Source organism: Algoriphagus aquaeductus (assembly GCF_003253485.1).
GTDB lineage: Bacteria > Bacteroidota > Bacteroidia > Cytophagales > Cyclobacteriaceae > Algoriphagus > Algoriphagus aquaeductus.
Genome location: NZ_QKTX01000011.1, coordinates 1 through 115,343 on the forward strand (window position 1 = coordinate 1; position 115,343 = coordinate 115,343).

The 115,343-nt window shown below is 44.2% G+C and carries 111 protein-coding genes, 1 tRNA gene and 1 pseudogene (1 of these 113 running past the window's edge); 54 read left to right on the forward strand and 59 right to left on the reverse strand.

Annotated features, from left to right (window positions below):
• The first annotated feature begins 218 nt into the window (after positions 1-218).
• A complete protein-coding gene (locus CLV31_RS14485) occupies positions 219-2,264 on the forward strand; it encodes a hypothetical protein (protein WP_111393627.1) in 2,046 nt (681 codons plus the stop codon).
• Between the two features lie 60 nt (positions 2,265-2,324).
• Here the strand turns inward: CLV31_RS14485 and CLV31_RS14490 are convergent, their stop codons facing one another.
• From CLV31_RS14490 to CLV31_RS14500, 3 genes are all read right to left on the reverse strand, one after another.
• Entirely contained in the window at positions 2,325-3,101 is a 777-nt protein-coding gene (locus tag CLV31_RS14490; protein WP_111393628.1) for an NIPSNAP family protein, read from the reverse strand.
• A gap of 291 nt (positions 3,102-3,392) precedes the next feature.
• Positions 3,393-5,723, reverse strand: coding sequence for a M1 family metallopeptidase (locus CLV31_RS14495; RefSeq protein WP_111393629.1), 2,331 nt, complete (start codon positions 5,721-5,723; stop codon positions 3,393-3,395).
• An 80-nt stretch (positions 5,724-5,803) separates the two neighbouring features.
• Positions 5,804-6,382, reverse strand: a complete 579-nt coding sequence (locus CLV31_RS14500; RefSeq protein WP_111393630.1) for a HupE/UreJ family protein — start codon at positions 6,380-6,382, stop codon at positions 5,804-5,806.
• A gap of 82 nt (positions 6,383-6,464) precedes the next feature.
• On the opposite strand from CLV31_RS14500, the gene CLV31_RS14505 reads away from it, so the two are divergent.
• The 4 genes from CLV31_RS14505 to omp85 all read left to right on the forward strand — a co-directional run bounded on the left by CLV31_RS14505 (position 6,465) and on the right by omp85 (position 10,686).
• The gene (locus CLV31_RS14505) at positions 6,465-6,953 is read left to right on the forward strand and encodes a DUF6702 family protein (RefSeq protein ID WP_111393631.1); all 489 of its coding nucleotides are present in this window, start codon (positions 6,465-6,467) and stop codon (positions 6,951-6,953) included.
• 96 nt (positions 6,954-7,049) lie between these two features.
• Positions 7,050-7,736, forward strand: coding sequence for a response regulator transcription factor (locus CLV31_RS14510; protein ID WP_111393632.1), 687 nt, complete (start codon positions 7,050-7,052; stop codon positions 7,734-7,736).
• Positions 7,733-9,088 carry a sensor histidine kinase gene (locus tag CLV31_RS14515; RefSeq protein WP_111393633.1) on the forward strand — a complete coding sequence of 452 codons (1,356 nt, stop codon included), beginning with the start codon at positions 7,733-7,735 and terminating at the stop codon, positions 9,086-9,088. The genes CLV31_RS14510 and CLV31_RS14515 overlap by 4 nt, the downstream gene beginning before the upstream one ends.
• Before the next feature lie 101 nt (positions 9,089-9,189).
• Entirely contained in the window at positions 9,190-10,686 is a 1,497-nt protein-coding gene (gene omp85 / locus CLV31_RS14520; protein WP_111393634.1) for an Omp85 family outer membrane protein, read from the forward strand.
• Between the two features lie 80 nt (positions 10,687-10,766).
• Here the strand turns inward: omp85 and CLV31_RS14525 are convergent, their stop codons facing one another.
• From CLV31_RS14525 to CLV31_RS14575, 10 genes are all read right to left on the reverse strand, one after another.
• Positions 10,767-12,233 (reverse strand): glycine--tRNA ligase, encoded by a 1,467-nt coding sequence (locus CLV31_RS14525; protein WP_111393793.1) that lies wholly within the window; start codon positions 12,231-12,233, stop codon positions 10,767-10,769.
• A gap of 135 nt (positions 12,234-12,368) precedes the next feature.
• The gene (locus tag CLV31_RS14530) at positions 12,369-12,806 is read right to left on the reverse strand and encodes an outer membrane insertion C- signal (RefSeq protein ID WP_111393635.1); all 438 of its coding nucleotides are present in this window, start codon (positions 12,804-12,806) and stop codon (positions 12,369-12,371) included.
• A gap of 50 nt (positions 12,807-12,856) precedes the next feature.
• On the reverse strand, positions 12,857-13,903 hold the full coding sequence (locus tag CLV31_RS14535; RefSeq protein ID WP_111393636.1) for an oxidoreductase: 1,047 nt from the start codon (positions 13,901-13,903) through the stop codon (positions 12,857-12,859).
• A 9-nt stretch (positions 13,904-13,912) separates the two neighbouring features.
• Positions 13,913-14,539, reverse strand: coding sequence for a response regulator transcription factor (locus CLV31_RS14540; RefSeq protein WP_111393637.1), 627 nt, complete (start codon positions 14,537-14,539; stop codon positions 13,913-13,915).
• Positions 14,540-14,611: 72 nt separating this feature from the next.
• Complete coding sequence (locus tag CLV31_RS14545; protein ID WP_111393638.1) at positions 14,612-15,367, reverse strand: sensor histidine kinase; 756 nt, start codon at positions 15,365-15,367, stop codon at positions 14,612-14,614.
• 718 nt (positions 15,368-16,085) lie between these two features.
• A complete protein-coding gene (locus CLV31_RS14555; RefSeq protein WP_111393640.1) occupies positions 16,086-16,451 on the reverse strand; it encodes a molecular chaperone DnaK in 366 nt (121 codons plus the stop codon).
• 129 nt (positions 16,452-16,580) lie between these two features.
• Complete coding sequence (gene secDF, locus CLV31_RS14560) at positions 16,581-19,547, reverse strand: protein translocase subunit SecDF (protein ID WP_111393641.1); 2,967 nt, start codon at positions 19,545-19,547, stop codon at positions 16,581-16,583.
• 93 nt (positions 19,548-19,640) lie between these two features.
• Complete coding sequence (locus tag CLV31_RS14565; protein WP_146250905.1) at positions 19,641-19,985, reverse strand: hypothetical protein; 345 nt, start codon at positions 19,983-19,985, stop codon at positions 19,641-19,643.
• Positions 19,986-20,041: 56 nt separating this feature from the next.
• The gene (udk, locus tag CLV31_RS14570) at positions 20,042-20,662 is read right to left on the reverse strand and encodes a uridine kinase (RefSeq protein ID WP_111393643.1); all 621 of its coding nucleotides are present in this window, start codon (positions 20,660-20,662) and stop codon (positions 20,042-20,044) included.
• Between the two features lie 33 nt (positions 20,663-20,695).
• Complete coding sequence (locus CLV31_RS14575) at positions 20,696-21,277, reverse strand: non-canonical purine NTP diphosphatase (protein WP_111393644.1); 582 nt, start codon at positions 21,275-21,277, stop codon at positions 20,696-20,698.
• 100 nt (positions 21,278-21,377) lie between these two features.
• On the opposite strand from CLV31_RS14575, the gene CLV31_RS14580 reads away from it, so the two are divergent.
• On the forward strand, positions 21,378-21,941 hold the full coding sequence (locus CLV31_RS14580; protein ID WP_111393645.1) for an LOG family protein: 564 nt from the start codon (positions 21,378-21,380) through the stop codon (positions 21,939-21,941).
• 346 nt (positions 21,942-22,287) lie between these two features.
• Here the strand turns inward: CLV31_RS14580 and CLV31_RS14585 are convergent, their stop codons facing one another.
• From CLV31_RS14585 to CLV31_RS14610, 6 genes are all read right to left on the reverse strand, one after another.
• Entirely contained in the window at positions 22,288-22,896 is a 609-nt protein-coding gene (locus CLV31_RS14585) for a nitroreductase family protein (protein ID WP_111393646.1), read from the reverse strand.
• A gap of 45 nt (positions 22,897-22,941) precedes the next feature.
• Positions 22,942-23,283 (reverse strand): DUF5615 family PIN-like protein, encoded by a 342-nt coding sequence (locus CLV31_RS14590; protein ID WP_111393647.1) that lies wholly within the window; start codon positions 23,281-23,283, stop codon positions 22,942-22,944.
• An 8-nt stretch (positions 23,284-23,291) separates the two neighbouring features.
• Positions 23,292-23,510, reverse strand: coding sequence for a DUF433 domain-containing protein (locus CLV31_RS14595; RefSeq protein ID WP_111393648.1), 219 nt, complete (start codon positions 23,508-23,510; stop codon positions 23,292-23,294).
• A gap of 10 nt (positions 23,511-23,520) precedes the next feature.
• Entirely contained in the window at positions 23,521-23,703 is a 183-nt protein-coding gene (locus CLV31_RS22065; protein WP_245943411.1) for a hypothetical protein, read from the reverse strand.
• 5 nt (positions 23,704-23,708) lie between these two features.
• A complete protein-coding gene (locus CLV31_RS14605; RefSeq protein WP_111393649.1) occupies positions 23,709-25,220 on the reverse strand; it encodes a S10 family peptidase in 1,512 nt (503 codons plus the stop codon).
• A gap of 216 nt (positions 25,221-25,436) precedes the next feature.
• On the reverse strand, positions 25,437-27,668 hold the full coding sequence (locus CLV31_RS14610; protein WP_111393650.1) for a TonB-dependent receptor family protein: 2,232 nt from the start codon (positions 27,666-27,668) through the stop codon (positions 25,437-25,439).
• Between the two features lie 133 nt (positions 27,669-27,801).
• Here CLV31_RS14610 and CLV31_RS14615 point away from each other — a divergent pair, with 133 nt between their 5' ends.
• The 4 genes from CLV31_RS14615 (at position 27,802) to CLV31_RS14630 (ending at position 32,881) form a co-directional block, all read left to right on the forward strand.
• The gene (locus CLV31_RS14615) at positions 27,802-29,853 is read left to right on the forward strand and encodes an alpha-L-fucosidase (RefSeq protein ID WP_111393651.1); all 2,052 of its coding nucleotides are present in this window, start codon (positions 27,802-27,804) and stop codon (positions 29,851-29,853) included.
• Positions 29,854-29,945: 92 nt separating this feature from the next.
• Entirely contained in the window at positions 29,946-30,518 is a 573-nt protein-coding gene (locus CLV31_RS14620; RefSeq protein ID WP_111393652.1) for a gluconate 2-dehydrogenase subunit 3 family protein, read from the forward strand.
• On the forward strand, positions 30,511-32,220 hold the full coding sequence (locus CLV31_RS14625) for a GMC oxidoreductase (RefSeq protein WP_111393653.1): 1,710 nt from the start codon (positions 30,511-30,513) through the stop codon (positions 32,218-32,220). The genes CLV31_RS14620 and CLV31_RS14625 overlap by 8 nt, the downstream gene beginning before the upstream one ends.
• Positions 32,221-32,338: 118 nt before the next feature.
• Entirely contained in the window at positions 32,339-32,881 is a 543-nt protein-coding gene (locus CLV31_RS14630; RefSeq protein WP_111393654.1) for a hypothetical protein, read from the forward strand.
• A gap of 246 nt (positions 32,882-33,127) precedes the next feature.
• Here CLV31_RS14630 and CLV31_RS14635 read toward each other — a convergent pair whose 3' ends face one another.
• From CLV31_RS14635 to CLV31_RS14645, 3 genes are all read right to left on the reverse strand, one after another.
• Positions 33,128-33,571 carry a DoxX family protein gene (locus tag CLV31_RS14635; RefSeq protein ID WP_111393655.1) on the reverse strand — a complete coding sequence of 148 codons (444 nt, stop codon included), beginning with the start codon at positions 33,569-33,571 and terminating at the stop codon, positions 33,128-33,130.
• A gap of 134 nt (positions 33,572-33,705) precedes the next feature.
• Positions 33,706-34,650, reverse strand: coding sequence for a pyridoxal-phosphate dependent enzyme (locus CLV31_RS14640; RefSeq protein ID WP_111393656.1), 945 nt, complete (start codon positions 34,648-34,650; stop codon positions 33,706-33,708).
• Between the two features lie 236 nt (positions 34,651-34,886).
• Entirely contained in the window at positions 34,887-35,372 is a 486-nt protein-coding gene (locus tag CLV31_RS14645) for a peptide deformylase (RefSeq protein ID WP_111393657.1), read from the reverse strand.
• Between the two features lie 172 nt (positions 35,373-35,544).
• On the opposite strand from CLV31_RS14645, the gene CLV31_RS14650 reads away from it, so the two are divergent.
• From CLV31_RS14650 to CLV31_RS14660, 3 genes are all read left to right on the forward strand, one after another.
• Positions 35,545-37,458, forward strand: a complete 1,914-nt coding sequence (locus CLV31_RS14650; RefSeq protein ID WP_111393658.1) for an ABC-F family ATP-binding cassette domain-containing protein — start codon at positions 35,545-35,547, stop codon at positions 37,456-37,458.
• Between the two features lie 102 nt (positions 37,459-37,560).
• Positions 37,561-37,788 carry a DUF2683 family protein gene (locus CLV31_RS14655; RefSeq protein WP_111393659.1) on the forward strand — a complete coding sequence of 76 codons (228 nt, stop codon included), beginning with the start codon at positions 37,561-37,563 and terminating at the stop codon, positions 37,786-37,788.
• Positions 37,778-38,053, forward strand: coding sequence for a hypothetical protein (locus CLV31_RS14660; protein WP_111393660.1), 276 nt, complete (start codon positions 37,778-37,780; stop codon positions 38,051-38,053). The genes CLV31_RS14655 and CLV31_RS14660 overlap by 11 nt, the downstream gene beginning before the upstream one ends.
• Before the next feature lie 94 nt (positions 38,054-38,147).
• On the opposite strand, the gene CLV31_RS14665 is transcribed toward CLV31_RS14660, so the two are convergent.
• The 5 genes from CLV31_RS14665 to CLV31_RS14685 form a co-directional block, all read right to left on the reverse strand.
• A complete protein-coding gene (locus tag CLV31_RS14665; protein WP_111393661.1) occupies positions 38,148-38,864 on the reverse strand; it encodes a DNA alkylation repair protein in 717 nt (238 codons plus the stop codon).
• Positions 38,861-39,724, reverse strand: coding sequence for a nucleoside phosphorylase (locus tag CLV31_RS14670; protein WP_111393662.1), 864 nt, complete (start codon positions 39,722-39,724; stop codon positions 38,861-38,863). Before CLV31_RS14670 ends, CLV31_RS14665 begins: the two co-directional genes overlap by 4 nt.
• Entirely contained in the window at positions 39,696-40,706 is a 1,011-nt protein-coding gene (gene trhO, locus CLV31_RS14675; RefSeq protein WP_111393663.1) for an oxygen-dependent tRNA uridine(34) hydroxylase TrhO, read from the reverse strand. Before trhO ends, CLV31_RS14670 begins: the two co-directional genes overlap by 29 nt.
• A gap of 137 nt (positions 40,707-40,843) precedes the next feature.
• Positions 40,844-41,479, reverse strand: coding sequence for an acetyltransferase (locus CLV31_RS14680; protein WP_111393664.1), 636 nt, complete (start codon positions 41,477-41,479; stop codon positions 40,844-40,846).
• A gap of 320 nt (positions 41,480-41,799) precedes the next feature.
• Positions 41,800-43,095 carry a DUF2851 family protein gene (locus CLV31_RS14685; protein ID WP_111393665.1) on the reverse strand — a complete coding sequence of 432 codons (1,296 nt, stop codon included), beginning with the start codon at positions 43,093-43,095 and terminating at the stop codon, positions 41,800-41,802.
• Between the two features lie 179 nt (positions 43,096-43,274).
• Between CLV31_RS14685 and CLV31_RS14690 the strand changes: the two genes are divergently transcribed.
• Complete coding sequence (locus tag CLV31_RS14690) at positions 43,275-43,526, forward strand: type II toxin-antitoxin system Phd/YefM family antitoxin (protein WP_111393666.1); 252 nt, start codon at positions 43,275-43,277, stop codon at positions 43,524-43,526.
• Positions 43,523-43,795 (forward strand): Txe/YoeB family addiction module toxin, encoded by a 273-nt coding sequence (locus tag CLV31_RS14695; protein ID WP_111393667.1) that lies wholly within the window; start codon positions 43,523-43,525, stop codon positions 43,793-43,795. Before CLV31_RS14690 ends, CLV31_RS14695 begins: the two co-directional genes overlap by 4 nt.
• Here CLV31_RS14695 and pyrF read toward each other — a convergent pair whose 3' ends face one another.
• The 10 genes from pyrF to CLV31_RS14745 all read right to left on the reverse strand — a co-directional run bounded on the left by pyrF (position 43,796) and on the right by CLV31_RS14745 (position 52,613).
• Complete coding sequence (pyrF, locus tag CLV31_RS14700) at positions 43,796-44,611, reverse strand: orotidine-5'-phosphate decarboxylase (protein WP_111393668.1); 816 nt, start codon at positions 44,609-44,611, stop codon at positions 43,796-43,798.
• 122 nt (positions 44,612-44,733) lie between these two features.
• Positions 44,734-45,609 carry a lysylphosphatidylglycerol synthase transmembrane domain-containing protein gene (locus tag CLV31_RS14705; protein WP_245943412.1) on the reverse strand — a complete coding sequence of 292 codons (876 nt, stop codon included), beginning with the start codon at positions 45,607-45,609 and terminating at the stop codon, positions 44,734-44,736.
• Positions 45,610-45,704: 95 nt separating this feature from the next.
• The gene (locus CLV31_RS14710) at positions 45,705-46,679 is read right to left on the reverse strand and encodes a glycosyltransferase family 2 protein (protein ID WP_111393669.1); all 975 of its coding nucleotides are present in this window, start codon (positions 46,677-46,679) and stop codon (positions 45,705-45,707) included.
• Between the two features lie 82 nt (positions 46,680-46,761).
• Positions 46,762-48,273, reverse strand: a complete 1,512-nt coding sequence (locus CLV31_RS14715; RefSeq protein ID WP_111393670.1) for an ArnT family glycosyltransferase — start codon at positions 48,271-48,273, stop codon at positions 46,762-46,764.
• Between the two features lie 64 nt (positions 48,274-48,337).
• Positions 48,338-48,643, reverse strand: coding sequence for a ribosome hibernation-promoting factor, HPF/YfiA family (gene hpf / locus CLV31_RS14720; protein ID WP_111393671.1), 306 nt, complete (start codon positions 48,641-48,643; stop codon positions 48,338-48,340).
• A gap of 36 nt (positions 48,644-48,679) precedes the next feature.
• Complete coding sequence (locus tag CLV31_RS14725) at positions 48,680-49,564, reverse strand: tyrosine-type recombinase/integrase (protein ID WP_111393672.1); 885 nt, start codon at positions 49,562-49,564, stop codon at positions 48,680-48,682.
• 198 nt (positions 49,565-49,762) lie between these two features.
• Complete coding sequence (rpsU, locus tag CLV31_RS14730) at positions 49,763-49,957, reverse strand: 30S ribosomal protein S21 (protein ID WP_111393673.1); 195 nt, start codon at positions 49,955-49,957, stop codon at positions 49,763-49,765.
• 207 nt (positions 49,958-50,164) lie between these two features.
• Positions 50,165-50,410 carry an ATP synthase F1 subunit epsilon gene (gene atpC / locus CLV31_RS14735; protein ID WP_111393674.1) on the reverse strand — a complete coding sequence of 82 codons (246 nt, stop codon included), beginning with the start codon at positions 50,408-50,410 and terminating at the stop codon, positions 50,165-50,167.
• A gap of 55 nt (positions 50,411-50,465) precedes the next feature.
• On the reverse strand, positions 50,466-51,968 hold the full coding sequence (gene atpD / locus CLV31_RS14740) for a F0F1 ATP synthase subunit beta (protein WP_111393675.1): 1,503 nt from the start codon (positions 51,966-51,968) through the stop codon (positions 50,466-50,468).
• A 156-nt stretch (positions 51,969-52,124) separates the two neighbouring features.
• Entirely contained in the window at positions 52,125-52,613 is a 489-nt protein-coding gene (locus CLV31_RS14745) for a C40 family peptidase (RefSeq protein ID WP_111393676.1), read from the reverse strand.
• 158 nt (positions 52,614-52,771) lie between these two features.
• Between CLV31_RS14745 and CLV31_RS14750 the strand changes: the two genes are divergently transcribed.
• From CLV31_RS14750 to CLV31_RS22295, 4 genes and pseudogenes are all read left to right on the forward strand, one after another.
• Positions 52,772-54,118, forward strand: a complete 1,347-nt coding sequence (locus CLV31_RS14750) for an MBL fold metallo-hydrolase (RefSeq protein WP_111393795.1) — start codon at positions 52,772-52,774, stop codon at positions 54,116-54,118.
• Positions 54,119-54,247: 129 nt separating this feature from the next.
• On the forward strand, positions 54,248-54,484 hold the full coding sequence (locus CLV31_RS14755) for a hypothetical protein (protein ID WP_111393677.1): 237 nt from the start codon (positions 54,248-54,250) through the stop codon (positions 54,482-54,484).
• An 8-nt stretch (positions 54,485-54,492) separates the two neighbouring features.
• Positions 54,493-54,690: a hypothetical protein gene (locus CLV31_RS14760; protein WP_111393678.1), complete on the forward strand. Its 198-nt coding sequence runs from the start codon at positions 54,493-54,495 to the stop codon at positions 54,688-54,690.
• 357 nt (positions 54,691-55,047) lie between these two features.
• A pseudogene (locus CLV31_RS22295) lies at positions 55,048-55,236 on the forward strand (hypothetical protein); the annotation flags it as partial.
• Positions 55,237-55,367: 131 nt separating this feature from the next.
• On the opposite strand, the gene CLV31_RS14770 reads toward CLV31_RS22295, so the two are convergent.
• Entirely contained in the window at positions 55,368-56,069 is a 702-nt protein-coding gene (locus CLV31_RS14770) for a hypothetical protein (protein WP_111393680.1), read from the reverse strand.
• 119 nt (positions 56,070-56,188) lie between these two features.
• Positions 56,189-58,333: a S9 family peptidase gene (locus CLV31_RS14775; RefSeq protein WP_245943417.1), complete on the reverse strand. Its 2,145-nt coding sequence runs from the start codon at positions 58,331-58,333 to the stop codon at positions 56,189-56,191.
• A 204-nt stretch (positions 58,334-58,537) separates the two neighbouring features.
• On the opposite strand from CLV31_RS14775, the gene CLV31_RS14780 reads away from it, so the two are divergent.
• Positions 58,538-59,524 carry a D-alanine--D-alanine ligase gene (locus tag CLV31_RS14780; protein ID WP_111393682.1) on the forward strand — a complete coding sequence of 329 codons (987 nt, stop codon included), beginning with the start codon at positions 58,538-58,540 and terminating at the stop codon, positions 59,522-59,524.
• 151 nt (positions 59,525-59,675) lie between these two features.
• Positions 59,676-60,179, forward strand: a complete 504-nt coding sequence (locus tag CLV31_RS14785; RefSeq protein ID WP_111393683.1) for a hypothetical protein — start codon at positions 59,676-59,678, stop codon at positions 60,177-60,179.
• Positions 60,180-60,216: 37 nt separating this feature from the next.
• On the opposite strand, the gene CLV31_RS14790 is transcribed toward CLV31_RS14785, so the two are convergent.
• Positions 60,217-60,945: an LOG family protein gene (locus tag CLV31_RS14790; protein WP_111393684.1), complete on the reverse strand. Its 729-nt coding sequence runs from the start codon at positions 60,943-60,945 to the stop codon at positions 60,217-60,219.
• 163 nt (positions 60,946-61,108) lie between these two features.
• Here CLV31_RS14790 and CLV31_RS14795 point away from each other — a divergent pair, with 163 nt between their 5' ends.
• From CLV31_RS14795 to CLV31_RS14810, 4 genes are all read left to right on the forward strand, one after another.
• Positions 61,109-61,711, forward strand: coding sequence for a YkgJ family cysteine cluster protein (locus tag CLV31_RS14795; protein ID WP_111393685.1), 603 nt, complete (start codon positions 61,109-61,111; stop codon positions 61,709-61,711).
• A gap of 74 nt (positions 61,712-61,785) precedes the next feature.
• A complete protein-coding gene (locus CLV31_RS14800) occupies positions 61,786-62,154 on the forward strand; it encodes a phage holin family protein (RefSeq protein ID WP_111393686.1) in 369 nt (122 codons plus the stop codon).
• Positions 62,138-62,518, forward strand: a complete 381-nt coding sequence (locus CLV31_RS14805) for a hypothetical protein (protein ID WP_111393687.1) — start codon at positions 62,138-62,140, stop codon at positions 62,516-62,518. Before CLV31_RS14800 ends, CLV31_RS14805 begins: the two co-directional genes overlap by 17 nt.
• Positions 62,502-63,257, forward strand: coding sequence for a geranylgeranylglyceryl/heptaprenylglyceryl phosphate synthase (locus tag CLV31_RS14810; protein WP_245943413.1), 756 nt, complete (start codon positions 62,502-62,504; stop codon positions 63,255-63,257). Before CLV31_RS14805 ends, CLV31_RS14810 begins: the two co-directional genes overlap by 17 nt.
• Here CLV31_RS14810 and CLV31_RS14815 read toward each other — a convergent pair.
• The 6 genes from CLV31_RS14815 to panC all read right to left on the reverse strand — a co-directional run bounded on the left by CLV31_RS14815 (position 63,240) and on the right by panC (position 68,502).
• Positions 63,240-64,169: an AraC family transcriptional regulator gene (locus CLV31_RS14815; protein ID WP_111393688.1), complete on the reverse strand. Its 930-nt coding sequence runs from the start codon at positions 64,167-64,169 to the stop codon at positions 63,240-63,242. The two genes, CLV31_RS14810 and CLV31_RS14815, sit on opposite strands and share 18 nt — an antisense overlap.
• A 141-nt stretch (positions 64,170-64,310) precedes the next feature.
• Positions 64,311-65,450 (reverse strand): acyl-CoA dehydrogenase, encoded by a 1,140-nt coding sequence (locus tag CLV31_RS14820; RefSeq protein ID WP_111393797.1) that lies wholly within the window; start codon positions 65,448-65,450, stop codon positions 64,311-64,313.
• Positions 65,451-65,553: 103 nt separating this feature from the next.
• Positions 65,554-66,240, reverse strand: coding sequence for a zinc metallopeptidase (locus CLV31_RS14825; protein WP_111393689.1), 687 nt, complete (start codon positions 66,238-66,240; stop codon positions 65,554-65,556).
• 34 nt (positions 66,241-66,274) lie between these two features.
• The gene (locus tag CLV31_RS14830; protein WP_111393690.1) at positions 66,275-67,282 is read right to left on the reverse strand and encodes a lysylphosphatidylglycerol synthase transmembrane domain-containing protein; all 1,008 of its coding nucleotides are present in this window, start codon (positions 67,280-67,282) and stop codon (positions 66,275-66,277) included.
• Complete coding sequence (panD, locus tag CLV31_RS14835; RefSeq protein WP_111393691.1) at positions 67,282-67,629, reverse strand: aspartate 1-decarboxylase; 348 nt, start codon at positions 67,627-67,629, stop codon at positions 67,282-67,284. Before panD ends, CLV31_RS14830 begins: the two co-directional genes overlap by 1 nt.
• Before the next feature lie 24 nt (positions 67,630-67,653).
• Entirely contained in the window at positions 67,654-68,502 is an 849-nt protein-coding gene (gene panC, locus CLV31_RS14840) for a pantoate--beta-alanine ligase (protein ID WP_111393692.1), read from the reverse strand.
• A gap of 125 nt (positions 68,503-68,627) precedes the next feature.
• Between panC and CLV31_RS14845 the strand changes: the two genes are divergently transcribed.
• From CLV31_RS14845 to glmS, 3 genes are all read left to right on the forward strand, one after another.
• A complete protein-coding gene (locus tag CLV31_RS14845; protein ID WP_111393693.1) occupies positions 68,628-69,440 on the forward strand; it encodes a glycogen/starch synthase in 813 nt (270 codons plus the stop codon).
• Complete coding sequence (locus tag CLV31_RS14850) at positions 69,367-70,770, forward strand: DUF4270 family protein (RefSeq protein WP_111393694.1); 1,404 nt, start codon at positions 69,367-69,369, stop codon at positions 70,768-70,770. The genes CLV31_RS14845 and CLV31_RS14850 overlap by 74 nt, the downstream gene beginning before the upstream one ends.
• A 121-nt stretch (positions 70,771-70,891) precedes the next feature.
• Entirely contained in the window at positions 70,892-72,733 is a 1,842-nt protein-coding gene (glmS, locus tag CLV31_RS14855) for a glutamine--fructose-6-phosphate transaminase (isomerizing) (RefSeq protein ID WP_111393695.1), read from the forward strand.
• 35 nt (positions 72,734-72,768) lie between these two features.
• Here glmS and CLV31_RS14860 read toward each other — a convergent pair whose 3' ends face one another.
• Positions 72,769-72,993, reverse strand: a complete 225-nt coding sequence (locus CLV31_RS14860; protein WP_111393696.1) for a Kazal-type serine protease inhibitor domain-containing protein — start codon at positions 72,991-72,993, stop codon at positions 72,769-72,771.
• A 112-nt stretch (positions 72,994-73,105) separates the two neighbouring features.
• On the opposite strand from CLV31_RS14860, the gene prfA reads away from it, so the two are divergent.
• Together prfA and CLV31_RS14870 are read left to right on the forward strand one after the other, a co-directional pair.
• Positions 73,106-74,179, forward strand: a complete 1,074-nt coding sequence (gene prfA, locus CLV31_RS14865) for a peptide chain release factor 1 (protein ID WP_111393697.1) — start codon at positions 73,106-73,108, stop codon at positions 74,177-74,179.
• A gap of 79 nt (positions 74,180-74,258) precedes the next feature.
• Entirely contained in the window at positions 74,259-74,783 is a 525-nt protein-coding gene (locus CLV31_RS14870; protein ID WP_111393698.1) for a GNAT family N-acetyltransferase, read from the forward strand.
• 19 nt (positions 74,784-74,802) lie between these two features.
• Here the strand turns inward: CLV31_RS14870 and CLV31_RS14875 are convergent, their stop codons facing one another.
• Together CLV31_RS14875 and CLV31_RS14880 are read right to left on the reverse strand one after the other, a co-directional pair.
• Positions 74,803-76,044: a cystathionine gamma-synthase family protein gene (locus tag CLV31_RS14875; protein ID WP_111393699.1), complete on the reverse strand. Its 1,242-nt coding sequence runs from the start codon at positions 76,042-76,044 to the stop codon at positions 74,803-74,805.
• Between the two features lie 206 nt (positions 76,045-76,250).
• On the reverse strand, positions 76,251-79,061 hold the full coding sequence (locus CLV31_RS14880) for a YCF48-related protein (RefSeq protein WP_111393700.1): 2,811 nt from the start codon (positions 79,059-79,061) through the stop codon (positions 76,251-76,253).
• Positions 79,062-79,423: 362 nt separating this feature from the next.
• Between CLV31_RS14880 and CLV31_RS14890 the strand changes: the two genes are divergently transcribed.
• From CLV31_RS14890 to CLV31_RS14930, 9 genes are all read left to right on the forward strand, one after another.
• A complete protein-coding gene (locus CLV31_RS14890; RefSeq protein ID WP_111393702.1) occupies positions 79,424-80,077 on the forward strand; it encodes a Tll0287-like domain-containing protein in 654 nt (217 codons plus the stop codon).
• A gap of 259 nt (positions 80,078-80,336) precedes the next feature.
• Complete coding sequence (locus CLV31_RS14895; protein ID WP_111393703.1) at positions 80,337-83,489, forward strand: SusC/RagA family TonB-linked outer membrane protein; 3,153 nt, start codon at positions 80,337-80,339, stop codon at positions 83,487-83,489.
• A gap of 12 nt (positions 83,490-83,501) precedes the next feature.
• Positions 83,502-85,361 carry a RagB/SusD family nutrient uptake outer membrane protein gene (locus CLV31_RS14900; protein ID WP_111393704.1) on the forward strand — a complete coding sequence of 620 codons (1,860 nt, stop codon included), beginning with the start codon at positions 83,502-83,504 and terminating at the stop codon, positions 85,359-85,361.
• Positions 85,362-85,415: 54 nt separating this feature from the next.
• Entirely contained in the window at positions 85,416-88,757 is a 3,342-nt protein-coding gene (locus CLV31_RS14905) for a VCBS repeat-containing protein (protein WP_245943414.1), read from the forward strand.
• Positions 88,758-88,811: 54 nt separating this feature from the next.
• Positions 88,812-89,768, forward strand: coding sequence for a formylglycine-generating enzyme family protein (locus tag CLV31_RS14910; RefSeq protein WP_111393705.1), 957 nt, complete (start codon positions 88,812-88,814; stop codon positions 89,766-89,768).
• A gap of 20 nt (positions 89,769-89,788) precedes the next feature.
• On the forward strand, positions 89,789-91,102 hold the full coding sequence (locus tag CLV31_RS14915) for a Gfo/Idh/MocA family oxidoreductase (protein WP_111393706.1): 1,314 nt from the start codon (positions 89,789-89,791) through the stop codon (positions 91,100-91,102).
• A gap of 3 nt (positions 91,103-91,105) precedes the next feature.
• Positions 91,106-92,020, forward strand: coding sequence for a hydroxypyruvate isomerase family protein (locus CLV31_RS14920; RefSeq protein ID WP_111393707.1), 915 nt, complete (start codon positions 91,106-91,108; stop codon positions 92,018-92,020).
• Entirely contained in the window at positions 92,017-93,021 is a 1,005-nt protein-coding gene (locus CLV31_RS14925; RefSeq protein WP_111393708.1) for a YCF48-related protein, read from the forward strand. The genes CLV31_RS14920 and CLV31_RS14925 overlap by 4 nt, the downstream gene beginning before the upstream one ends.
• A 160-nt stretch (positions 93,022-93,181) precedes the next feature.
• Positions 93,182-93,916: a 1-(5-phosphoribosyl)-5-[(5-phosphoribosylamino)methylideneamino]imidazole-4-carboxamide isomerase gene (locus CLV31_RS14930; protein WP_111393709.1), complete on the forward strand. Its 735-nt coding sequence runs from the start codon at positions 93,182-93,184 to the stop codon at positions 93,914-93,916.
• Positions 93,917-93,966: 50 nt separating this feature from the next.
• Here the strand turns inward: CLV31_RS14930 and CLV31_RS14935 are convergent, their stop codons facing one another.
• Positions 93,967-94,317: a hypothetical protein gene (locus tag CLV31_RS14935; protein WP_111393710.1), complete on the reverse strand. Its 351-nt coding sequence runs from the start codon at positions 94,315-94,317 to the stop codon at positions 93,967-93,969.
• Positions 94,318-94,391: 74 nt separating this feature from the next.
• Between CLV31_RS14935 and CLV31_RS14940 the strand changes: the two genes are divergently transcribed.
• Complete coding sequence (locus CLV31_RS14940; protein WP_111393799.1) at positions 94,392-94,730, forward strand: tRNA-binding protein; 339 nt, start codon at positions 94,392-94,394, stop codon at positions 94,728-94,730.
• Here the strand turns inward: CLV31_RS14940 and CLV31_RS14945 are convergent.
• Positions 94,724-95,050, reverse strand: a complete 327-nt coding sequence (locus CLV31_RS14945; RefSeq protein WP_111393800.1) for a Rieske (2Fe-2S) protein — start codon at positions 95,048-95,050, stop codon at positions 94,724-94,726. The two genes, CLV31_RS14940 and CLV31_RS14945, sit on opposite strands and share 7 nt — an antisense overlap.
• A gap of 221 nt (positions 95,051-95,271) precedes the next feature.
• Here CLV31_RS14945 and CLV31_RS14950 point away from each other — a divergent pair, with 221 nt between their 5' ends.
• Positions 95,272-96,015: a hypothetical protein gene (locus tag CLV31_RS14950; RefSeq protein WP_111393801.1), complete on the forward strand. Its 744-nt coding sequence runs from the start codon at positions 95,272-95,274 to the stop codon at positions 96,013-96,015.
• Between the two features lie 56 nt (positions 96,016-96,071).
• Here the strand turns inward: CLV31_RS14950 and CLV31_RS14955 are convergent, their stop codons facing one another.
• From CLV31_RS14955 to CLV31_RS14965, 3 genes are read right to left on the reverse strand one after another with little or no spacing between them, the layout of a single operon-like run.
• The gene (locus tag CLV31_RS14955; protein WP_111393711.1) at positions 96,072-97,217 is read right to left on the reverse strand and encodes a cysteine desulfurase family protein; all 1,146 of its coding nucleotides are present in this window, start codon (positions 97,215-97,217) and stop codon (positions 96,072-96,074) included.
• 26 nt (positions 97,218-97,243) lie between these two features.
• Positions 97,244-98,638: a phosphoglucosamine mutase gene (glmM, locus tag CLV31_RS14960; RefSeq protein ID WP_111393712.1), complete on the reverse strand. Its 1,395-nt coding sequence runs from the start codon at positions 98,636-98,638 to the stop codon at positions 97,244-97,246.
• Between the two features lie 52 nt (positions 98,639-98,690).
• A complete protein-coding gene (locus CLV31_RS14965) occupies positions 98,691-98,921 on the reverse strand; it encodes a hypothetical protein (protein ID WP_111393713.1) in 231 nt (76 codons plus the stop codon).
• Positions 98,922-98,993: 72 nt separating this feature from the next.
• On the opposite strand from CLV31_RS14965, the gene mazG reads away from it, so the two are divergent.
• From mazG to fumC, 4 genes are all read left to right on the forward strand, one after another.
• Positions 98,994-99,794: a nucleoside triphosphate pyrophosphohydrolase gene (mazG, locus tag CLV31_RS14970; protein ID WP_111393714.1), complete on the forward strand. Its 801-nt coding sequence runs from the start codon at positions 98,994-98,996 to the stop codon at positions 99,792-99,794.
• A 123-nt stretch (positions 99,795-99,917) separates the two neighbouring features.
• Complete coding sequence (locus tag CLV31_RS14975; RefSeq protein ID WP_111393715.1) at positions 99,918-100,298, forward strand: RidA family protein; 381 nt, start codon at positions 99,918-99,920, stop codon at positions 100,296-100,298.
• A 6-nt stretch (positions 100,299-100,304) separates the two neighbouring features.
• Entirely contained in the window at positions 100,305-100,796 is a 492-nt protein-coding gene (locus CLV31_RS14980; protein WP_111393716.1) for a hypothetical protein, read from the forward strand.
• Between the two features lie 77 nt (positions 100,797-100,873).
• Positions 100,874-102,274, forward strand: a complete 1,401-nt coding sequence (gene fumC, locus CLV31_RS14985; protein WP_111393717.1) for a class II fumarate hydratase — start codon at positions 100,874-100,876, stop codon at positions 102,272-102,274.
• Positions 102,275-102,351: 77 nt separating this feature from the next.
• On the opposite strand, the gene CLV31_RS14990 is transcribed toward fumC, so the two are convergent.
• Entirely contained in the window at positions 102,352-104,262 is a 1,911-nt protein-coding gene (locus tag CLV31_RS14990) for a glycoside hydrolase family 127 protein (protein WP_111393718.1), read from the reverse strand.
• Between the two features lie 116 nt (positions 104,263-104,378).
• On the opposite strand from CLV31_RS14990, the gene CLV31_RS14995 reads away from it, so the two are divergent.
• The gene (locus CLV31_RS14995) at positions 104,379-105,209 is read left to right on the forward strand and encodes an SGNH/GDSL hydrolase family protein (RefSeq protein ID WP_111393719.1); all 831 of its coding nucleotides are present in this window, start codon (positions 104,379-104,381) and stop codon (positions 105,207-105,209) included.
• A 217-nt stretch (positions 105,210-105,426) separates the two neighbouring features.
• On the opposite strand, the gene CLV31_RS15000 is transcribed toward CLV31_RS14995, so the two are convergent.
• Positions 105,427-105,501 (reverse strand) — tRNA-Arg (locus CLV31_RS15000).
• A gap of 204 nt (positions 105,502-105,705) precedes the next feature.
• Here CLV31_RS15000 and CLV31_RS15005 point away from each other — a divergent pair.
• The 5 genes from CLV31_RS15005 to CLV31_RS15025 all read left to right on the forward strand — a co-directional run bounded on the left by CLV31_RS15005 (position 105,706) and on the right by CLV31_RS15025 (position 108,321).
• The gene (locus CLV31_RS15005) at positions 105,706-106,254 is read left to right on the forward strand and encodes a 30S ribosomal protein S16 (protein ID WP_111393720.1); all 549 of its coding nucleotides are present in this window, start codon (positions 105,706-105,708) and stop codon (positions 106,252-106,254) included.
• Positions 106,255-106,268: 14 nt separating this feature from the next.
• Positions 106,269-106,799 (forward strand): ribosome maturation factor RimM, encoded by a 531-nt coding sequence (gene rimM, locus CLV31_RS15010; protein WP_111393721.1) that lies wholly within the window; start codon positions 106,269-106,271, stop codon positions 106,797-106,799.
• Positions 106,800-106,802: 3 nt separating this feature from the next.
• On the forward strand, positions 106,803-107,492 hold the full coding sequence (trmD, locus tag CLV31_RS15015) for a tRNA (guanosine(37)-N1)-methyltransferase TrmD (RefSeq protein ID WP_111393722.1): 690 nt from the start codon (positions 106,803-106,805) through the stop codon (positions 107,490-107,492).
• A gap of 78 nt (positions 107,493-107,570) precedes the next feature.
• Entirely contained in the window at positions 107,571-107,936 is a 366-nt protein-coding gene (gene rplS / locus CLV31_RS15020) for a 50S ribosomal protein L19 (RefSeq protein WP_111393723.1), read from the forward strand.
• Between the two features lie 82 nt (positions 107,937-108,018).
• Positions 108,019-108,321 (forward strand): hypothetical protein, encoded by a 303-nt coding sequence (locus CLV31_RS15025; protein WP_111393724.1) that lies wholly within the window; start codon positions 108,019-108,021, stop codon positions 108,319-108,321.
• A gap of 87 nt (positions 108,322-108,408) precedes the next feature.
• Here the strand turns inward: CLV31_RS15025 and CLV31_RS15030 are convergent, their stop codons facing one another.
• The 3 genes from CLV31_RS15030 to CLV31_RS15040 form a co-directional block, all read right to left on the reverse strand.
• The gene (locus CLV31_RS15030) at positions 108,409-108,954 is read right to left on the reverse strand and encodes a hypothetical protein (protein ID WP_111393725.1); all 546 of its coding nucleotides are present in this window, start codon (positions 108,952-108,954) and stop codon (positions 108,409-108,411) included.
• Positions 108,955-109,028: 74 nt separating this feature from the next.
• The gene (locus CLV31_RS15035) at positions 109,029-109,445 is read right to left on the reverse strand and encodes a hypothetical protein (protein ID WP_111393726.1); all 417 of its coding nucleotides are present in this window, start codon (positions 109,443-109,445) and stop codon (positions 109,029-109,031) included.
• On the reverse strand, positions 109,433-110,803 hold the full coding sequence (locus tag CLV31_RS15040; RefSeq protein ID WP_146250906.1) for a hypothetical protein: 1,371 nt from the start codon (positions 110,801-110,803) through the stop codon (positions 109,433-109,435). The genes CLV31_RS15035 and CLV31_RS15040 overlap by 13 nt, the downstream gene beginning before the upstream one ends.
• Positions 110,804-111,280: 477 nt before the next feature.
• On the opposite strand from CLV31_RS15040, the gene gltX reads away from it, so the two are divergent.
• The 3 genes from gltX to CLV31_RS15055 form a co-directional block, all read left to right on the forward strand.
• The gene (gltX, locus tag CLV31_RS15045) at positions 111,281-112,819 is read left to right on the forward strand and encodes a glutamate--tRNA ligase (protein WP_111393728.1); all 1,539 of its coding nucleotides are present in this window, start codon (positions 111,281-111,283) and stop codon (positions 112,817-112,819) included.
• Position 112,820: 1 nt separating this feature from the next.
• Positions 112,821-113,006 carry a hypothetical protein gene (locus CLV31_RS15050; RefSeq protein ID WP_111393729.1) on the forward strand — a complete coding sequence of 62 codons (186 nt, stop codon included), beginning with the start codon at positions 112,821-112,823 and terminating at the stop codon, positions 113,004-113,006.
• Between the two features lie 191 nt (positions 113,007-113,197).
• On the forward strand, positions 113,198-115,343 hold the 5' portion of the coding sequence (locus CLV31_RS15055; RefSeq protein WP_111393730.1) for a TonB-dependent receptor. Its footprint extends 605 nt past the window's final position; only the first 2,146 of its 2,751 coding nucleotides appear in the window; its start codon is at positions 113,198-113,200; its stop codon lies beyond the right edge, outside the window.

Genomic DNA, 115,343 nt, shown 5'->3' on the forward strand with positions numbered 1-115,343 from the left:
TCATCTTCCATAGGTCAATAAATTTAGACTATGGAATATACTAAAATGGGGTGTAAAATATTTAATTTCAAATCAAATATTTTACACCCCACCTGACAGGTCTGAAATGAATCTTTGAGAAATCGGTTAAGACCGGAACTTTTCCGCATCAGATTTTTTAGTTTGAAACTAATCTTATATTTTGATTTTCTAAATTCATATTCCCCTTTAGTTTTCTTATGCGAATTTTCCTCGTTTTTTTCTTGATTCTGAATTTTGCTTTTCATGCTTTTGCTCAGGATGAATTGATCAAGGATACGGATATCCCCGCTTTAAATCGGGAAATTGCCCGATTAGAGTCTGAGTACCAAAAGCAGAAAGAACGTCAATATTGGTCTTTGCCTCAGACGGTCGGGCATTATTTTGAGCTCAAAACTTCAGATCCTTCTCCCTTGATCCAGTTATTGGAGAATAATCCGGCCTTCGAAAGATTGATGGAAGAGTTTGCAAATCTTCAAATCGACCGTAACCTGTTAATTCTTGAAAACCGCTACATCAACTATAAAAACAAAGAAATCACCGAACTGAAGACCTTTGAAATCCGGAATAGTAGAAACCATTTGCTTTCCAATCAATACGATTCATTGATGACTTTTGGGGATTATCATTTCACAGTAAGGAATCACTATGGCACCAAGACCCCCGAGAAGATTTTTGGATTTTATCTACCTCAGCCTCTCAAAAAACAGCCCATACCCGAGCGATATGCCGACTGGCTGCGTTATGGGGAAACGCTCGTAGATGTCTCAGTTCCTGTGTTTTTTGAGAAAAAATCAGAACCTCAACAATTCCTGGTCAGAGAAAATAGTATTATTGACTCCTTGGTTTCCTACTTTGAAATCACAACCGCAAAGCCTCAATATCCTGACGATAAGGCAAATTTGGAACAATTTTACCAGGCATCCAGTCTTTGGCAGGATCGAATTTCTCATTTTTCGGACAGCCTTTTCCATCATGATTCAGCATTTAGGAGTTTGCTTGAAGAAAGTCTGATTTATGCCGAGAAGGAAAAAGTCAGCAATGGCTATTTAGAAAAATTCACGGCAGAATATATTTCCAAAGCGCGGGCTTTGAATCTGATGAGGCAAAATCAACAGGTTGGAAGTTGCAGTTTTGACACCGGTCCTGAAAATCAACTTCGTCGGATAGCCGGTTTAGCTGCCGAGACGCACCAGTGGAACATTTTTATCCAGGCTTTTTTGAATATCATGAATGACCGGGCCTCTCGGGTGGCAAATAGTAATATTGCCTCTGCTTCCAGAAAAACCTATGCTGAAGAATTGACCAAATTGGACTTGGATCTTTTTAGACTGCTACTAGGCATCAATTTCAGAATCTTGGTTGAGGAAGGAGATCAACACTATTCTGGATCGGGGGATAAAATTGCCCAGGCATTTGCATCGCTTCCAGAAGAGTACCAAGTCAGATTTGAAAACGAGCTTAGTAACATTCTTTCAGATACTTCACTTGATGATTTTAATTCCTTACACTTCTACAATACCTTTTTGAATTATCAGTATTTCATGCGGGAAACGTCGAGAGCAAAGGCAATAGGGCAGGTTATTCTTGAATTGGAAAAGAAGTTGCCTGCCTCCATCAGGGCGAGGATAGATAATCCACACCTGGAGCTTTTTGAAGTCTTGCACAAGGAGCAAAAGGAGCTAGATCGGTTTGAGGTCCTTCGCTCTTCTGTGGCCGACATCATTTCCTCTGATTTCAGTGGAGACTGTTGGAATGCCACTTTGACGGAGAAAGGGAGTGATGGAAAAATCATCTACAACCTCACCATGTCTATGGAGGAAGGGATTACTCCACTTTCCAATTTTTTGGATCAAATGCCCGTGCTAAAAATGCGGGTAAGCGAACATGAGTTTCTCCGGAAGTTAATGGATCAAGATCCTGAGAACCGACTATATGTCAATTTTGTAACTGATCGATCTTTGGTGGATCGGAATGGTAGAATCACCTCCGAGATTCCGAATGAGATCAAAGAGAGTAAAGATTTCACCGACGTGATTTCGCTGCATATTCTCCATCCGAACAGGCGATTTGTACAGTATCTCTTATTCCAAGATCAGACGGTGCTGATGATGAAAATCCCTAAAGATTTTTCTATCCCAGGGTATGGTTTTGAGGACTTGGTAACCCAGCAGTTTGAAGGATTTTTGATCAGTGAATACTTCAGCTATAAGCTTTTTGATGAAAAAGGGAACATGCTAAACTGAATGTGTATTTTCTGATTTTTTTGGAAAAGAAAAGACCGGCTCATCACCGGTCTTACCAAATCAGAATCCAGAATATTCCGCCGGATACAGCAATCGCTGATCGTTTTTATTCATGATGTTTTGGTATTCCGGCATCACTTTCATTCGCTCCCAATCTGGGTCGGAGCGGAATTTATCCCAATGTGCATCGCGTGATTCCATATTGGAAAAAGTGGTCATATACATCAGATTAGGCATGGAGGCACCGGCAATCACTTCTCCGTAAAAGACCGGATTGAAGTCGAGCTTGGTGAAAATGTCCATTTCTCCTTCGTTAAACATCCTGACCTTTTGCTTGTAAAGCTTCTCAGTCGGAGACTCATAGCTCCTCAGTTCATACACCCGATCTTTTTTGGGTCCGGTTAGGTTGGACGCAGTAAACCTCGGATGTCCGGTGAAAGCCTGGAGAAAAGCTGTTTCGATCCTTTGGTAGGGAGGATTGTCAAAAGGGGCGTTGATGTAGGCAGATCCTGCGGTTTGGTAAATCTGGTCTTTAGCCAGCTTTCCTTCCATTTCGGAATATACCCCCATGGAAGAGTAAGGGATAAAGACATAAACTTTTTTACCGGCATCGGCTTGGGAAGCGATGGGCTTAAAGACCCCCACCTTGGCTATTCCGTTTCGGTGAAGGGCAGGCAGTAGCGCTTTTTCCAGGTAGGAGTCGATTTGACTTTCCTGGTTGGCATTCTCAATGTGGTAAATTCTCAGTTCGTAAAAGTCTCTATTTCCTTTTTGGGCAAAAAGACTTATAGAAAGGAAGGTCAGTAGTACGAGTGAAAACAGGTTTTTCAAATACATAATGCTAGGTTTTTAGGGTTTGAGGGGTTGATCTGATTTCCAATTTAGATTAAAAAGCCTTGGCTTCTATCCCATTCAAATAGGGCTTGGATCGATCAGGTAATTTTCACCCGATAATAGATGCCGGAGGGGAGGAGACCTGCCAGATTTTCAAAACCTGACAGGTCTAAATCCAAAAAAGCCCCGAAGGAATTTTCCCTCAGGGCTTTTTATCTTAATGGAATCAGCCAGAACTGATAGATATTTGAACTGGTTATCTCTATTGTCTTCGGTATCCCGTCTTCCAACTTCTTACTTTTTCTGCGCCTTCTTCATCGGATTGTCTCCCATAGAAGCGCCCCGTACTCCGCCTCCTCCTTTGAAGAGTTCGAAGCGACTTGGCTGGTATTGTCTTGGCCAGTAGTTGCTGCTTTCGTCGATATCGGCTGTTTCACGCTTAGGATCGAGTACAAAGCGTACGACTTCTTTCTGCTTCGCAAAAACCTTGGTCACCTGAGATTCATTTTTTCTCCAGATCTCAGCAGGGATCCGCTCAATCTCGGTAGTACCATCGGAATAGTGAAACTCGATGATCAATGGCATCACGAGTCCACCTACGTTTTTGAAAGTCATCTCGTAGAAGTTCATGTTGCTGTTAAGTAGGGCTTTTTCCTTATCCGAAAGACTGGCGAGGAAGTTCCTGTAGGCTGTTTCATCTTCAGGAGTCACAGTAAACGGATTGAAGCTGTTATAGAAGTCGCGGGTAGCGGGATCAGCTTCCACCACGGTGCGCTCTACATCCGTTTTGTTGAATTCCTTGGAGATGTAGGTTTCTTCTCTTTCAAAAGCACTTTTTGCATCAGCCTTTTTTTGTGCAGGAGTTCTATTGTCCAGCTTGTACCAGCTCACATTTTCGATGGAAATATCCACAGGTTCTGTGCCATAGAACCAACCTCTCCAGAACCAGTCCAGATCCACGGCAGAGGCATCTTCCATGGTGCGGAAGAAGTCATCCGGAGTTGGGTGCTTAAACATCCACCTTCTCGAATATTCCTTGAACGCAAAGTCAAACAGCTCGCGGCCCATCACGGTCTCCCGGAGAATATTTAGCGCTGTGGCAGGTTTAGCGTAGGCATTAGCTCCAAACTGAATGATGTTTTCGGAGTTGGTCATGATCGGCTCGAGCAGATGCTTTTCGCTGGCCATATACGGTACAATCTTATGGGCAGGTCCACGGCGGGAAGGATAGTTTCTGTCCCACTCCTGCTCGGCCATAAACTGCATAAACGTATTCAAGCCTTCGTCCATCCAAGTCCACTGACGCTCATCGGAGTTGACGATCATCGGGAAGAAGTTGTGGCCAACTTCGTGGATGATCACGGAGATCATACCGTATTTGATTGCGTCTGAGTAGGTGCCATCTGCATCAGGACGGCCATAATTGAAGCAGATCATCGGGTACTCCATGCCGTTGCTAGCTTCCACAGAGATGGCAACAGGATATGGATAATCAAAGGAATGAGCAGAGTAAGATTTCAGCGTATGCGCTACTACCCGGGTGGAATATTGCTCCCAAAGCGGATTGCCTTCTTTGCCATAATAGGACATGGCCATCACGTCTTTTCCTGCAAGCTTTACCGCCATCGCATCCCAAATGAACTTACGGGAAGAAGTCCAGGCAAAGTCACGTACGTTTTCAGCTTTGAATATCCAGGTCTTTTTGGCGGTAGCTTTCTTTTTTTCCAGTGCTTCGGCTTCTGCTTGCGTACGGATGATCACCGGCTTGTCAAACGTCTTTTTGGCCGTATTCCATCGCTGCAACTCGGTAGCCGAAAGCACTTCCTCCGGATTTTGAAGAACTCCGGTCGCACCTACCATGTGGTCAGCAGGAACTGTGATTCGCACTTCGTAGTTGCCAAAGGTCAAGGCAAATTCCCCTGATCCGAGGAACTGCTTGTTTTGCCAACCTTCAAAATCAGAGTACACAGCCATTCTTGGGAACCACTCCGCCATCGTGTAAAGGTAGTTGCCGTCTTTGGGGAAAAACTCATAACCCGGGCGGCCACCGATGAAACCCACTCGGTCGTGGATATTAAAGCTCCAATCGATAGAAAAAGAGAAGGTTTCACCTGCCTTCAAGGGCTGAGGTAAGTCCACACGCATCATCGTTTTGTTGATGGCGACGTTGAGTGGATTTCCAGAAGCGTCTTTGATCGAAAGGATTTTCAGATCGTAGTCTTCCGAATGCCAGAGAATTCCTTCCAGCTGACGCAAACTCATGCGGGGAGTTATGCTGGATTCGGTGACTTTTGGGGTGTCAGAGTCCTTACTTCTATTGTTCTGATCAAGTTGGATCCAGAGATAGGTCAGCTGATCGGGAGAATTGTTGATATATGTGACCGTTTCGGATCCTTTAATGGATTGATTGTCGTCATTAAGCTCGACGTCAATGACGTAGTTAGCTTGTTGCTGCCAGTATAGGTGGCCTGGGGCACCGGAGGCAGTACGGTACACATTGGGTGTGCGGAGCATTGTGCCCAGCTGCTCAAATCGCACGGCATGATTTTGTTCGGTATGCTGGGAAAGTGCCGGTGTTATGGCGGCAAGGCCTAAAGCTGTGATAGCAAGTAGCTTTTTAATCATATTTATTCAGGTCTATTTCTTTTCGTAAATAACAGGTTGAGCATCAAACAGAAAAGAATTCTGGTTTGGATGGTAAAATTTTACCAGAATTTGGTTTCCAGCATCAACATACAGGCAATCCCAAGGACAAAAGCCGACACAATCAAGGTCCATTCTTTTCTGTTCATTCCCATCAAATGAACCAGGGAGGTCACCAAAAGGAAGGCAGCCACAATCACGATTTGTCCTACTTCCAGGCCAATATTAAATGCCAGCAAAGGTTGCCAGATGGAAGCTTCTTTTCCCATAAGAGATCGCAGGTAATTGGAAAATCCCAGGCCGTGAATCAAGCCAAAGAAAAGAGCCAGAAAATAGTTTAATTGGATTCCTTTCCCACTGCTTGGTTTTGGCTTGAATAAGGTCAGCACTGCCGTAATCGCAATGGTGACCGGAATCAAAAACTCAATGAGATCAGACCTTACCTGAATGACATTGAATGTAGCCAAAGCTAAAGTCAGGGAATGTCCAATGGTAAATGCAGTCACGAGAATCAGGATTTTGGCCCAATCTCTGACCACATAAACTGCGCAAAGTGCAAGTACAAACAAGATGTGATCAAATCCTTGGAGATCCAGGATGTGTTGAAGTCCAAGTTTGAAATAAAGTTCAAATGAAGTCATATTCGGGTGATGCTTCTAAAAGAGTTAATTTGCGGGCAATAATACAGGATAATTCTCACATAAGTCTAAATCTCTCCTCTAAATGCAACTTGTTTACATTTTCGTGATTGCCGCTTGGATGACCGTACTTCATCCCTTTTTTATCTCCCTGACCGAAATGCGCTACAATCCCGAAAGCAAGAAAATGGAGATAGCTCAGAAGATCTTTTGGGATGACTTGGAGGTCGCCTTGGCTAGTGAGTTTAAAGAAAAAGTGGATTTTCTCAAGCCCAAGGACAAAGCCAAACTGGAAAGCCAAGTCAAAACCTACCTGCTCAAGCACAATCAGGTGTGGGTCAATGGAAAATCGGTGACGCTGACCTACCTGGGCTATGAGGTGGAAGAGGACGCGGCTTGGTTTTACCTGGAGTCATCTGTAGTAGAATTGCCGAAAAGTGTGGAGGTTCAAAACACCTTACTACTGAAAGACTTCGAAGGGCAACAGAACATCGTCCATGTCTACGTCCAATCGAAGTCGCCTCGTAGCCTGCTGTTGGGAGAGGGAAAAGAAAAGGGGAAGATTGAGTTTTAGAGAAAAGAGATTAGAGACAAGAAGCAAGAGGCAGTTCGATCTGCCTTGAGTAATTTCTGATAATGAGATGACTTTGAGGAACCTAAATACAGACTAATGAAAAAGATATTGGTAGTCGAAGATGATGAAAGGCTTTCCTCGGTTCTTTACAAAGGACTTACCGGAGAAGGATTCTCTGTCACTTTGGCTCCCGATGCCGAAAAAGGATTCGAACTTTTTCAGTCTATCAAGTTTGACCTGCTCTTGACTGATTTGATTTTACCCGGTGAGGATGGGATTGAACTGTGCAAAAAGATTCGAAAGCAAAGCACAGATGTTCCTATTTTGATGCTAACGGCTTTGGGGACTACCGATAATAAACTTGTAGGATTCGATGTCGGGGCAGACGATTACTTGGTCAAGCCATTCGATTTCAGGGAATTATTCGCACGAATCAAAAGCCTTTTTAGGAGAAAAATGGCTGGTGCTGATTCCTCCTTACAGGAAGAGTTCAAGTATGGGGATTTGCACGTGTATTTATCCCAAAAGAAAGTTTTTCGTTCCGATAAGGAAATTCTCTTGACGCCAAAAGAGTTTAACCTGTTGGTGTTTTTACTCAGGAACCCCGAACAAATCCTAAGCCGAGAGGAAATTGCGAAGGAAGTCTGGGGCTTGGAATTCGATACCGGCACCAACTTTATTGATGTGTATATCAATTACCTACGGAAAAAGATTGACAAGCCGTTTGAAACCCAGCTTATTCAAACACGGCCTGGAATGGGCTTTATTCTCCAAAAACCATGAAGATTCAGCAACGGATCACCTTACTTTTTACGGCGCTCTCCGCTGCTATTCTCTTGGTTTTTATGCTGTTGATCTATTTTTTCTCAAACCAAAATCGCACTGAGGATTTTTTCAACACGATTGAGGCAGAGGCCGTCACCAAGGTAAGCTTGCTTCAAGAGTCAGGCCTATACCCAGAAATCCTACAGACGATTTACAAAAACAACCGGGATGAAATTTTGGAAGTAGAAGTCGCCATCTATGATCAAAATTTTGCATTGCTTTACCACGATGATGTGGAGGTGGACTTGGTCAAAGAGACCGATTCTTTACTTCATGAAATCCGTAACCAGGAAAAAGTAAGATGGAAGCAAGAAGAACTTCAGGTGAGTGGTTTTGTCCATTCGGTGGGCGGACAAACTTACCTGGTGACTGCTGCGGCACTCGATCGGCAAGGACTTAGGAAACTGGATACTTTAAAAAACACCATGGTCTTTCTGGGGTTGGGGGGGATTGTTTTTTTGTATCTAATCGGAAGGTATTTTTCCAAAAAGAGTCTTGAGCCGGTAGGAGATCTGGCTGCGGAAGCACAAAAAATCACGGCAAAGAACCTTCACCTACGATTGAGAGAAGGGCCGGATGAAATCGGTCAGCTAGCGGCAACGTTCAACTCCATGCTGGAGCGTTTGGAGACATCTTTTCAGGCTCAGCAACAGTTTGTGTCCTATCTCGGGCATGAAATTCAAACTCCTCTTGCTTCGATTCGGGGAGATTTAGAACTGACTTTGGAAAAAAATCAATCTAATCCTGAGATCAAACACGTATTAGAATCCTTGTTGGCAGATTCTCGTGCCTTGTCTAAACTTTGTGGAGACTTGATCGATTTGGCCAAGGCAAACTATGACAAATCCAGAATTCAGTTTGCAAAAATCAGTCTGGAAGCCTTGATTTTGGATCTCGTCGGGGAACTTCTCCGTCAGCAACCTGAGGCTAAAATCCATCTTAGTTTTGAAGAAAAAGAGCATGATTTTCCTCAGATCATCGCCAATCCCTATCTCCTTTCTGTAGCCATCAAAAATCTCCTGGAAAATTCGCTGAAATATTCGACCAATGACTCTTGTCAGGTGATCTTGCGAAGTGAGGATAAGGGCCTAGTACTTCAGGTCAAGGATCAGGGAATAGGAATCCCAACAGAAGATCAGCAGCGGATTTTCGAACCATTTTACAGAGGCAAAAACAAGCGTTTTGCCAAAGGCACCGGTGTGGGATTGACTCTGGCTAAACGAATTGCCGATCTGCATGAAACTTCCATCCATATCGATTCTGAAGTTGGGGTCGGAACTGTGGTAACGATTCGATTTCCCATTTCCTGAAGGAAATTCTAATTTTTTTCTAATGGGTTTGAGAAAGTCCCTCTCAGCGAGTCAGGGTAATTTTGCAGCCTCCATAGAGGCAACCTCAAACCTGGCAAGTCATGAAAAACATAATTTCCATTCTATTTCTGCTCACTTTTTCGATTCTTGGGTCAAAAGCTCAAAATCGGGATTTGACGGCACATCCCCATGCCGACCGGTTGATTTTGGCGGATACATTTCAGTTGCCATTTGCTATCGCGCAAGAAAAAAAGCTTTCGCAGGAAGATATCCTCAATAAAAAAGAAGGCTTGTTCCTTACTGGATTGCCCCGGTTTGAGTTTGATCCCATTCGGGGATTTGGAGTGGGAGGGAATATTTTTCTCTTTCAAAACAAGACGAAAGAAGATCCTTTTTTCTACTATACACCTTATCGATACAACCTGAGCACCGAGTTTTTCATATTTGAAAATGGCAGGGTAAGAGCTGCGGTTAACTTGGATGTGCCCTATATTTTCAATAGCAGGTGGAGATTGCGTGCAGATGCAGTGCTGTGGGAAGATCCTCATGCTCAGTATTGGGGGATCGGTAGAAATTTTCTTCGATCATTGGAGTTTCAGGATAAATCCGGAGGAATTGCCGGAAAAGATCAGACTTTCTCCAAAGTGGCAGATTATGAAAAAAATCTAAGCTTGGCACTTCCAAGTAATGGTGAAAGATGGACTACCGATACTCATTACAACCAATTCATGCAGCGAGAAGCCCTGTTTAACGTTTTGGCCGAGCGGGTGGAATTGGGAGGAAAGCTTCGATTGATGTTTGGTTATGAGGCCTTGTTTACGGCTTTCGAAGATTTCACAGGAAAAGTGGCTGAGAAGGCTTTTATGGCAGATGGCCGACCGGTGGAGGCCATTCAAAATCCCACGCTTTTGAGCAGGCAGATACAGGATGGTACTTGGTCAAGATTTAACTTGAGGGGCTTCGATTCGGATTATCAGTTTACCAGCATGTTGGCAGGTGCACTGATCTACGACACACGGGATTTGGAGCCAGATCCTTCCCAAGGATTATTTCTTCAATATTCCCATGAGTATTCAGCACCTTGGCTGGGATCAAATTTTGATTTCAACAAGTTTATGGTTCAGGGACAAGTATTCCACACCTTTCACCGATGGAACCAAGGAAAAGGAAAGCTGACCTTTGCCGGGGCGGTCTCCTTTGGCCATATATTCGGGCGCAAGATCAATTTTATTGAAATGTGGGATCTTTCCAGTCAGGCCGAAGCCGGAGGAATATTGGTGTTGGGAGGAGCTAGATCGCTTAGGGGGTTCCGAGAAGCAAGATTTTTGGCTCCCACCGTAGGTTTAGTCAATTTGGAATTGAGAGCAAAGTTTACAGACTTTCATCTTTGGAAGCAGCATTTTTCCCTTGGAGTGACACCTTTTTATGATTTCGGTACGGTCTGGGACGGGATTAGGGAGATTGAATTCAACCAATTCAAAGGCGCACCAGGAGTCGGGGCAAGAATTGGGTGGAATCAGTCCACCGTTCTTAGGTTGGATTATGCCCGAAGTACCGAAGGAGCCCAAGTGTTTTTTGGGTTTGGTCATGTTTTCTAAAAAATGAGACCAAAAAAGCCGTCAGAATGAATTTTCTGACGGCTTTTTTATATCCGAATTCCGAAATCAAAAATCTAAAATCAAATCTTCTCAAATATTCTTCTAAAGCTCGTCGCTTCTGCAATTCGTCCATGAAGCTCAGAGATGGCTACACGCTCCTGTTCGGTGGTATCCCGATGACGGATGGTCACGGTATTGTCTTCCAAGGTCTGATGATCTACCGCAATACAGAACGGAGTTCCGATCAGGTCCTGACGGGTATAGCGCTTGCCGATTGATCCAGAATCTTCATAGATGATATTGAAGTCGTATTTCAAGGCATCCACGATTTCCTGTGCTTTTTCCGGAAGGCCATCTTTTTTCACAATTGGAAGAATGGCTGCCTTAACCGGGGCTACTGCTGGATGGAACTTCAGGTAAGTTCTGCTTTTCTCTTCTGTTTTTTCTTCAGTATAAGCATTGCAAAGCGTCAACAAGAACAGTCGATCCGCACCGATCGAAGTCTCGATCACATACGGGATGTAGTTTTGGTTGATCTCCGGATCAAAGTATTGCTGCTTTTTCTTGGAATATTCCTGGTGCGATTTTAAGTCGAAATCTGTTCTGGAGTGGATTCCTTCTACCTCTTTAAATCCAAACGGAAACTCAAATTCGATGTCCATGGCCGCATTGGCATAGTGAGCCAATTTCTCGTGGTCATGTTTGCGGAGCTTTGCCGAAGGCGTACCCAAGGCCAAGTGCCATCTCATTCGGGTATCGGCCCACTTTTGATACCAGTCGAGCTCAGTGCCAGGGCGTACGAAAAATTGCATTTCCATTTGCTCGAATTCTCGCATACGGAAAATGAACTGACGGGCTACGATCTCATTTCGGAAGGCCTTTCCGATCTGTGCGATGCCGAAAGGAACTTTCATTCGGGCGGTCTTCTGCACATTCAGGAAGTTGACAAAAATCCCCTGAGCCGTTTCCGGACGGAGGTAGATTGTCGAAGCATCTTCCGCTACCGAACCTACTTGGGTAGAAAACATCAGGTTGAACTGACGGACATCAGTCCAGTTTGCCGTGCCGGAGATCGGGCATTTGATGCCTTCGTTGGTGATCAGGTCACGTACTCCTGCCAGATCTTCCGCTTCGAGCAATCTCGCCAAAGTAGCGGTCAGCGATCTTGCTTTTTCCACTTGTCCTTCATTTTCCAATTTGGCGGCGTGCTCTTCTACCAAGACATCCGCACGGTAGCGCTTCTTGCTGTCCTTATTGTCAATCATCGGATCGTTGAAGGAGTCTACGTGACCGGAAGCTTTCCAGGTGGTCGGATGCATAAAAATCGCCGCATCGATCCCGACAATATTGCCGGATACGCGGGTCATGGTTTCCCACCAGAGGCGCTTGAGGTTGTTTTTTAGTTCGACTCCATAAGCTCCATAGTCATATACTGCCTGCAGGCCGTCGTAGATTTCAGAACTTGGGTACACAAACCCATACTCTTTGGCATGGGAAATAATATCTTTCAATTGGGCGTTTTCGCCGGGAGTTTCTGTCTTTGCCATAGGGCGCAAAAATAAGGAAACAAATTGATTCCAAGAGTGAAGAGAAAAAAAGGAAAGAAGGATTTTATTGTTTAATTGATAAAAAAAGGCCACAAAATCGGAGGATTTGTGACCTTGTTGATATAATGGTTAGAGTTACCTAAACGTGTACTTAAACCCGATTCCTCCTCTCAGATAACTCCCATAATCGTTGTAAAACACCGGAGCTGCCTCGATCAAGAATCCGAAATTTTTGTTGTCAAAGGGCTTGATCAACACACCGAAGGGAATAACCAAGTAGTTGTCATCGTAATACCGGTCCCTTCGTGGATGATAATGATCGAAGAGACCAAGCCCCACACCCACATAAGCATTGACATCGGATTTTTGGACGAAGTTATAAGCCCCCACCAATTCTAATCCCACAGCTCTACCCAGGCCTAGTCTTGCTTCACCAAAAAACTCTTTATCAGGATTGGTTCCTACGGTAATAAAAGTCCGGGTATTTTGAAAGTTAATCCCTGCGCTTACTTGGGCGTTTGCCATGGAGACAAGGCCCATCATCAAGATCGAAAAGAAGATAAGTTTTTTCATGTTTATCAAAGTTGGTTACCGGACCAATTCCAAAGTCCAGGCCAAATTGATTACCATCCACCTTCTGTCTGCTGGATTTTTTTACCCTCTCTCGCAGATCGGAATGCTGCCTCGATCAATTTTAATACTTGGATCGTTTGCGGCAAAGTCACTTGAAGGGAAGCGCTTTTTTGAATGGCATCTGCTACGTTTTGATAAAAAATCCGATAGTCTCCCGGAAGTGTGGGAAGGGGGATTGTTTCATGCTCCAGATACAACTTGCCCCAACGCTCTTCTGACTCAATTCCCCAACCTTCTCCTTCGGGTTTTCTTCCTTCTTTGAAGGCCTGCTCCTGCACATCCAAAAAGAACTTTTGATAGCTGCCTTTTTCTCCCAAAAGGACAAATTTGGGAGTGGGCACATTGACCAAAACTCCGGCAGTGACGCGGGCTTTGAAGCCGGAATAAAAGAGGGAAATATCAAAATAATCGTCAGAAACGGCATTATTACGCTGTTTTTGAATATCTGCAAAGATGCTTTCCGGTGCTCCAAACAGCAACACGATCTGATCGATCAGGTGTACCCCAAGATCGTAGGTGATGCCGTTTCCCGGCACTTCTTTTTCACGCCAGTTCTCGGATACCTGAGGCCGGAACCGGTCAAAATGAGATTCTAAATACACTAGTCTTCCGAGGGTGTTTTCGGCCACCAGTTTTTGCAGGGTTCGGAAGTCTCCGTCGTATCTCCGATTGTGAAATACACTGCATACCAGTCCCTTTTCTTGGGCGATTTTTTGAAGCGCTTCGGCTTCCCAAGAATGAACCGTTACCGGCTTGTCCACGACCACATGTTTTCCTGACAACAGACATTTTTTGGCCATAGGAAAATGAAATTCATTGGGCGTGGTAATGCAGACTAAGTCCACACTTTCGGAATCAAGAAGGTCTTCGAGGCTTCGAAACGTCTTCACCTTGGGGAATTTTTCCTCACATCGGTTGCCATTCCGCTCTACCACCGCTACAAAATCCAAATCTGGGCAGACGTCAATCAGGGGTGCATGCATTTTTTCGGCTACGGAACCGTAACCGACTAACCCTGTTCGAATGGGAGTCTTCATGGAGAAAGGTTAAAGATTCATCTCGTTTACCTTATGGACTAGATCCATAATGGAATTGATCTGAAGTTTCTGATTGATGTTTTTGCGATGCGTTTCCACCGTTTGGATGCTCAGGCTGAGATTCTCAGCGATATCTTTATTGATCAACCCGTCACTGATCATTTTGAGAATTTGGGTTTCTCTGCGAGAAAGCCGATACTTCTCTCTAAACGCGTCAAAGAATGGGTTTTGGTTGGCCTGTTGGATGACCCGCTCGAAGTTTTTCACATATCTGCCTTCATACACTTCGGTGACGGTAAAAATCAGCTCATCCGGATCGGCATCCTTGAGAATAAAGGCATCCGCCCCATTTTTCATGGCCTCCTTGAAGATTTTTTCTTCATCATACATGGAGAGCACAATCACCTTGATATGAGGATGGTGTTTTTTGCTGTGCCGGAGGACTCCAAATCCATCTACTACAGGCATGTTGAGATCGGTGAGGACCACATCTACTTGCCGGAGATCCAAGAATTCGAGGAGCTCTCTGCCGTTGGGAAATACTCCCTCAACTACAAATCCCGGGTGTTCTTCTATCAGCCCTTCTAAACCTTTTGCAAAGAGTTTATGGTCATCTGCAAGCGCGATTCGGATCATTCGAAGAGTAAATTGAGAGAAAGATGAGAATGTAGGGTAATGATGACTGAGGTTGAAAATAGGATAGGAAAACTATAAAGGCAAATTTAATGTGATCTGAGTGCCTTTTCCGACGGTGGATGACAGGGAAAAGCTTCCGCCAATGGTTTCCATTCGTTTCTTTAGATTGGTCATTCCACTTCCTGAGGACGGGGCAGTGGTGTCAAATCCATACCCGTCATCTGTTATTTCAATTTTTCTGAGGGTAGAATCACCGATGATATGGACTTTCAGGTGAGCAGGGGAAGCATGTTTGATGGCATTGTTGAGGCATTCCTGTATGACCCGGATCAACACCAGTTTTTTGTCTTTTGGAAGTTCAAGAAATGATTGGTCAGAATCAAAGGCGGTTTGGCAATACCCGGTAGATTCGATTCGTTGCAGTTGCTGTTTGATAAAGTCATCCAAGGTAATTTCTTCCACCCAATCCAGATTGAGGGTTTTGGAGAGTCCACGGACTTCTTTGATAATTTGATTGATGAATTCCTTGCCTTCAGCCTGCTTTTCCGGTTTGGCTGAGTTGAGATTGAGTTTTGCCAGAGATAGCAACTGACCGATATTATCATGGAGTTCCCGACCGACGTGGGCTAAGGTTTCCTGCTGGATTTCATTTTCTATATTCAGAATGGTTCTCTCGTACTCTGCTTTCAAATTGTCTATTTTCTGACGGTTTTGGATTTGACGCTGCCGATGGAGAACAACCATTGCCACCACAAAGACAGACATCAGGAATGCAAAGAAAATCCCTCCAAATAGAATTAATAAAACTTCACTTTCCTGATCAGACATGGAGAAATTCTTTTCGGAATCTGTTTTTTATCACCAGGGAAAAAATGCAAAAGGTTAGTAGTAAGTTACACAGGAGTGTAAAATGAATGGGTATACTCATAAGCATAAAAAATATGTCTAAATGGTTGGTATAAAGATATTTCATAGATATATAGATCATAAAAGAGGAAGAAAAATAAAATAATATGGCCGTTGAAGCCCAAAAGCTAAATTCCTTTAAGGGATTGATTTCCAAAAACTCATCCAAAGTGATCAATTCAAAAAAGTACAGTCCACAGCAACACAAGATTAATACGGAGTTGAAAAATGAAAGATATTCACCCTCATCATTGAGTTGAGTAATTCCTGTGAGGTGTAAAATGAAAGAAATCAAAAGAAATAGCATGATCATGATACTAACCATTTTTTTGTCTCTCTTCCTTTTGAGAAAACTTCTGATTAATAAGATGAATAAAATAGCCACGATATGGGCATTGAATAGGTTGTATACCCATTGGTTTACGATTTTCTGAGATGAATAAACCGTAGCCAGTATTTCATAGAAAGCAACAACAATAACTATAGCGAGTGACAGTCTCACTGACTCATTTTTCTTTTGCTCTTTGGAAAGAATTGAATAACCTATCAAACCAGCTACCGCAAATCCCACAATAAGTATCTGGTAATAGCCGATTCGTTCGAAAAATAAATCAAAGCGAAACTGATTCATTTTTGATACTTATTGGCAGTATGGAGGACAAATTTGTGCCTTGTTATAATAGGTAGGATCCTCCATTTCATTTAGAATGTCGTTCTTTCCACTATCAGAAGAAGCGGTCATCACCAGGTTCAGCCTACCTACGTACTCATCTGGATTTTCGGGATAATATTCTTTGGCGACTTCTTCGGTGTATTCTGTGAAATAAAACTTGATTCCGTCTGCTTTTGGGTTGGCGAGAATTTCTTCCAGCGTCTTTCTGTCGAAAAATATCCAATTGGTTTGATCAACGATGTCTCTTTTTTTGCCTTTTGCTGCCTTGCCCTTTTTTACTTCCTGATCATATTTCGCCTTCATTTGCTCGAAGTCTGTTTTGTTGATTTTCATAAGTTGCTGATAAAAGTTTGTTGGTTCATACTTTCTTTGAATCGAAAAGATACTGGTTTTAAACTTTTCTTGACAAAAAAAGGAGTGAGATTTCTCCCACTCCTTTTTTCGAAAAACAACTTTTTAGGCTTAAGCTACTTTTTTGGTGTCTTTACCCGCGGCTTCAGCTTCCAATTCCTTCTTCATCAAATCCACCACAATCGGTGTGGCAATGTAGATAGAAGAGAAGGTACCTACCGTGATACCCACAAAAAGTGCAAAGGCAAATCCCCTCAATACTTCACCACCGAAGAATAACAGCACGATGACTACGATCAGGGTAGTGAAAGAGGTGATCAAGGTACGTCCCAAAGTCTGGTTGATGGAGTCGTTGAATACTTTCACCAGTTTGTTGGTACCTCGGTTTTCGATATTCTCCCGAATACGGTCAAACACAATTACAGTATCGTTGATCGAGTAACCGATCACCGTCAAGATGGCCGCTACAAATACCTGATCAATCTCAAACGTGGCACCAAAGGCACTGGCAATCGCAAATGCGGCAATAACAAACAAGGTGTCGTGAACCAAGGCAATGATAGAACCCAGGGAGAACTGCCACTTGCGAAATCTCAACAAGATGTAGAGGAAGATGGCGATCAACGCTACAATCATGGCTTCTGCAGAGGAAGCCTTGATGTCGTCGGCAACAGTCGCTCCTACTTTGGAGGATCCGGTAATCGAAAACTGCTTGTCGCCAAGCTGCTCGGCATTGTCCACATAAGTGAACCCAGTCACCGTTGCAATTCCCTCTTTTACTTTGCTTTCTACTTCTTTGTTGGAAGCATCGTCATCTTCATTGATCAAGTAGGAAGTCGTTACTTTCAAGACATTGCTGGCTCCGTAAGTTTTTACTTCCACTGAGCCATCAAATTCACCATCCAATCCAACCTTCAATTCAGAAGGAACCACAGGCTCATCAAAAGCTACAACATAAGAGCGACCTCCGGTGAAATCCACACCGAATTTCAGTCCATTGATCACCGCGATGCCGAGACCCAATACGATGATGCTGGTAGATATCAAATAAGCGACTTTTCTCTTGCTTAAGAAGTCGATATTGAGGCTGGAAAGCGCATTTTTTGCAAATGGTGCAGAGAAGTTGATGCTGCTCTTGTCACCTTTTTTAGTCATCCATGACACGATCACCCGGGTAATGAATACGGAAGAGAAGAAAGAACAAGCAATACCGATCATCAATACAATCGCAAAACCTTTGACCGGTCCCTGTCCCAAGGCATACAAGATCGCGCCGGTCAAGAAAGTCGTCACGTTACCGTCTAGGATCGCAGAAAATGCCTTGCTGTAACCCGCATTGATGGAAGCCATCAGGCCAACACCATTTCTGAGCTCTTCTTTGATCCGTTCAAAAATCAACACGTTGGCATCGATAGACATACCGATGGTCAATACGATACCCGCGATACCAGGCAAAGTCAAAGCCGTGCCCAACTGAGCCAAGATGCCAAGAATAAAGAAGATATTGAATACCAAGGCTGCAATGGCTACCAAACCACCTTTAGAATAGTAGGCCACCATGAACAACACGACTAATACTAATCCGGCAATCATGGAAATGATACCCTGATTTTGGGCTTCTTTACCCAACGTTGGACCAATGATGCTTTCTTCTACGATCTGAGTGGGAGCAGGAAGAGAACCTGACTTCAGGATATTAGCCAAATCCTGTGCTTCCAAAAGGGTAAAGTTTCCGGAGATCTCAGACTGTCCGTTCGGGATTTCTCCGTTGACCACAGGCGCAGTGTACACATAGTCGTCCAAGACCACGGCGATTCTTCTGCCGACATTTTCAGAGGTTAGTTTTCTCCATTTTCTAGCTCCCTCTGCATTCATCTGCATGGATACCGCAGGTCGGGAAGTCTGATCCAAGGTCTGACGGGCATCAGTGACCACATCGCCTTCCAATGGAGCCTGATCCGTACCTCTAGCGGTCTTGATTGCATAGAGTTCAAGGAGTTCTGATCCATCATCCGCTTTGGTAGGTTTTACTCCCCAAAGGAGCTTCAAATCTCTTGGCAAGAATGTTTTATATCGCTCATTTTTCAGAATACGATTGATAATGACTGTGTCCCGTACATCGTAAACCAAACCGTAGTTTGCCTTCATCAAGGAGATTAAAGGGGATACACTGTTGTTTGGGTTCAGGGGATCGATTTGCTGCAGCTGTTTTTCCAGCGCGTTTCTCAGCGAATCTTCCGGAGAAAGATTTTCCGTCGTATCAGCAGCGGTTGGAGTGGTGGTGTTTTTTTGATCGGCTACCCAGGTAGAATTGATCGTTTCGATAGCACCACCATATTCATTGAGTTCTAGTACTTCCCAAAACTGAAGCTTTGCTACACCTTGCAATAAGTTGCGGACACGCTCCTGATTGTCAGCACCGGGAAGTTCGATTTGGATTCGACCAGAACCTGCTATTCGCTGGATATTTGGCTGAGAAGTACCAAAACGGTCGATACGGGTTCTCAGGATATTGAACGAACGGTCAATGGCATTTTCAACTTCTGTATTGATAATATCCAAGATGGCAGAATCTGATGTTTCCAGAGAGATCCTTCCTCTGTTGGCTGCAGTTGCAAAAATGCTGCTGAGGTTTTTTCCGGGATTGTTGCGCTGCCAAGCCGTGTAAAACAAGTCTACAAACTTTGCATTGGAGGTTTTGGCAGCCTCTCGTGCCTCATCTACCGACTTGTTGAAAGCGGCATCCTTTGGATTGCCAGCGATGCCTTTGACGATTTCCACAGGAGAAACCTCCAAAGTCACATGCATACCGCCCTGAAGGTCAAGGCCTAGACCCAGTTCGGTTTCTTTTACTTCTTGGTAAGTGAAGTCTGCTCCCAGGAAATTGTAAACCGGCTGTCTCCAGACAGAATCCAGGTAAGCTCTTCTTTTGGCAAAATCTATATTGCCAGATGCGTCCGTTGCATAATCATTTGCTTTTTGCTGAACGCCATTGGATACGAGCGTGAATGACAGATAATACAGGCATAGTGCTGTAATAATCACTGTCAAAAACACAATGACACCTTTGTTTTGCATAGGGTATTGAATTATTAATTATTGATTGGAAATACAGAAATAACTTCCTGCTAAGTCTAGCAGGAATAGCGTAATGCTGGAAAATAAAGGGAATCAGGGCCCTTTGGTGGAAATGATCCGCTCAAAAAGTATCTCAATCAGCTGATTGGGATAAAAAGCGGAAACGGCCTGATGCGTAGGGATTTTGAATTCGAAGCTGAAAATCTGATAGATCAGATAGAGCACGGTATCCGCTACATGAAGTACAAAAGGCACTACAGCGTCTACCGCTACATTTAAAAAAGTCTGATCGGGATTTTCTGAAGACCGCTCAGATTTTGTGGGTTCCTCGTGCTGAGGTATGTATTCTACACTGGAAACAAACAGGCAAAACAGCAATGCCATCATCACAGAAAATCTCTGCCGGAAGGTTTTGCTATATAAAGTCCTGTTTTTCATGAGTGGCAAATATAGACAATATTTGAAATTGATGCCTTTTGCCTTACTTTTTTTGATCATTTACCAGACTTAGCCCTCAGGTAAGTTCGGATGACATCCAAGGCACGGTCAAAACTTTGGTTATTGGGAACGATGAGATCGGCCTCACTTTTGAAAGGTTCGATGTACTTTTCATAGGTGGGCATTACATGCATTTCGTATCGATAAAGCACATCATCCAAGTCATAACCCCGCTCTACTTTGTCACGGATGATTCTCCGCTTGAGTTTGATGTGATCTTTGGCATCAATAAAAATCTTGAGATCCAGTAATTCTGCCAACTCAGGATAATACAAAACAAATATTCCCTCTACCACCACCACGGGTGCCGGTGCAAAAGTGAGCATTTTGGGTTTTTTAGCAGCATTATTAAAAGTGTATTCTTCCCTATAAACTGTTTCCCCATCCTGAATTTTGCGTATGTCGGTTGCGTATTGCTCAAAGTCAATGCTGAAGGGGGTATCAAAATTGTGAACCCCATGAGCATCTATGGGCTGAAGATGTCGGGGTTTGTAATAATTGTCCTGAGAGATGAGGCAAACCTCACCGGGATCAAAACTGCTGAGCAAGCGCTCCAAAAACAAGGTTTTTCCGGAGGCTGAACCTCCTGTGATCCCGACGATGAATGGTTTTTTCATGGGAGACAAAGTTAAATTATTTTTAGCTTGATCTCAGAATTTTCTTTGGTTCAGAAATTCAATCAGGGATTTGACCGCTTTTCCCCGATGAGAAATTTCATTTTTCTCTTCCAAAGAAAGCTCTGCAAAGGTCCTGTCAAAACCAACAGGTCTGAAAACAGGATCATAGCCAAATCCTTTTTCTCCAACCCGCCTATTCAAAATTTCTCCCTTAGCAATTCCTTCAAACTGGTACTCTTTCCCCTCCAAAATCAATGCGATCACCGTTCGGAACCTCGCTTTTCGGTTGGTTTTCCCTTCCATTTTTTCCAAAAGCAAGTCAATATTCCGCTCATCGCTTCTTGGCTCACCTGCAAATCTACCCGAGTAAACTCCCGGCGCACCATTTAAAGCTTCTACCTCCAACCCCGTATCATCTGCAAAACAATCCACGCCAAAATGCTCTTTGACATATCGGGCTTTTTGAAAAGCATTATGATCCAGCGTATCGCCCGTTTCGGGAAGCTCTTCAAAGCAGCCAATTTCATGTAAGGAGACGAGTTCAAACTCTGGTCCAATGGCAGCTTTGACTTCCTCGATTTTCTTGCGGTTATTGGTAGCGAAGCAGATTTTCATGGAGATTCAGTTTTGACAAAAATGAAAAGCGAATCGTCAGCATCCAAACCATTTTGATGTGCAGGCCAAAGTGCCGAAATTTTACTCCTAAATTTCCGCTATGAAAAAAATCACGGTGTACTGTGGTTCCAGAAAAGGGAACTCGACGATATATGAAACTGCCTCAAGGGCCTTGGCTCAGGAAATGATCAAACGGGACTTGTCCTTAGTCTATGGCGCAGGCAGAGTAGGTTTGATGGGAGTGATTGCAGATGAAATGCTTGCTGCGGGCAAGGAAGTATTGGGAATCATTCCTCAAAAGCTGGTCGATCGGGAAGTGGCGCACCGAGGGTGTACCGAACTGATCATTGTGGAGACCATGCGAGACCGCAAATGGCTGATGGCCGAGCGGGGAGATGGATTTATCGCCATGCCGGGAGGAATTGGCACGTTGGAAGAACTTTTTGAAATCATGACGCTCAATCAGCTTCACTACATCCAAAAGCCATTGGCGCTGTATAATGTGAATGGCTACTATGACAAACTGATCGACTTTCTCAACCATGCGATGGATGAGGGGTTTCTCTATCCGGAGCAGGAGGAAATGCTGATTATCTCTGATGATCCTTCGGATCTTTTGGATCAAATGGCAGATTATCAAGCAAGAAGACCGGCGGATTGGTAATAAAAAAAGGAAGGGGTTAAGCCTTCCTTTTTTTATGATATTGAGTTATTACTAGTGGTAATAAGGCGGTATAGACCCACCCCATTTGCCTCCTTTTGACCTTTATTCCATTTTTCAATTGTCACTTTTTGTGGGGCAAAAAGTAACCAAAAACCCTTGACACAGCAAAGCTCCAACCGCACAAGGCCAAACGCTGGCCCGCTGCTGTGTCGGCCCACGCGCCCTTCAGAACAGAGTTTGGTAATCAAAAAGGATTTGAATCGGAAATGATAAGACAAGGTTTTGAGTCAAAAAACTCTATCCAGACTTTTTTAGCAACCCAAATTTTTCGAATTCTGGATGACTTTTACTCTCGCACCCAATTGACTTTTTCGGAGATCGGCTCGCGCTTCCCGGCAGGCCAGTTGTCCGTAGCAGGTTTAGCCACATAGAAAAAGCCCATCAGCATATCTTCCCCTTCGAGTCCGAAATCTTCCCGGGCTTCTGCCCAGAACGTCGGTCCACCAGTACCCCAATAGCAAGCCAATCCATGGGCACAGGCGGTTAGGTACATATTCTGAACAGCCATCGCGGTTGCAGCAATTTCCTCCATCACCGGGATGCCAGAGCCCTCAGTTCGCTTCATCAGAATGGCAATCACATGAGAAGCTTTGGTTGGGTTTTCTTTGAATTTCTGGTAAGTAGCTTCGATAAACGGGGTACCGTTTTTCTCCGCACGCATCTTATATAGCTCGGCTTGGTAGTCACCAAATTTCTTCAAGCCCTCACCGGTATAGACAATAAACCTCCAAGGTTGAGTCAGTTTGTGTGTCGGTGCCCAGTTGGCGTTTTCGAGCATTTCCTCGATAATGGAGTCGGCTACTGGATCATTTTCTTTAAACTGGGCGACAAACATGGAGCGTCGTCCACGGATGATTTTGGTAACCTCTTCTGTATTGAATTCGGGTTTTTGCATGGTGATTTTATTTTAATGAATTCTAAAGCCTTCTTTGGACTGATGCTAAAATGCAGATTCTACCTTTAAAATTCCCTCAACTTCATTTTTTAAAAAATCATTGATTTCTTCTTTTTTGTCCAAAAGAGTTTTTGCGATTCTATCCGTAGATGAATTTCCCAATCTTAGCCAGATTACTTTGGGAGGAAAGCCAAACAATAGTGAAAGGTCTACAAAGTCCGAGTCGAAAGTAACAATTACAAATTCATTGACTTTCGCCCATTTCCAGATCTCCCGGTCCTGCTTTCCTTCCAAACCAGCTTCACGAAGTTGTTTTGATCCCGGAAAATGAGGAAGAATTTCTTTGACTATTCTAAAGGAGATATTCTGATCAAAAAGTAAAGCCATAAGTTTGACTAGGCATATTTCAACTTCTGCTCCCGATCTGCTGCAAATGCTAAGCAAGCTTTAAGCTGATCTATTGTCAACTCCGGAAAATCGGCCATTATATCCTCCATACTCATTCCAGAAGCCATCCAGCCTAGGACATCAGACACACTGATGCGAGTCCCCTTAATACAGGGTCTTCCAAATCGGATATTGGGGTCGATGCTTATGTAATCCAAATAATTCATAGGCTATAATTTACGGATGTTTTTTGGATTGGTCTGAAATTTCATCGTCTTTCCAATCGTTTTCCGGATCCGAAAGAAATGATTCGTCCTCGAAAACATCCGGAATCAGAAGTTCATCTTCTCCCGCTTCATGCATTTCCTTAAAAGCCTCAGCCCATCCTTTCCGTGGTTGATTCTTTTGTTCGTTTTCCATGATCTTTACTTCAGAATCCCCTCCAAAAACTTCCTTACATCTCTAGCCAAAGCATCAAAATCTTCCTGTCGGTTGTACATCATGTGACCTGCCTCATAGTAGGTCATCTCGATTCGATCCTGAGGAAAATTATGGCGTGCAAAGGTGTATTCCGCATCAAAGAATGGGGTGATCAAATCGTAGTATCCGTTGGCTACCAATACTTTCATCCGGGTATTACGATGCATGGCTTCGCTCAAAGCTCTGGCTGTGCTTACATAGCTTGGCTCCCAATAAGCTCCGTCAGGCACCGGTTTCCAGTTCCAACTTCCGCCCATTCCGGTCGCCGAAGTGAGATAAGGCCGATCCAAACTCACCTTCAAATCACGCATCAAGTAATCGTTGAACACTGCCGTGTAAGCCGCTCCGGTCATGTAACTCGCCGGGTCACCCAAAACCGGGCCTTCAGCAGCCTTGTCGGTCTCGGTAGCCAAATACCTTCCGTCTAAAGTCCCGATGGCTTTTCCTTCCTCCCGGAGCAATTCCTTTTTGAAGCGGTGCATCAGAATCTGATTATCCGATCTGAGAATATATGCCTTGTCCAATCCGGTGAAGTAAGCTAGTTTTTCGGCAATGGCTTCCTTTTGCGCTGGGGTTTGCTTTTCCCCGAGGAAAAGGGAAGTCAAATACTCTCCGTAGGCAAATTCTCTCGCCTCTTGGGCAAAAGCTTCGATCGTTTTTCCTTTTCCGGCTTTGCCGTGATACCAGGCGGTCACAGCTTGGGAGGGAAGATAGGTGAAAAAGGAGGTCAGGTTATCCGCCCAACTGGACGAACCCGCATAATCCAAAGCCTGAGAAATCAGGATAATTCCATTCAAGGCCATAGTTTGGCCACTTTCTTCCAGCACTTCGGCAACTTTGGCGGCGCGGGTGGTTCCGAAGCTTTCCCCGGCCATAAATTTTGGCGCCTGCCATCTGCCATGCTGCGTCACCCAAGTTCGCATAAACTGGGCAACGGATGCCGCATCCTCATTCAATCCCCAGAAATCGGAAGTCTTGCCCACCCCTTCTACTTGGCTAAATCCAGTCCCGATCGGATCGATAAAGACAAGGTCGGTGATATCCAAAAGGGCCTGTGTGTTTTCTACAAACCGATAGGGTGCGGCGCCATCGTCGGTCTTGGCTTCCGAATCGGTTTTCACCACTTTGGGACCAAAGAATCCCACATGCAGCCAAATACTCGCTGAACCCGGACCTCCGTTGAAGATAAAGAGAACGGGCCTTTTGGAAGAATCCACTCCCTCGCGGATATACGAAGTCGACCACAGTGCTCCCGTCACTTCGCCTTTGGAGTTTTTCAAAAAAGTCTCCCCAACGACCGCTTTGTAGGTGATTTTTTGACCATTGAAAGTGCCTGAATGTGTGGTTTCAAACTTTTGAGGATCCCGAGGAACCCACTTGGATTCTGACTTTTCTTCTTGGGAAAAGGAAATTCTCGATAAAAAAAGAAATAAAAGTAGAATGGAGATTTTTTTCATATTCGACTATTTAAAGATAGCTGCGCAGATATTTCAAAGATATGGCTAAAGCCAAGAAAGAAGCAGAATTTAGCTGGCGAAGCAGATCTCATTAAATGTAAGATAACTACGCAGACAAAAACAAAATATAGCTAAAGCTGAGATATCTCACGAAGTATATCTTAAAACCTATCTCGCAAAGCATATCTTAAATTTTATCCTACGTAGTATATCTTCTTAGTATCTCCATCCCACCTTCACTCCCCCATACCAATTTCTCGTTGGGGCAGGTTGATAGAATCGCCCCGCAAAGGCATTCAAGTCATTGCCCAAGGAATAGCGCTCATCCAATAGATTGTCCACTCCGACAAATAGTTCCAGGTCGAAATTCCCCAGACTTTTCACCCAGCCTGCTCTCAAATTGACCAAATCATAGGAATCCTGAAATACGGTATTCGCATCATTGAGCGGAATTTGGTCGGTAAACTGATGGGTAATGTTGAGGTAGATTCCCGGTCTGGTTCTTAGGTCAAGTCTGCTGACCAAGTTATGGGGAGGGACTCCGGTCAGGTCATTTCCTGAAAAGTCATTGGTTTGCTTTCGGTAATCCACAAATTTGAAAAACTGACCGGTGTACGCTGTTCCTACCAAGAAATCTTTGATGAAGCCACTCGAATTTCTCAAAATCGCATAGTCCAAAGAAGCTTCGATGCCTTTTTGATCCGTCGAACCCGCATTTCGGAAAAGCACCACGCCGTTTTCATTAGTAAAGGTGGTGATGGTTTCGTCCAGCTTGAGGTAGTAGGCGATGAGCTCGAGGTTAAATTTCTCCTTTCCAAGTCTGTAGCCGATCTCATAATTCACTCCTTTTTCTGCTTCCAAATCCAAATTCAGACTTCCCTCGTTCGTTCGGACTTCGTCAATCGTCGGTGGGGAAAATCCACTGCTGATCGAGCCATAGACCGAGCTGAAAGGATTCAATCGATAATTAAGCGCGACTCTTGGCACTACAATCGGATCGAAAGTTCGGGTTTGAAGTCCTGTCGGTCCTCCCGCAGCATCGATTTGTCGGTCAATCTCGTAGCCGGAGAAGTTTTCACTCAGACCCAAAGTAAAAAGCAATTTTTCGCTCAGGTTCAACTCGGCCTGCTGGAAAACGAAGCCCTGATACGTTCGGAGCTTATCTGCAAAACGAACCGTATCAGCTACCCCATTTCGGTTTCCAAAATTTTGCGCATCCGTAATTCCGTTTTGGTATTCTGCACCGGCAATCAGCCGCAGGGCTTTTCCAAAAATTTTGGTGTCACGGGTAAACTTGGTTCGAGCTCCATAGCCAAAGCCCAATTCCTTTTTGTAATCCAGAATAAAGGGGTTTTCGAAATTATTCGTGTTGAGGTAGATCGTGGTCGTATTGCTTGTTTCCTCATTGAAGCGGTAAAGATGCCCTACCGAAAGCAAAATTGCCTGTTGGGAAATGGAGCTATTTTGGTTGACCGATCCCGGCCTTGCTTGCTTTGGATTGGCGGTCACTTGGGCTTCATTGAGTGCACCTGGAATCTGGTAATCCAAGTCTGAGATCAGCAATTGGGTTCGGATTTCCTGCTTTTCTGAAATCGGAAAAAATCCTCCTAACTGAAATACCTGTCGATCTACTGCCGAATGCTCCCGATAGCCGTCTGATTTTTGACTGACAAAAGAAGCCTCAATCCCACCTTCTCCCACTTGCTGGGAAAGTCCCAACCGAAATCGTGAAAGTCCAAAATCTCCAGCCAAAAAGTCGGTGGAGATTCGGTTTTCACCCAAAGTTGGCTGACTGTAAAGCGAAATAGCCCCACCATTACCTGCACCATAAATGCTTCCAGAAGGTCCTTTTACCACTTCCGAGGTGCGGATATTGGACAAATCGAGAAGATTTAAAGATGTAGTCCCATCAGGAGAGGTAAAAGGCACCTCATTCCAATACACTTTTACATTTCGTACTCCGAAAGGCGAGCGAAGGGAACTCCCACGGATGGACACCCGATAGCTGGCGGGCGCCCGTTCTTCGATGCGAACGCCAGCCTTTTGATTGAAGGCATTGACAGGAGAAATTTCATTGAATCGGCTAAAATCCCGCTCCGATACGGTCACGACCGCCGCCGATTGCTCCAAAAGGGGGCGCTCAGATTCAAAGGCAGTTACCGTTACAGCAGAAAGGTTGAGCACAGTTGGGATCAGCTGCACGTCAAACTCACCATTGGAAAAGGTTTTTTCCATGGTCTCATAGCCTTCGAGGGCAAAGGAGATTTTCAGATTTTCTCCCGGAAAAGCAACCATTCCAGAAGCATTAGTCCGCTGAATCGTTCTATCCGCTTTGGCGCGGACATTTTCTAAAGGGAGTCTGGTGATCTGATCGGTGATTTTGAGTTGAATTTGGGCTTGAAGTCCGAGAGAAATCAGGAAAAAGAGAAGGGTGATAGCTTTTTTCATGAAGGAAAATTAGGAGGAATATCAGACACTAAAGTCGAATTTCTGCGCAAAGGTTTCCAAACTCGGTCATCGGTCATATTTTGTTTCCGATTCCCGGACAAAAGCCGTAGGTTTTGATCCAAATTCCACCTTTATGAAGAAGTTTATTTGGCCATTTTTAGCCCTTGGATTGAGTTTTTGTGCAGATAAAGCCACCCCGCCAGAACCCATTCTACCTATTCCGAGCGAACGCCAAATTGCCTGGCAGGAGCTTCAGTATTATGGTTTCGTCCATTTCAATATGAATACTTTCTCTGATCGTGAATGGGGTTTTGGAGATGAAAAACCGGAGCAGTTCAATCCTACTGCCCTCGATGCCAGACAATGGGCTAGAATCGCGAAAGAAGCTGGAATGAAAGGCTTGATCATCACGGCCAAGCATCACGACGGATTTGTCATTTGGCCATCCAAATACACCGAGCATTCGGTGAAGAACAGCCCTTGGCGCGACGGAAAGGGCGATTTGATTCAGGAATTTGTAGATGCCTGTCGGGAATATGGACTCAAAGTCGGGATTTACTACTCCCCTTGGGACCGCAATCATCCCGACTATGGCAAGCCCGAATACATCACCTACATGCGCAATCAGCTGACCGAGTTGCTGACCAATTACGGAGAAATCTACGAGGTCTGGTTTGATGGGGCCAATGGAGGGACAGGCTGGTATGGGGGTGCCAATGAGGAGCGAAAGGTGGATAAATTCAGCTATTATGACTGGCCAACCACGATCGAACTGGTGCGTACCCTTCAGCCCGGCGCCATGCTCTTTAGCGATGCAGGTCCGGATGTTCGCTGGGTGGGGAATGAGCATGGGTTTGCCTATGAAACCACTTGGTCCAACCTGATGCGGGATTCAGTCTATGCCGGGATGCCGGATTTTGACCGATGGGCTACTGGTCAGGAAAATGGGACCCATTGGGTACCTGCAGAATCCGATGTGAGCATCCGTCCGGGTTGGTACTACCATGCCTATGAGGATCATAAGGTGAAAACCTTACCCGAGTTGATGGAAATTTATTATAAAAGCATTGGTCAAAACAGCTCCCTTTTGATCAACTTTCCCGTTGATACCCGAGGCTTGATCCATGAAAAAGACGAAGAAGCCATTTTGAAAATGGCTGCTAAAGTCAAAGAAGATTTTGCACTCAATCTGGCCAAAGACGCATCCTTCACAGCAAGTACAGACCGAGGCAAAGGCTACACGGCAGATTTGCTCCATGACGGAGATTTCAATACCTATTGGACCACACCGGATGGTCAGTTGCAGGCTTCCGTGGAGATGGATTTTGGAAAAACAGTTTCCTTTAATCGCCTTTTGATCCAGGAATTTGTCAATCTTGGGCAACGCGTGAAAGCTTTTTCCCTGGAAAAAGAAGTGAATGGCAACTGGGAAAAAATCGCAGAAGGAACAACCATCGGCTACAAGCGAATTTTGAGATTTGCGGATACGGAGGCCCAGAAGATCCGAATCAACTTCCTGGATGGAAAAGGCATTCCGGTGATTTCGGAAATTGGCGTTTATTCCGCCCCTGCCTTGCTTTATCCTCCGAAAATCACCCGAACCCCTGCTGGAAAAGTAACCATCGAAGCGGCTGAACCCGACTTGGAAGTCTACTTCACAACGGATGGTTTGGCACCGAAAGCAGGCCAAAATCCATATTCCGATGCCTTTGACCTTCTTCAGCCCGCTACCGTTCAGGCTATAGTGGTGGATCCAAAAACCGGGAAAACTTCCGATCCTGCCCGAGTGGACTTTGACCTAGCCAAAGGCAATTGGAAAGTGATCTCATCAGAGACCTTGGCCATTCGCTCCATCGATGAGCGTGTTAATTCTTATTGGACTTCAAAAACCAATGACTTGATCATTGATCTGGGTCAGGAAGTCGATTTGAAAGGTTTTACCTATCTGCCGATGCAAGCCCGATACCCAAGCGGTTACATCGCTGACTTTGCCCTCGAAGTCAGCGGAGATGGGAAAAACTGGAAACGGGTCACCCAAGGAGAATTTTCCAATATCAAAAACAGCCCGATCGAGCAAATCATCAAAATCGATCCAACCAAAGCCCGATTTGTTAGGCTAAAGGCCCTTCGAACCGTAGATGGGAATGCTGCTACGTTTGGGGAGTTTGGCATCATCACCCGATAAGCCGCAACTTACAAAATTCAGGTAGGGATTTTTCGATAAAATCCCTACTTTCTACCCTCAATTGCTTTAAACCCAATCTATCGCCTATACTTATGAACAGACGACATGCTTTGCGGCATATTGCGCTGATTTCCGGAGGACTTGCCCTAATTCCTTCCTGTGACTTCAGCAAAGACGACATCCTCGCCGCGTACCAAAATCTGAAAGTCACCACTTCCCAAAAAGTACTTCTTGCAGCTATTTCAGACACCATCATTCCCGCCGGAGAAATCAAAGGGGCACTCGACCTTGAGGTGCCTGACTTTATCCTTGTGATGGTCAATGACTGCTTTACCAAGGAAAATCAGGAAAAATTCACCGCCGGTTTGACGGCATTCCCTGCTTATGCCGAAAAGACCGCAGGAAAGAAATTCGATGCGCTTTCTACCAAGGAGAAAGAGGAATTGATCCTCAATGGAACCAAGCTAGAGGGCGATGATACGCCCGAGGGAAAAGAGCGAGGAAACATCGCTTACTTCCTCAATTCCACCAAGCGGTTTACCATCCAAGGATACATGGCATCCGAATACATCCAAACTGAAATCATTCCTTATTCCCTTATTCCCGGCGAATACAATGGCGCCGTTTTGATCTCTGACCTTCAAAAACCACGCATCAATGGCTAATCTGAATATCCGCAGCAAACAGGAACGAACCTATCAAGCCATCGTCATCGGTTCGGGCATCAGTGGGGCATGGGCTGCCAAAGAGTTTTGCGATTTGGGTGTAAAAACCCTGATGCTGGAGCGTGGCCGCAATGTGGAGCACATCAAAGACTATCCGACGACCAATATGCTACCTTACGAGTTTCCTCATCGGAACCAGATTCCTCAGGAGATTCAAGAAGCCAATCCGGTGATCAGCCGATGCTATGCCTTCCGTGAAGATGCGATGCACTTTTTCGTCAAAGACACTGATCATCCTTATGTGCAGGAGAAACCTTTTGACTGGATTCGTGGCTATCAGGTAGGCGGTAAATCGCTTCTTTGGGCTAGACAAGTGCAGCGTTGGTCTGACTTTGATTTTGACGGGCCGGCTCGTGACGGTTTTGCCGTTGATTGGCCGATTCGCTACAAAGACATCGAAAAGTGGTACAGCCATGTGGAGAAATTTGCAGGAGTTTCCGGTTTCAAAGATGGAATCGCTCAGCTTCCCGATGGAGAATTTTTGCCAGGATATGAGTTGAATGTGTTGGAGAAATACTTTGCGGAGCAGCTTAAAAAGCACTACGGCAATGACCGACACATGATCTCTGCCCGCTGTGCGCACATCCATGGCAATGCCGAATACTTCGCCCAGCAAGGTCGGGCCATGTGCCAAAACCGTAACCTCTGTCAGCGTGGATGTCCGTTTGGTGGCTATTTCAGTTCCAACGCTTCGACCATTCCTTGGGCTTTGAAAACAGGCAACCTGACCCTCCGGCCTGATGCGGTGGTTCACTCTATTATTTATGATGACGAAAAAGGAAAAGCTACCGGGGTACGAATCATCGACCGCCTGACCAAGGAAACGGAAGAATTCTATTCCGATGTCATTTTTGTGAATGCGGCAGCGCTGAATACCAATGCCATTTTGCTCAACTCGACTTCAAACCGATTCCCGAATGGACTGGGTAACGACAATGGACTGCTTGGCAAATTCGTGGCTTTCCATAATTACCGTGCTCGGGTTTCAGGACAATATGAAGGCCACGCTGAATTCACCACTTCAGGCGGTAGACCTACGAGTGGCTATTTCCCAAGATTCCGAAACGTATACAAGCAGGAAACCGACTTCCTCCGTGGCTATGCGGCTGGGTTCTCTGCCAGCCGCGGTTCAGGACCTGATACAAGTGGCATCGGTATGGACCTGAAAAACAGTCTCCTCAATCCGGATAAATATGGACCATGGCGAGTGGGTTCGCACATGATGGGCGAGACCATCCCGAAGGAAACCAACTTTGTCGCCCTCGATCCGAATCAAAAAGACGAATGGGGCATGCCTCAGCTCCGTATCAGCGTAGACTACGACGATAATGATGAGAAAATGGTCAAAGATTACATCGAGCAGATGACGGAGATGTTTACCAAGGCCGGTTTTACTAATATCCAATCCAGCGACAGCAAGCAAGCCCCTGGCTTGGACATTCACGAGATGGGTGGGGTCAGAATGGGCAAGGATCCCAAAACCTCCCTTCTCAATGCCAACCATCAGCTGCATGCCGTGCCGAATGTCTATGTGACCGATGGAGCCTCAATGACCTCTACTTCTACTCAAAATCCATCCTTGACGTACATGGCTTTTGCGGCGAGAGCGGCGCATCATGCGGTAGCGGAAAGTAAAAAGTAAAACCAGAATTATAAATTGAGAAATCCGAAATAAGGCCCAAGACGAAAGAATTGGGCCTTATTTCTTTATATTCCGTTTAATCCACTATTGAAGAAATTCCACGTAAAAAGGTCAAAAAATGCCCAAGGCTCTAATTGCTATTAAGCTCGCTTTTTTCCTCTTTGTTTTTGATCAACAGGTTGAAAGTCTTGAATATAGCCTTATAAATCATATTGTTGAATCAAGAGAGATAAAAGGTCTTAATGGAAAATTTTACTCTCCAAGCAAAGGCAGATTCACTACCTATGGTGAATATTCCTTGGCTTTTTCCCATGATTTACTGGATCCGTCGAAGTCCTTTGATTTGGATAGTCTCTTTTCTATCGATCAAAAGAGAGAATTTGAGGAAAAGCTAAAAGTGAAAAAAAATGACACGATCGATAAATCCAAGATCAGAAAATCAGAAATACTATCTGGCGAAAATCGATCTTCCGGAGCAAACAAGAGTTCCGGAATTAGACTTTCTTATCCTGTTATCCAGAAGGGTTTAGGAAATAATTGGTATGGGTTTTTATTTGAAGATTCAAGTTACGGAGAGAGTGGCGGGATAACTTTAAAAATATATAGACTTGAGGGAAAGGAATGGACTTTACTTCATGAGACCTTGATTTCAATTTCTTAATTGAGAATAGAATTATCTATATATCCGCTCCATTACCAGTAGGCTTACCTAGCTTATGAAATTTCTTGAAAAGGTTGAAATCAGAAATTCTTCGGTCGCCGTGCCGGGCACCTTACCGACAAGATTCGGGAAGTTCGAAGTATCCGTCTAATCAGTCAAATAAGATTTGGCTGGTAGTGCAATTGCAGACAATCTTAAAGGATAATTATTCAATAGCCCAAATCGATCGATTTGGGCCTTTTTTCTTTATTGGTTGGGATGTTTTTTCATCCACTCATCGATGGACCATTTTCCTGATCCCAAGACCAGAAAAACAATCAGAAGGATCAAAACCAAAAGTGATAACCCAAATTCCAGATTATTCGCTACGGATAGAAACCCTTGTTGCACATTGACCAAAAACACCGCTACCAAGAGAATGGGTAGTTGGAAAATAATAGCAAACCGGGTCACTAAACCGATAGCAATAAGAAATCCGCCCACTAAATGGGCAAAGGCTACGTAGTGTGCAATTCCTAAATTGACAAACTGCAGATCTGCATTTTCCATTAATCGAAGCAGCGCATCAGTGTCAGAAATGAATAAAATCCCTTTGTAAAGAATGACCAAGCCCAAGGCAATTCGGAGGATATCAATCCATCTGGGATGGTGTGTATCTCCCCAATGTTCAATTTTCGTGATGAGATTCATGATGCAATGAATTTGTTTCCAATAAGTTACAAATTCTAATCATGAATTACACGAAGAAATTTTTCAAACCATAACTTAAACTTTTTTGAAAAATGGGAAGAGTTATAATCATACTTACAACTTTTTAGCCTGTCTTAAAAAGGCAACTTTCCCAAATCTACATTACCACCTGAGAGGATGATTCCAACTTTTTTACCTGCAAAACGCTCTTTATTTGCGAGTAAAGCAGCCAACGGAACTGCACAGGAAGGCTCGATCACGATCTTCATCCGCTCATAAATCAATCGCATGGCTTCGATGATCTGTGGGTCGGTAGCAAGCAGAATGTCATCTACGTAAGCCTGAATCAACTCAAAGTTCAGATTTCCCAACGAAGTCAAGAGCCCGTCGGCGATGGTGTTTGGGCCAGTTTGCGGGATAATATGTCCGGCATGGAAAGATCGGAAAGCATCATCCGCACCTGCAGGTTCCCCTGCGATGACTTCGATTTCAGGATTGATGTAGTGGGTTGTCAAAGCTGTTCCCCCCAAAAGTCCACCACCTCCTACAGGAGCCATGACAATATCTAGATCGGGTTGATCTTCCAAAAGTTCAAGTGCGCAAGTGGCTTGTCCTTCGATCACATCCATGTAATCATAAGGAGGAATAAAGGTCGCGCCGGTTCGTGCTACGACTGCTTCAAGGGTAGTTTCCCGTGCTTTGAGGTTGGGTTCGCACTCGATGATTTCACCTCCATAGCCTTTGACCGCTTTCTTTTTGATCTCGGGGGCATTGGAGGGCATCACGATGTAGGAAGGAATTCCCGCCACACTGGCAGCGCGGGCGAGGGCGGCAGCATGATTTCCGGAGGAGTGCGTCGCAACTCCCTTGGCTCTTTCCTCTGGGGACATTTTCATCACGGCATTGGCCGCACCTCTGGCTTTGAAAGCACCGACTTTCTGGAAGTTTTCGCATTTGAAATAGATCTCGCAACCTGCGATTTCATTGATCGCGGTGGAGGTCATGATTGGGGTGCGGTGGATAAACGACTGGATGCGGGCATGTGCCGCGCGGATATCGGAAAGGGACGGGAAATTCATGGGTTAAAGATAGGGGAAGGGAAATACAATGGAAATACTGTTGAAATACAATCGAAATACACATCGCTTCGCTTCGTGAAAAATTGAAAACTTGAGATTCAATCGGCTCAAAAACTTCAAAAAATTAGGGAAATACGGCTCAATCTTATCAGGATTTGAGCCGTATTCCTTTCGAAAATGAGCCGATCGAAACTATTTTACCCCGATTTATCGGGGTTTATTTCCATAGTATTTTTTTATCCCTTCCACTTAAAACTCTTCTCATCAATCGCCCGCATGGTACAGAGCACACCGTCAAGGTGGTCGTATTCGTGCTGGATCAATTCAGAAATCGCTCCATCCACGGCCCAGCTTTGTTTTTCCCAGTTTTCATCCCAGTATTCCAGAGTAAGACTTTGGTGCCGTTTCACTTTTACCAGCAGATTGGGAAAGCTCATACAGTCATCCCATAGCTCAAAAAGCTCCCCACTGAGTCCTTTCAGCTCGGGATTGAGAATGATGTAAGGCCGATCCAGATTGAGGTAAAACATCCGCTTCATAATCCCCAACTGCGGGGCCGCAATTCCCCTTCCAAACCCATACACCCGACGGATGTCCTCCATCGCTTCATGAAGCTGCTGAGTCCACTCGGGAACCATGGGAAGATCAGATTTCAGGACCGGTTCGCAGACTTCATAGAGCCGGGGATCGCCAAGTTTGAGAATGTCGTGGATGGTTTTCATAGGGTTAAATCAAGATATGCTTCGCAAGATAAATGAGATATGCTTCGCGAGATAAATTGAGATACACTTCGTGAGAATTCTATCTTGGCTTTAGCCATATCTTAAAATATCTGCGTAGCTATCTTTTTATATCCAGAAATCTTATCTCCCCTATTTCCCTTACTTTTGCCCCATGAATTACCTTTCAGTTGAGAATCTCAGTAAGGCTTTCGGGGAACGGAAGCTTTTTTCAAATATTTCTTTCGGCATTTCCCAAGGACAGAAAATCGCCCTCGTCGGTATCAATGGCGCCGGTAAATCCACTTTGATGAAAATCATCATGGGTCAGGAAATCCCCGATACCGGTCAGGTAGCCATCAACAACTCCGTGAAGATTGCTTATGTGCATCAGAATCCGGTGTTTGATTCCAACCTGACCATCTATCAGACCATCTTTGACCAAAGTAATTCGGAGGTCCTTCGGGTGATCGAGGACTATCACAAAGCCATGCTGGACTCCGAGCGGGGCATTGACAATTCTGCCCAAATGTCCAAGCTATTTGAAAAAATGGACGCGCTTCAGGCTTGGGATTTTGAGTATCAAGTGAAAGAAGTCCTGGGAAAATTGGGTCTGCATGACACCGAACTCCCGGTGGGAAATCTCTCCGGTGGTCAGCGGAAGCGGGTGGCTTTGGCCAAAGCCATTTTGGAAAAACCGGATTTGCTCCTGCTGGACGAACCCACCAACCACCTCGACTTGGAGACCATCGAGTGGCTGGAAGATTACCTGGCCAAAGCCAATTTGTCCATTTTCATGGTTACGCACGACCGATACTTTTTGGATAAAGTGACCAATGAAATCCTCGAACTTGATCAAGGGAAAATCCATCGGTACCAAGGTAATTACGGCTACTTTTTGAACAAAAAAGCCGAGCGACTTCAGATCGAAGACATTGAGATCGAAAAGGCAAAAAGTCTCTACAAAAAGGAATTGGACTGGATCCGTCGTCAGCCTAAGGCACGGGGCACCAAGGCAAAGTATCGCGTGGATGCTTTCGAAGAAACCAAAGAAAAAGCCTTCACCAAGCGTGAGGAACGGGATATTGAACTTTCAGTATCTACCCAACGCCTAGGAAATAAGATTCTCGAGATAGAGAAAATCAGCAAGTCCTTTGATGAAAAAACGCTTGTAAAAGACTTTTCCTATATCTTCAAAAAGAAAGATCGGATCGGTATCGTCGGACCAAACGGTGCCGGAAAGACGACTTTTCTGAAAATGATCACCGGATTGCTCGATCCTGATGCAGGTAAAATCTCAGTCGGTCAAACCACAGCTTTCGGCTATTACCGTCAGGAAGAAGACCGTTTTGACGAGGAGAAGCGACTGATCGATGTGGTAAAAGAAGTGGCAGAGGTCGTCGTGCTGGATAAAGGACAGACGATTACAGTGAGTCAGTTTTTGACGCAGTTTGGCTTTCCTCCCAAGCAGCAATTTACCCCGATCGGCAAAATGAGTGGAGGCGAGCGCCGCCGACTTCAGCTCCTGATGGTGTTGATAAAGAATCCCAACTTCCTGATCCTGGATGAACCGACCAACGATCTGGACTTGATGACCCTGAATATCCTGGAGGAGTTTTTGGACACCTTCCCGGGCTGCCTGATCATCGTATCGCACGACCGTTACTTTATGGACCGACTGGTGGAGCACTTGTTTGTGTTTGAGGGAGAGGGAAAAATCAAGGATTTCCCGGGGAATTATACCGATTTCAGGGAATGGGAGAAGGAAAACAGTATCAAGTATCAAGACACAAGTATCAAGACTGAAGAGGCAAGAAGCGAGAAGCAAGAACCAATAGTCGAGAAGTCTGAGGCTGCACCAAAAATCAAGGCAAGCTTTAAGCAGAAGCAGGAATTCAAGAAGATCAACGAAAGTATTGCCAAGCTCGAAGGAGAAAAAGCGACGATCACTGACCAAATCTCTGCTGGCACCTCTGATGTCAATCAGCTGATGACCTGGACCAATCGCTTGCAAGCAATCGATGGCGAACTCGAGGAATTGGAACTGACTTGGCTGGAACTGAGTGAATTGGACGGGATAGAGGATTAAATTAGCCACGAACACTGGAGGTCACAAAAGATTTTACCTAGAACTCAAAAACGCAGAAAGTGCGTTAAATAGGTTATCTTAGTAAGCAGATCACTTAAAGCCATGGAAACAATCGTCATTGAATCTAAAAATCCTGAGGACATCAAGGCCATTAAGGAATTTTTAAAATCTTTGAAAATCAGTTTTAAAACCTCCTCTTCGGTTTCCATTGAGACATTAGAAAGAGCGAACACGATTGTTGAAGGATTTACAGAAGCGAAACTTATCGAGGCAGGCGAAAAGCATGCTAAATCTTACTCATCATTTAAAAAGATGATGGATGAGCTATGAGCTGATTCCTACATCGGTATTTTTAAAGGAACTAAAAAGATTAAAAAAGAAGTATGCCTCGCTTGGTTCAGATTTAGAAATCTTGGGTGAACAACTACTTTCCAATCCTACGATGGGGGTTGAGGTTTATAAAAATTGCTATAAAATCCGATTTGCGATTAAAAGTAAAACCAGAGGCAAAAGTGGTGGAGGAAGGTTGATCACTTGGGTCAGGCTTGAGAGGGAGCGAATCTACCTACTTTCGATTTATGACAAATCCGAATAGGAAAGCATAACTGATCAATATATCAAAGCGCTTTTGGAGTCTTTGGATAGGTGAAAGAAGATCAATACTTCATGCCTTTGTGGCAAGTCAAAATTCAAACGTTCCCCTTCAAAACATCCTGCCTCAAGTCTTCCGGAAATTTCTCAATGGCGTACCGTAAAGCCGTCCTGGGCATGCTTTGGTAGTGCTTTTTAAGAAACTCCATTTCAGTTTCAAAATCCCGATTTCCGATTTCCCTCAGCATCCAGCCCACGGCTTTGTGCATGAGGTCATGGGGATGGTTTTTGAACTTTACTGCCAAGGCTAATGCATCTGCAAATTCTCCTTTTTTGATCCAAAAATAGCTGCTGATCATCGCTGCTCGCTGTCGCCAAAGATGCCCGGAATCTGCCAATTCATAAAACAGGGTCTTTTCCTTTTTCCAGTAAAAATGTCCCAAAATTTGGTGACTAGAGCTGTCTATCAAATCCCAATTGTTGACATGATCCAAGTTGGCTAGGTAAAAATCAACCAATTCTTTTTGCTCCAGTTCGTTTTTGGTCTTTTCATAGCAATACACCAACGCCAACAATCCGGTCAACCGAACTTCATGAATGGGATGTCGGACCAAAAAGGCGAATTCTTCCAAGCTGATTTCTTTGAAAAAAAGCTTGGCTATTGCACGCTGGTCCGGAACAGTCACTCCTAAAAACTGATCTCCCTCTCCATATTCTCCGGGTCCGGTTTTGAAGAATTTGGGCAAAAAAGAAGCCTTTTCGGGAATCGCTTTTTCCCTCAAGGCTTCGATAATCTGTTCGGTCAAAACACTCATTGGGTGAAGAGGTTCAAGGCCTTTTGGATTAAACGATCTACGGATTTTTCGGCATCCGAATCAAATTTCTTTAAAGGGCGGTTGGCAACGATAGCATTTAGACTGAGCATTTCATGGCCCAAAAGTTTTCCTAAGGCATAATATCCGGCCGTCTCCATTTCAAAATTGGTCAGCCTTTTGCCATTTATTTGTAAAGCAGCCAATCGCTCAATCATCCGGTCAAAGCGTGGTTTTAGCCGCACTTCCCTTCCCTGAGGAGCATAAAATCCCGGACAAGTAAGCGTTACGCCTTTTACTATTTCCTCATCAAGTTTATCCAAAAGCATCGCTGATGCAGCCGCTTGATAGGGTAAAAATGGTAAGCCCAACTCTGCATGGATAGCTTTGGCAAGGCTTTGATCCTCTTTTAATTCCGGATAATAAGCCATCAAGGTGTCCATTCCTATCCCAGCCTCGGAAGCTAGCATGGACCCTACCGGCAAATCTGCCTGCATACTTCCCGAGGTGCCGATTCGAATGATCTGAAGGCTGTTTTTTTCAGGTTTGATCAGTCGGGTTTGCAGATCCACATTGACCAGGGCATCGAGTTCGGTCATGAGGATCTCGATATTGTCTGTGCCCATTCCGGTACTCATCACGGTCACCCGTTTGCCATTTTTCCAGCCGGTATGGGTGACAAACTCCCGCTTTTGGGTTTTGAAGTCGATCTGATCAAAATATTGCGAAACCAATGCCACCCGGTCTGGATCGCCTACGGTGAAAACAGTTGAAGCCAGGTGTTCTGGCTTCAAATGCAAATGATAAATACTCCCGTCCGAATTGATAATCAGCTCAGACGCAGGAATCGGTTGGTTCTCCATGGAGTTTTTGAATTAGTTCTTTGTTTGGCTTACGGTGCAGTCCCTTGTAAGGATTATATCCGTTGGTATTTTTTTGGTAATAGCCGGTTCCGTCGTAAGGTCGCTTTTCGGGATGCTCCTTACATTCCACAGAGCAGGCGCCATCGAGTTCCCAACCACAGGTTTCACAAATTGCCAAGTGCTCATTGCAGCTTGGATTGGCACAGTTGACCATACGGTCAGAGGGAGTACCACAGACATGGCATTTGGAGACGATGGTAGGATTCACCTTGTTGACATCTACTGCGATACGGTTGTCAAAGACATAGCATTTGCCTTCGAAGTCTTCCCCTCCGGCTTCCATGCCGTATTTGATGATTCCGCCGTGAAGCTGGTACACATCTTCAAATCCTTGCTCAAGCAAGAAGGCCGAAGCTTTTTCACACTTGATTCCGCCGGTGCAATAAGTCAGAACCTTCTTGTTTTTGAGGTGCTCGAGCTCTTTTACTTTCTCAGGAAAATCCCGGAAGTTGTCGATATCGAGTGTGATGGCATTTTTGAATCGGCCGAGTTCGTGCTCGTAATTGGAGCGGACATCCAAAATCACCACATCTTCCTGATCTTTCATTTTTTTGAATTCCTCAGGCTCCAGATGCTTGCCAGTTTTCACATTGGGATCCAAGTGGCGGAGCGATGAATGCACGATTTCCGGCTTGTAGCGAACGTGGATTTTGGCAAAAGTGTGAGTGTCGTGGTAGTCGATCTTAAACTCTGTTTTGGCAAATCGGGGATCCGACTTGACATAGTCCATGTACTTTTCGCAGTCTTCGATCAGACCGGAAACAGTTCCGTTTAGGCCTTCGTCAGAGATGATGATTCGACCACGAATGTTGTTTTCTACACAGAAGAGGTGGTGTTCTTCCCGGTATTCCTCGGGATTTGAAATCTGCGCGTAGCAGTAGTACAGCAACACGCTGTAGGGTTTGTTTTGTGTGTTTTCCATAACTAGCGCCCTGTTTCGGCAGGGTGTTTTGGGTTGTTGTTTGATGTCCGAAGCTGGATGACCGATGTTTTACTTCATCATTCGGCGTTAAGCATTCGATATTCGTTATTCCTTTTTTTTAAATCTCAAATCTCAAATTATTTCATTTTTGCCGCTGGATTCCCGAAGACAGTTTCATTTTTACCTACGGACGCAATTACCACAGATCCTGCTCCCACTCGAGCACCTTTTCCGATCGTGACTCCTGCCACGATAGTCACTCCCGAACCGATAAATGCGCCTTCTTCAATGGTCACCTCGGCATTGATGATGGATCCGGCACCGATCTGCACAAAGTCTTGAATTTTCACCTGATGATCGATAATGGCACCGGTGTGAAAGATGCAATGGCTTCCGATTTCAGATCCAGCTCCGATGGTTACATTGGCATTGATAAAATTACCGTGGCCTAGGGTAGCATCTGTAGATACATAAGCACGCTGATGTATGGCATTGACCGGTTGCATTTTTCGGTTTTCGAGGAGCATGTCCACCAGAAACTTCCGGTATTTGCTATCATCTACCGCTACAAATGCCTCGGTCTTTTTCCCGATCAGTTTCAGAAAACCCTCATCTTCGGTGTGACCAAGTACAGGGATATTGTTGATTTCTGTACCATGTAAACTCGCATCCTCATCCAGAAATCCATACACGATGACCTGATTGCTGTTGAAAATCTCAAGTGCAGGATGTGCGATACCTTTTGCACCTAGAATAATCACTGGTTTTTCCATGAATCTGTGGGGTTTTGGATTGCAAAAGTACGGGAAAAGCCCAGCTTGCGCAAAAGTTCATTTGGATTGACAAAGCTAAGCTCGAATGTGGAAGAGGATAATTCTCACTCAAAAAGAAAAATCGGATAAAGAACTTTTGTTTTTGACCCTTTTGAATTATTCCATTAAAGCATATGAGGAAATTAAGAACCGATGATTGCAGTTAATGATCAAGTACAATCAAAACTCAGGATTAAACACAATTCTTAATGTTTAAAAATTCGATTTCGGTCGGTGGAGACACCTTCCGAGGCGAATTTTTGACTCGCTTGCGCAACGAATCATTTGGATTGTCCTTTGAGCAGACTTTGCCCGATCTTGCAATTGAGGCATTTTTGAGGCTGGCAATAGCCACGGTAAAGTCCGATCATTCCTTGGGAATCAAAGGCATTTTCGGCCTTCCATGCTTTTTCCGCGAATTTGCGAGTGATAAAATTATTCTCCGCCGGAATTGTCTGCATCAGGTCAAAGCAGCGCTCCTGCCATTCCGATTGCTCGAAATAGCTGCCGTAAGCAAACCATAAGGGAATCACAAAATTGATAATCAACAGCTCCAAAGTTTGGCCTGAAATGCCTCTAGAAGCGGTTTTCTCAGTGGGTTTTCCAAAGTTGTAATGATGCTGCCAATAGTCAGAAGGCTTGACCTGAAGAAGTTTTTTGAAGGCAGAAAACTCCCTACTGTCTTCCATCACCGCTTGCAGAAGATTCGGAGCATTAGATAAAATCGAGGCAAGTTGGGCGATTCGAAGGGTGGGAAAATTAGTCGGACGGGCACCCATGAAGGACCACTGCTGTCGGTTGAGTCGATGTTGCCAATTGAACTTTTTCTGATAAAAATCATACTCACGGATCAGGTGCTGAACATAGGGTTCTTCTGATTTTTCGGGTAAAAGTCCGGCCTGACCCAGCAGCATGGCTTCGAGGGCGGAAACTTGGGTTCGGTGTTTTTGTAAAGTTTTGTAAGGAACCAAAGTGGACAATTCGCTCATTGGGACAGAGTTGACTTTAAATCCAAAGCAGGTAAACAGCCACCGGTAGGCCGTTTCCTCCCAGTCTCCTTTGGTTTGATCAAGGATGGAAAGGATAAGTTTGGATTTTTCCAGCAATCGCTCCACCAGTGCCTTCTCCAAAGCTGAAAACCGTATGATGTCAGGGACTGATTTGATGGCGTGAGCGCATGGAAGGTCGGATTTGAAGTCGAGGAGATTTTCATAATTCCGCCAGATTTCGAGGAAAATTTTACCCTTGAGTTCCAAAGTCGGCATAGGCGTGCCATCATTTCGGAAGACTTCTTTGTCATTTTCCCAGACCACATGGAGAATGACGGAATTGTAGGCGGGATCTCCACCGTGGGCGTGCTGCTTCCATTCGGAAGCTAATCGGTGAACCTCAACATGGCCATGGAAAGTAACTCCATCCAAGACCAAGGAGGCATCCCGAAAATCCGGCCCTTCGCCTTGGTTGTGAAAACCTACGTTGTGAATCTGTACCTGCTGCCCATCTACGGTCTGAAGATTTTTTCGATCGAAATATTGGTACTTCCATACCAGCTGTAAAAAGTCTTCCTTAAAATTCATAAGCCTGAATACTAAAAGCTTATGGAATTTAGGGAATTAGCAAAGAGAATCAAACTATGAAGCGTTTGAATTGCCTGATTTTGATCAGATTTACCAAATCTATAGATGATCAAGACCTTATGGATCTGAACTTTTTAGCTTAAATTTGGTGTACCTAAAAGGTACAAAAATTCAAAATTATGTTAGTGATCAGCTCAAAAGAATTCCGGGATAATCAGAAAAAATACTTTGACCTGGTAGATCAAAACCAACAAGTCATTGTCCAAAGAGGGAAAGATAAGTCCTATGTGTTGGTCCCTGTAAGCGAGGAGGACCGCTTTTTTCTTGATCCAAAAGTAATAAAGGAGGTAAAAGAAGGAATCGAGGATTACAAATCGGGAAAAGTTACCAAAATCAAGAAAAATGAGTTGGACCAACTTTTGGGCTTATGAGCTATGAGTTAGTTTTTACTCAAAAGGCATTGGATGGAGTAGAAAAGCTGAAGAAGACGGGGAACAAGGCATTGCTTAGGAAATTAAAAAGTCTCCTAATTGAATTAAGCGATCACCCGTTTTCAGGTACCGGGCAACCGGAACAATTGAAACATGATCTTACCGGGTTTTGGTCAAGAAGATTAAATAGGGAACACCGATTGGTCTATGCTGTGGATCAAAAAATCATAATTGTAACGGTGATTTCGGTGGTTGGCCACTACAAATAATCAAAGATACTTTTCCAAGAGCCCCTTCATTTCTACCTGCAGCTTTTCCGCCTCTTTTCTTGCTGCTTTCGCAAAATCCTTTTCTCCCGAAGCATAAATAATCCCCCGACTTGAATTGACCAATAGCCCACAGGTCGAATTCATCCCAAATCGAGCTACATCTGTCAGGCTACCGCCCTGTGCGCCTACACCGGGAACCAAAAAGAAATGCTCTGGGGCTACTTTCCGCACTTCTCCGATCAGTTCCCCACGGGTCGCACCGACTACATACATGAGATTTTCCGGACTGCCCCATTCCTGACTTTTTTCCAAGACAGACTGATATAGCGGTTTTCCGGTTTTGTCTTCAATCAGCTGAAAATCTAAAGATCCCACATTCGAAGTCAAGGCGAGAAGGATGACCCACTTGTTTTCAAATTCCAAAAATGGGGTCACCGAATCCTTTCCCATATAGGGAGCCACCGTCACCGAATCAAAGTTCATGGCCTCAAAAAAGGCTTTTGCATACAGCTTGGAGGTATTTCCTATATCTCCCCGCTTGGCATCGGCGATGGTAAATACATCCTTAGGCATGATCTCAGCAACCTTTGCCAAAGTCTCCCAACCCCTTGCTCCCAAGGCTTCGAAAAAGGCGATGTTTGGCTTATAGGCAACCGCAAAATCTGCTGTTTCCTCAATGATGGCTTGGCAAAAGCTAAAGATCGGATCAGGCTCTGAAAGCAAGTGAGCCGGAATTTTCTCCAAATCAGGATCCAGACCTACGCAAAGGTAGGATGATTTTCGTTGGATTTGGGAGAAAAGCTCGGCTCGGGTCATGGTTTGTGGATTTTGGGCAAAGGTATTGATTTAAAAAATTTAGACTAGCCTTGATCCTTGCAGATTTAAAATGACACTGTAAATCTGCAAGGATGATTGATCTAATAATAATTGATTTACAGCTAGTTGGATTTTTTTGCTAAATCAACTTGGATAAAAGATCCAGCCAAGGAAACCAAGGCTGAGATCAAGAAAAAGATCAAGCTAAAAGCAACTGCGGCGGTCTCTTCAATTCCTGCGTAAGAGTGTGCATAGACAAAAACCAACTCCCTGGCTCCCACACCTCCAATAGTCAGCGGCAGTACGGCGACAATAGAAGAAAGTAAAAACACCAACTGATAGGCCAGAATAGTCTCATGAATTCCCAAGGCCTTCAGTATAAACCAAGCACAAATCAGTTGCGCAACCTGACCGGCAAAGGACCACGCATTTCCGGACCAAAAAGAGGGTAGAAAGTCTTTGAAAAATAACTTTTGAACCAGCCAAAATGCAGGAATCGTCAACACCAAGCCGGCTATCATCAGCGCGTTCCAAGCTGGACTTTCGAGAAACTCAAGCTTGACTTCGACCATCAGAAACAGCCCGAAAAGCAAGAAAACGATGGCAACCAAGCCTCCGAGACGGTCCAGAAGCGCGGCTTGAAGCAGTTTTTTAACGGGAGTTTTAAACTGCCTGCTGAGTAGATAGACTTTATAGCCATCTCCGCCTATACCCCCGGGGAGAAACAGATTGTAAAACATCCCGATCAGGTAAAGTCGCCAGTTTTGTGACTCTGAAAGTTGGATTCCAATGTTTTCAAAATAGCGATTGAGCCGGATGGCAGTAGCCACTTTGCTCAGGATAAACAGGACCCCGGCCGGAATCAGCCAAAACCAGTGGATTGATTTCGTAAGTTGAGAAAGTTGCTCCATGTCGATTTTTCGAAAAACCAAGTACAAAGCCAAGCCCGTCAGCAAAAGCTTCAGGACGGTTTTGAGTTGGTTTTTGAATCGGGACAAGGGGAGGTTGGTTATTCAGTTATTGATTATCAGTAAAGAAGGCTCAAAAAGTCCAAGTCAAATCTGCAACCTGCGACTGACCACTGCCTACTTTTTCAGCTTTCTGACTTTATATTTTTCACTTCTTTAGCTTTTCCCTGAAAGATATCTTTGATTCGATAGGTCTTCTTATCCTGAGATTCGAAGTAGGTTCGTACAATGATCTCGGCAATAATCCCCGTGGTGATCAGCTGTATTCCACCCAGAATCAGAATAAATCCCAAAATCATAATCGGTCTTCCCCAGATATCCTCTCCCAAAATTTTCAAAATCAACAGGTAGAAGCTAATCAAGGTCCCCAAAAGGAAAGACAGCAATCCCAAACCTCCAAAGAGGTGGATCGGACGCTGAAAGTACTTTTGGAAAAAAAGCATCAGGATCAAATCCGCCAAAACCTTAAAAGTGCGGCTTAGACCATACTTTGAAGTGCCGTGTATTCTCGGATGGTGCTTTACATCCACCTCGGTCATTTTGGCCCCCTGTTGTTTGGCAAGAACTGGTATAAACCGATGAAGTTCTCCATACAGGCCCATATTTTGGGCGATTTCAGCCTTATATACTCGGAGGGTACATCCATAATCATTGAGATAGACCTTGGTGGTGTTTCGGATTACCCAGTTTGCGATTTTCGAAGGGATTTTTCTTAATACAAAGCCATCTTTTCTGTTTGCTCTTCTTCCAGCCACCACATCCCAATCTTCCTCGATGGCTTTTTGAAGCATACCAGGCAGGTCTTCGGGATCATTTTGAAGATCTCCGTCCATGGTGGCAATGTAAGTGCCGATAGCCTGATCAATGCCAGCAGCTAGAGCAGTAGTCTGTCCATAGTTCTTATTAAAAATTAGAAGTTTCGTCCGGTCATTCGCGTATTTCTTGACATTGGAGACGGTGGCATCAGTAGAGCCATCTTCTATCAAAATCACTTCGTAGTCAATGCCTGCCAGCGCGTTGTAGGTAGCTTCAAGAAGAGGTTGGATATTGTCTTCTTCATTGTATACCGTAATCACTACGGAAAGTAAGGGTTTGTTCATCCTCGCAAAGTTAAGGCTTTAAGCTATCTAATAGTCACCCAATCTGGTTCAAAATAATTTTCCCATCACTCGATTCCCTTTCTTAAAATGAATCAGTCTGGACAGGCTGATATTCTAGTAGGTGTTCCCAAACTTGGATTTTACTTTGTCCTATGGAGTCAGATCCAAAATAAAAGGGAAGGGTTTCCTCATGAATTAACCTGGAAAATTTCGTTACACTCTCTGGGCTTTCTTTGGACCGACTGACAAAAATAAATCTACCGGGGTTGCCTACTTGAACGTCCATCCCGGGCCAAAGGTCCCATTGATTTTTCCTACTACCCATATTGACCACCAAGGTTTGTGGATGACTAGACATATAAAAAGCCATTTCGGAAGCGGTATGGTAGCTTTCGCTGAAGATAATCGGGGAATCTCCCCCAAGACTGTCCAATAGATGCTGAACCCTCTCCCCTAATTCCTCATAGCCAATCATCCGCTTAAAAAGGGCTTTTTCCCCACTGAAAATTGGGCCAGAGGATTTCCAATTTGCATAGTTGGGAAATAAAACCAGAGCAATAATCCCCAAACTTATGATCAGGGAAATGTTTCGGTATTTTTTCCATCCTCCAGCTAATTCGACCATCAAGGGAGCAAGAAATACGGCAAATGTGCTATAGGCAAACCCTGGCCAATTAACCAAAATCCAGGTTGTAAAACTCAGTCCCAAAAATCCGGTAAATGTCAACACTCCGGGGAGTACGAGGAAGAGAGCAACATGATCTTTGGTTTTCCATGCCTTCCGAAAAGCCATTCCAAAAAACGGCAATAAAAATACGGACACCATAGCCAATTGACCTCCCAAATACTCTGAGGTCCGGGCCATCAACAAGCCCCAATCAAATGGCTGTGCTTCGCCAGAGGATGCTCCTCCCAAGGTGGCGATATGTCTTACCGTATAGAAGTCGTTCTGAAAATTCCAGATAATTCCGGGAATGAAGCCCAAAAGTGAAATAAAGGAGAAGAGTAGAAAATTGGAGAAATTTTCCTTTAAAGATTTTGTCAAAAACAGGTAAATAAATCCGGCAGGAAAAATCAAAAGCATGGTGCTTTTGGATAGGATACCCAGAGCTGTCAGTAAGCCTGCAATTACCCACATTTTTCTACCATGAGAATCAATAGCCAAGTAAAAAGCATACCATGCCAAAATCCAGAAAAATGACATGGAGGTGTCTGTGGTATGAAAGGTAAATCCTAAAAATGTGATAGGAATCGCCAGAAAAATTGCCCCAGCCCAGAAGCCTACTTCCTCGGATTGGTGGATTTTACGCGCAAAGGAGAATAAAATACCCGCTGAAAGAAATCCAAGAAAAGCCGGGATAATTCGAATTGCCAATTCTGTATGACCAAGGAGGGAGGTACTCAGGAAATTCAAAACGGCAACCATCGGTGGCTTAGAATAATATTGCCAATCCAGATTTCGAGACCATAACCAATACTGGGCTTCTTCGGTAAAAAGATCAAGCTCAGGTCTTGAAGCAAAAAGTACTTTTAGAACAAGTATGGTAAAGTTAATGAGCCAAAAGAGTCGAGTGTAAGTCGATTGGTTATTCATGTCACAAAGATGAAAAGAAAAACCCCCAGTTTCCTGAGGGTTTCTACAAATTTTAAGACCTGACTTATTGTTTGGCCAGGACTACCTTTTCTTTATGCTTTTTGATTTGCCTTCTCAGACCTTCGACGGCTTCATCCGCAGCAGCTTCGAAGGAATCACTTTGTTCTTTCGCAAAGAACTGTTTGCCTGGAACGTTGAGTTTGATTTCTACGATTTTATTCGCGTTTTTCTCATTTTTATCTAGTCTCATAAAAACCTCTCCATCTATGATTCGATCATAGAAAGTGTCCAGCTTATCTGCTTTCTTTTGGATAAAGTCGATCAGTTTCTGGTCGGCGTCAAAGTGGATGGAGTGCATCTGCAGTTTCATAACGATTGCATTTAAATGGTTGAACAATTGATTTATTTACGCTTTAGGATGTGCCTGTTCAAACACAGCCTTCAGTTTTTCCATAGAGTTGTGAGTGTATACCTGCGTGGCAGCTAAGTTGGCATGGCCGAGCAGATCTTTGACCGCATTGAGGTCTGCGCCTTTGTTTAAAAGGTGAGTCGCAAAGGTGTGTCTTAAAAGGTGTGGACTTCTTTTGGTGGTTTGAGCGAATAAATCCAAGTAGTGCCTTACGATTCTGTAAATCATCATGGAATATGCTTTTTCACCTTTGTTGCTGATTATAAAGTACTCATTCCCTTCAATTTTTGAAAATCTTTCTTCAAATTCTTTTTTGTATAGTATAATATTCCGTTGGAGCCCTTTTGTGATGGGTATTATTCGTTCTTTTTGTCTTTTTCCCAATACTTTAACTTGAGATTCATGAAAATCTAAATCTTTCCATTTGATGGAAGTAAGTTCTGAAAGTCTTACCCCGGTGAGGTATAGGAATTCCATGACCATACGATCCCTCAACCCTTCAAAACTCTGCTCATACACTCCAGTTTCTAAAACGGACTCAATGGTCGATTCTTGCAGAAATTCCGGGAGTTTTTTCGGTGTTTTAAGGGATTTTAACTTATAGGTTGGATCCTTCTCAATGACTTTGGATCGCAGCAAGAATTTGTAGAAGGACCGAAGGGTGGCCAGTTTTCTATTCACCGAGGTGGGGCTGAGTCCTTGTTCGACCAAGTCAATGATCCATGCCCGCAATTCAGGGTGAGAACATTCGGAAAGTTCTTCTATTGAAAAAGAAGTGTTGACAAACTCTTGGGCCTGTTCCAGATCCTTTCGGTAAGCCAATACCGTGTGGCTGCTGCTCCTTTTTTCGTGCTCTAGGTAATTGATGAAAGAATCGATCATGGCTTTAAATTCAAAAATAAGTTAAGCCAAAATTTAGAAATCTTGAGTGACAAAGATCATCTATGTAAATGATTTGAATATTTTGGTCGAAAAGTCGTGAAATAAGAAAAATAGAAAGTGCTGACTGTATCTAAAACAGAAAAAGCACCTACTGATCTGTAAGTGCTTTTTATAAATTGGCGTTCGCTTTTGCCAGGATTACTTCATCATTTCGTTCTGAAGTTTCTGACGATAAGCTGCTTTAATGATCTCATCTCTTCTTTTTACGGAAGGTTTAGTGAAAGCCTGACGGGCTCTGAGTTCGCGAACCGCACCGGTCTTGTCAAACTTCTTTTTAAAACGCTTTAGCGCTTTGTCGATGGATTCGTTCTCTTTTACGTTTACAATGATCATAAGTATACACCCCCTTTCGTGGCTGCAAAGGTAATAGAATAATTGAGAAATTGGAAGTTTGGAAAATTATAATGTTTCAAGCCCTTAAATTTTGAGAAAGTATGATTTCTCAATTCCTGAGCTTCGAACTTTGGAAATTGACTCCCTCAAAACCAAAAAAGTCCAACCCTTCCGAGTTGGACTTTTTTTAGTTATTTCCGTTTGCGATTAGCCGACTACTTTCTCGGCCAAAACCACAATCACGTTATTTTTCACTTCTACGACTCCTCCATCCACAATCATGGATTGCTTGCCTTCTTTGGTCGTAAAAGATACTGCTCCTTTGGCCAAAGCGGACACGATCGGAGCGTGATTATTCAGCACTTGGAAAGCACCAGAAGCTCCTGGGAAAGTGGCCTCAGTGACTTCTCCCTGAAATACCTTTTTATCCGGTGTGACGATCTCTAGTTGCATAAATTATGTATTAGAAAAGAAATGGAGGATCGCTCCTCCATGCCTTTAGTTCAAATTATTTTACTTCAGCAAGCATCTTCTCACCCTTAGCAATGGCATCTTCGATGCTACCTACCAAGTTGAATGCTGCTTCAGGAAGGTGATCCAATTCACCGTCCATGATCATGTTGAAGCCTTTGATGGTATCCTTGATGTCAACCAACACACCCTTCAAACCGGTGAACTGTTCTGCTACGTGGAATGGCTGAGACAAGAAACGCTGAACTCGACGCGCTCTGTGTACGACTTGCTTATCTTCTTCAGAAAGTTCTTCCATACCGAGGATGGCGATGATATCCTGAAGTTCTTTGTATCGCTGAAGGGTTTCCTTCACACGCTGAGCACAGTTGTAGTGATCGTCGCCCAAGATATCTGGAGAAAGGATTCGTGAAGTAGAGTCCAATGGATCCACCGCAGGGTAGATACCCAATTCGGCAATCTTACGGGACAATACAGTAGTAGCATCCAAGTGAGCGAAAGTTGTCGCTGGAGCCGGGTCAGTCAAGTCATCCGCAGGTACGTAAACCGCCTGTACAGAAGTGATGGAACCGTTTTTGGTAGAGGTGATTCGCTCTTGCATGGCACCCATTTCGGTAGCCAAGGTTGGCTGATAACCTACCGCAGATGGCATACGTCCTAAAAGTGCAGATACTTCAGATCCCGCTTGAGTGAATCGGAAGATGTTGTCGATGAAGAACAGGATGTCTTTTCCTTGTCCTGAACCGTCACCATCTCTGTAATATTCTGCCAAAGTCAAACCTGTCAAAGCTACTCGAGCACGTGCCCCAGGAGGTTCGTTCATCTGACCAAACACGAAGGTTGCTTTAGAATCTTCCAGCTTCTTAAGATCTACTTTAGATAGATCCCATCCGCCTTGCTCTTCCAGGGTATGTACGAAGTCTTCACCGTAAGTCACGATGCCTGACTCAATCATTTCTCTCAAAAGGTCGTTTCCTTCACGGGTCCGTTCACCTACACCGGCAAATACAGATAGACCAGAGTATGCTTTCGCAATGTTGTTGATCAATTCCTGAATCAATACGGTCTTTCCTACACCCGCACCACCGAAGAGACCGATTTTACCACCTTTTGCATAAGGCTCGATCAAGTCGATTACTTTGATACCTGTGAAAAGTACTTCGGTAGAGGTAGAAAGATCTTCAAACTTAGGGGCTGATCGGTGGATCGGGAGTCTCTTTCCAGCTGGAACTTGAGGCAAACCGTCGATTGCTTCACCTACCACATTGAAAAGACGACCTTTGATGCCTTCGCCAGTCGGAACAGAGATAGGCTGACCCATGTCTCGTACTTCCATGCCTCTTACCATACCTTCGGAAGAGTCCATTGCGATGGTTCTTACCCGGTCTTCACCCAAGTGCTGCTGTACTTCCAAAACGACGGTTTGGCCGTTTTCTTTGGTAAGTTCCAGCGCGTCGAGGATGTTTGGCAGCTTGCCGCCTTCAAAGGATACGTCCACCACCGGGCCGATTACCTGAGTTATCTTTCCAATATTTGCCATTTGATTAGATGAAATGTAAAAAGGATACGCTTTTTTAATTCGAGCGCAAAATTAGTCAGAAAAGCCTATTCCCAAAGGATATTTGGAAAATAAATCCATTTAGAATGGTCAGATTCCCAGAGTGATTCGTTTTTGGGCTCCGGGGCCAATTTTCTGTTATTCCAAAAGTCTTTTTGCAAAAAGAAATGCCTTGTTCCAATAGGCTTGGCTTAAGTAGTCTTCAGTAACCCCCAAAGAAGTGGAGGAATGAATAAAGCGGATGTCACCTTTGTCAACTTCCGTGACGATACCAGAATGAGTTACCTCATTTCTTTTTCTTCCTGTTGCGAAAAATAGCAAGTCTCCCGGCTTCACCTGATTGAGATTTATTTTTTGACCTAGTTTGCTTTGGTCAATTGATCTTCTTGGCAAAGAGAATCCCGCCGAATAAAAAGAATGGTAGACCAAAGCCGAGCAGTCCATCCCTGCTCGAGTGGTGCCTCCATATCTATAAGGAGTGCCACGGTAGGATTTTGCGGTTTGGATTACCGTAAATGCAGGATTTTCCTCAGCGAGTTTTTTCTTGGATTTGCAGGAGGAAAAAAAGAAAGCCCCTAAAACCAAAAGGACCAAAAAGAAAGAAAGGGTACGAAGTACGGAATACAATGGGAATTGATTTTAGCTGTTTCAAGTTTACATCTCAAAATGCTCTCCGGCAAGTCCTTCGTCCAGTCTCTGAATTTGTCCCGTGTGATTTGGGTCACGGAAACCAAGAAGAAAGTGGTGATACCTTTGCACAATCAAAGGAGAAAACGATAAAAAATATGAATATCCAACAGTTTTATGACGAAGGCTTAGCTCACGCAAGCTATGCGATTTTATCCGAAGGTAAAGTAGCCTTGGTTGATCCAGGTAGAAACCCTCAGCAATACTATGATTTTGCAGAAGCAAATGATGCACGAATCGTAGCTGTCATCGAAACGCACCCTCATGCAGATTTTGTAAGTTCTCATTTGGAATTTCACAAGAATGAAGGAGCTACAATTTATGTATCCAAATTGGTCGGAGCAGAATATCCTCATACCGGATTTGATGAGGGGGATTCTTTCCAAATGGGAAAAGTAACTTTCCACGCCTTGCATACTCCTGGCCATTCTCCTGACTCCATCAGTATCCTGTTGAAGGATGAAAATGGAAAAGACCATGCGCTATTCTCTGGGGACACTTTGTTTATTGGTGATGTAGGCCGGCCAGACTTGAGAGAAAAGGCGGGTAATATGACCGCACAGCGTGAAGAACTCGCCCGAATGATGTACCACACGGTACAGAATAAGTTGAAACCTTTGGGTGATGATGTGCTGGTATATCCGGCACACGGTGCCGGTTCACTTTGTGGGAAAAACCTAAGCGATGCCCGTCAGTCCACCATCGGAGAGCAGCGGGCCACCAACTGGGCTTTTTCTGATTTGGACGAAAAGACTTTCATGGACTCCCTGCTTCAGGGTCAGCCATATATTCCAAAGTACTTCGGCTACGATGTGGATATGAATAAAAAAGGTGCACCTGCTTACCAGAGATCTATTTCTCAGGTAAGTATTTGGCCAGAGGGAGCTACTCTCCCAGCTGACGCTTTAGTCATTGATACCAGAAAGCAGGCTCAATTTGCGGCAGGCCATATCCCAGGTGCTATTAATATCATGAATGGGGGTAAGTTCGAAACGTGGTTGGGATCGATAGTGGGTCCAGAAGAGAGATTTTTCCTCGTAGCTGATTCCACCGCCGAGCTTGAAATCCTCATTTACAAAGCAGCCAAAATCGGCTACGAGCAACTCATTCACGGAGCGGTGGTAAATCCTGCAGGAATGACGGAGACAGGCGCCTTCTTCGACGTCGAAGCTTTCAAAGCAAATCCGGATGGGTACACTATCGTGGATATCCGTAGCCGAGACGAGCATGCCAATACACCAATTTTCGAAGAGGCATTGAATATTCCACTCCAGGAACTGAGAGAAAGAGCCTCCGAGATACCAACAGAAAAGCCAGTATTGGTTCACTGTGCCGGGGGATATCGTTCTGCGGCAGGTTCCAGCATTGTGGCTGGAGCGTTAAAAGGAGCGCAGGTTCTCGATTTCAGCGAAGCCATCAAAGACTTTCAAACCGTAGCTCATTAGAGAAAAAGAAAAGTTCTAATCACCCCCAAGCCCTCGGATTTCCGGGGGCTTTTTGGTTTTTAGGTGTTGGGATAAAATAAAAACGAACCAAAAGGGGTAATTTCAAGTCTTTGTTGAAAAGTAAAACTCATGAGTCGGGAAGAATTCAGCCAACTGCCCTTGCACCAAAAGATCAAAACCCTTTATCTAGAAGGAACTTTTGTCGTGGGCATTCGCTACTACCGGCATAAGGTTAATTTGTACTTGTTGGAAAACGAGTACATCGAGGTCTTTTATAATCACAAAAAGGATCGGATTGATAAAATCGACTTTTTGGAACGGGATCACAGTCGGATGAAATTCTATCTGGATCAGATTAAATTGTAAATTGGGATATGGAAAAGCTGACAATTAAAATTTTGGATAAAAAAGCGATTAAAAAGCTCCAAGAACTTGTGAACAAAAAAATGATTGAGATCAATCAGGAAAACCCACCTGAATCGGTGGATTGGGCTAGCTATATAGGGTCTCTTCCAAAAATGAGCATTACCGAAATCGAAAAGGAAATTGAGGGATTCAGAAATTGGGATTAATGGTTTGGGACACGAATTCAATCATTTTTTTTCTTCAAGATTTGCGGCCTAAGCCATCGAAGGATTTTTTGTTAAATGAGTTGAGAAGAAATAAACCGAAGTTTTCCATAATCACTGAGATTGAACTCTTGTCTTGGAAAAAGCTTTCCGAATCAGAAGCCAAATTAATCTCAGGATTCTTATTTAATTTTTGTGATTGTCCGCAATTGCACCACCAGCCAAATTCTCTTTGTTTAATGGGTCGGAAGACCGATGACCGAAGACCGAAGGATTCTTGATTTCCACCTTTTTTTAGAAATTTCTTAAGCTAGCTAAGTTTACTGGTAGGAAAGCGGATATACAGATAATTTTTATCGAGTTGAACTATCAGAAGAAATTAAAGAGGCAACGATTCAAGTCAGAAGAACCCATGGCTTGAAAGTTCCTGATGCCATTATTGCAGCATCAGCTTTGATACTAAACCAGCCTTTTTTAACTCATAATTTGAAAGACTTTAAGCTTGTAAAAGGTTTGGAAGTGCTTGATCCAATGAGCTTTGAAGTATAATTTATCGATCGATTTCAATAGATAAAAACTTGTTAAATCAAAAAGCTGCAAGAATTTTTTTCTGCAGCTTTGGATCAGATGTTATTGTGGGTTTAAAGCGAAATAGGCATTGAAATACACAACTTAGAAAATCATCTTCTTTCAAACTCTCCTTGATAATAATCCTCCCGATACCTAAATCGACCCACACCTTTCAAATTGCCTTCTTGAATTTCAACGCTTGGGTCATTAGTTTTCATAGGAATATCAAATTCAAGAACCACCTCGATTTTTCTTACATCCTGTCCCGAAAGATTCTTTACCAGACCTTCTTCCACTGCCAATACTCTAATTTTACCTCCCTTTCTGGGGAAAAAGTTCTCAGGTGAATAGACATAGTATTTTTCTTGATTTGATAATTGAATTTTAAACTGGTCGAAACTGGTATATTGGAGGTCGGAATCTGCTTTTGATTTTTCAGATATAAACACCTGCCATAGGTCTTCATAGGGATAGTGGGTATTGAATAAGTCTATTATTTGCTGCCTTGATACATTTTCTCCTCTCGGTGTATCATCGGGTAGTGGTTTGGATGGAGATTCTAAACTTAAAGACCATTTGGTTTCAAAAGTCCGGATACTTAAAATATGCCTTCCTGTGAATTTTCCATTTGCTCCCATACTCCCGCTTCCATTCCCAGATCGAATATTGATCGTTCCGAATGTACTCCCATCCGGCAAAGTCCCTTCAAATCCTACCTGTTCAAGTAGGGTGTCAGGTTCTTCATTGTCTTGGCATGAGAAAAAGAATACCCCTAAAATCAGGGCGGGGAAAATCTTAAATACATTTTTCATAAAGGTTGATTTTGGTTGACAAAAGTGTTTGATTCAGAGACGATTGGTTTCAATAAAGTGCTACAAAAAAAACCGCAGAACTTTCATCCTGCGGTTTTTTATTTGGAGCATGAGCGTTTTTAAAGCTTTCTCTTCAAAAAATCAGTCATCATCGTGTACAGGTGCCAAGTGGTATTGCCTCCGTAGATTCCGTGGTTTCTGTTGGGATAGTAGAAAGATTCAAATTGCTTGTCCGCTGCAATCAAGGCATTAGTCAGATCAACCGCATTTTGGAAGTGCACATTGTCATCGCCGGTTCCATGGATCAAAAGCAAATTTCCTTTCAGCTTATTTACATGTGTGATCGGGCTGTTGTCGTCGTATCCGGCTGGGTTAAGCTGTGGAGTCTGAAGGTAGCGCTCGGTGTAGATCGTGTCGTAATATCTCCAGGTGGTGACCGGCGCTACTGCGATGGCAGTCTTGAACACGTCATTTCCGATCATCAGGGAAAGCGAAGACATGTAGCCTCCATAAGACCATCCCCAGATGCCGATTCGGGTAGGATCGACAAAAGACATTTTGGCAAAATACTTGGCTCCCTCAATCTGATCGATGGTTTCCAGTTTGCCCAAGTTGGCATAGGTAGAATGCTTGAAGTCACGACCACGTGCGCCAGTACCACGATTGTCCACACAGGCCACGATGATCCCTTCCGCAGCCAATTGCTGATGCCAGAAGTCGCGGGTTCCACCCCAGGAATTCAGCACATTTTGCGAACCCGGACCGCCGTAGACATACATCAGCACCGGATATTTTTTGTTCGGATCAAAGTCAGCCGGCTTGATGATGTAGCCATTCAGCTGCGTACCATCCACGGTTGGGAAGGTGAAAAATTCCTTTTTCCCCAAGGCAAAACCCGCCAAACGCTCTTTTAAGGCCTGATTGTCTTCAAGGACTTTCAATTCTTTTCCTGTCGCATCGTTCAACGTCACCTTTACCGGTGTATCTGTCGTGGAGTAGTAATCGATGAAAAACTTGTGATCGGGACTCATGTTGATCGTATGTGTTCCTTTGGCAGGAGTGAGCACTTTTTTGCCTTTGCCGTCTAGATTGATTACATAAAAATTCCGCTCTAGTGGAGAGGACTCCGTCGAGATGAAATAGAGTTTTTTGGCTTTTTCATCTACGCCTACCATGGAACTCACTTCCCAATTCCCTGAAGTAATCTGACGAATCAGACTACCGTCCAGATTGTGGTGGTAGATGTGTTTGAAGCCATCTTGCTCTGAAGTGCGGATAAAGGTTTTTCCATCGCTGAGGTATTGCAGGTCATCGTTGTAGTCAAGGTCCACGTAGGTTTTGGAGGTCTCGGAGATGATCAGCTTGCTTTCGCCTGAGGTCGCATTCGCATGAAAAATATCCAGCTGATTTTGCAGGCGATTCATTCGGATAAATGCCAAGGTATTAGCATCCTTAGTCCAGTAGATTCTTGGCAAGTAGATGTCAGTTTCCGTTCCAGCATCCACTTTTTGGATTTTCGCTGTAGCCAAATCATAGACATGAATGCTTACGAGGGAGTTCTTTTCTCCTGCTTTTGGGTACTTGAACTTGTAATCCTGAGGATAAAGTGGGCCCCAAGTCTGCATATTGAATTCCGGCACTTGGGTCTCATCAAAGCGGATGAAAGCGATCTTTTTGCCGTCAGGCGACCACTTGAAAGCTTGGGCCATGGAAAATTCCTCCTCGTACACCCAATCGGCAGCACCATTGATGATTTTGTTCCACTCTCCATCGGTAGTGATTTGGGTCAGTTTGTTGGTAGCCAACTCCACCATGAATAGATTATTGTCTTTGACAAAAGCCACCTTGTCATTGTCCGGTGAAAGTGTCGCATAGGAGATTTTCTCTCCGTTCATCAACTGCTGCTTTTGGCCGGTGGCCATGTCCACCACGTAGAAAATGCCTTTGGAAGAGCGTCGATAGATGGACTCTACATCGGTAGCAATGAGTGCTTTGGATTCGTCCGCATTGAAAGAATAGCTGGAAAAGTTTACTCCGAGCTTGGCGCCATCCAGCAATACTCCTGCTTCTTCACCGGTGGCCAGGTTGATTTTGACCACAGCCGGTGCTCCGCCTCGCTGCACGAGCGAACTGTAAAACTGCCCGTCTTTCATCCAGTTGATGCCGTAGACGGATTTTTGGTTGAAGGTGCCTTTTTTGAAGACATCCTCCAGAGTTACTTTTTTCAGGCTTTGCGCCTGGGCACTGAGGGCCATTCCGATCATCGCGAACCAGGCTAGGCTCAGCACTTTCCAACTTTTAATCATATCTCCTGATTTTTGGGTAAAATTCTTTATTGAAACGAGGGCGAATATATAAAAAGCTTGATTTTAACCCTCCAAGGGTTCGAAACCCTTGGAGGGTTTTTTGGAAAACCTTGGAGGGTAAACGGAAAATAAGCTATTTCGCATAGTTAATTTTTCCCTGCTATGAAGAAGAAAATTGCCTTGGTCACCGGAGGTTTTACCGGTGAGTCCGTCATCTCCCTCAAAAGTGCCGCTGTCGTCGAAAAGACCATCGATCGGGAACGCTACGATGTGTATAAGATTTTGGTCTATCCGGGCGATTGGCATTTTAGCTGTGCTTCAGGGGAAAAAGTACCCGTGGACCTCAACGATTTCAGCATCATGATCGGGGATGAAAAGGTGAAGTTTGACGGAGTATTTAACATTCTTCACGGTTCACCGGGGGAAGATGGAAAACTAGCAGGGTACTTCGATATGCTCGGTATTCCCTACACCACCTGCGATCAGCTGACCTCAGCAATTACCATGAACAAGGGCTATACCAAAGCCATTGTGCAGGATATTCCCGAACTGAACGTGGCTAGATCAATTCAACTTTTCGAAAATTCCCCAGAAAACGCATCCAAGATTCAATCAGAACTCACGCTGCCCCTTTTTATCAAACCCAATAATGGGGGAAGTTCCATCGGAATGAGTAAGGTAAAAACTTGGGAAGAATTGCCGGAGGCCTTGGAAAAAGCTTTTGCAGAAGATAAGCAAGTGCTCGTGGAGGAATTTGTCTCAGGAAGGGAGTTTTCGATCGGGATTTTCAAAGGAAAAGGAAAAATCACCGTACTACCGGCTACCGAAATCGTGAGCAGCAAGGAATTTTTTGACTACGAAGCGAAATATGTCCCAGGAGTCTGTGAGGAAATCACTCCGGGAAGAATGACCGAAGAGGAAGTCGATCGTGTTGGTCGTGTTGTGACCAAAGTCTATGAAAAACTGAACTGCAAAGGAGCTGTGAGAATTGATTATTTTCTCCAGCACGAGACGGGTAAGTTCTACTTTATCGAGATCAATACCGTGCCGGGACAGACCGAAACGAGCTTGATTTCCCAGCAGGTGAAGGCTACAGGGAAAAGCATCAAAGACTTCTACACTGAACTGATTGAGGAGATGTTTGATTAAGCAGGAAGCTTGAAGTCGGCAGGCCGAAGTATGGAATCCTTCTTATAATCCGTTAAAAATTTGAAAAAACGGGGAAAGTCTGCAAGGACTTTTCCCGTTTTGTGTTTTTCCATGAGATAAGTTTTTATTTTTACCCCATATTCAGGCCCTGATGATCGAAAAATTATTCCCACTGGACAAAAATTACATCCTTAGGCAGGCGCAGTCCTCGCTTGAGGAGCAGTTGATTGACCGGATGATTTTTGAATTGAAACGATCCTACACATTTTTATACAATCCTCTCCAGTTAATGGATCACACCTACGCCAAAATCCTGGATACCTTTGAATTTCCCAAGGACAGAGTTCGGTTGATTTACAGGCAACTGTGCGGAATCTACCGCTACAAGCATGGAGATAATCAGCTGGAATTGCTTTTTGACGGCAGAACTCATTTTGAAAAGTTTCAGGAAGACTGGTCTGAGGCTTTGATAAGCTACATTCAACAGTTGGGTCAGCACGAACAGTATGTGAAAACAATGCTTCGAATGACCTTGCTATACGATACCGAGACGCGAGCCGAATGGGCAGAAAATCACTGCAAAGCATTCATCAACCAGCATTTTGAACTCAAAGTGGTCAAACGACAGGGAGAGCTTCGCTTGAAAGTCTCTTAAAACACAAAACCCGCGGATATGGCGGGTTTCGTTTTTTCTAGAAGTTTGGACTGAGCAGGTATTTACTGTAGAATTCGTCGATGACTTTGACCGCTTCCGTGGCATCATCCACCACACAAAAGAGATCCAAATCGGACTCGCTGATGTAATTGGGATCACCCCGGAGTAACGTGGCTTTGATCCAGTCCACCAATCCTCCCCAGTAATCTTTGCCCACAAGCACAATCGGGAAGCGTCCGATCTTGTTGGTTTGGATCAACGTCAACGCTTCGAAGAATTCATCTAAGGTACCAAACCCTCCCGGAAGCACGACAAATCCTTGGGAATAGCGGATAAACATGACTTTGCGGACAAAGAAATAATCGAAGGTCATCAGCTTATCGCGGTCAATATAGATATTGTTAAACTGCTCGAAAGGCAGGTGAATATTTAACCCGACGGATTTTCCGCCTTCTGAGTAAGCTCCTTTGTTACCCGCCTCCATGATACCCGGACCACCCCCGGTGATCACTCCATAGCCATGGCGGACCAATTTGGCAGCGATTTCTTCGGCGGTTTTATAGTAATGGTGATCTCTTGGAGTTCGTGCCGAACCGAAAACAGAAACGCAGGGACCGATTTTGGCGAGTTTTTCAAATCCTTCTACAAACTCAGACATTACCTTAAAAATAGCCCAAGAGTCAGCACTTTTGATTTCACTCCAGTCACGCTCTTTAAAGGCTCTTCGGATTCGTTCTTCCGATTTTTTTTCATCTATGTGGCTCATATTCTCTCAATTTGTACCCTCAAGAAAACGATTCTCAGGCAGGAATGGCGAGAATTCAGTCTGTTTTTTGATTAAAATACTGATTATCAGAGATAAAAAATCCCTTGATTCGCCGAATATTTACAGATTTGCCTGGCTACTTTTGTAGCGTAAACCTACCTCAATGAATTTAGCAGAAAAGTCTCGGGCAGTAGAAGGAATATTTAAGGAGTTAGAAGAGGAATCCAGGCAATTTCATGCAGAGGCAGGTATGGGCTGTATATCTGGATGCGGGTTTTGTTGTGCCAATCCGGATGTTCCGGCTAGTCCATTGGAGTTTTTACCTTTGGCATTTGACCTTTATGATAAAGGATTGGCCGATGAAATGGCAAATTACCTGGCCATGCAAGAATCTCCCGGAATCTGTGTCGTCTACCGACCCCAATCAGAGGATTCGACGAAGGGTTTTTGTGGAAATTATGCAAAAAGAGGGATGATTTGTAGACTATTTGGAGCTTCAGCCAGGAGAAATAATAAAACAGGCCAGAAGGAATTAATCACCTGCAAAATCTTGAAGTCAGAAAAAACGGAACTCTTTCAACTTGCTACCAAGCGGATCAACGAAGATTTGGAAATGCCCTTGGCGCCATATTTTTACACCAGGCTGAAAGATATAGATGAATCGCTGGCCAATCAATATCCCGTCAATCAGGCGATCTTGATGGCTTTGGAGCTGGTTTTGAGATTCAAGTTTTATCAGGAAGCCGACGATTCAATTCAGGCATGATTTTTTTGATCTTAGGTTTTTAGCCTATATTCGATTATCACTTTAGAGGTCATTAGCCCGTAAAAATCCACATCATGCTGAATCTTGGGGAGATTGTCCAAACGGTAAAGAGTATCGTAGAGACAAGGATAGGAATCATAAAAAATGAAATTCAGGATGAATTTGTCAACGTCCTGTCCAGATTGATTTTGTTAGTCATTCTTGGTTCATTGGTACTCTTGGTCTTCCTGTTTTTGTCCCTTTCTTTGGCGTTTTTTATTAGTCAGGTGACTCAAAGTCCCTACTTGGGATTCTTGATCGTAGCCTTGATGTATCTCTTGATTGTCTTGATTTTGTATCTGACCAGGGATTCACATGGGGTGCAGGAACAAATCAATTCCACTTTGAAAAATTTTATTTTCCGAGCAAACAGCCAAAAAGAAGAAGATGAAGCAGGATCTTGAAAAAAAATCAGAAGAGTTGGAGCAGACTTTAGCCAAGCAATTGGAAATGTTGAAAAAAGATTCTGAAGATTGGCTGAAAGTAGGTGCTGTTTTGGCTGTAGGTGCTTTGCTTACCTATGGTGTGGTAAAAGCCACCCGTAAAAAGAAGGTGAAAAATACCCAAAAAGCCATGGAAGTTTTGGAAAAAGAGGGGCTGCTGGATGATGAGATTAAAAAAAGACTCTCCAAACCGAAAAGTTCTTCCATTTGGCCTAGTTTGACTCAGCGCTTGCTAATCTTGGGATTTGCTTTGGCAAAAGACAAGATTTTGGCGCAGCTTTTTTCAGATAATACTGAATCAGGGGCAGTTGAAAAAGATCAGTAAACTCCTTAAAATCCTCTCAAAATCCGGAAGAAAGGGCATCGCGTGGTTGGTTGATCCTGAGAAAGAGCTGGATCCGGCCCGATTTGAGTGGATTGGAAATTCAGGATTGGATCTAATACTAGTGGGGGGTAGTGGTGGCAATTCGCAGGAGTTGGAAAGGACTATTTTCACCATCCGTCAATTTTCCGGATCCATACCAATTTGTATTTTCCCCGGTTCCGGACTTCAAATTTCCGGATTGGCTGATGGAATACTTTTTTTAAGCCTTATTTCAGGCAAAAATCCGGAATATCTCATTTCGCAGCAGGCAGAAGCTGCTCCTCGTTTGGAAAACCTTTCTTTGGAGATTTTACCCACCGGATACCTTTTGGTGAACAACGGAGAGATTCTCAGTGTCCACAAAGCCAGCAATACTTTACCTGTTTTAAATGCGGAATTGGATCGATTGAAGGCGATTTCTTTGGCAGGAAAGTATCTTGGCTTAGATTATTTTTATTTGGAAGCGGGAAGCGGTGCAAAGAAACCTGTCTCACCGGAGGCAATTCAGGTTGTCAAAAAATCAGTCAAGAGACCTTTGATCGTGGGAGGTGGGCTGGACTCCACAGAAAAAGTAAAGCTGGCCTTTGATGCCGGTGCAGATTTGATTGTTTTGGGAAATACCATAGAAAAAGACCCCGGTTTTTTGGCCGAGGTCTTGAAGGTCAAAATGTGGTACAACCAATTATTGAACATTAATTAAGGATTCCCTTCGTCGCATTTTACCTGCGGGAACACCATACATCATCTTAAAACGGCGACAGAAATAAGCGGTGTCTTTGTAGCCCACTTCTTTCCCGATATCCCGAATAGATTTTTTGGTAGTTCTCAAAAGCTCGACCGCGGCTTCCATTCGCTGGTATTCAATGTAGTCTTGGGGATTGATTCCGGTCAGCATTTTGAAATACTGACCTACATAATCTTCAGACACATTGGCCACTTTGGCCAAAACCTTGTTGGATAGGTCGCCACCAATATTGGTTTTGATAAAGTTGAACAGGTCAATCAGCCGAGGATCTTTGAAATAGGTGGAATTGGTGGACAGTTCTTCTGTGAACAGTCTGTTTTTCAGGATATGCCTGAGTAATTCAATGACCAACACTTCCGTTTGTGCCTTTAGGGCTCTTTCTTTTCCCACATTGGTGGTTTCGAGCTCTTTCATAATGTCCTCCGATAGTGTGGCAATCCGATCGTTGAACCGAATGATAAAAGGAGGAATGTCTAAAGAGTTGAAGAAGTTGACTACATCAAACACTTTGGATTCAAAATGCAAGACCGATATACAGTCTTCCTCTGAAGTCTTGATTTCCTTATAGCTGATGCTTTGAAGGTATTTTCGTTTGGATTCGGAAAACTGCTCCAGGCTGATTTCTTGGCGTTTGCTTCCGGCTCCAAAAGTGATTGCTGTCTTTTGACCTTTAGGAAGGAAAAGAACCTCGCCCTCATTGACAAGTTCTTGATCTTCCCCAAACTTAAGTGTTCCATGGTGGAGGAGAATGAGGGTATTTTCGGATTCCAAATAGTCGAAAACAGAAATAGGCTTTTCAACCTTAAAATTATTTCCCCTCAAAAATCGTACGTGTACCGACTCGATGACTTTGTTGTAGTAATCCATGAATTAGTGTGAAAAGTGTATGCTCAAAAATATGACTTTTCCTTAGTTAGAACATAACTATTTTGAAGATAAGCTGAAAAAAGTAAAAAAAAGGGCATAAAAATTTGCATCTATACCCTTTTTGATGGCTAGTCTTATGGATTATTTCAAGATTCCTCTGGAAATAACTATTCTCTGGATTTCTGAGGTCCCTTCGTAGATTTGGGTGATCTTGGCATCTCGCATCAGTCGTTCGACATGGTACTCTTTGACATAGCCATATCCTCCATGAACTTGCACAGCCTCCACAGTGACATTCATCGCTACCTCAGAAGCATATAGCTTGGCCATGGCAGAGGCATGTGCATAATCCTCGCCTTGATCTTTTAGCCATGCAGCCTTATAAACAAGTAATCGTGCTGCCTCAATTTGAGTGGCCATGTCAGCCAATTTGAACTGAATAGCCTGATGCTGACTGATCGGTTTGCCAAATGCTTTTCGTTCTTTGGAGTAGGCCAACGCTAATTCATAAGCACCGGAAGCAATCCCCAATGCCTGCGCTGCGATTCCGATCCTTCCGCCGTTTAAAGTTTCCATGGCAAAAGTGAATCCAAATCCTTCTTCACCAATGCGGTTTTCCGCAGGAACTTTGACATCCGTAAACATCAACGAATGGGTATCTGAACCCCTGATTCCGAGTTTGTCTTCTTTTTTACCAATAACAAATCCTTCCCAGCCTTTTTCTACAAGGAATACGGAAATCCCCTTGTGACCTTTACTGGCGTCAGTTTGGGCAATTACCAGGTAAACACTCGCCGTTGAGCCATTGGTGATCCAGTTTTTAGTCCCATTGAGTACATAGTGATCCCCATTCCATTCGGCGGAGGTACGCTGAGATGTGGCATCTGATCCTGCCTCGGGTTCGGAAAGGCAGAATGCTCCTAAAATTTCACCTGTTGCCAATCGGGTCAGGTACTTTTGCTTCTGTTCTTCTGATCCATATTTTTCCAATCCCCAGCATACCAGGGAGTTGTTGACAGACATGGAGACTGAGGCTGAGGCGTCGATTTTGGACAATTCTTCCATAGCAATAACATAGGAAATGGTGTCCATTCCACCTCCATTGTATTTGGGGTCGACCATCATTCCCAGAAAGCCCAAATCCCCCATTTTTTTGATTTGTTCATGAGGGAATTTTGCTTCTGAATCCCGATCAATAACTCCGGGAAGTAATTCGCTTTGAGCAAATTCCCTTGCTGCTTCCTGCACGGCCAGATGCTCTTCAGTCAATTGAAAGTTCATAAGGGTAGTCAAATTTTTGGGTTTAAATTCTGCCCGAAAAGATAGCCTAAAAAAAGAAAAGGGACAAAAACTTGTCCCTTTCCGAATATTATTTTGATTTGGATCAATCTCTATTGCCGAAGAACACAAAGATATAATAGGCGAGGGTTGCCAAAGAAGCCAATGCTGCCACCACATAGGTCATAGCAGCCCATTTCAACGCATCTTTGGACATCTCATATTCAGGTCTGGTGACGATATTTCTGTTTTGAACCCAAGCAAGTGCTCTGTTTGAAGCATCAAATTCTACCGGCAAAGTCACCAAAGTGAACAGGGTCATTACGGAATAAGATCCCACTACAATGTAACCGATAATGGGAACAGGAAGTCCCAGAGCAAAGCCACCAAAAAGGGAGGCAATCAAGACGATGTTGAGGATTTTCCCGGAAATATTCTGAACAGGTACTAAGGCCGAACGGAAATTAAGCCAGGCATAAGAAGTAGCGTGCTGCACGGCGTGTCCGCATTCGTGTGCTGCGACAGCTGTAGCGGCGGCGTTCCTTCCATAGTATACATCAGGAGACAGGTTGACTGTCCGATCCATGGGATTGTAGTGGTCTGTAAGCTGACCTTCCACACAGATGACTTGTACATCATGGGTATTATGATCTGCCAGCATCAGTTTGGCGATTTCGGCACCGGATAAGTTGGCCTGCAAGGCAGTTTGAGAGTATTGCTTGAATTTGCTCTTCAATCTACTGCTGACTACAAATCCAAGAATTGCAAATACGACTACGATAAGGATAATCATTGTTATTGTTGTTTAACTGGGTGTGGTTACGAATTTAAGGCATGTCGGGTTTATTCCAAGCGGGGGTTTTCACCATGATGATCCAGCTCCACAAGCCTGCCAGCATGACCAAGATCACCTGCGAGCCGTGAATGATGGCGGCGAAAATTTTTCCGTCGGTTTCCGATATTCCAAAGGTGATCAAAATGTAGGCCACCAGTGCATGAAAAGTCCCAATCCCACCCTGAACTGGCGCAACCATGCCAATACTTCCCATCACCATAACCAAAAGGACTTGTGTTGCCGACAAATTGGCAGTGGAATGAATGCCCAAGGAAACTGTATACATGGTCAGGAAATAGATGACCCAAATCAATACTGAACTCAACCAAAAACCCAAAGGATGCTGGACCGATTGGATGGACTGAAGACCTGAATATAATTGTCTGAAAAACTGCTGAAACTTACTGATCCAGCCTTTCCCACGGTATCGTCTAACTAGGAAAAAAACAAACAGAACGAATACCAGCAGTCCTCCAATAACAATTGGCAGAAAGTTCAGGATTTTGTCTCCAATTGTTTCCAAATCTACCAATTCACCGGCAAGTGAAAGGAACAGTTGATTTTCCAAAAGGAAGGCTAAGAGAATGGTGGAAATTAGAAAAAGCAGATCAATGCTTCTTTCTATTATCACCGTTCCAATCAAGTGCCCGATTGAAGTCCCATTGGTACGGGATAACACCCCGCAGCGGGCTACTTCTCCGGCTCTAGGCACCAAAAGATTGGCTAAATAGCCCACCATGACCGCATGGTAGGCGCGGTTTGCGGTAATGGGTGATTTTCCTTCTTCATGTCGAATAAGTAAGGCCCATCTCCAACCTCTGATCCAAAATCCAATCCAGGCGATTACCAGAGAAAAAGTAATCCAAAACCAATTGCTCGATTGGAGCTGTGAGATCAAGCTGGCTAATTCGATATCCCGGTATAAAAACCAAAAAATCCAGATGGCCACTCCCAATGAAATGGACACCTGGATGGTTTGTTTTACTTTTGGATGAAGCATTAGATCAGTTTATTTCTTTCGTCAGGAAAGATCAAAACAGGCTTGTACTGCTTGGCTTCTTCGATCGCCATTCCTGCATAGGAAATTATGATGACAATATCTCCAACTGCTGCTTTTCGTGCAGCCGGTCCGTTGAGGCACACCTGACCACTTCCCCTTTCCCCTTTTATGACGTAGGTTTCGAGCCGTTCTCCGTTGTTGACATTGACGACTTGCACTTTTTCATTTTCGATAAGATGGGCCGCGTCCATCAGATCTTCATCAATCGTGATAGAGCCTACATAATGAAGCTCGGCTTGGGTGATTTTCACCCGGTGAATTTTGGATTTTAATACCTGAATCTGCATTGGTTTAGTTTTTCCGTCGCGAAATTAGAGAATAATCGGCAGGTTGTCGATCAATCTCACCTCACCGATATAGGCTGCAACACAAATCGAGGATTTTTGATTCGGATCAAAATGCTCTTTTAATTCAAAGGTATCGGGATCAACCAACTCAAAATATTCCAGGTTGCCAGAATCCATCCTGAAAAATTTGCTTTCTATTTGGGCTTTTACTTTTTGCCATGATTCTCCGGATTCAAGCTGGGATTGGGCTGTCTTTAAGGCTTCAACTAAAACCAGCGCCTGCTTGCGCTCTTCCGAATTCAATCTCAGATTTCTGGAAGACATGGCGAGTCCATCCTCTTCTCTCCGAGTCGGAACTACTTCCAGATCCAGATCAAATGAAAGATCACGAACTAGTCGCTTGATGACGGCTACTTGCTGCAGGTCCTTCTGCCCAAAATAAGCCGTTTGCGGCTTGATGATGTGGAAAAGTTTAGCAACTACCGTTCCTACGCCATTGAAATGTCCAGGTCGAAATCTGCCTTCCAGTACTGTTTCCAGTTCGCCAAAGTTTAGGGTAAGTCCCGGTTTGGAAGGATACATGGTTTCTACAGTAGGATTAAAAACATAATCCACGCCATAGCTTTCGAGCTTTTCCAAGTCCTTTTCAAGCGTGATGGGATACTTTTTAAAATCCTCCGGATTATTGAATTGGGTAGGATTGACAAAAATGGAAACGACAGTAATCTCCATCTGGGATTTGCTTTTTTCCACCAAGTCCAAATGTCCTTGGTGAAGAGCGCCCATGGTCGGGACCAGTCCTATTTTTTGATTTTTTTGAAGGTGGTTGAGCCAGTGGGGGTTCCATTCGGCTCTTGTGCGGATTAGCTTCACGGCGAGGCAGTATTTCGGCTAAATTGGGGCAAAACTAGATTAATATCCAGAAATACAATGCTTTTAGGCTTTTTTTATTTACCTTTGTGCCCGTTGTTTATCACGATCATTAAAATCCCTATAGCATGTCCAAACTACGTATCCTCTACGTTGCTAGTGAAATCAACCCTTTCTTACAAACTTCCGAAGTAGCCAATTTCTTACGAACTCTCCCCCAAGCCATGCAGGAGCGCGGTATGGAGATCCGTATTTTGGTACCAAGGTTTGGGTTGATCAACGAGCGCAAAAACAGACTCCATGAAGTAGTAAGACTTTCCGGGATAAATATTGCAGTTGGAGAAGAAGAAAAGCCTTTGATCATCAAAGTGGCTTCGATTCCCAATGCAAAGCTTCAGGTTTACTTTATTGACAATGAAGATTATTTCCAGCGCAAGCATGTCTTTCATGACAAGCAGCAGCGGTTTTATGAAGACAATGACGAGCGCGCTATTTTCTTTTGCAAGGGTGTAATCGAAACCGTGAAGAAATTGGGTTGGGCTCCTGACATTGTGCATTGCAATGACTGGATGACATCTCTGATTCCGATGTATCTGAAGACCACTTACAAAAATGAGCCGCTTTTCAAGGATACGAAAACTGTTTTTGCCATCTATAACAATGGATTTTCCCATACCTTTGGCGACGATTTGTTAAACAAGGTTAAGATGGTGGACATCGATGACACTATTTTAGCACCTTTGAAAAGCAAAGACTTCGCAGGCTTCATCAAGATGGGTATGGAATATGCCGATCGGGTGGTCAAAGGCTCTGAAGTACCGGCAGAATTAAACCAACTCATCGAGGAGTTCTCAAAAGACAAAAAGTTTGAAATCAGTATTGAAGAAGAGCAGCAAGCTCACGACGAACTTTACGGGATTTATACCAGCCTTGCGGGCTAAGTTTACCTTTTCCGCCCTACTTATTACTACCCTTTTTCTCGGCGCCTGTAGTGATCCCGCTACAGTGGGATTGGAGCTTGCTCCCCAGAATAATCAAATAGGAGTATTTTATAAGGAATTTACGCTTGACGCTCAGGTGGTATTGTTGGATTCATTTAACACTACCAATGCAGGCGTTTTGGTGGTGGGGAATGAAGTGGATTCTTACTTTGGAAAAACCGCCAGCGAAGCATATACCAGGTTATACATCGAACAAGGAGCGGAGAGACCCAGAACTGAGGCTATTTTAGATTCCATCTTCTTTACCCTTTCCACAGTCAGCGTGAATGGTTCTGATTTGGACAAACCCAAAAAATATTCGGTCCATCTCCTGACCGAGCCTATTCAAGACACATCCTATTACAATTTTAGTAAGCTTGCTTTTCAGGCAAATCCGATTGCAGAAGGAGAAATGGTCTTCAAAGACTCCAAAGATACCCTGATCAAATTACCTTTAGTGGAGGACTTCACCAATGAGCTTTTTACGAAGCTCAAGAGAGGGCAAGAATTTGACAATCTATTTGCTTTCCGAAGATTTCTTCCCGGAGTAGTTATCAAAGGAAGAGAAGGTGATAATACCACTGCTGGCTTTTCTCAGGGTGGAAATACAGGGATCTTTGTTTATTATCATTACCAAGGAGACACTGCCGTGAAAAAGTATTCGATTTCTACTTTTTCTTCCAGGAGCTTTAATTCCGTGGATTCAGACCGCTCAGGGACTCCTACCGAGGTCATAGCCGAATATCAAAAATCATATGATACAGGACCTATAGTAGGTATGAAATCTGGGCTAGGGCTTGCATTGAGAATTGACACCAGCCCAATTGGGGAATTTCTGGACACACTTCAGGGTGTCATTTTCAATCAGGTAAATTTTTCCTTAGGTCCAATTGTTGACCAAGATGCCAACAATGTTCCTATTTCCACCATGATAATGAAACTAGTCGATTCCCAAAATCGGGTATTATTAAGTTCATTCAATGGAGCAGAGCTCAATGTTCAGGGCGATGCTCAAGTTCAGGTGCTGGATGACGGCAAAGGCAATCTGATTCCCAATTATACTTTTCTTTCTTCAGCTTTAGTGGAATACTCCTCTGCTAATAAAATTTACAGGTCGGGAATTTCTTCCCACGTTAATGCAGTATTTCGGGGCCAGCTTCAACGGCAAGATTGGTTGCTATATGCTTTTACCCCTCGGGATGGCAGTGATGATTTCAAACGCTCTTTAAGGCAGTTCAAAGTCAATAAAAACAACATCAAAGTTACCGCTATCTATTCTAAGACCAGATAGTCGGATATTTTGCAAAAGTCACTGTGATCCACTTTTAGTTTTTCTAGAAGTGGATTATTTTTTTTGGCACGAATGCTGTTTCTTTGTGCAAGTACTTACCAACTTTTAAGAATTTTTACTTATGTGTGGAATTGTCGCGTATGTAGGGCAGCAAGAAGCGCTGCCCATTATCATTAAAGGCCTTAAGCGATTGGAATACCGGGGATATGATTCTGCCGGCGTTGCATTGATCGACCAAAAAGGTCTCAGTATCTACAAGAAAAAAGGGAAGGTCTCCGAACTGGAGAATCATCTTGCTGAGAATGGAAACCTGAAATCCCGAATCGGAATCGGTCATACCCGTTGGGCAACCCATGGTGAACCCAATGATGTAAATGCTCACCCTCATTATTCTTCCTCAGAGAAATTTGCAATGATCCATAATGGGATTATTGAAAATTATGAGGTTTTGAAAAAAGACCTCCTGCAAAAGGGATATCAGTTTCAGAGTGAGACCGACACCGAAGTGTTTGTGAAGTTTATAGAAGACATCTATACCCACAATAACTGTACATTGGAAGAAGCTTTGCGCCTGGCACTTCAAAAAGTAGTCGGAGCTTATGCTATCGTTTTGATCAATTTAGAGGAGCCAGACACGTTGATTGCCGCCCGAAAAGGTTCGCCTTTAGTTATCGGGGTAGGAGAAGACGAGTTTTTCCTAGCCTCAGATGCCACTCCGATCATCGAATATACCAACAAGGTCGTCTACCTTGATGATTACGAAATCGCGGTAATCCGTGACGGAAAGCTTCAGGTGAAAACTATTGAGAATATTGAGACCAGTCCGTATATCAATCAGCTGGAACTGGAACTGGAAGCGATCGAAAAAGGCGGATATGAACACTTCATGCTCAAAGAGATCTTTGAGCAGCCCAAATCTATAGCAGACTGTCTCAGAGGAAGACTCGATCCCAAATCAGGACGATTGGTTTTGGGGGGATTGAGAGATTATATGAATAAGTTTAACAATGCCGAACGAATCATCATTACGGCTTGTGGCACTTCATGGCATGCTGGATTGGTCGCTGAATATCTTTTCGAAGAGTTTGCCCGGGTACCTGTCGAAGTAGAATATGCTTCCGAGTTCAGATACCGAAATCCGGTGATCACAGATAAGGATTTTATCATAGCAATTTCTCAATCCGGAGAAACAGCAGATACGTTGGCAGCTATTGAGTTAGCGAAGTCAAAAGGAGCGACTATTTTCGGAGTTTGTAATGTGGTAGGATCTTCTATTCCAAGAACCACCCATGCCGGATGCTATACTCACGCCGGCCCGGAGATTGGAGTTGCTTCCACCAAAGCATTTACTGCACAGATTTCGGTATTGACTATGATGGCTTTAAAACTTGGCTATCAGCGAGGTACTTTGCCTGAAAGTAAATACATTCTGATGCTCCACGAATTGGCTGACATCCCTGCCAAGGTCGAAAAGGCCCTTCAGACCAATGATGCGGTCAAGAAAATCGCAGAGAAATACAAAGACGCCCGCAATATGCTCTATCTGGGGCGAGGATATAATTTCCCCGTAGCCTTGGAAGGGGCACTCAAGCTGAAAGAAATCTCTTACATCCATGCCGAGGGATATCCGGCTGCAGAGATGAAACATGGTCCCATCGCCCTCATTGATGAGGAAATGCCGGTCATTTTCATTGCTACACTGGACAGTTCTTACGAAAAAGTGGTCAGCAACATTCAGGAAGTAAAAGCCCGTAAAGGAAAAGTAATCGCTGTGGTAACTGAAGGGGATAAGCAAGTCAAGGCTTTAGCAGACCATGTAATCGAAATTCCGCCAACAAATGAAGCCTTTACCCCATTGCTCTCTGTGATCCCGCTCCAATTGCTTTCTTATCATATCGCTGTGATGAGGGGATGTAATGTGGATCAGCCGAGAAATTTGGCTAAGTCGGTGACGGTAGAGTAATGTTCAAAAATAAAGCTCGGATTTTTTCGGGCTTTTTACTTGCAAGCCCCTGCCGTCCAAGATTTTAGTCCTGCCAAATCTGCGGTACACGCGTTTGGGTAGGTCTTTCCATCACAACCACAGACGGGGGTGTAGTCAAAAGTGCATGGACCACTTCTGATTTTTTCCGGATCAATGCAATTGGAGAGAGGTTCTTCTTTTTCACAGTGCGAAAAAATGAAAATGGAGGCAAAGAACAGGATTGATGGTAATTTTCTCATACCATCTTGACGAGATTATCCTCATTTCCGCTACAAATGCGTTCCTTCCGGTAAGAATTGGCAATAGCCTAGCCGATAAAATCCGTACTTTTGCGCAGCCAAGGAAAAACCCATGCTGGATAAATTACAAGCCCTAAAGGAGAGATTTGAAGAAGTAGGTCAATTGATCATTTTACCAGATTCCATGTCTGACATGAGCAAGTATGCCAAGCTCACCAAAGAATACAAGGATCTGGAAAAAATTGTGTTCGCTTACGACGAATATTCCTTGATTCTTCAAAATATCGATAGCTCAAAAGAGATGCTGGAAAAGGAAAAGGATCCCGAATTCAGGGAAATGGCCAAGGCGGAGTTGGATGAATTGCGTGAGCGGAAGATTACCTTGGAAGAAGAGTTGAAGCAATTGCTGATTCCGAAGGATCCCAATGACTCCAAGGACTGTATTTTGGAAATCCGTGGAGGTACCGGAGGTGATGAGGCCGCAATTTTTGCAGGAGATCTTTTCAGAATGTATGAGCGATTTTGTGAGATGCAGGGCTGGAAACTCACCGTGTTGGACTTGACTTTTGGATCTGCGGGTGGCTATAAAGAAATCATCGCGACAGTATCCGGGGCAGATGTCTATGGCATGCTGAAATATGAATCTGGGGTGCATCGGGTTCAACGTGTACCCGCTACGGAATCACAGGGAAGGGTGCATACCTCAGCAGCCTCTGTGGCGGTACTCCCCGAAATGGACGAAGTCGAGGTACATCTGGACATGAATGATATCCGAAAAGATACCTATTGCTCGTCTGGTCCGGGAGGTCAGTCGGTCAATACAACGTATTCAGCAGTCCGATTGACGCACAATCCGACCGGATTGGTGGTCACATGTCAAGATGAAAAATCCCAGATTAAGAACTTCGAAAAAGCATTGAAAGTACTTCGGTCCAGACTGTATGAGATCGAGCTTGCCAAGCACAATGAGGCCGTTGGAGCACAACGAAAATCCATGGTCGGCAGCGGGGATCGATCGGATAAAATCCGAACATACAACTATCCACAGTCTCGGGTCACCGACCATAGAATCAACAAAACCGTGTATAATCTGCCGGATGTCATGGACGGGCATATCGAAGAATTCATTTCAGCCTTGAGACTTGCCGAAAATTTAGAAAAAATGCAGGCTGGAGGAATTGAGTAATCGGTATAGGCTTTGCAAGAATGATTTAAGCAAGTATATTGACTAAATAAAATCCCACTAAAGTAAACCCGGCAACATTATGATTATTGAAGGAGAAAGAGAGATCAACCTGGTGACATGGAGCGAATCTCATTTTCATCAGCTCTATCCTTTGGCCAATAATCCCAAAATTGCCATGAATCTCCGGGACAGTTACCCCCAGCCTTATACGATTCATGATGCGAGACATTGGATTGAACACAATCAGAAATTTAATCCGCCCCAAAATTTTGCGATTGAATTTGAAGGAAGGCTCGCGGGATCAATTGGCGCTGAGCGTGGAAAAGATGAATTGCGCACCAACATGGAGTTGGGTTTTTGGATCGGTGAGCCCTTTTGGGGAAAAGGTATAGCCACCGAAGCGGTCAAACTCTACACGGATTACATTTTTCAAAAATTCGATATTCAGCGGATTTTTGCCCAGGTATATGATTTCAATGGAGAATCCATGAATGTGCTCGAAAAGGCCGGATATATTCCTGAAGCCATATTGAAAAAGGGATTTATCAAAAGGAGCAGGATAGGAGATATCTTCCAATATGTAAGAATAAGGGATGAAGAATAGACTTCATCCCTTTTTACTTTTAGACTACTTTTTCCAGTGCTTGCTGAATATCCCAAATAAGATCTTCGTGGTGCTCCACTCCGATGGAAAGGCGGATTAGCTTATCGGAGATTCTAAGTTGGGCTCTGTCTTCGTCACTGACATCACTGTGAGTCATTGTCGCAGGATGCTCGGCAAGTGACTCCGTGCTACCCAGCGAAACAGCCAAGTGAAAGAGCTTGAGGTTATCCAAAAACGTGAAGGCCTCTTTTTCTCCTCCCTGTATATCAAAAGAAACCATGGCTCCTGCACAGGTCAGCTGCTTTTTAAAAATGCGATATTGGGCAGAGTTTTCGGGTAGATGTCCGAGGTAATACACTTTTTGGACCTTGGGGTGAGCCGCCAGAAAATCAGCTACTTTTGCGGCATTCTCAGCCTGTTGGGTCATTCGGACTTTGAGTGTCTCCAAGCTACGCATGAGAAGCCAGCCTGTCCAGGGTCCGGCCATATTGCCCAGAAAAGTCCGGAGTGTTCGGACCCGCTTCATCAATTCTTTTTTTCCTAACACTGCCCCTGCGATCAAATCAGAATGGCCACCGATATACTTGGTGGCAGAATACATGACCAAGTCTGCTCCATGCTTGAGGGGATGCTGCCAAAGAGGCCCCATATAGGTATTGTCCACGACCAAATAGACCGGGCAACTGTCTGTACTCAGACGGTCCGCGACATTCCGGCACAGTTCCAGATCAAAAAGCGCATTGGTTGGATTAGCAGGAGTTTCTACATACACCAATTTCACCAGGGTTCCTGCCACCCTATTAACAATATCATCCAACGAGTCCTCAGGAGTGAATCCGATACCCTTGATGCCATATTGGGGCAGCACTTTATTGATAAAGTGGTCAGTGCCTCCATATACTGGCTTACTGTACAAAAGCGTGTCTCCAGGTCTGAGGAATTCCAAAAGAACAGTGGAAATGGCCGACATTCCGCTTTCAAACACCGTGCATTCCTCGGCTTGGTCCCAAAGACACAGCCGTTCTTCCAAAATTTGAAGGTAAGGGTTATTGAGTCGGGAATAAATCAATCCGGGTTCTTCTCCGGGAGATTTCTCCCGTTTGCCATAGGCAAGTTCAAAAAATTCCTTTCCTTCTTTGGCTGTCTTGAAGACAAAGGTTGAGGTCTGAAATATCGGGCACTTGATAGCGCCCTCTGACAATTCCGGCTTGTAGCCATGGGACATCATCAGGCTTTCGGGTTGAAAATAACGGGAGTTCATTTGGGTTTATATTTTCCCAAAGGAGAGAAAAATACCCATGATTTACAATCTTGGCTTCCTAATTATATTTTGATTATTTTTTATTTACAGCTTAAAAAATGAATAGTATGCATTTTTTCAAAAATTTATTCTTTATTTACCAAATAAAATTTGGATTACCTTTTGGATTTTATCCGGGGGAAGAAGTTAATTTTTTAAGGAATCGATTACTTAACTATGATTTTTCGGGTCAAGGATCCATTTCTACCAGACAGCTGGACAACATGTATCCCTAACGGTATTGCATAAACATCTTTTCTTTTCTCCCCTTGCAAAATAGGGGAGCTGAAAATGACTTGACCCAGGGAGTTTACAATGGCCAAATCATTGAAGCTGTCCAGACTCCCGGAAGAAATGGTAATATTTCCTGAGCTGGGATTTGGGAAAATAGAAAGATCGGTGATCTGTACATGAGGTTCGAGACCTGTAATGATATTCACGTAGACAGGTAAAATTCTTTTGGGTCCAAAGTTGCATTCATTTTGTCCTTCCACCGACAATTCGAAATTTCCTTCGGATTCCCAGAGGACAGTCACGCTGGACGTGCCTTGTCCGGTTAGAATTCGTCCCCCTCCTGATACATTCCAACGGTAGTTTAATCCAGGGATGGAAACGGTCTGATATCGATACTCACCCAAAGCTGTTTGAGGTTCTCCTTGAATCGCAGCCGGTTGATCGGGAGCTTGATTGATGCGGATCGCTTTGGTGATCGGTTCACCTTTGCCGCAGGCATTGCTTGGGGTTACCGCTATTTGATGGTCGCCTGTGTTTTTCCAGTTGACGGTGATTGAGGAGGTGCCTTGACCTGAAGTAATATCTCCGCCTGTTACTTGCCAGGTGAAAGTCACACCACTTAGGTTTGGTGTGGAATAGGTTTCGTTGGAATCTTTACAGACTGACCCGTTGCCGCTAATTGGCTGGGAGATGGTGGGAATCTGAGTAACGGAAACTTCCAAAGCGGATGTTTCCCCGTTTCCGCAAAAATTTGATCTGCTCACCAAAACTGCATTTCGACCTACTTGAGTCCATTCTATCTCGATGGTAGACGATCCTTGCCCGCTTACGATATTACCTCCATCCACTCTCCAGACGATTTCGGATCCTTGCTCAGGTTGGCTGGTAATCGTGTATCTGCTAATTCCCAGGCATTCGGATGAATTGCCGGTGATGGAACTTACATTTCCCGGAGGAGTGCAGGAATAACTGAGAATGGTTCCGTCTTTTCCGACAGCAAAGGCTGAATTTGGGTCTCCGTAGTTGACCGATAGCAAATCTCGGGTTGTTCCACTTTGGATTTTAAACCAAGTCGCTCCTCCATCTTTGGTTTGGTAGGTTACCCCATTTTCTCCAGCTACAATGCCTAATCCCAAATCCCAAAAATCCACAGCGAGTAAATTGACCTGTTCAGGAAAGGGTATTAGTTCCCAAGTTAGTGCCTTGTCTTTTGTTTTGAGGACTACACCTCGATCTCCGACCACAACGGCAGTCGTGGTGTCCAGTTTGGCTATGCCATTGAGATTCTCTTGGGTTATTTTTGGTTGATTTTCCCATACAGATCCACCGAATGTCCTGCTCAATTGTCCGTTTTTGCCGATGGCCAGGCCAAATCCAAAATCAAAATAAATTAGATCACTAAAATCATTTGTTGTATTTGAAGTGATGGTCTGATCCCAAGTCACCCCTGAGTCAAATGATCTGGAGAGGTAGCCATTAGTACCGGTGATATACAAGACCGACGGAGCAAAAAGATAAAACCCTGTTACTTTATTAGGATTGCTGGTTGGGACAGGGACCCAATTTACCCCTGAGTTTCCGGTACGGTATATTTTTCCTCCCACAGAAGAGGCATATCCAAATGAAGTATTCCAAAAATCGATGGTATGCACATCAATTTTTTCAGGAAGAGGTCGGCTGATTAAGGAGGCGGCAGCATTGGTAGTCACATAGAATTCACCGTTTTTTCCGGCAATAAATCCCACGGTATTGGATTTAAAGTCAGTCGTAGAGAAGTCATTTCGGATTCCAGCCTGTCGGGTAGTCCAATTTGCTCCCGCATTGGAGGATAGAAGAATATAGCCATTTTGCCCGGTGGCGAATAATATATTGGAGCTTGGCCTGAAACTGAGATTGGATAGGTTTCTTGTATTCCCGGCTCCCAAGTTTACAGTTCCAAATGTTGCTCCCGAATTGATCGATCGGATCATGGTCGCCGTTTCTCCCACTGCTACCAGAATCCTTGGGTCTACAGGGCTCGCTGCTACTTTTTTGAGCGGAGTGGTGACATTAGTGGGAGAAGGAGTCCAAGTATCTCCTCCATTGGTTGTTCGAAAGAATATACCCTGATTTCCTACTGCATAGCCGATCAACTCACTGGTGAAAAGAATTCCATTGAGCTGTTGGGCGGTGGGAAGTTGAATTTTTTCCCAAGCGATTCCTTTGTTGAAAGTTCGAAAGACTGTACCGCTTTCAGCAGCGATGAATCCGGTGTTTTCATTGATGAAAAAAACCTCGTTGAAATCTAAGGTGGAGTTTGGATTGATTGCAATCCAGTTTATTCCCGAATTGTAGGATATCAATACAGTGCCATCCTCGCCTACTGCTACCCATTGATTATCCCCTGCTTTGGTAATGCTTTTTAAGTTTTTGGTGGTGCCGGATGCTCTTTTTTGCCAGGTTTTACCTCGGTCTTGCGTAGTATATATAGCTCCTTTTTCCCCTACTGCAATTCCATTGGATACATCGTTGAAGCCAAGATCATTAAATCTGGTATCGAATTTTTGAAGGACCTCCATCCAGGTGGTTCCGGCATTTTCTGAATAAATGATCAGATTTTCTCCCACAGCAAAAACCAATTGATCATTGACCCAATGGGTTGACTCCAAATCAAGTCCCCATCCTTGCATCCTGGTCCAAGTTTGTGCCCAGGAATAAGGGCAAAGTGTAAACAGAAAAAATGTGATGGATAGAAGTTTTTTCATTCCGTTTAAAATAAGTCTTTTAAGTTAACTCCAAATCAGGTTACTGGAATTAAAAAAGTAAATTAAGAACAAGAAATGGGTAATTAACAGAACTTTGTTGCCCGAATCAGGTCTTGTCAGTAGAGAATTTAACCCTTGAAAATAATAAACCAAAATTAAGAGTTCTCTCCTGTTCACCATGTAATCTGGTTCACACACACTAGTAATGATCTTTGAATTTGAAGCAAAAAAACCTGATTGGATCATTAGGAGTAATTTCCCGGCAAATTCAGATTCCATTTGAACTCAACTTTCCAATTTAGGACTTATGAAATCGAGCCTGCGGTAGGCAGGTCTGACCTTAAAAAATCAACTATAAAAAGATGAAAAACAACTTCTATTTCTTTCTAGCTGCTACAGCCTTGCTTTCTTGCGGGCCTCAAGAAAGAGTTTCGAAAGAAACTTTTGAAGAAGTCAATCGGAATATGGAGGTCAAAAGACTCACTGAGGCAGAAATTATCAATGAAGCGATGATTTGGGGCGATTCGATCACCAAAGAGGCCCAAAATCAACTGATCACCCAACTTCAGCAAGCCATCGAAAATCAAGGTTTCCCAGGGGCCATTGAATTCTGTCAGGCCAATGCAACTTCCATCCTTGGATCCCTTGGCGAGTCCCATTCGGTTCAGATCAAGCGGGTCTCTAATAGGTATCGAAACCCTTCCGATCAGCCAGAGCCAGTCGAACAACCCATATTAGAGGCTTATGAGTACAATGCTGAAAATGGAATCAAAAGCGATCCAAATATTCAAAAAATTCAAAACGGAGAAGTGCTCCTCTATACCAAGCCCATAGTTATCTCCAATTCGATGTGCTTGAGTTGTCATGGGGAACCAGGTAAAGAAGTGTCTGAGGGTACATTGGCTAAGTTATCGGAGAAATATCCGGCGGATAGGGCACTTGGACATCGCATGGGAGACTTGAGGGGAATGTGGTCAGTCAAGTTGCCCAAAAAAGAAGTTGTTAAGAGACTTTAATTCTGAAAAATATAAAAAGAAATATTTAAGGTATTCAATATGATAATTCTTATAATTAGTATTGCTTATGTAATTAAACTATAATTATTTTAATGTTAAATATTCTTTTTGACTCAAAACATTCTTCTATAAAACTGTTTTTTTACATTGTATTTCAAATAAACAGCATAAAACAGTCAATTTTTAGTCAAAAACAGTTAGTGGATTTTTCATAGATAAGCGGACCTTAGGGTTAGTTTACAATTAACCCAAACTGCCTATGAAGATTTATACCCCTGTCAGGGTTTTTGCCCTGACATTTTTGTCGTGCCTGATGTTTTTAGGTACGGTAATGGCCCAGACCCGGGAGGTGTCTGGAGTAGTTGTTTCAGGAGAAGATAATTTTCCTCTCCCCGGTGTTTCGATTTTAGTGAAGGGCACCACTACAGGAACTGTTACCGATGTGGATGGTAATTTTAGGATTTCAGTTCCTTCCGAATCCTCGGTTTTAGTGTTCTCTTTTATTGGTTTTGTTTCCCAAGAAGTAGTAGTAGGCTCACAATCTACGCTTTCTGTATTGCTCAGCCCTGATACCAAATCTCTGCAAGAAGTAATCGTGGTGGGATATGGTGAGCAAAAGAAAGAAACCATCACAGGTTCTGTAGCTTCTGTTAAAGGAACTGAGCTCGCCAAATCTCCTACCATGAACTTGTCCAATTCCATTGCAGGTCGTATGCCGGGTGTGATTGCTGTGAACCGTTCTGGTGAACCTGGTTATGATGGTTCTGGTATTCGGATCCGTGGCTCCAATACTTTAGGAAACAATGAGGCATTAATTGTGATCGACGGAATACCTGCCCGTGCTGGAGGTTTGGAGCGGATCAACCCAAATGATATCGAAAGTATTTCGGTTCTGAAGGATGCCGCTGCAGCAATTTATGGTTCTCGTGCCGCCAACGGGGTAATATTGGTGACAACCAAAAGAGGCAAAACCGGAAAACCTGAATTGACTTTCCAATCAAATTTTGGTCTTTCTCAACCCACTGTAATCCCTAAGCTTGCAAATGCGGCCCAATACGCTGAAATGCTTAACGATTTGGATATTTATGGCTTGCCCGTCAGTGAATGGGCTGCGGCAAATCAGGCATATAAGTCAACAGGTGAATACACCCGTCCAAACGGGCAGGTAAGAACGGCGCCTTACGGTCCGGAAGAGATCCAAAAATATCGGGATGGTTCTGACCCATGGTTTTATCCCAACACTGATTGGTATAGAGAAACCCTGAAAACTTGGTCACCTCAGCAGCAGTACAATATTCAGATGACGGGTGGAAATGAAAACCTTCGGTATTTAACCTCCATTGGGTATCAAAATCAGGATGCTTACTACAAGAATGCTGCAACTGGCTATAAGCAATATGACTTTAGAGTAAACTTAGATGCCAACATCAATAAATATGTAAAAGTTGGCTTGGGAATCTTAGGTCGAGAGGAATATCGATTCTTCCCTACTAGAGGTGCTGGAGCGATTTTCCGTATGCAGATGCGAGGTAAGCCAAATCAGCCTGCTTATTGGCCAAACGGGCTTCCGGGGCCAGATATCGAAAACGGCGAAAACCCGGTGGTCATCACGACCAATGCTACCGGATATGACCGTGATACACGAGATTACATCCAAACTAACGGTACTTTGGAGATCAAAATCCCAGGTGTGGAAGGCTTGAAAGTCACCGGTACTGCTGCCGTGGATAAATCTATGCGATTCATGAAGCGATGGGAAACTCCTTGGACACTCTATCAGCTAGGAAATGGATTCGAAGATGATGGTGTGACTCCCAAACTGGTGGGTACAGTAAGAGGTCCGGCAGATCCACGTTTGACAGAACAAAATATTAATCAGCTCAATATCCTTTTGGGTACTGTGGTGACATACGAAAAGAAATTCCAAGATAAGCACGGATTCAATATTCTTGCAGGTCTTAATAAAGAGACCGTTGAAGGAAACAACTTCAGCGCTTTCCGTAGATACTTTATCTCTACAGCTATCGATCAAATGTTTGCCGGTGGTGATCTTGAAAGAAACAACGGCGGAGGTGCATTTGAACAGGCACGTATGAACTATTTCGGTCGTGTGGCTTATAACTACAAGGAAAAATACCTGGCAGAATTCCTTTGGAGATATGACGGTTCTTACATTTTCCCTAGAGATACTCGATTCGGTTTCTTCCCAGGGATCATGTTGGGTTGGGTAGTATCTGACGAAAGTTTCTGGCAAAACTCTTTAGGAAAGGCGTTCGATTTCTTCAAAATCAGAGGTTCTTGGGGTCAAATGGGTAACGATCGAATTGCAGAATATCAGTTCCTTTCTACCTACGGATTTAGCTCCTACATCACCAATGGGGTAGAAACCAAAACCCTTTTTGAAACCCGAGTTCCAAACACCGGAATAACTTGGGAAGTAGCCAATAACTCTAACTTGGGTTTTGAAGGGCAGTTTTTGGAAGGAAAGGTTTTCTTTGAATTTGACCTTTTCTACAATAAGCGTACAAACATCCTATGGCAGCGTAACGCTTCTATTCCTCAAAGTACAGGGATTAACTTGCCAGCTGAGAACATCGGTGAGGTGGCCAACAAAGGATTTGACCTGAACTTAGGTTTGAGAGGAACCAAAGGTGAATTGACCTATTCATTCAGTGTAAATGGTGGATATGCCAAAAACGAAATTCTTTTCTGGGATGAAGCCCCTGGAGCTCCAGAGTGGCAACGTTCTACAGGAAAGCCAATGAACACTTTCTTGGTGTACCAATATGACGGTGTGTTCAGGAATCAGGAAGAAATCAATTCTGAGACTATTGATTACTCCAGAATCACCAACAACCTGAGACCTGGTGATATGCGCTATGTGGATTATGATGGAGATGGTAAAATCACACCTGATGACCGTGTGAGAATGGACAACAACGATATTCCACTTTTCCAAGGGGGTGCCAATATCAATTTGCAATGGAGAAACTTTGACATGTCTGTCCTCTTCCAAGGTGCACTCGGAGCTCGGGTATATGTGAGTGCCGGTGAATCTGGAAACATCGGGAACTTCCTTTTGGACATTTATGAAAACAGATGGACAATCGATAATCCAAGCGCTGTACATCCTCGAATTGCAAACCGAAGTGATCAATATTTCTCAGGAGGAAATACCTACTGGTTTAGAAGCTCTGATTACTTGAGATTGAAAAACATGGAAATCGGATACAACCTTCCCGTCCACCTTGCAGAGAAGATTGGAGTAGGTAATCTACGCGTGTTTGCAAACGGACTCAACTTGCTCACATGGGATAAGCTTAAGGTGTATGATCCTGAGTCCAACAACTCTACCGGTCAATACTATCCTCAAGCTAGAATCATCAGCACAGGTCTTTCTGTTACCTTCTAATCATTGTCACTTATGAAAACATCAAAAAAATATTTGGCACTGCTTTTTGCTGCTTTAGTTTCATTCACGGGCTGTAATGACAACTTTCTTGACACACGACCTTTGGGTGAAGTTTCAGAGTCGGCGGTTTGGACTGATATAGCACTTTCTGAAGCGTTTGTCGTCGGGGTGTATCAGGGTTTTGGAAATGGAGGTTTTGACGAGCAAATGCTTGCCTCCTTGACAGATGAAGCCATCTTTACCCACCCTGGAAGAGGGATCACTACCATCACTGAAGCCAGGTCCAATCCTGCTGACATAGGATGGGTGAATGGAACACTCGCATGGAGCAACATGTATGCAAGAACCCGTGCTGCAAACTTGGCAATCAGTAAATTGAGCGACCCCAATTACCCTGTCAAAGGTGCTACTGCAGACCGGATTTTGGGAGAAGCCTATTTCTTAAGGGCTTATTATTCGCATCAACTATTGAGATATTATGGTGGCTTCCCAATCGTTAATGCTCCTTATTCCTTGAATGCGGAGACGTTTTCTATCGCAAGAAATACCTTCGAAGAATGTGTGAACTTCATCGTAGGCGATTTGGATCAGGCGGCTGCTTTGTTGGCTGGGAAATCTGTAATTAGAGGTAGAGCTTCTGAAATTGCTTCCCTGGCATTAAAGTCTCGAGTGTTGCTGTATGCTGCAAGTGACCTTCATGATGGTCCTACAGCCAAAGCGAAATCTTCGCTCCATGCTTCTTTTGCAAACTTGGAAATCTTGGCTTACCCTTCTGGAAACCGTACGGAGAGGTGGCAAAAAGCCCAAGCTGCTGCCAAAGCTGTGTTGGACAAAGCTACTGGTAACCAAATGGGGCTTTCTGCACCAGTGCCTTTTGAAGTAGGGGTTCAAAACTACATCAATAACTCCATGGCAAGAAATGGCGGCGAAAGAGAAATCATTCTTGGTCGCTATTTCATCAACCTTAAAAATGAAAATGGAGGTCGTCAGGGATTGTTTAATGGTCCAAACGGATACAATAACTGGGCTGGAAATACGCCAGTTCAGACCCTAGTCGATGACTATGAAATGATGGATGGAACAAAGTTTGACTGGAATAATCCGGCCCATGCTTCAGCTCCATATAAAAATCGGGAGTCACGCTTTTATGCTTCTGTCCTATATGACGGAGCACAGTGGAAGCCAAGATCTTCTGCCAACCAAGCCAGAGACCCACGTGGCCAGATCCAGACAGGTACATATGAGGTCGTAAACTCTTCAGGTCAAAAAATAACCCACTTTGGATTGGATACCAGAAACTCACCGATCGAAGACTGGAATGGGTCTTACACAGGATACTATTTCCGTAAATTCATCGATGCAAACCCTGCGATTGTGGATCAAAATACTTGGCAAGAAGTTCCTTGGCCGGTATTGAGATACACAGAGGCTGTGCTAAATTACGTAGAAGCGAGTATCGAACTCGGTCAAGATGAGGAAGCAAGAAAATGGCTTAATCAGATCCGATTCCGGGTAGGACAACCAGCTATCACTGAGTCAGGTGACGCTCTCAGACAGCGATACAGGAAGGAACGCAGAATCGAAATGGCCTACGAAGAGCAACGATATCATGATGCTCGTCGCTGGATGATTGCTGCGAGCACTTTAGGAAGGAAAGCCAACGGAATTAACATTACCGGTACGCTCAAGCCAGGTCAGAATGTATCGATCTATCGATACGATCCAGAAATGTACAATTATGTATATAAAGTATTCGAGATAGATCCAGGCAAAGAAAATCGTCAATGGTTGGACAAAATGTACTATCTGCCAATCCATCGGGATGAAATCAATAGAAATGATAAACTGATTCAGAATCCTGGATACGATTAATCCTTATTAATTTGTCTGAGCTATCCCGATTGGGATAGCTCAGATTTTATTACTATGAACTACCGCCAATTTCCCATTTACCTATTTCTTCTGACTTCCATTTTTTTTTCTTGCGAGCAAAAGCCAGCCCTGGAAAATACGAATTCAGAACTTTCCCCTCCCCTATTCCGGCTCCATGCATCTTCAGAGACGGGAATCAATTTCATGAATCCCCTGGAGGAAAACCTAAACCTGAATGTCCTCATGTACGAGTACCTCTACAATGGTGGAGGAGTAGCTGTAGGAGATCTCAACCAAGACGGGTTGGATGATCTGTATTTTTCCTCCAATGTGGGCCAAAACCAAATTTACCTTAACCAGGGTAACCTGAAGTTTAAAGATATTACAGAGGAATCAGGTGCCGGTGGTATCCCCGGTCCATGGAAGACCGGAGTGGTGTTTGTGGATATCAACGGGGATGGACTTTTGGACATTTATCAATGTCGATCAGGCGCTTTGATGCCTGAAAAAAGAAAAAATGAACTTTTTGTAAATCTGGGAAACAACGCCGAGGGTATTCCCCAGTTCAAAGAAATGGCAGAAGAATATGGAATTGATTCTGAAAACACATCTACTTCTGCAGCATTTTTTGATTTCGACCTGGATGGAGACTTGGATCTTTTTCTTCTCAACCATAATACCAAGTCCGTCCAAAATTTGGACGTAACCTTGACCAAAAATCTGCTGAAAGAAAAGCACGAAGCCGGTTCCCAACTTTTTGAAAACCGAAATGGAAAGTTTGTGGAGGTCACTGAGAAGGCAGGGATTTCCTCCTCCAGCCTTTCCTATGGATTGGGTGTAAATGTTTCCGATGTCAATCAGGACGGATGGCCGGATATCTACATAGGCAATGACTACACCATGCCAGATTACCTCTACATCAATCAGAAAGACGGTACCTTTAAAGATCAAATCCAGGAAATGCTGGATTATGTCTCCCATTTTTCCATGGGAAATGATATCGCTGATATCAACAACGACGGACTCGTGGACATTTTCACCTTGGACATGCTTCCTGAGGACAACCAACGTCAAAAACTCCTTCTTTCTCCGGATAATTTTGAAGTATTCCAGCTCAATGTGGACCGGGGCTTTTATTTCCAATACATGCGGAATATGCTTCATCTCAATGCCGGTGGAGGAAAATTTCAAGAGATAGGTCAACTTGCCGGTATTTCAAATACGGATTGGAGTTGGGCGGCCTTGTTTGCAGATTTGGATTTGGATGGCTGGAAGGACCTTTTCATCACCAATGGATACCTGAGGGATTACAACAATCAGGATTTCCTGAAATACATGGACAATTATGTCCAGACCAAGGGAGGACAACTCAAAAGAGAAGATTTATTGGCATTGGTCAAGTCCATGACTTCTTCTAACCTGAAAAATTACACTTTCAGAAACCGGCAGGATCTCACTTTTGAAAATGTCTCGGATTCCTGGGGATTGGCCCAACACGGAAATAGTAATGGCGCAGCCTATGCCGACCTGGACAATGACGGAGATCTGGACCTGATTATCAATAACCTCAATGCTCCGGCAATGGTCTATGAAAATCTCGCCATTCAACAGAAGAAAGGTAATTATCTAACCCTCAAGCTGAAAGGTGAAAATCAGAATACTGCCGGCCTTGGAGCAAAAGTGACACTTTTCACTGCCCAGGGTATTCAATTTCAAGAACTGACTACGTTCAGAGGTTATCAGTCTTCTGTTGCCCCTTATTTAAGCTTCGGTCTGGGAAGTTTGGCAACGGTTGATTCATTGAAAGTCGCTTGGCCGGGAGGAAAAGTGACCCAGCTTGAGAAGGTTGCCTCAAATCAGACCTTGGAAATTTCTCAAGCAGAAGCGAAGAAAGAAAGTACTGGCAAAAGAAGTCCCAGTTCAAAGCTATTTGATCAGATCGCCATAATCCCTGTGGCCAAAGGGCAAAAAGTAAATGACTTCAAGCGCCAACCTTTGCTCAGCTTTGGCATTTCAGGAAATGGAAAAGCAATGGTGCTGGAGGATTTTGACGGAGATGGAATACAAGATTTGTTTGTTGGAGGTGGTGCTGGCGTAAGTGGAAAGTTGATTTATGGTCTGGGAAAAGGCAAACCGAGTAGCATGGATTCCTCTGCCTTTGTGGCAGAACGGTCATCCGAAGATGCCGTGGCCCTGGCTTTTGATGCCAATGGAGATGGTCATTTGGATCTTTTTGTAGGAAGTGGGGGAGTTTATCAATTCAATCTCGGCGATGCAGTTTTGAATGACCGACTTTACCTCAATGACGGCAAAGGGAAATTCCAAAAAATGGAAGGTTTCTTACCCCAAGAGAGCTTTCCTACGGGTGCAGTTTTGGCCGAAGATCTTAATGGCGATGGTATTCTGGATTTGCTCGTAGCCGCTCGAGTCCATCCAGGTCAATATCCTACTTCACCAGGTACAAGAATTTGGATTGGGGATGGCAAAGGGAAATTTTCGGATCAAACCCAATTACTCGGTCCTACACTGGCCCGGCTGGGCATGGTGACCGCAGTAGCCAGTGTGGATTTGAATGGGGACGGGAAAAATGAGCTTATCTTAGTCGGAGATGCTATGCCGATCACTGTCCTTTCCTTAAAAAACCAAATTTGGGAAAATGTCACTCCCGACTATTTTAATCTTCCTCAGATTGGGCTTTGGTCAGAACTCCTAGTTGGAGACTGGGATGGAGATGGCAAGCCTGAGCTTTTTGTAGGCAATCATGGGAGAAATTCGCAGCTTTTTGCCAATGATAATCAACCCATGGAATTGTTATTCAAAGACTTTGACTCCAATGGATCCGTAGATGCCATTTTGAGTTATTACATCCAAGGAGAAAAGTATCCTTCTCCCAGTCGGGACGAAGTGTTGGGTCAGGTGAATTTTTTGAAAAAAAGGTATCTCGATTTTAAGGGTTTTTCAGAGGTAAAAATGGATCAGCTCTTTACACCGGAGGAGCGTAAAGATGCTTCTTCTATTTTTATCAACCGTCTGGAAACCAGCTATTTTTTATTAAACTCGGAGGGAAAATTTATTTCCAAACCCCTGCCTATTGAGGCGCAATTTTCGCCTGTATTTGCAGCTGAAAAGGGGGACTTCAATGGTGATGGTCACCTCGACCTTGCCTTTGGTGGAAACCTGTACGATACCAAATTGAAATTCGGAAGATATGCCGCCAATCATCTTCAGGTGTTCCTTGGCGATGGAAAAGGGAATTTCACATCCAAAACTTCTGCGCTTACTGGAATTTCTATTTCAGGTGAGATACGTGGAATCCAATCCACCAATGAATACCTCTATGTTTTGGAAAAAGGCAAGGGGATTCACATTTATCGCAGCCTTTCATCAAAAGACTAAGCCAAAAAAAACAGAAAAGCCTTATTTTCAAATATTCATGCTCCCAGCAAACCTATGAAGAAGTTTCTAGTCGCCTCCGGTCTGATTATGACGAGTTTTCAGCTCAACAAAACAGCGGTATTTGAGGCTTATACCCAAAAAATTCCCGGAACTCCCGTGTCTTTTGATATGACGCCAATTCCCGCGGGGACGTTCCTGATGGGCTCCAATGATTCCGATTTCCCCGACCAAAACCCTGCTCATGAAGTAAAAGTAGATGGATTTTGGATGGGAACGCATGAGGTGACTTGGGATGCTTTTGAACTTTTTTTAGATAAGCACTACGAGCAGACGATGACTGAAGGCGGAGTGGAAGACCGTGTGGATGGCCTTACCCGTCCAAGTTTGCCTTATTTGGATATGACTTTCGGCATGGGGAAAGACGGCAAACCCGCTGTCGGAATGACTCAGTATGGAGCGATTCAGTATTGCTATTGGCTGTATCTGAAAACAGGGATATTCTACCGCTTGCCTACTGAAGCCGAATGGGAATATGCCGCACGTGCAGAGTCTTTGGATCGTTTTTTCTTCGGAAATGACCCCTCGAAACTTTCCGATTTCGCCTGGACCGCTTCAAACAGCGGTGGGGCTACCCATGAAGTAGGCAAAAAGAAACCGAATCCTTGGGGTCTATATGACATCTATGGCAACGTGCAGGAATGGACGATTGATTTGTATGAAAAGGATTTCTACAGCAGGTCAGACAAGGACAATCCTTTTAATCCGGCGGGTAAACTTTATCCTCATGTTGTTCGCGGTGGAGGTTTTAAAACACCTGAAAGCGAAATTGGATCAGCTTTTCGGGGGGTATCCGATCCTTCTTGGAAGCGCATCGATCCACAGATTCCCAAAAGTCAGTGGTGGTTTCCCGAAGCTCCTTTCATTGGCCTTCGCCTCGTCAGACCACTCAATCCGCCTTCTCCTGAGCAGATTATGGCCTATTACACGCAGGAGCCCATTGCAGATTATTAACAAACCAAAATAACCATACTATGAGCAATCAAAACTCACGCAGAGACTTCCTCAAGACTTCTGCCTTGGTGACCGGCGGCATGCTGGCTCCCTCTTTTTTGGTGCCTGGTGCACACGCAGCTCCAGACAATCAGATCAAACTTGCCGTCATCGGCTGCGGAGGCCGAGGAACAGGAGCTGTTTTCCAAGCTTTTGAGACAGGACATCCGATCAGGCTGGTAGCGATGGCTGATGCTTTTCAGGATCGATTGGACTCCAGCTACAAAGCGATTTTTGATAAATATGGAAAAGACAAAGTCGATGTGCCGGCTGAAAAGCGCTTTGTAGGATTTGACGGGTATAAAAAAGCAATTGCCGAGGCAGATGTTGTCATCTTGGCAGCACCTCCGGGTTTCCGTCCTTCTCATTTTGAGGAAGCGGTGAATCAGGGGAAGCAGATTTTTGCAGAAAAGCCTATGGCAACCGATGCGGCGGGTATCCGTAAGGTATTGGCTGCTGCTGAAATTGCCAAAGCCAAAAAACTAAATGTGGTAGTGGGCCTTCAGCGTCATTATCAGCAAAATTACCGCGAAGTCATGAAGCGAATTCACGATGGAGCACTGGGAGATATCGTAGGCGGTCAGGTATACTGGAATGACGGCGGGGTATGGGTCCGCGAGCGAAAGCCTGAGCAGACAGAGATGGAATACCAAATGAGAAACTGGTATTACTTCAACTGGCTATGCGGAGACCATATCGTAGAGCAACACGTTCATAACATTGACATTGCCAACTGGGCAAAAAATGGCTATCCCGTGAAAGCCGAAGGGACTGGCGGTCGTCAGATTCGTACCGGAAAAGATCACGGTGAGATTTTTGATCACCATGTGCTGACACTTACCTATGCGGATGGTTCAGTGATACACTCTGAATGTCGCCACTTTCCGGGTGCAGCCAACCGCGTCGATGAGACTTTCCAAGGGACTAAAGGAAAAGTATTTCTAAGTGCAGGAAATCACGGTGTGATGACCGACTGGAAAGGAAATTCAATCTATACTCACAATCGGGAGAACAATCCGAATCCTTATCAAGTCGAGCACGATGAACTTTGGGCAGCTATCGTGAAGGGTGAATACAAATATGCCGATGCAGAAAATGCCGCCAAATCCACCCTGACTGCAATCATGGGACGATATGCTACCTATTCTGGAAAGATTGTTACTTGGGAGGAGGCGCTCAATGGTACGGTAGATCTATTCCCTGAGAAACTGGCTTGGGATGCGATGCCAAAACTGCTTCCAAATGCTGACGGCTTCTACCCACATGCAGTTCCCGGCAAAACCAAAGTCATCTAACCCATGGAAAGAAGAGGATTTATCAAGAGGATAGGCCTGGGCAGTGCCCTGGCAGGATTCACAGGAGGTATGGCCCTACCGTCTTTTGCCAACGAGGGGATGGAGGCCGCTCCATTCAAAATGGACTTTGCTCCACACTTTGGGATGTTTAAAAATCATGCTCCGGGTGGATTGGTAGACGAACTGAAGTTTATGGCAGACCAAGGATTCCGCTCATTGGAAGACAATGGTATGCTGAGACGATCTGTAGCCGATCAGGAATTGATCGGAAAGACGTTAAGTGATCTAGGAATGCGGATGGGAGTCTTTGTGATCGATGGAGGAGACAACTGGAAAGTATCACTGACCACAGGAAAGCAAGAATTTCTTGATGTATTTCTCAAAACCTGCCGCGAATCAGTAGAGGTTGCCAAACGAGTTGGAGCTAAATGGATGACTGTGGTACCGGGTTATTTTGAGCGTAATTTACCTATGGGAGTGCAGACTGGAAATGTGATTGAGGCGCTGAAACGCGGGGCAGAGATTTTTGAGCCGCATGGATTAACGATGGTATTAGAGCCATTGAGTGACAATCCGGATCTTTTCCTTCGTCACGCAGATCAGACCTATATGATATGCAAAGCTGTGGGAAGTCCGTCATGCAAGATTCTCTATGATATCTATCACATGCAGCGAAATGAGGGCAATCTCATTGCCACCATGGAGAAGACTTGGAGCGAAATCGCCTATATCCAAATCGGAGACAATCCCGGGCGAAAAGAACCCGGAACCGGTGAGATAAACTATTCCAATGTCTTCAAATACATCCATAACAAGGGATTCACCGGGGTGATGGGGATGGAGCATGGCAATGCACTTCCGGGAAAGGAAGGTGAATTGGCCCTCATCGAAGCTTACCGCAAAGTGGATATTATATGAGAAACTGGATTTTCCTGATCGGATTTTGGCTAGGTATGCAGACGTCTTTTGCCCAAAATCCAGACTGGCAAGAAATTCAAACACCTGTGAAAGCCTCCTTAAGGGGGCTTTCACCCGTTTCAGACCGAGTGTGTTGGGCTAGTGGAAGTGAGGGTACTTGGCTCAAAACGATCGATGGAGGCAAATCCTGGACACATGGAGTTATTGACGGATTGGATACGGTGGATTTTCGATCCATTCATGCCTTTGATGACCAAGTGGCCGTGGCGGCATCAGCCGGCCAACCGGCTGTGATTTATCTGACGGATAATGGAGGGACTACCTGGAAAAAGGTGCATCAGGAAGGAAAACAAGCTTTTTTTGATGCCATTGCCTTTGTGGATCGGAAAAGAGGATATGTATTGGGAGATCCGGTGGACGGAAAATGGATGATTTTGGAGACTCTCGATGGAGGCAAATCCTGGAAGTCTTTGGCTTTTCTGCCGGAGGCAGTGGATGGAGAAGCCGCATTTGCTGCGGGCTCTTCCTCTCTGATTTCCAAGAGCGATGAGTTGATTTTAGGTACTGGAGGCAGTGTTTCCAACCTTCACTTTTACTCATTTTCAAAAGCAAAATGGGCAAAAGTGCCGGCTACATCCATGATACAGGGCGAGCCTTCCCAAGGCATTTTTGCATTGACTGAGTCAAAGGAAGGACTTGTTTTGGTAGGTGGAGACTATCTCAACCCCAAGGTTTCGGAGGGGAATCTGCTGAAGTATTCAAAGGGTCAATTTTCCAAGCCTGATGCGACAACAGATGGGTATCGTTCGGGGGTGGCGTTTCTGAAAGATCAAAATCTTTTGGTCGCAGTAGGACCGGAGAGTTCAGATTTTTCAAAGGACGGGGGACGGACTTGGCATCAATTTTCAAAAGCAGGTTTTCATGCTGTGAAGTGCGGTTTGGATCAAAAAAGTCTCTGGGCTTCAGGATCTCAGGGCAGAATCGGGCGATTGATGGAATGAGCAATTTTAGACTCAGTTTTTTGATTACATGATATTTTTTTGAGCTCCTTTATAAAAAAAATGAAATGATTCCGGGCAACTCGCTTTATTAAAACCCCATCTGTAGTATATTTAGAAACAGAATATCTTAGAAATACCCCAATCCCAACTAAAAGTCGCTATGTTTGAAATCATTCCTTCCATCTGGCTGATCAACGGAAAGTGCGTCCGTCTCAAGCGTGGAGATTTTGCTACCGAAGAGGTAATTTCTTCCAATCCTTTGGAAATAGCGCAAGCTTTTGAAGGTATAGGGATTAAGAGATTACACTTGGTAGACCTTGATGGTGCCAGAAGGGGAGAGCCTAAAAATTACCATATTTTAGAAGCCATATCGGGCTATACAGATTTAAAAGTGGATTTTACAGGAGGAGTCTCTACCGATGGGGACGTGATCAAGTGCTTCGAGTTTGGAGCAAAGACGGTCACGATTGCCTCAGCGGCCGCTAATTACCCGGAGAGGTTTGCTCAATTTATTCTTTCCTATGGTAGGGAAAAGATCAATCTTGCTGCGGATACTAATCCTTCAGATCACAAGATTAAAATCAGGGGATGGCTCAAAAAAACAGAAATTGATTTGTTCGACCATATTGAGTTTTTTTATGAAAGAGGGCTAAAATACCTTAAGTGCTCGGATGTCACCCGGGATGGGGTGATGGAAGGTCCAAATTTTGCCCTTTATCAAGAAGTCAGGGATCGATTCCCAAGTATCAGTTTGGCCGCTTCAGGAGGTGTCAGAGGGATCGATGATTTTAAACGACTTCGGGAAATGGGTTTACATGCAGCGGTTTTTGGAAGAGCATACTATGAAGGAAAAATCAGCCTTCACGATCTCGAGAAGTTTATCAATAATGCATAAAAGCAAAAAAGGAGGCTACAGCCTCCTTTTCTATTTATGATAATTTCATCTCAGTCTTGCTTAAACCGATCCACGATGTAAAGAAAGATATTAAATGACAAAGTGGAAGGGGATTCGTTTTTGCGAAGTTCTTTTTCTTGCATCATTCCTCCGGCAGGAAGATCTCTTTTTACCGTATTGATTCCATTGGTTGGTTTTACGTTAGTCGTCTTTCCAGCAGTATTCAAGAATGGTGAAGTCGCCTCATTGACTGAGGGCTGGTCTTCAATCACCGGTTTATCAGTCACTCTTGGGCTATTTTCTTCTTGCGCCAAAACATCAGCTGAGAAAAGAGTCAATCCTCCTATTGCTACGCAGAGCAAAGAGGTTTTTTTAAACGGAAATCCTGAGAATTTCACCATGACTTGTGGAAGGGAGTTGTTCTGTTAACTTAGGGTTTTACAAAATGTTCCTAAAAATAGTAAAAATTGTGGCTATGCAAACGATTGACATAGAAGATTTCAACAAAATTGATCTTAGGATAGGTACCGTTATCAAGGCTGAAATATTCGCAAAGGCAAAGAAACCGGCATATCAGGTTTGGGTTGATTTGGGCCCTGTCTTGGGCGTGAAAAAATCTTCTGCTCAGATCACCGATCATTATTCTCTGGAAGACCTGATTGGCAGACAAGTGATCTGCGTTTGCAATTTCAAACCTCGGCAAATTGCCGATTTTATGTCTGAAATTTTGGTTACGGGATTTTCTTCTGACACCGGAGGGATTGTTTTGGCGACTAGTGAGCGCCCAGTTCCCAATGGGCAGAAGCTTCATTGAGGGATTTGTATGGTCAATCCTTCCTCATGCAGGTGGACTGGGTATACTGGCAGATCGCTGCAATATCCGGATCTGACCTGCCCGGTTTTCAAGTCAAACCGGTATTGATGCAGGGGACAGATGATCTCTGACAATCCGTTGATATTGGCTTGGAGAAGGTCCGCTCCTCTATGGGGACATTGGGAATCAAAAGCATAAAACAGTTCTCCCATTCTCAAAATACCAATGGGTTTTTCTCCCAGGATCACCTTTTTTACTTTTCGTTCTGGCAGCAATTCAAAAATTTCTTGTTTGCTGCTTCCCAAGCGGTATTCTTTCATCTGTTTATAATTTGATTTTTTAAGGTCAGATAGCCTGTCCCGATCTTTCATCGGGAGAATGCCCCGGATAATCATTCCCCTGTGTGAGAAGCATTTTCTCATGGGCATTTCATGGATATCTCCCATTTGTCAAGTCAAATAACCAACAGGAAATCTGAAGGTTGGTTTTTTATGGAATGTTTCTCAATTTCAACTATTCCAAACAATTTATCCGTAATTCTATGAAAAAATACCTTTTGTTGCCTTTTGTCCTGTTTGCCTTTTGGGCCAATGGACAAAGCTTGGACGGAGCATGGAAACTGATCAGCCAAAACGGGAAAGCGTTGACTGATCAAGAGTACATCAAGATTTATCAGGATGATTATTTTGCATTCGGAGTAAAGAATGTTTCTGATAACGCATTTATTGGCGCGGGTGGGGGGCCATTCAAATTTGAGGATGGAAAATATTCCGAAACCTTGGATTTTTTCACGTTAAACCCCCTACAAGTAGGCACCACCACACCTTTTAAAATTGAACTAAAGGGGAATAAACTCACCCTCTCCGCCAATACCAATGATGGGATGTTGGTGGAAACTTGGGAGAAAATCTCAGACTCAAAAGATGACTTGACCCGAAACTGGGTGATCACCGGTCGAAAGCAAAATGATCAGATATCCCGATCTACACCGGGTGCCCGAAGAACTATCAAAATCCTGAGCGGAGGAAGATTCCAATGGGTGGCGTTTAATTCTGAGACAAAGGAATTTTCAGGTACCGGAGGCGGAACCTACACTGCCAAGGATGGAAAATACGTAGAGACGATTACCTTTTTCTCCAGAGACAATTCCAGAGTTGGGGCTAGCCTTAGTTTTGATTTCAAGGTGATCGATGGTGAGTGGCACCACAGTGGACTCAGTTCGCAGGGACAGCCAATCTATGAAATTTGGACGCCGTATGCGATTGGCTACAAGCCGGTCAAGTGATTCAATAGAAAAAGGCAGAAACAAAAAAAGGAGTCAATTTGACTCCTTTTTTGATGTTATGCTTCGACTGCGTAGAGTTCTTTGAGTTTACTTACCGTGTAATCGACCTCGGACAAGGTGTTGAATCGGCTAAAAGAAAAACGAACCGAATCCCGTTCCGGATTGTGGTTCAGGGCTCTAAGTACATGAGATCCTACGGTGGCACCCGAGCTGCAGGCAGATCCTCCTGAAGCAGAGATCCCCTCCAAATCCAGATTAAACAGTAACATGCCACGGTTAGACTCAGAAGGAGGCAGGCTCACGTTCAATACGGTGTAAAGGCTCTTTTCCTGATCAGCAGACAAGCCGTTGAATTCAACTCCCGGGATTTCTGCTTTGAGCAGTTCAATAAAGTGCTGTTTGACTTTTTCAATATGTGCCTTATGCCCTGCCATATCCTCGTAGGCCAACTCCAAAGCCTTGGCGATTCCGATGATTCCGATCACATTTTCAGTTCCTCCTCTCATATTCCGCTCCTGAGCTCCTCCATGAATGAAGGGATGTATTTTTTTCTCTTTTCTTACAAACAGAAATCCCGAACCTTTTGGCCCATGAAATTTATGACCTCCTGCTACGATCGCGTCTACCGGAAGATTTTTGAGATCATGGATATAGTGCCCCATGGTCTGTACTGTGTCGGAATGAAAAAATGCACCATATTCTTTTGCCAATCCCCCGATTCGCTCCAAATCATTCAGATTTCCGATCTCATTGTTGGCATGCATCAGGGATACCATGCTTCCGGGATTGGATTTAAGGAGGCCTTCGAGCTGGGCATAGTCGATTTCTCCTTGCTCATTTACCTTCAAAAGGCTGAGTTTTACAGTCCCTTTCTTGGCCAAAACCTCCAAGGTATGAAGCACCGCGTGGTGCTCAATCGGGGAAGAAATCACATGGGAGATGCCATGACTTTCGATCCCACACACCAGAGCAGTATTGTCAGCTTCTGTACCTCCGGAAGTAAAAAAGATTTCTGAAGGGCTGGCACTGAGCAGCTCTGCCACTTTCTTTCTTGATTTCTCAATGGCAGTTCTCACTTCTCGCCCGTGGCTATGGACCGAGGAGGGATTGCCAAAATGAGACTTCATAAATGGCAGCATGGCTTCGATCACACGATCGTCCATGGCTGTAGTTGCTGCATTGTCAAAATAAACTTTTGTCATATTTGGGTGCTGGGTCAGGTTCAAGATCAAATCAGGGAAGCACTGACAACTTCCTTGATGTCCTGCATGATTTTCTTAGCCAAATGCTCAGCCGTAGCTTCTGAATCTGACTCAGAATAGATTCTGATGATGGGTTCAGTATTTGATTTTCTCAAATGCACCCATTCTTTCTCAAATTCGATTTTTACACCGTCAATATCATTGATCGGGTGTTTTTTATACTTGTTTTTGATCTCCAGGAGAATTTTGTCCACATCGATTTCCGGTGTGAGCTCAATCTTGTTTTTGGATATGTAGTAGTTGGGATAAGTTGCTCTCAACATGGAAATGGACTTTCCAAACTTGGCCAAATGAGTCAAGAACAAGCCGATACCCACGAGTGCGTCTCGACCATAGTGGGAGGCTGGATAAATAATCCCTCCATTACCTTCGCCACCGATGACTGCATTTACGGCTTTCATCTGATTGACCACATTGACTTCACCTACTGCCGCGGCCGTGTATTTTCCACCTCTTTTTTCTGTTACATCTCTCAGTGCACGGGTGGAGGAAAGGTTGGATACTGTGTTGCCCGGAGTTTTTGAAAGTACATAGTCTGCGACGGATACCAGGGTATATTCTTCACCGAACATAGACCCGTCCTCATTGACCAAGGCCAATCGATCTACGTCCGGATCGACTACGATTCCCAAGTCGTAATTTCCCTTCTCCAGCTTCTTGGAGATTTCGCGAAGGTTTTCAGGAAGTGGTTCCGGATTATGGGGAAAATGACCGTCAGGTGTACAAAACATTTCTTCAATATGCTCCACACCCAAGGCTCGAAGAAGTTTTGGTACCGCTATGCCTCCGGTAGAATTGACCGCGTCAACCACGATTTTGAAATTCCTGGCTTTGATGGCTTCCACATCGACCAATTCCAAATCCAAGACATGCTGGATATGACGATCAAGGTAATCATCTATGCGGGTGTATTTTCCAAGTTTCTTCACATCGGCAAAAGAGAAATCCTCTTTTTCGGCTTTTTCCAAAATAGATTTACCTTCTTCATCGGAGATAAATTCACCAACGGAGTTGAGCAGCTTGAGAGCATTCCACTGAATCGGATTATGGCTCGCAGTAAGAATGATTCCTCCTCCGGCCTTTTCTAATGGCACAGCAAACTCCACAGTTGGTGTGGTACTTAAGCCCAAATCGATCACATGGATGCCCATCCCTTGCAAAGTGGCAGCTACCAATCGGGAAATCATATCTCCCGAAAGCCGGGCATCTCTTCCGATAACTACTTTGGGGTTGCCGGTTTTCTCAATGACCCATGCGCCATAGGCAGAAGAAAATTTGACCACATCGATCGGGGTAAGACCTTCACCGGCTTTACCGCCGATGGTTCCCCGAATTCCGGAAATAGATTTGATAAGCGACACGTACAGTTGGTTTAATAAATTTGGAAAAAATGAAAACTTTTGGTCAGGTCTATTATTTGAATTTTGCCAAGACCTTGTCTACTTCATTGTCGGGATTACCACAGCTGCTGTTGGCATCTACAGTTTTGCCACAGTAGCCGCAAGTGGTTCCTTCTTTGTTCAGAAATGGACTCTGGGAGGCACAAGTGCCTTTGAATTCACCGTTTTTGAGAAATATGAGCCTGACGGACATCAGTATAAAGAACAATGCCACAAAGCCAAGGGTAATTACTACAGTTGCCATAACGGATAAATTTGCGCAAATTTAAAGCTTTACTTCGAAAACGCTCACTATTCCAGCTTAGTTTCCCAAGACATGTCAAATTTGAGTTCCAGGGCCGAGCAATTGGCTGCATTTGATCGATTGTTAACCATTATGGATGAGCTTCGGGCTCAATGTCCTTGGGATAAAAAGCAAACTACCGAGAGTCTGAGGCACTTAACCATTGAGGAAACCTTTGAGCTTTCGGATGCTATTTTGGAGGGAGATCCGGAGGAAATTAAAAAAGAACTCGGGGATATTTTGCTCCATATCGTCTTTTATGCCAAGATCGGTTCGGAAGAAGGCAATTTCGATATGGCTACCTTGACCCACTCCCTTTGCGAAAAACTCATCCGACGCCATCCCCATATCTATGGAGATACGATTGCTCAAGATGAAGAAACCGTCAAGCAAAATTGGGAAAAGATCAAGCTTCAGGAGAAAGGTAACGTATCCGTGCTTGGTGGAGTCCCCAAATCCCTTCCTGCCGTGATCAAAGCGATGAGGATTCAGGAAAAAGCGCGTGGCGTAGGATTTGACTGGGAAGAAAAACATCAGGTCTGGGAAAAAGTGGAGGAGGAGATGCAGGAATTCAAGGAAGAATTCAATGCTGCAGACGAAAAAGAAATCGATAAAGAAAAGGCAACTGCCGAATTTGGAGATTTGCTTTTTTCTTTGATCAATTATGCCCGATTCATTGACATCAATCCTGAAGAAGCCCTGGAGCGGACGAATCTTAAATTCATCAAGCGATTTCAATACCTGGAAAATGCAGCACGCCAAGCAGGTAAAAATCTCAGCGACATGACCCTTGCGGAAATGGATGTGTACTGGAATGAAGCGAAGAAGCAGTAGAAAGTCCTTAAAAATTCAGAAGCATGAAGTCAGAAGGTTGAAATTTCGGATTTCTGATATCGGATTTCGATCTGTTTACCAATAAATCAATAAACTAATCTCCCAATAACTCAATTACCCATTATGTCCAAACAACTAATTCTCACCGCTGAAGCGCCTGCACCTATCGGACCGTATTCTCAGGCTGTGTTGGCTGGAAATACACTTTATGTATCTGGTCAGATTGCTTTGGACCCAGAGACCGGTGAGCTGATCAATGAGAATATCACGGAGGAAACCCATGCAGTCATGAAAAACATGGAGGCCATCCTGCGTGCTGCCGGCTTTGGCTTTTCGGATGTGGTTAAGTGTACGATCTTTATCCGTGATATGGGGCAGTTTGCTACGATCAATGAAGCCTATGGCCAGTATTTTAAATCAAATCCTCCGGCCCGTGAAACAGTTGAGGTAAGTAAGCTTCCCAAAAATGTAAATGTGGAGATTTCCTGCATCGCCGTTAAATAAATTCCTTTGAACCTCATTCCGCACCATACCGAAACCTTGGTCAGTCCTCTCTCCAAAGAAGAGGTTTTGGGGCATTTGATGCGGGTGACTCGGGAAGTGAATTTTCTGGACTCCCGAACCTATCAAAATGATCAGATCAAGTTTAACGGAATGGTGGGGAGAGAGGGATTTCGCATCTCGAGGGCCATCAAAAAAGGAGAAACATTCCTTCCTTTGCTGATCGGGAAACTGGAGAATACCCCAAGGGGAAGTATTATTTTTTTAGAATACAGGCTTTTCCCTTCGGCCTTGTTCTTCCTGATATTTTGGAGCATCGTTTTGCTTGCCTTTTCTGCCTTCTACCTTTTTTTTCTGCCCAATCTCAGTTATAGCCTGATTTGCCTTTTGTTGGCCATCGGAAATTATGGGTTGGGATTGTTGTTTTTTAACCGGCAATACAGACTTTCACGGGAGGTTTTTCATCAATTGATCAATTTCCAGCTGAAGGACAAGGATTAAAGGGCTATTGCCTAGGCAGAAAAAATCACAGCCCTTAACTTTGCGACCGAAAAATTAAACACCTATTCCCAAATACCATGTCAATCCGAATTGAAAAAGACACGATGGGCCCTGTAGAGGTGCCTGCAGACAAATACTGGGGTGCTCAAACCCAACGATCCATCAACAATTTCAAAATCGGCGGGGAGAAAAACCGGATGCCGATCGAGATTATCCGCGCTTTTGCCATTTTGAAAAAAGCTGCTGCATTGACCAATGCAGAGTTGGGCGTGTTGGCTCAGGACAAAGCGGAAATCATCGGAAAAGTATGTGATGAAATTCTCGCTGGTCAGCATGATGATCAGTTTCCTTTGGTGATTTGGCAGACGGGTTCAGGGACTCAGTCCAATATGAACGCCAACGAAGTGATTGCCTACCGCGCTCATGTGCTTTTGGGAGGATCATTGGAAGATGCCAAGAAGAAAATTCATCCCAATGACGATGTAAACAAGTCTCAGTCCTCCAACGATACTTATCCTACGGCCATGCACGTGGCGGCCTATCAAATGGTAGTGGAGACAACCATACCGGGTGTTCAAAAATTGAGAAATACCCTTGCTGAGAAAGCGGAAGCCTTTAAAAATGTAGTGAAAATCGGACGCACTCACTTCATGGATGCGACTCCGCTGACACTTGGCCAAGAATTTAGCGGATATGTGGCTCAGTTGGACCATGGGTTGAGAGCTCTAAAAAATACCCTAGCTCACCTTTCCGAACTTGCCTTGGGCGGTACGGCCGTAGGAACAGGCTTGAATACTCCTCAAGGGTATTCCGAGTTGGTAGCTCAAAAGATCGCCCAACTTTCCGGTCATCCTTTTGTCACTGCTCCAAACAAATTTGAAGCATTGGCAGCTCACGACGGGATGGTAGAAGCGCATGGGGCATTGAAGCAAATAGCGGTTGCCTTGATGAAAATCGCTAATGACATCCGGATGCTTTCCTCAGGACCTCGCTCCGGTATCGGTGAAATCCTGATTCCTGAAAACGAACCGGGATCCTCCATCATGCCTGGAAAAGTAAACCCAACTCAAGTGGAAGCCATGACCATGGTGGCCGCTCAAGTGATGGGCAATGATGTAGCCATCACCATCGGTGGTTCCAATGGCCACTTTGAACTGAACGTGTTCAAGCCATTGATTGCTGCCAATTTCCTACAGTCTGCCCGATTGATCGGTGATGCCTGTGTGTCTTTCAATGACAACTGCGCCATCGGTATCGAGCCAAATACCCCGATGATTCAGCGTCACCTGGAAAATTCCCTGATGCTCGTGACAGCCCTGAATCCCTACATCGGCTATGAAAATGCCGCTGCCATCGCCAAGAAAGCGCATAAAGAAGGAACAAGCCTAAGAGAAGCTGCCATTGCTTTGGGTCTTCTGACCTCCGAGCAGTTTGACGAGTGGGTGAGACCGGAAGATATGATCGGAAGCTTGAAATAATTCTTTTGGTATCTTGATCAAAGAGAAAAGCTGGCCTGATGGTCAGCTTTTCTTGTTTTCGAGAAGAACGGTATTGTTTATTTTTTGGGAATCCAAACCATCATTTCATTTTGCCCACGATTGGCCCACGTGTAGTAAGGAATGGCTGTGACGGTTTTGGGAGTTTGTCCATCGATTGCCTGAAACTCGATGGCTTGCACATTTTCATCAAGAATCCGATAATCCTTTGTGGTGAAATTTGGATTGGAACCGAGCGCTAGCTGAAGGATTTTTCCCTCATTATCCGCTCCTTCTACACAATACACCAATGGTCCTCTCTGAATAGCGATTCTATCCGAATTGGCCAGTACTTCGGGGCGTGACTGAAGCTGGCGGATTTCCAGCGGCAACTCATAGGTGATCCGATCCCCTTTTTTCCAGGCCCTATCCAACACGGCATACCCGTTTTCCTGCCGGAAAGTGGCTTTTTCACCATTGATCAGCAGTGTAAAATTGGTCTCTTCCTTTTGGAGAAAATTGTAGAGTTTCCCCGGAACGGGATTTTCCTCGATCCATCCCGGAATTCTAATATTGACAGTAAAGCGTTTGTCAGTGGTTGGATTGACTTCAAGTTCCACTTTCCCATCCCAAGGGAAATTGGTTTTCATTTCTACTCTTACTTTTTCCCCAGAAAGATCAAATTCGGTCTGATTGGCAATGAAGAGATTTACCCAAATTCCGCTTTCATTTTTAGCATAGATATAATCCCCGACTGAGGCTACGAGTCTGGAAATATTGGACGGACAGCAGGCAGTGCCAAACCATTCCTTACGGAAATGCTGCCCGCTGGAGGCCAGAGGATTTCCGTAGAAAAACCGGTCTCCGGTGAGGCTCAAGCCGTCCAAAGCTGCATTGTATAGACTGCGTTCCAAGACATCGATGTACTGAGATTGGCCTTCGAGTAGGTTCATCCGCTGATTCCAAAATACCATCCCAACGGAGGCACAGGTTTCGCTGTAGGCATTTTCATTGGGGAGGTCATAGTCGACAGAAAAGCCCTCATTACTTCCCGAGGAACCGATTCCTCCGGTCACGTACATATTTCGATACACCACATCTTCCCAAACCGTTTTCATGGCCTTCATGTAGCCGGGGTCATTTTTGGTCGCAGCCACATCAGCTGCCCCGGTGTAGAGGTACATGGCCCGCACGGCATGTCCGGTGATTTCCTTTTGGTCTTTTACAGGTACATCATCTTGGGCATACTTTGGTCCCCATTCGGGTTTATCCCAAATAGCCCCTTTGCCATACCCGCGACCCCGCTGATCGAGAAACCAGTCAGCTAATTGGAGGTATCGATCCTCCTTGGTGACTTTATAAAGTTTTACCAAAGCCAACTCGATTTCCTCATGACCGCTCACCCACGGTTTGTTGGCTTGACGAAACTGCGTATCGATATGGTCTGCCATTTTGATAGCTACGTCCAGGAGTTGGTGCTTGCCGGTAGCTTGGAAGTAAGCCACTCCGGCTTCCATCAAGTGTCCGGCACAGTAGTCTTCATGCTTCTCCATATCCTGCCAGCGTTTGTCCAAACCCGTCAAAGAATAAAAGGTGTTGATATAGCCGTCGGGTTCTTGGGCTGAGGCGATTTTGGCGATCCATTCGTCGGCCTTTTGCTCCAAGGCTGCATCGGGGATATTTTGGAGGGAATAGGCAATAGCCTCCAGTGCTTTGTACACATCACTGTCATCGTAGTAGATGCCTTCGTGAGCTTCTCCTTGTTTTCTGCCGGCCTTCTCGAAATTTCGGATGCGACCTGTATTGATCTCGGTTTGGTAAATAGATGCGGGAAGGGCTGATTTGGCCACTTTTTCCAACTTGGGTTTCCAAAAAGAATCGGTGATTTTGATTTGGGAAAAGGAATGGGCTTCCAAGACAGTTTGCTTTTCCTGAGCTTTTGCCATAAACAGCGGGCAAAGAAAAGCAAAGAATAAAAGCGGTTTCTTCATGGCTTTTGGGTTTGCCTGAAGTTAGGGATTTCTTGCTTTTCTCACTTGTCAGGCCATGGAAAACAGGTAGTTTAGATGGTTTTACCGGTTGACCCAACTCAAAATTTCTGTCAATAATGAAGAAGGCATTTCTACTTTTAGTGTTTGTTCTTTTTTCCATGGGTTTTTCACCCAAACCTATGACTTGGGTTGCTATTGGGGACTCCATCACTTACCTCAATGATCATCCGGAGGAAACCGGGAATCGGATCTCCAAAGGCTATTTGAGTTTGGTAAAGGAAAGATTTCCCAATCTAGAAGTGGTTAATAAAGGCTATAATGGCTGGACAGCGGTACGAATTGCGGAGGAGTTTGCCGAACTGGAGATACCCAAAGCAGAGGTGTATAGCATTTTCTTGGGAACCAATGATTGGTGGAGGGGCAATCCCTTGGGCACGATCGAGGATTACAAAAATGCTTCAGGTCCAAGTACGGTAGCCGGCTCATTTCGGGAAATCATCCATCAAATCCGAAACCTTAATCCTCTGGCAAAAATCATCCTGATCACTCCGATGAAGCGGGTGGATTTTGTGTACATCAACGATTTTAAAAACAAGGCCTTAGGCTCCTATCGGGATAAAAACGGCCAAAGTCTGGAATCTTTTGCTGACCTTTTGAAGGCAATTTCCCAACTGGAAGGAATGGAACTGGCAGACCTGTACCATCAAAAAGGTATGGATCACGCAGACTTAGTAAAGTATAAGCGGCTGAAAGATTCTGGCACCGGAGAATACAAAAATTTCCATTATCCGGATTCTATCGATATTCCTTTTGATCCGGAGAAAGATGAGTATCCCTATCCGGTGGAAGCTATCGATGTGACTTACGACGGGCTCCATCCTTCAGACAAAGGATATCGGATGATTGCGGGGGAGTTGGTGCCTATTTTTAAGAGGATAATGGAATAAATTTCATCTGTTTATAATTTGATTTTTAATGGTCAGATAGCCTGTCCCGATCTCTCATCGGGAGAATGCCCTAGATAGTCATTCCCCTCCCGATCCGCCGCGGCGGACGGGACAAGTTGTGTGAGAAGCATTTTCTCATGGGCATTTCAGGTAAATGTCCCTGATCGGATTTCCCAGAAAAACGAAAAAGCCCTATACAAATCGTATAGGGCAATTATGGTAGCCTAGCTAGGAATCGAACCTAGATCTAGCGTTTAGGAAACGCTTGTTCTATCCGTTGAACTACAAGGCCATGTGTTTTGGATAAATACTTTTTCGATAAGCCAAATACCAAAGGCGGAGCTGTAATTCCAAAGAAAGTTCGCAAGATAAAGCAAATCCCAACTTTCTGGCAAATATTCCGGACACAACTTGTGGCTTTCCAATCAATTAACCTATCTTTGCACTCCAAATTTAGGATGGACGGGTTCCATCCACTCACTTAATCTAAACAATTATGTCTGTAAAAATCAGATTAGCACGTCGGGGCCGTAAAAAACAAGCCATCTATGACGTCGTTGTAGCTGATGCAAGAGCTCCACGTGATGGACGCTTCATCGAGAAACTCGGAACTTACAATCCGAACACTAACCCTGCTTCTATCAACATCAACAACGAGCGCGCTCTTACCTGGTTGTTGAACGGAGCTCAGCCTACCGATACCGTGAAAGCAATGCTTTCTTACAGAGGTGTCCTGCTGAAAAAACACCTTCAAATCGGTGTGTTGAAAGGCGCAATCACTCAGGAACAAGCTGACGCAAAATTCACTGCGTGGTTGTCTGAAAAGGATTCCAAAATCGAAGGCAAAAAAGATCAGTTGGCTACTGCTAAGGCAGATGCGCGTAAGGCGGCACTTGCTGCTGAAGCGGCTAAAAACCAAGCTCGTCTGGATGCCATCAAGGCAAGAGAAGAAGAGGCTAAGGCTGCTGCAGCCGCTGCTGAGGCTCCTGCTGTGGAAGAAGCTGCTACCGAAGCTCCTGCCGAAGGCGGAGAAGCTGAAGCTTAATTTTATTAGCATCCATGAACAAGGATCAGTGCTTTCAAATAGGCCGTATCGCCAAAGTTCATGGACTTCGTGGTGAAGTAAATGTGGTGCTGGATGTAGACTATCCGGAGGATTACGACGGATTAGAGCACCTTTTTCTTGAACAAAAAGGCCGACTCATTCCCTTCTTTTTGGAGCATTTTGTGCTTCAGCCGGGAGGAAAAGCACTGGCCAAGTTTGAGGATCTCCATAGCATCGAGCAAGTGGAAGCCCTTGTGGGTTCGGAAGTTTATCTTCCCCTCACTGAGCTTCCTGAGCTAGAAGAGGATCAATATTACTACCACGAGCTGATCGGATTTGAAGTCATCGACGAGGTGCTCGGATTGATCGGCCCTGTTCAGATCATCTACGATCTGGAGACACAGGACCTCCTCGGTGTGACCCATCAGGGTAAAGAAGTGCTGATTCCGATTCAGGATGGCATTATTACCAAGGTGGACAAGGCAGCTAAAAAAGTTTACTGCCAGCTACCCGAAGGCTTACTTGACATTTATCTGGAAGACTAACCCATGCATATCGATATCATCACGGTGGTGCCGGGATTGCTGGAAGGGCCCTTTTCCCATTCGATTCTCAAAAGAGCTGAAGAAAAAGGCCTCGCCACAGTTCGTGTGCACAACTTGAGAGATTATGCTACCGGCAAGCAAAAGCAGGTGGACGATTATGCATTTGGTGGTGGGGCCGGGATGGTCATGATGATCGAGCCTATTGCCCGATGCATCGAGGCCCTTCAGCAGGAGCGAACCTACGATGAAATCATCTACATGACGCCCGATGGAGAGACCTTTGATCAGCCTATGGCCAACACACTTTCTCTGAAACAAAACCTATTGATCCTATGCGGTCATTATAAAGGAGTGGATCAACGGGTCAGAGATAAGTTCATCACCAAGGAAATCAGCATCGGAGACTTTGTGCTCTCCGGTGGGGAATTGGCTGCTGCTGTCGTAGCAGATGCCATCATCCGATTGATTCCAGGGGTACTCAATGACGAGACCTCGGCATTGACGGACTCCTTTCAGGATAATTTACTTGCCCCGCCGGTCTATACCCGGCCGGCAGAGTATGAGGGAATGACTGTTCCCGAGGTGTTACTCTCCGGGCACGAAGCCAAGATAAGCGATTGGAGATTTGAAGCGTCGGTTCGCCGAACCAAAGAAAAACGGCCTGATCTGCTCAAGGGCACAGGTTGGGAATAGGCGAGACAAGATTTTAACAGAAGTAATTCATTTATACCGCTGCGGCGGTGCACTGCGAAAGCATAAAAACATAAAGCTATGAGCGATCTAATGAAAATTGTAGAAGCGGAATACAGCGAGGCGAGAGCCAAGTTCCCTTCTTTCAAAGCCGGTGATACCATCAACGTACACGTACGTATCAAAGAAGGTAACAAGGAGCGTATCCAGCAGTTTCAGGGAACTGTGATCCAGCGCAAAAACCCTAACACCAACGGTGAGACTTTCACTGTACGTAAAGTATCCAACGGCGTGGGTGTGGAGCGTATCTTCCCAATCATCTCTCCAGCAATCGAGCAGATCGACCTAGTGAGAGAAGGTAAAGTAAGAAGAGCGCGTTTGTTTTACCTTAGAGGACGTCAGGGTAAAGCTGCACGTATCAAAGAAAAAATCAGAGCGAAACATTAATATTTGCCTGTCTGATAAAGAAAGGAACTTCGAAAGGGGTTCCTTTTTTCATTTCTGCTAACTTGTAGAAAATCTTACTGCTATGAACTCATCCATGACTTATACCGATCCTGGCGCCATCTTGGGAAGAGCATTTCTCCGAATCGGGCAGGTGATTTTGGTGCTCTTTGCCATAGCCAGCGGTTATATGGTCTACTTGGGGTCTGAGGGATTGTTTTCAGACTGGGAAATCGAAATGGAGGAAGACTTACTTTGGTTGTTCCCTTCCCTAAGTCCTCAGGATTGGATCAGTTATTTTTTTGTAGGACTTGGGTTGAAGTGTCTGTTTTGGTTTGGGATTTTGGCTTGGCTGGAGAGAAGGATAAAATATTCTACCAGCAAGTAAAATAGCCCAAATCGATCGATGTGGGCTAATCAAGTTATTGATTCAAAGATTTTAGAAAAGAAATTTGAATTCAATCAATTGATTGTCTTAAGAAAAACCAATTATCCGCATACCTCTAATTTTCCACTTTCCGTCATTTTTTTGCAAGAAGAAATATTTTGTCGTTCCTTCTGACTCAAAGGTTTGGCTTACCAAAATAAAGGCATACAGGTTTCCATCTTTGCCTTGTTGAAAAATGGGTTGAGAAAAGCTATAAACAGTCCTTCTTAATTGGCCATAGTCTTTTGAAATTAGGGTAATGTTTTTTGGTAGATCATTTTTCTGAATTTTAGTAGATTTATAGGATTGAACTTTTTCCGAAAGTTCTGCTTTTTGAGCTTCATCAAACCAAAGATCTAATTCAAAATCTTTTCGTTCAAAGTTTACAATGTTTTCATGATTTAGCTTTTTATAGTTAGTGAATCCAAAGTCATTCCATTCTAACCTTTTATCAGAGACATACTCTACCTTTTCCTCATTACATATTAGATTAATGACCTTACATTCTTCTTCTTTTAAATTGGTTTGATTATTAGTCAAATAAATCCCCAAAAAAAGAAATAAGGTTTTAACAAGGCTTTCCTTCAGCATCATAATTACCTTTATCTTTCTAATTTAAAAAGATAGGATAAGTTAGTTTACTTGAGCTATGGATTTTTAATTTTCTCTTATTCATCTCCTCCCAAATGAATATTAACTTCCAATAATTCAAATTTTGTATTGAATAAGAATCTTTTTTGGGAACAAAAATCAATAGGTTTCAAAATAAAAATCTTTCTAGTTTTGGAATATTCTAGAAGTTTATTCCAATTGTTGGGTCCAAGTTCTGAACTGTAAAAAGAGGAAAATTTTTTAATTTCAACCAAGCTCAATGTTTTCCGAAGCAGTTGATTTTCATCGTTTAACCAATTATGGCTTAAGCTAACCGTATGGAATATAGGAATATCTTTGATAATTGCATATTTCTCTGAATTTGGGTTTAGTTTCACTTCTCTCCAATTCTTACAGTCGTCAATAATAATTATTATTGGAGAATCTGTGTTAAATACATTTAGAAATATATATAAAATCACTAGTTTCCACATGGCTTTGTTAATGTTTTTGCGATCTCTCCGTCCAAAATGAATCTATCATAAAGGGAAATTATAGGAGGATTTGTAGTTATGGATTTCATCTGATTAAAAGCAAGGGTTCCTTCTAATCCTTGCCAAAATAAGTTAATATAAAAATCAACAGAGACTCCTTTTGGATAATAGCCTTGCGCTTTTACATAGTTATTTAACTTGTTGTAATCTTCAGGGAAACTATTTTTATGAATTTCCATTAAAGTTGAACCCATAGTTAATAACAAATTTTCCGCCATATATTTATGGTGCTGGTCACTTGCCATGTTAGATGTTCCGTACAAGATATTTATCGATTTGTCAAAGTTTGATGTAAATTCCGAATCAATTATAGTTTCTCCGTTTCTTTTTAAAGCCAACAGGATTTCTGCGTGCATAAGTTCATGAAGTATTGTTCTGGCGATTAAAATATCAGGCCTATTTAAACTGGAAAATTCTGAATTGATTGTGATTTCATAAATTCCATTTTTAATTGTTGTTTGGCCATTAACTCCTTGAGTAAGTGGATTAAGTTTTATGATTGAATTCTGTGATATATCCTTGGTTTTAGTGAAATCTGCGATTTTGTTTACAAATCCTGCCATAGACAATTTATCCACAATACAGCTCAACCTTGGATCGCTTGAGATGGAAATATCTATGTAAATCGTCAGTTTTGGCAAGGGTACATCCGGCACATAATATGAATCTGTTGATCCACCTCCCCAAGGAGTATACCCATCTCCGTAGTAGTTACTTGCTGTGCCTGAGTTTAAGGTACTGGAATCCAGTCCACCTATACTACACGATTGGGAATAGGTGGTGTCAAGGCTGGTTATGGTTATGGTGCTGCCGGCTACGCTTACGTTGATCCATACCGTTTCCATGATTTTGCACCTCACGTCTTTGTTTTCAAAGCCGATCCCTACTTTCCCACTGGGTGAGGATTTTTTGAAAGTTCTACTTTTTGTGATTTGGCCTTTTTCGATTTGGAATCCTACCAGATAATGCTCGTCATAAGAAAATAGATCGATCCAACCGCTCCATTTTTCGTCAATCATCTGGTAATTGATCTCTTTGAAGTCTCGTTTGGAAGTTTCCTCATCGGGGTAATAGCGCACAATCAGGGGATCAAATCGATTCTCGGTTGGATGTTTGACAAAGAGAATGTTTTGAATCATTCGCTTGGCCAGACTTTCTTGATCTGGATCAGAAGAGGTGCTTGGCACAAATTTCTGAGTGTTTTCCAAACTGATCTCAAAGACCTCCCGTCCATCCGGGAAGTAATAGTGATGAAACTTATCCCAATCGGGTTCTTTTTCGAAGAATGGGAGAATCAATTCCTGAGATTCGGTTCGAAGGTTGGACCCCCGCTCGGGAAGTCGGAGTTTGGTTTTGTTTTCTTCAAACCAAGCTTTGACTTTGGCTACGGGAGTGCGATCTGCCAGCTCGATTTTGGGGGCCTCGGGTTCATCCACGCAGGAGGTAAGGAGGAGATTCATGGTCATGAAAAAGGCTAGAAAGGCTAAAAAACCGAATCTACTCAGGTTTTTGTAATAGGGGGGCAAATTTGTTTTTCATAAAAAGGATATGTTTTGTTTAGTTTAAAACTAGCTAAAAGATCAAACCTGTTTCTTTAAAAGTCAAGTATGACCACCTAGAATTTTAAAAAACTCAAAATATAAAGCCATTCAACTGATAACCTTACTTTTTGCGGGATTAATCCCCTTTCCCCAACTATTCCCTATCTTTGCGCCCTGATTTGGACTAAACCAAGACCCGTTTTTCGGGGTTTCAAGCTCAGATACTGACCTCCCATGACTAGAGAAGTTCGCGTACGATTTGCTCCATCCCCTACCGGCGCCCTGCATATCGGCGGTGTCCGCACTGCCTTATACAATTATCTTTTTGCCCGCAAAATGGGCGGAAAATTTCTCCTGCGCATCGAAGACACCGACCAAACCCGCTTTGTGCCCGGTGCAGAAGACTACATCCGTGAGTCACTCGATTGGTTGGGAATCACTCCTGACGAAAGCCCTTGGAAACCCGGCAGTGTAGCTCCTTACCGCCAATCGGAGCGCAAGGAAATGTACATGCAGTATGCTTTGGATCTGGTAAATAAAGGCCATGCCTACTATGCATTTGACACCGCAGAGGAATTGGAAGCCATGCGTGAGCGACTCACTGCTGCCCGTGTGGTGCAGCCACAGTACAATAGCATCACCCGCACGCAAATGAAAAATTCCCTCACCCTCTCCAAGGATGAGGCAGCAACCCGACTCGCTTCGGGTGATCCCTACGTGATTCGGATCAAAATCCCGCTAAAGGAGGATGTACGTTTGAATGACATGATCCGCGGATGGGTATTGGTGCACTCGAGCACCTTGGACGACAAAGTGCTGATGAAGTCGGACGGCATGCCTACCTATCACCTGGCCAATATCGTGGACGATCACTTGATGGGCATCACTCACGTCATCCGTGGGGAAGAATGGTTGCCTTCCGCTCCACTCCACGTGCTGTTGTATAAGTTTTTCGGATGGGAGGATACCATGCCGCAGTTTGCCCACTTACCGCTCTTGCTCAAGCCTGATGGCAATGGCAAGCTTTCCAAGCGAGACGGAGATAAGCTCGGTTTTCCGGTATTCCCTTTGAATTGGACTGATCCTTTTACTCAGGAGAAAGCCTCAGGCTTCCGTGAGCAGGGCTATTTGCCGGATGCATTTTTGAATTTTCTAGTCTTCTTGGGTTGGAATCCCGGCGACGAGCGAGAGATTTTCTCTCTGGAAGAACTTGTGGAGGCTTTCAGTATTGAACGGATTGGCAAGGCTGGTACCAAATTTGACATCGCCAAAGCCAAGTGGTACAATGAGCAATACATTCGTACAAAACCCAACGAGGAGTTGGCTCAATTCCTGATTGCCAATGCAAAAGCCGATGGCATCACGATCCCTCAGGAAAAAGCCCTGGCTATCATCAGTCTACTTAAGGATCGGGTGACTTTCCCTTCTGATTTCTGGAGAGACAGTCAATTCATCATGACGGCCCCCAAGGACTTTGACCAAGAGGTGGCTTCCAAAAAATGGAATGCCGATGCAGGCAAACTCCTGACTGCCTATGCGGCAGCTTTGGATACGTTTCATGGTCCATTTGAAGCCGGAGACGCTAAGATGCTATTGGAAAAAACAGCCGAATCCGAAGGGATTAAACTTGGAAAAGTGATGCAGGCCGTTCGTTTGGCTATCACAGGCATGGGGGCAGGACCCGATTTGATGCAGGTTTTTGCTATTTTAGGGTCTGCTGAGGTAGCGAAAAGAATCCGATATGCATTAACCACACTAACAGTCGTAAGCTAAGATGAGCAAGAAAAAGAAAAAAGAAGAAGATCCTAAGGTTCATGAAGAGCTCAAAGGCTTCAAGATGGAGATCAACTCCTTCGGAGAGATTTCATCCTCCTTTTCCATCGACAAAATCAACGAGTTTCTCAACAAAAATGTAGAGGACAAAAAGCTCAAGGATCGGGACGATTCTAAATCAGAATAATTAACTAATCTTATCAGCCCCTTTTGGGGCTTTTTTTATACTTTGCTCTGACAAATTCCAACAACCCAACTCGCTGAAATGCCCATGAGTAAATGCTTCTCACACAGGGGAATGATTATCCGGGGCATTCTCCCGATGAGAGATCGGGACAGGCTATCTGGCCATTAAAAATCAAATTATAAACAGATGAAATGAAGCAGTTTTTTCTCACACTTTTTGCCTTGATCTCCAGTTTGGCATTTGCTTTTCCACAAACAGGCACCATCACCGGTCAAATCAAAGATGCGGAAACCGGTGAAACCTTGCCTTTCTGTAGTGTCTTTGTCAACAATACCACCCTGTCCACAGTCACGGATATGGAAGGAAAATACATGCTTTCCGGCTTGGAGGCTGGACCTTTGGAATTGGGATTTTCCTTCATGGGCTATGTGGCCGAGACCAGAAAATTAACGCTTAATGCCGGAGGTACTTTAACCGTCAATTTGAGTTTGAAACCATTCGCGCAGGAGCTTTCCGATGTGGAAATCAAGGCCTCCCGGGACAAAAATTGGGAACGTGATCTTCGTAAATTCCAGAACCTTTTTATCGGAATTGATGAGGCAGCCGCCAAAACTACCATCCTCAATCCTTGGGTCATTGACTTTCCGGTAGCTGCTGAGAAAGGCGGTTTTGTCGCCAAAGCAGATCAGCCCATCGAGATCGAAAATGTCTTTTTAGGCTATAAAATCACCTTCAACCTCAAAGATTTCTTTGATTCTCCGACCAATTACCGAATCGTGGGGGCAGCAAGATTTGAAGAAATGAAGCCCGAGTCTGAGATCCAAAAATCTACTTGGGAGAAAAACCGGGCCGATGTGTACCGCAAATCTCCCATGAACATGTTTCGGGCCATGCTCAAAGGAGCTCACGAGCGGGAGGGCTTTTACCTCTATGGAGACAAAGCTGGAGGTTCTGCCAGCATGAATATGCGCTCAGATATTTTCGCCAATGAACTCGGCAAATCTGTGGTGCCTTACAAAGCAGATCCTTTGGTCACACCCACTAGTCCGCCGGGTACCTACCTACTCAATCTGAAAGGGAGAATTGAGATCCATTACCAAAAAGGCTTTGCCCAAGCCAACACTTACAAGGATGCTCCCTATCCCATTTCATGGCTGGAAGTAACCAAAGGTCAGGTCAAAGTGAAAGAAAACGGCATGGTGCTCAATCCCGAGGATGTGGTTTTCTCCGGAGATATGGACCGAAAGCGGATTTCCAACCTGCTTCCGCTGGACTATAATGCCGAAAAAGCAATTCTGCTTCAGGACTTGGCGAAAACCGCCAAAAACTATCAGGAAAAAATTTATCTCCATACCGACAAACCCTATTATTACGCGGGTGATCAACTTTTTTTCAAAGGCTACTTTGCCTATGGCAATCCGTATTTGCGTGATGAATTGAGCAAGGTGCTTCATGTAGAGGTAATCAGCGGCGATAGGGATTTGGTGATCGAGAAAAAGTTTCCGATTCGAGATGGGATTGTGGTCGGGGATTTTTACTTGCCGGATACACTCAGCGGGGAGACCTATTTCCTCCGCGCCTATACCAATTGGATGCGAAACTATGGTCCAAATCAGTATTTCATGCAGCCCCTTTCGGTGCTAAATCCATACAAGCGGATTATCAATGAGGAATCTGTCTCTGCCTGGACCAACGAGGGAGTGTCCTTGCAGTCCGATAAAATTGTGTTTGGAGTAAGAGAGAAAGTAACCATTACGCTCAAACTGACCGATCCCAAAGGCCGTCCTGCTGCCTCTACACTCTCAGTGGGTGTGTGGGATGCAGAGCAATTGGTATCCATTCAGCGCTACCCGGAGATGAATCAAAGTTTGAACCTTTCGGGTGTATCAGAGACCTTGGGGCTTGATCGTTTTTCCTATCCGGTGGAAAAGCAACTGAGATTCTCCGGTAAGGTAAGTGATGAAAAAGGCAAAGGAGTGGCTGCTGATGTGACCGCTTTTGTGAATGATTTCCAGGGGATGATCGAATTGCAGTCTAATACGGAGGGAAATTTCAACTTGGATGAAATGGAATTTTATGGGCCTATGCGATTGGGATTTGCGGCTTCGGATAAGAAAGGAAAGCCTCTGGTCGTGAAAGTGGATGCTCCTTTGAAGGCTCCTGTGGCTTTGCCGACGGATTTTATTTTTCCCCGAGTGACGACCTTAGCTACACCTATCCGGGGAGTGGAAATACCGGAAGAAGTCACAGAGCAAGATACTAAACCTGCGGAAAAAGCAGGCCGGAAAGCCATTTATGGCAGTCCTGATTTTATCATCGAGGGAGAAAAATTAACCA

Bases quoted from the DNA above. Each gene is read 5' to 3' on its own strand.
- CLV31_RS14780 (WP_111393682.1), top strand. From the start codon at position 58,538: ATGAAGAAGAAAATTGCCTTGGTCACCGGAGGTTTTACCGGTGAGTCC.
- CLV31_RS14965 (WP_111393713.1), bottom strand. From the start codon at position 98,921: ATGGCAACTGTAGTAATTACCCTTGGCTTTGTGGCATTGTTCTTTATA.
- CLV31_RS14845 (WP_111393693.1), top strand. From the start codon at position 68,628: ATGTCCAAACTACGTATCCTCTACGTTGCTAGTGAAATCAACCCTTTC.
- CLV31_RS14580 (WP_111393645.1), top strand. From the start codon at position 21,378: ATGAAAAAAATCACGGTGTACTGTGGTTCCAGAAAAGGGAACTCGACG.
- CLV31_RS14625 (WP_111393653.1), top strand. From the start codon at position 30,511: ATGGCTAATCTGAATATCCGCAGCAAACAGGAACGAACCTATCAAGCC.
- CLV31_RS14870 (WP_111393698.1), top strand. From the start codon at position 74,259: ATGATTATTGAAGGAGAAAGAGAGATCAACCTGGTGACATGGAGCGAA.
- CLV31_RS14645 (WP_111393657.1), bottom strand. From the start codon at position 35,372: ATGAAAACCATCCACGACATTCTCAAACTTGGCGATCCCCGGCTCTAT.
- CLV31_RS14575 (WP_111393644.1), bottom strand. From the start codon at position 21,277: ATGAAAATCTGCTTCGCTACCAATAACCGCAAGAAAATCGAGGAAGTC.
- CLV31_RS14715 (WP_111393670.1), bottom strand. From the start codon at position 48,273: ATGAATAACCAATCGACTTACACTCGACTCTTTTGGCTCATTAACTTT.
- atpC (WP_111393674.1), bottom strand. From the start codon at position 50,410: ATGCAACTAGAGATCGTCACACCGGATAAAAAGGTATTTCAGGGAGAA.
- CLV31_RS14770 (WP_111393680.1), bottom strand. From the start codon at position 56,069: ATGAAAAATGTATTTAAGATTTTCCCCGCCCTGATTTTAGGGGTATTC.
- CLV31_RS14995 (WP_111393719.1), top strand. From the start codon at position 104,379: ATGAAGAAGGCATTTCTACTTTTAGTGTTTGTTCTTTTTTCCATGGGT.
- gltX (WP_111393728.1), top strand. From the start codon at position 111,281: ATGACTAGAGAAGTTCGCGTACGATTTGCTCCATCCCCTACCGGCGCC.
- CLV31_RS14880 (WP_111393700.1), bottom strand. From the start codon at position 79,061: ATGAAAAAACTTCTATCCATCACATTTTTTCTGTTTACACTTTGCCCT.
- CLV31_RS14585 (WP_111393646.1), bottom strand. From the start codon at position 22,896: ATGCAAAAACCCGAATTCAATACAGAAGAGGTTACCAAAATCATCCGT.
- CLV31_RS14760 (WP_111393678.1), top strand. From the start codon at position 54,493: ATGGAAAAGCTGACAATTAAAATTTTGGATAAAAAAGCGATTAAAAAG.
- CLV31_RS14785 (WP_111393683.1), top strand. From the start codon at position 59,676: ATGATCGAAAAATTATTCCCACTGGACAAAAATTACATCCTTAGGCAG.
- CLV31_RS14755 (WP_111393677.1), top strand. From the start codon at position 54,248: ATGAGTCGGGAAGAATTCAGCCAACTGCCCTTGCACCAAAAGATCAAA.
- CLV31_RS14530 (WP_111393635.1), bottom strand. From the start codon at position 12,806: ATGAAAAAACTTATCTTCTTTTCGATCTTGATGATGGGCCTTGTCTCC.
- CLV31_RS22065 (WP_245943411.1), bottom strand. From the start codon at position 23,703: ATGGAAAACGAACAAAAGAATCAACCACGGAAAGGATGGGCTGAGGCT.
- CLV31_RS14940 (WP_111393799.1), top strand. From the start codon at position 94,392: ATGCAAACGATTGACATAGAAGATTTCAACAAAATTGATCTTAGGATA.
- CLV31_RS14905 (WP_245943414.1), top strand. From the start codon at position 85,416: ATGAACTACCGCCAATTTCCCATTTACCTATTTCTTCTGACTTCCATT.
- pyrF (WP_111393668.1), bottom strand. From the start codon at position 44,611: ATGACCCGAGCCGAGCTTTTCTCCCAAATCCAACGAAAATCATCCTAC.
- CLV31_RS15005 (WP_111393720.1), top strand. From the start codon at position 105,706: ATGTCTGTAAAAATCAGATTAGCACGTCGGGGCCGTAAAAAACAAGCC.
- CLV31_RS14815 (WP_111393688.1), bottom strand. From the start codon at position 64,169: ATGGATTACTACAACAAAGTCATCGAGTCGGTACACGTACGATTTTTG.
- trmD (WP_111393722.1), top strand. From the start codon at position 106,803: ATGCATATCGATATCATCACGGTGGTGCCGGGATTGCTGGAAGGGCCC.
- prfA (WP_111393697.1), top strand. From the start codon at position 73,106: ATGCTGGATAAATTACAAGCCCTAAAGGAGAGATTTGAAGAAGTAGGT.
- CLV31_RS14605 (WP_111393649.1), bottom strand. From the start codon at position 25,220: ATGAAAAAAATCTCCATTCTACTTTTATTTCTTTTTTTATCGAGAATT.
- trhO (WP_111393663.1), bottom strand. From the start codon at position 40,706: ATGGAAAACACACAAAACAAACCCTACAGCGTGTTGCTGTACTACTGC.
- CLV31_RS14650 (WP_111393658.1), top strand. From the start codon at position 35,545: ATGAATTACCTTTCAGTTGAGAATCTCAGTAAGGCTTTCGGGGAACGG.
- CLV31_RS14975 (WP_111393715.1), top strand. From the start codon at position 99,918: ATGTCCAAACAACTAATTCTCACCGCTGAAGCGCCTGCACCTATCGGA.
- CLV31_RS14950 (WP_111393801.1), top strand. From the start codon at position 95,272: ATGAAAAAATACCTTTTGTTGCCTTTTGTCCTGTTTGCCTTTTGGGCC.
- secDF (WP_111393641.1), bottom strand. From the start codon at position 19,547: ATGCAAAACAAAGGTGTCATTGTGTTTTTGACAGTGATTATTACAGCA.
- CLV31_RS14690 (WP_111393666.1), top strand. From the start codon at position 43,275: ATGTTAGTGATCAGCTCAAAAGAATTCCGGGATAATCAGAAAAAATAC.
- CLV31_RS14930 (WP_111393709.1), top strand. From the start codon at position 93,182: ATGTTTGAAATCATTCCTTCCATCTGGCTGATCAACGGAAAGTGCGTC.
- CLV31_RS14680 (WP_111393664.1), bottom strand. From the start codon at position 41,479: ATGGAAAAACCAGTGATTATTCTAGGTGCAAAAGGTATCGCACATCCT.
- CLV31_RS14615 (WP_111393651.1), top strand. From the start codon at position 27,802: ATGAAGAAGTTTATTTGGCCATTTTTAGCCCTTGGATTGAGTTTTTGT.
- glmS (WP_111393695.1), top strand. From the start codon at position 70,892: ATGTGTGGAATTGTCGCGTATGTAGGGCAGCAAGAAGCGCTGCCCATT.
- CLV31_RS14725 (WP_111393672.1), bottom strand. From the start codon at position 49,564: ATGATCGATTCTTTCATCAATTACCTAGAGCACGAAAAAAGGAGCAGC.
- CLV31_RS14495 (WP_111393629.1), bottom strand. From the start codon at position 5,723: ATGATTAAAAAGCTACTTGCTATCACAGCTTTAGGCCTTGCCGCCATA.
- CLV31_RS14545 (WP_111393638.1), bottom strand. From the start codon at position 15,367: ATGTCTGATCAGGAAAGTGAAGTTTTATTAATTCTATTTGGAGGGATT.
- CLV31_RS14695 (WP_111393667.1), top strand. From the start codon at position 43,523: ATGAGCTATGAGTTAGTTTTTACTCAAAAGGCATTGGATGGAGTAGAA.
- CLV31_RS14565 (WP_146250905.1), bottom strand. From the start codon at position 19,985: ATGAAAAACAGGACTTTATATAGCAAAACCTTCCGGCAGAGATTTTCT.
- rimM (WP_111393721.1), top strand. From the start codon at position 106,269: ATGAACAAGGATCAGTGCTTTCAAATAGGCCGTATCGCCAAAGTTCAT.
- CLV31_RS14910 (WP_111393705.1), top strand. From the start codon at position 88,812: ATGAAGAAGTTTCTAGTCGCCTCCGGTCTGATTATGACGAGTTTTCAG.
- CLV31_RS14805 (WP_111393687.1), top strand. From the start codon at position 62,138: ATGAAGCAGGATCTTGAAAAAAAATCAGAAGAGTTGGAGCAGACTTTA.
- CLV31_RS14505 (WP_111393631.1), top strand. From the start codon at position 6,465: ATGCAACTTGTTTACATTTTCGTGATTGCCGCTTGGATGACCGTACTT.
- CLV31_RS14945 (WP_111393800.1), bottom strand. From the start codon at position 95,050: ATGAAAGAATACCGCTTGGGAAGCAGCAAACAAGAAATTTTTGAATTG.
- CLV31_RS14655 (WP_111393659.1), top strand. From the start codon at position 37,561: ATGGAAACAATCGTCATTGAATCTAAAAATCCTGAGGACATCAAGGCC.
- omp85 (WP_111393634.1), top strand. From the start codon at position 9,190: ATGAAAAACATAATTTCCATTCTATTTCTGCTCACTTTTTCGATTCTT.
- rplS (WP_111393723.1), top strand. From the start codon at position 107,571: ATGAGCGATCTAATGAAAATTGTAGAAGCGGAATACAGCGAGGCGAGA.
- udk (WP_111393643.1), bottom strand. From the start codon at position 20,662: ATGAAAAAACCATTCATCGTCGGGATCACAGGAGGTTCAGCCTCCGGA.
- CLV31_RS14935 (WP_111393710.1), bottom strand. From the start codon at position 94,317: ATGGTGAAATTCTCAGGATTTCCGTTTAAAAAAACCTCTTTGCTCTGC.
- CLV31_RS14525 (WP_111393793.1), bottom strand. From the start codon at position 12,233: ATGGCAAAGACAGAAACTCCCGGCGAAAACGCCCAATTGAAAGATATT.
- CLV31_RS14900 (WP_111393704.1), top strand. From the start codon at position 83,502: ATGAAAACATCAAAAAAATATTTGGCACTGCTTTTTGCTGCTTTAGTT.
- CLV31_RS14775 (WP_245943417.1), bottom strand. From the start codon at position 58,333: ATGATCGGAATGGCCCTCAGTGCCCAGGCGCAAAGCCTGAAAAAAGTA.
- CLV31_RS14590 (WP_111393647.1), bottom strand. From the start codon at position 23,283: ATGGCTTTACTTTTTGATCAGAATATCTCCTTTAGAATAGTCAAAGAA.
- CLV31_RS14830 (WP_111393690.1), bottom strand. From the start codon at position 67,282: ATGCTTCATCCAAAAGTAAAACAAACCATCCAGGTGTCCATTTCATTG.
- hpf (WP_111393671.1), bottom strand. From the start codon at position 48,643: ATGAAACTGCAGATGCACTCCATCCACTTTGACGCCGACCAGAAACTG.
- CLV31_RS14665 (WP_111393661.1), bottom strand. From the start codon at position 38,864: ATGAGTGTTTTGACCGAACAGATTATCGAAGCCTTGAGGGAAAAAGCG.
- CLV31_RS14895 (WP_111393703.1), top strand. From the start codon at position 80,337: ATGAAGATTTATACCCCTGTCAGGGTTTTTGCCCTGACATTTTTGTCG.
- CLV31_RS14485 (WP_111393627.1), top strand. From the start codon at position 219: ATGCGAATTTTCCTCGTTTTTTTCTTGATTCTGAATTTTGCTTTTCAT.
- CLV31_RS14685 (WP_111393665.1), bottom strand. From the start codon at position 43,095: ATGAATTTTAAGGAAGACTTTTTACAGCTGGTATGGAAGTACCAATAT.
- fumC (WP_111393717.1), top strand. From the start codon at position 100,874: ATGTCAATCCGAATTGAAAAAGACACGATGGGCCCTGTAGAGGTGCCT.
- CLV31_RS14920 (WP_111393707.1), top strand. From the start codon at position 91,106: ATGGAAAGAAGAGGATTTATCAAGAGGATAGGCCTGGGCAGTGCCCTG.
- CLV31_RS14955 (WP_111393711.1), bottom strand. From the start codon at position 97,217: ATGACAAAAGTTTATTTTGACAATGCAGCAACTACAGCCATGGACGAT.
- mazG (WP_111393714.1), top strand. From the start codon at position 98,994: ATGTCAAATTTGAGTTCCAGGGCCGAGCAATTGGCTGCATTTGATCGA.
- CLV31_RS14670 (WP_111393662.1), bottom strand. From the start codon at position 39,724: ATGGAGAACCAACCGATTCCTGCGTCTGAGCTGATTATCAATTCGGAC.
- CLV31_RS14540 (WP_111393637.1), bottom strand. From the start codon at position 14,539: ATGATCCGAATCGCGCTTGCAGATGACCATAAACTCTTTGCAAAAGGT.
- CLV31_RS14890 (WP_111393702.1), top strand. From the start codon at position 79,424: ATGAAAAACAACTTCTATTTCTTTCTAGCTGCTACAGCCTTGCTTTCT.
- CLV31_RS14490 (WP_111393628.1), bottom strand. From the start codon at position 3,101: ATGTATTTGAAAAACCTGTTTTCACTCGTACTACTGACCTTCCTTTCT.
- CLV31_RS14630 (WP_111393654.1), top strand. From the start codon at position 32,339: ATGCCCAAGGCTCTAATTGCTATTAAGCTCGCTTTTTTCCTCTTTGTT.
- CLV31_RS14515 (WP_111393633.1), top strand. From the start codon at position 7,733: ATGAAGATTCAGCAACGGATCACCTTACTTTTTACGGCGCTCTCCGCT.
- CLV31_RS14790 (WP_111393684.1), bottom strand. From the start codon at position 60,945: ATGAGCCACATAGATGAAAAAAAATCGGAAGAACGAATCCGAAGAGCC.
- panD (WP_111393691.1), bottom strand. From the start codon at position 67,629: ATGCAGATTCAGGTATTAAAATCCAAAATTCACCGGGTGAAAATCACC.
- CLV31_RS14710 (WP_111393669.1), bottom strand. From the start codon at position 46,679: ATGAACAAACCCTTACTTTCCGTAGTGATTACGGTATACAATGAAGAA.
- CLV31_RS15035 (WP_111393726.1), bottom strand. From the start codon at position 109,445: ATGTGGAAACTAGTGATTTTATATATATTTCTAAATGTATTTAACACA.
- CLV31_RS14620 (WP_111393652.1), top strand. From the start codon at position 29,946: ATGAACAGACGACATGCTTTGCGGCATATTGCGCTGATTTCCGGAGGA.
- CLV31_RS14640 (WP_111393656.1), bottom strand. From the start codon at position 34,650: ATGAATTTCCCGTCCCTTTCCGATATCCGCGCGGCACATGCCCGCATC.
- CLV31_RS14595 (WP_111393648.1), bottom strand. From the start codon at position 23,510: ATGAATTATTTGGATTACATAAGCATCGACCCCAATATCCGATTTGGA.
- CLV31_RS14800 (WP_111393686.1), top strand. From the start codon at position 61,786: ATGCTGAATCTTGGGGAGATTGTCCAAACGGTAAAGAGTATCGTAGAG.
- CLV31_RS14535 (WP_111393636.1), bottom strand. From the start codon at position 13,903: ATGAAGACTCCCATTCGAACAGGGTTAGTCGGTTACGGTTCCGTAGCC.
- CLV31_RS15025 (WP_111393724.1), top strand. From the start codon at position 108,019: ATGAACTCATCCATGACTTATACCGATCCTGGCGCCATCTTGGGAAGA.
- CLV31_RS14510 (WP_111393632.1), top strand. From the start codon at position 7,050: ATGAAAAAGATATTGGTAGTCGAAGATGATGAAAGGCTTTCCTCGGTT.
- atpD (WP_111393675.1), bottom strand. From the start codon at position 51,968: ATGGCAAATATTGGAAAGATAACTCAGGTAATCGGCCCGGTGGTGGAC.
- CLV31_RS14860 (WP_111393696.1), bottom strand. From the start codon at position 72,993: ATGAGAAAATTACCATCAATCCTGTTCTTTGCCTCCATTTTCATTTTT.
- CLV31_RS14925 (WP_111393708.1), top strand. From the start codon at position 92,017: ATGAGAAACTGGATTTTCCTGATCGGATTTTGGCTAGGTATGCAGACG.
- CLV31_RS14875 (WP_111393699.1), bottom strand. From the start codon at position 76,044: ATGAACTCCCGTTATTTTCAACCCGAAAGCCTGATGATGTCCCATGGC.
- rpsU (WP_111393673.1), bottom strand. From the start codon at position 49,957: ATGATCATTGTAAACGTAAAAGAGAACGAATCCATCGACAAAGCGCTA.
- CLV31_RS14820 (WP_111393797.1), bottom strand. From the start codon at position 65,450: ATGAACTTTCAATTGACTGAAGAGCATCTGGCCGTGCAGGAAGCAGCA.
- CLV31_RS14825 (WP_111393689.1), bottom strand. From the start codon at position 66,240: ATGATTATCCTTATCGTAGTCGTATTTGCAATTCTTGGATTTGTAGTC.
- CLV31_RS14750 (WP_111393795.1), top strand. From the start codon at position 52,772: ATGAATATCCAACAGTTTTATGACGAAGGCTTAGCTCACGCAAGCTAT.
- CLV31_RS14500 (WP_111393630.1), bottom strand. From the start codon at position 6,382: ATGACTTCATTTGAACTTTATTTCAAACTTGGACTTCAACACATCCTG.
- CLV31_RS14635 (WP_111393655.1), bottom strand. From the start codon at position 33,571: ATGAATCTCATCACGAAAATTGAACATTGGGGAGATACACACCATCCC.
- CLV31_RS15030 (WP_111393725.1), bottom strand. From the start codon at position 108,954: ATGATGCTGAAGGAAAGCCTTGTTAAAACCTTATTTCTTTTTTTGGGG.
- CLV31_RS14555 (WP_111393640.1), bottom strand. From the start codon at position 16,451: ATGAAAATCAACAAAACAGACTTCGAGCAAATGAAGGCGAAATATGAT.
- CLV31_RS15050 (WP_111393729.1), top strand. From the start codon at position 112,821: ATGAGCAAGAAAAAGAAAAAAGAAGAAGATCCTAAGGTTCATGAAGAG.
- CLV31_RS14660 (WP_111393660.1), top strand. From the start codon at position 37,778: ATGAGCTATGAGCTGATTCCTACATCGGTATTTTTAAAGGAACTAAAA.
- CLV31_RS14795 (WP_111393685.1), top strand. From the start codon at position 61,109: ATGAATTTAGCAGAAAAGTCTCGGGCAGTAGAAGGAATATTTAAGGAG.
- CLV31_RS14915 (WP_111393706.1), top strand. From the start codon at position 89,789: ATGAGCAATCAAAACTCACGCAGAGACTTCCTCAAGACTTCTGCCTTG.
- CLV31_RS14610 (WP_111393650.1), bottom strand. From the start codon at position 27,668: ATGAAAAAAGCTATCACCCTTCTCTTTTTCCTGATTTCTCTCGGACTT.
- CLV31_RS14990 (WP_111393718.1), bottom strand. From the start codon at position 104,262: ATGAAGAAACCGCTTTTATTCTTTGCTTTTCTTTGCCCGCTGTTTATG.